This is a genomic window from Pseudogemmobacter bohemicus (genome assembly GCF_003290025.1).
Lineage (GTDB): Bacteria > Pseudomonadota > Alphaproteobacteria > Rhodobacterales > Rhodobacteraceae > Pseudogemmobacter > Pseudogemmobacter bohemicus.
On the sequence record NZ_QNHG01000001.1, the window covers coordinates 127780 to 239965 of the forward strand.

A 112186-nucleotide genomic window follows, 5' to 3' on the forward strand; every position below is an offset into this window, starting at 1 on the left:
GGGCTCATCTCTCCGATGCCTTTTCTGGCGAGAGGCTAGTGTGTGCGGCAGAAAGCGGCAAGCCCGGGCGCGACGGGGTGCGACAGGCTGCGACGGACCGCCCATGCGCGGGATGGGCGAACCTTCCCCCTTGTTCGCTGTGGGGGCGCGCGGCAGAGTCCCGGCCGTGGCAATCCTTGGGGGATGATATGCGCAAGCCGCTTGGTGTTTTGGCCCTTGTGTTGGGTGTTGGCGGATTGGGGCTCTGGGCGCGCGCCTATAATGCCCATGAGATTGAGGAAAGGATAAGCGCGGAGTCTGCGGCCCTGGTGGCGCCGGCGATCCATGGCATTGCAACCACGGTTTCGGGGCGCGACATCACCGCAACCGGCATGGCCGATACCGAGGCCGAGAAGGCCGGGATCCTCGCCGCGCTGGAGGGGGTCAATGGGCGCCGGGTGGTCAATGACGAGATCACCGTGCTGCCAAAGGCCAGCCCCTATGAGATGAGCCTGACCAAAGCCGAAGGCGCGGCCATGCTGGCCAGCGCCGGATCGGTCCCGTCCGAGGCTTTCCGCGCCAGGCTGGGCGCCTTGCCCGGGTCGCCGGATTCCGGCCCGCTGCTGCTGGCCTCGGGGGCGCCCGAGGGCTGGGATGCGTTGGTGAAAGCGGCGGCGGAGGCGCTGGTGCCGCTGGATTTCGGCGTTGCAGAGCTGAGCGATGACCGGCTGATGGTGACTGGCCAGGCGCGCAGCCCTGCCGAGGCTGCCGCCTTGCAGGCGGTGCTGGACACCCTGCCCGCAGGCAAGGCGATGGCGGATCTGACGCTGCTGGATGACGGCTCTCCCGCCGAATGGGATTTCGACTATGATGCGGCCAGCGGTGCCAAAGTCAGCGGCAAGCTGCCGGTCGGGCTGGACCTGGCCGCGATCACCGATGCGACCGGGCTGAAAGGCATCGTCAACGAGGCGAAGCAGGCGCTGATCGGCGCGCCGGGCGATGCCGCGATCCTGCGCGGCCTTATGCGCTGGCTGCCTTCGGTCGAGGCTTTGCGGGCCCGGATCGCGCCCGGATCGGCCGAGGTGCTGGCCATGGTCGGGCCGGGCACGGATGCCACGCTGCTGACCAATGCGCTGATCCGCGATCTTGAGGCCGCAGCGCCCGGGATCGCGGTCGCGGTCACCGTCGAAGAGGTGGCGGCACAGGGTGAGGACGGCGCGCAGCGCGTCAATGCGGTGACCGGCCAGGCCGAGGAACTGCGCGGTGGCTACTGGCTGCCGGTGGCGCAGATCACGCCCTCGCTGGCGGAATGCACGGCGGCCGCGAATGCGATCCTCAGCGCCTCGACGATCAATTTCGTCTCGGGCTCGGATCAGCTGGATGCGGATGCGCGCGCGGTGATCAACCGGCTGGCCTCGGTCATCCTGCCCTGCACCGGCACGGCGGCGCTGAAGGCGAAGATCGGCGGCCATACCGATTCAACCGGCGATGCCGGGATGAACCTTGGCCTGTCGCAGCGCCGGGCGGTCGCGGTCAGGAAAGCGCTGATCGCGCGCGGCGTGCCGGCGACCGCGCTGGTGGCGCAGGGCTATGGCGCCAGCCTGCCCGTCGCCGGCAATGACACCGAAGAAGGCAAAGCCGCCAACCGGCGCACGACGATTGAATGGGCCGAGTGATCGGGCCAGTGGTAACAGAGTCATGGGAGAATCAGGATGTTTCGGAATTGGGGGTTTCTTCTTGGCGAGATCTGGGTGCTTCTTCTGCTCGCCGCTCTGGTGGGGCTGCTGGCGGGCTGGTTGATCTGGGGGCGCCGCGAGACCAATATCCAGGTGGATCATTCCGCCGCAGATGAGGCGGTGCGGCTGCGCGCGAGCCTTGGCGATTGCGAAAAGGCGCGTGGCACCGCAGCTGAGCGGATCGCGGGCATGGAGGCGGATCTCGCAAAAGCGAAGGCCGATCTGAGCGCTTCGGCTGCGAAACTCGGCCAGACCGAGGCGGATCTTGCGGCCTGCAATGCCCGGCTGGCGTCTCCGGTTGCGGCGCCCGCTACAGCTCCGGTGCCGCTGCTTTCGCCGGTGGCAGCCAGCAAGCCAGCCTCGCTGGAGGCCGCGCGCGGCGGCAAGCCGGATGATCTGAAGCTGATCAAGGGCGTTGGCCCGGTGCTGGAAGAGCTGTGCCACAAGCTGGGCTATTTCCATTTCGACCAGATCGCTGCCTGGACTGCGTCGGAAATCGCCTGGGTCGATGAGAATCTGGAAGGGTTCAAGGGCCGGGTCACACGCGATAAATGGGTGACCCAGGCGCGGGACCTGGCGGCCGGCAAGGCGCCGCGCCCGGGTGGTGAGCACTGATCTTGCAGGCAAGACCGGAAAAGGGGCCGCGAGGCCCCTTTTATTGGGCGGTCGGGCGCGCCCGGGCCTGGCCGCGCATTGACGAAAATCCCTCGCGGCAATAAGCGGGGCATTCTGCCGGCACTGGCGCCGGTGGCGATATGGAAGGGAAATTCTCATGTCTGAGCTCCGCGATGCGGCGATGAAGTCGAAAGCCTGGCCTTTCGAAGAGGCCCGCGCGCTGCTCAAACGCTATGAGAAGAAGGCGCCGGAAAAGGGCTATGTGCTGTTCGAGACCGGCTATGGGCCGAGCGGTTTGCCCCATATCGGCACCTTTGGCGAGGTGGCGCGCACCACGATGATCCGCCGCGCCTTCGAGGCGATTTCGGATATTCCGACCCGGCTGATCTGTTTCTCCGACGATCTCGACGGGATGCGCAAAGTGCCGGAAAATGTGCCGCAGCAGGAGCTGCTGAAGGCCAATATCCAGAAGCCGCTGACCTCTGTTCCGGACCCGTTCGGCGAATATGACAGCTTTGGCCATCACAACAATGCCATGCTGCGCCGGTTTCTGGATACGTTCGGGTTCGAATATGAGTTCATCTCCTCGACCGAATTCTACCGCGCGGGGCTGTTCGACGCGACGCTGAAGCTTTGCGTGGAACGCTATGACGAGATCATGGCGATCATGCTGGCGAGCCTGCGCGAGGAGCGGCAGCAGACCTATAGCTGCTTCCTGCCGATCCATCCCGAGACCGGTCGCGTGCTTTATGTGCCGATGAAATCCATCGACAAGGTGAACCACACCATCACCTTCGACGATGAAGAGGGCCGCGAATGGACGCTGCCGGTCACCGGCGGTAATGTGAAACTGCAATGGAAGCCGGATTTCGGCGCGCGTTGGGCGCAGCTGGATGTCGATTTCGAGATGTATGGCAAGGATCACTCGACCAATACGCCGATCTATGACGGGATCTGCGAGGTGCTGGGCGGTCGCAAACCGAACCATTTCACCTATGAGCTTTTCCTGGATTTCGAGGGGCAGAAAATCTCGAAATCGAAAGGCAACGGGCTGACGATTGACGAATGGCTGACCTATGCCTCGGCTGAGAGCCTGTCCTATTTCATGTATCAGAAGCCCAAAACCGCCAAGCGGCTGTGGTGGGATGTGATCCCGAAGGCGGTGGATGAATATCACCAGCAGCTGAAGGCCTATCCCGATCAGACGGTTGAGCAACAGGTCAACAACCCGGTCTGGCATATCCATAACGGCAAACCGCCGAAATCCACGATGGTGGTGCCTTTTGCGATGCTGCTGAACCTGGCATCCGTTGCCGGGGCCAAGGATGCGGCGGGGCTTTGGGGTTTTATCCGCCGCTATGCGCCTGATGCTTCGCCCGAGGCGAACCCGGATCTGAATGCGGCGGCGGGTTTTGCGCTGCGCTATTTCCAGGACAAAATCGCGCCAAACCGGGTGTTCCGTCTGCCGAGTGACCCTGAGCGCGCGGCGATCCTTGATCTGCGCGCCCGGCTGGAGGCTTTTGCCGGGCCGGAAGAGGGTCATGCGGAGGATGAGGCGCTGCAAACCATCGTTTACGCGGTCGGCAAGGATCACGGGTTCGAGCCGCTGCGCGACTGGTTCAAGGCGCTTTACGAGGTGCTGCTTGGGGCCTCGGAAGGGCCCCGCTTTGGCGGTTTTGTCGCGCTTTACGGGGTGCCGGAATCGATTGCGCTGATCGACCGGGCCCTGGCCGGAGAGCTTGCAGGCTGATCTGCGCCTCCGGCGGGAGTATTTCAGTCAAGAGGAAGAGGGGGCTTCGGCCTCCTTTTTTTGTTGCGCGGGCGGCAGGGGCGGCGCGCGGCGGCATGAGTGGCGGTTAACGCTTTCTTTGTAACTCCTTCGGGGTCTGGCGCGGGACTGGTCCGGCGCAGGTGTTGATCCAGGCGGGGGTGCGAAGATGAATAAGGCGATTACCGAGGGACTGGCTTTGATGCCGCTGCCATTTTCTGCGGGGCTGGCGAACTGGTCATCAGTGAATGGGCGGCCTGGCGATGCCTCTTATGTGGGGGTCGCGGGGGCGGCTCTGGTCGGCAATGACCAGGATTTCGGCGGCTGTTTCGAGCTGCTGAAATCGTCATCGACGCAGCGCCTCCGGGCTTTCGCGCAGACGCCTTTGCGCCCGGATATGTATCTGCGGGTGACGGTGCGGATCAAGGCGATTGCGGGCAATCTGCCGGCGGTCCGGATCGCGGCCTGGGCGGGGAGTGCCGGCGCAACGAATGTCTCATCGGTGCCGCAGACCGGCACGGCGGTGAGCCTGTCCTCTTATGGCGAGGTGGTGACGGTCCAGGCCATCATCGGCGCGGGGAACCGGCCCGGGGTGGATCTGGTCTGGGGGCATCAGCCGGTCTTTGCCCATTTCGGCCTCGACCTGACCGGCCCCAATGGTGGGACGGTCAGGATCGACGATATCGTGATCGAGGATGTCACCTCGTTCTGGCTGCGTGATCTGACCGATGTGGTCGACGTGCGGGATCACGGCGCGGTTGGCGATGGCAGCAGCAATGACATGGCGGCCTTCCAGCGTGCCGATACCGCTGCTGCCGGGCGCACGATCCTGGTGCCTGCGGGGAGCTATGCGATCCAGGGCAATCTGACGGTAAACGCGCCGATCCGTTTCGTCGGCACCCTGACCATGCCGGCGGCGAACCGGCTGGTGCTGACGCGGAACTTCGATCTGGAGAGCTATTCGCGCGCCTTCGGCGACGATACCGAGGGCTTCCGGCGCGCGCTGCAGGCACTGTTCTACTACAATGACCATGTGACCTTTGACATGTCCGGGCGCCGGGTCGATCTGGCCGCACCGGTCGATGTCTCGGCGCTGTCGGGTCAGACCAGCTTCTCCAATCGCCGGGTGCTGCGGAACGGCTCGCTGAATGCCATCAGCGCGACCGCCTGGAATACCGAGACTTTCACCTCGGTCGGCACCTATACGCCCTCCTCGCACCATACGCGGCTTACCGCCGTCAGCAATGTCGCCAATATCCCGATCGGGGCGCTGGTCGAGGGCACCGGCGTCGGGCGCGAGGTCTATGTGCGCTCGAAAAACATCGGAGCCGGCTGGGTAGAGCTGTCAGAGCCGCTTTACGGCGCCGCCGGCACCCGCACCTACACGTTCCGTCGTTTCAAATACATACTTGATTTTGGGGGATATTCTCTGCTGAATCGCTTTGAGATCCATGATGTCGAGTTCAACTGTCTCGGCATTGCCTCGGGGGTGATGATGCCGGCGGCCGGATCGGTCAACCGGTTCGAGAACTGCACCTTCAACCGCCCGAAGGATCGCGGCATTTCCTCGGCAGGGACCGGCTGCCAGGGGATGCATGTCGATTTCTGCCAGTTCCTTTCGGATGAGCAATCGCTGCCGGCACAGAACCGCACCACCATTGCGATGAATATCAATGCCAATGACGTCAAGCTGCGGAACAATCGCGTCGTCCGCTTCCGCCATTTCGCGGTGATGAACGGCACTTCGCATATGATCCAGTCGAACCATTTCTTCCAGGGCGATGATATGGCGGCAGGGGTGCGGCTGGCGGGGATCGTGCTGACCCAGACCAATGTGGCCACGGTGATCACCGGCAATTACATCGACAATTGCTTTATCGAATGGGGCAATGAGCATGACGCCAATCCCGAGTTCAACAATGAATTCTCGTTTGGCGGGCTGAATATCGTCGGCAATATCTTTATCGCCTCGGATGTGTCCTCGGCCTTTCGCTGGGTGGTGGTCAAGCCCTATGGGCCGGGACATTTCCTGAACGGCTTCTGTATGGAGAACAACACGTTCCGGGTGTTCAACGCCACGATTGACCGGGTGGATCGCGTCGATACCACCCATTCGACGCTGGATTTCACCCGTTCGCGCGATGTGCGGGTCTCGGCCAATACCTATAATCAGGTCGCGCAGTCGATCTCGAACCCGGTGGTGGCGCAGCATGTCCAGAACACCAATGCCGAGACCTGGGTGGTGGATGCGTCGGGATATATCCCCTTTGGCGGCCGTATCCGCATGGTCGAGGCGGCGCAGCCCGAAAACGCGGTGACCAATGCCAGCAATGCGCTGCGCTATATCTCGCCCACCGCGCTGCCGGGGCAGGGGACCGGCGGCAACCAGGTTCAGCTCCGCTGGGGCGAGGCGGTCAAGGGCCGGGTCGTGGTGACGATGCGGATGGATCTGCCGGTCTGAGATCCACACCACGCGCAACGGAACCCATCGGGAAGGGGCGGTCTTCGGGCCGCCCTTTTGCTTTGCGCGGCCGGATGGATGGCGGATGAAAGGAGCGGTGCAGGCGCGAATCATTTTCTTGCGCTGGAAATGGTGAATCCCGAAAGGAAGTTTCCGGACAAGGGGCGCGCGCTGTTCCACATCCGGATAATCCGCGCCGTTCACGCTGGATCGCAGCGGGATCGCGGGTCTGTGAACGGCCAGGGTGTTGAAAAAAATGTCAAACCTGGGGCAATCCTTGTCTTAATTTACATTATTGACATACTTTCAGTGAAAAAATTTACAGAAAAATGATTGTGATAACAGGGGTTACTTAAAAATTCACCTCACGCTAAACTGTATATGGGAGAGAGATGTCGTGATCGGGGCAAGCGCCTCGGGTTCCGGCGATCTGATGGTTGCAGTTGAATGTGCCGAAAGACCAGGGGGAGGATGCCATGAAAGACCAGCCCGATCCGCGCGGGAGCCGCGCGCCGTCATCGGAATTTGCGCTGGGAGCGCATGTTGATGCGGCGGGTTACGCGCGTCTTTATGGGGAATCGGTTGTCTCGCCCGAGGGGTTCTGGGGTCGTGAGGGTCTTCGTCTGGACTGGATCGCGCCTTACACGGTGGTGAAGGAGACGAGCTTCGCGCCCGGGAATATCTCGATCCGCTGGTTCGGCGACGGCTCGCTGAATGTGGCGGCGAATTGCATCGACCGCCATCTGATCGACCGCGCGGACCAGGTCGCGATCATCTGGGAGCCGGATGATCCCGCCACCGATGCCGCCCGCCACATCACTTACCGCGAGCTGCTGGAGCAGGTCTCGCGCATGGCCAATGTGCTGAAGGCGCATGGCGTCAAAAAGGGCGACCGGGTTGTTCTTTACCTGCCGATGATCCCCGAGGCGGCCTATGCGATGCTGGCCTGCGCCCGGATCGGCGCGGTGCATTCCGTTGTTTTCGGTGGCTTTTCTCCAGATGCTCTGGCGAACCGCATCAATGATTCCGAGGCGAAGCTTGTCATCACCGCCGACTGGGCGCCGCGCGCCGGCAAGAAGACCGGGCTCAAGGACAATACCGACAAGGCGCTTTTGCACTGTTCGGACCGCGTCAAATGTCTGGTCGTCAAGCGCACCGGCGAGCAGACCTCCTGGGTCTCGGGGCGCGATTTCGATCTGCTGGCCGAGATGGCCGAGGCCCGTCCCTATTGCCCCTATGTCGAGGTGGGCGCCGAGGATCCGCTGTTCATCCTCTACACCTCCGGCTCGACCGGCAAGCCGAAGGGGGTCGTTCATACCTCGGGCGGCTACCTCGTCTATGCCGCGATGACGCATCAATATACGTTCGATTACCATGATGGCGATGTCTATTGGTGCACGGCGGATGTCGGCTGGGTCACCGGCCACTCCTATATCGTCTATGGGCCGCTGGCGAATGGCGGCACCACGCTGATGTTCGAAGGTGTTCCGACCTTCCCCGATGCCGGCCGTTTCTGGGAGGTCTGCGCCAAACACAAGGTCAACCAGTTCTACACCGCGCCGACCGCGATCCGGTCGCTGATGGGGATGGGGCCGGATTTCGTCGAGAAGCATGATCTGAGCAGCCTGAAGCTGCTTGGTTCGGTTGGTGAACCTATCAACCCCGAAGCATGGGCCTGGTACGACAAATATGTTGGAAAAGGGAAACTGCCGATCGTCGACACCTTCTGGCAGACCGAGACCGGCGGCCATATGCTGACGCCCCTGCCGGGGGCTACGGCGACGAAGCCGGGCTCGGCGACCTTCCCCTTCTTCGGGGTGAAGCCGGTGGTGCTGGACCCGCAAACGGCGGCCGTTCAGGAAGAGACCGAATGCGAGGGCGTGCTGTGTATCGCCGACAGCTGGCCGGGTCAGATGCGCACCCTCTGGGGCGATCATGCGCGGTTCGAAGAGGCCTATTTCAGCCAGTATAAGGGCTATTATTTCACCGGCGACGGCTGCCGCCGCGACGCGGATGGCTATTACTGGATCACCGGCCGGGTCGATGACGTGATCAATGTTTCGGGCCATAGGATGGGCACGGCCGAGGTCGAATCTGCCCTGGTCGCGCATGAGAAAGTCGCCGAGGCGGCGGTGGTGGGCTATCCGCATGACCTGAAAGGCCAGGGCATCTACGCCTATGTCACGCTGATGAACGGCGTCCAGCCCTCGCCGGAATTGCGCAAGGAGCTGGAGGCCTGGGTCCGCACCGAGATCGGCCCGATCGCCAAACCCGACCTGATCCAGTTCGCCCCCGGCCTCCCGAAAACCCGCTCCGGCAAGATCATGCGCCGCATCCTCAGAAAAATCGCCGAAAACGACTTCGCAGCCCTCGGTGACACCTCAACCCTCGCTGACCCAACCGTCGTCGATGACATCATCCAAAACAGGATGAATAAGGGATGAGCACAAGATGAGCGATGAGACCCCGGTTCTGATCCTGCTCGGCCCCCCCGGCGCAGGCAAAGGCACCCAGGCCAGGATGCTGGAGGAGGAGAATGGTCTCATCCAGCTTTCCACCGGCGATATGCTGCGCGCTGCCGTGGCTGCCGGCACGCCGGCCGGCCTCGCCGCGAAGGCGGTGATGGAGGCCGGGGCGCTGGTCTCGGATGAGATCGTGCTGGCGATCCTGCAAGAGCGGATGGCGCAGCCCGATTGCAACAAGGGGATCATTCTTGATGGCTTCCCCCGCACCGACGGCCAGGCCGCCGCGCTGGATCAGCTGCTGGCCGACCAGGGGCGCCGGATCACCGCGGCGGTCAGCCTTGAGGTCGATGACGAGGCGATGGTCGAGCGGGTTTCCGGCCGCTACACCTGCGGCGCCTGCGGCGAGGGCTATCACGACAGATTCCGCAAGCCGGCCAAGGCCGGCACCTGCGACAAATGCGGTGGTACGGACATGAAACGCCGGGCCGATGACAATGCCACCACGGTGCGCGAGCGGCTGAAAGCCTATCACGCACAGACGGCGCCGCTGATCGCCTTTTACGAGGCGAAAGGTGTGCTGGAGCGCATCGACGCGATGGCTCCCATTGCGGAGGTAACCGCCTCGCTTGGCCGCATCACCGGCCGGGTCGCGGTCTGAAACGCCGCTTTCCGGGGGAGGAGGGCCCCTGGTGAGCGGATAAGGGGGTGAACGGATCAGGGGCGGCGCATGACCCCCCGCAAGCCGGTCACATCAACAATCGCCGGATCCCTGCGGGGGCCGGCTGGCAGACGCCCCGCGAGCCGGGGCGATCTGTCGGGATACCGCCCGGGCGCATGAGACGCTTTCGGGCGCGGGTGTGTCTTTGTGCCTTTTCAGGCCAGGGACGGGACAACAGGGAGAGGCCGACCCGGAACGGGCGGTCAGACATGGAGGAAGCCAGATGGCAGCATCAACACCGGACGTGCGCGACCGCTCACGCCCCATGACCCGGGAAGAGAAGAAGGTTATTCTCGCCTCTTCCGCCGGGACGATCTTCGAATGGTATGATTTTTACCTTTACGGATCGCTGGCCGCCATCATCGGCGCACAGTTCTTCACGCCCTTCCCGGAAGCCACCCGCAACGTTTTCGCGCTGCTGGCTTTTGCGGCGGGCTTTATCGTGCGCCCCTTCGGCGCGCTGGTTTTCGGGATGCTGGGCGACCTTGTCGGCCGTAAATACACCTTCCTGATGACCATTCTCATCATGGGTATCTCGACCTTTATCGTCGGTATCCTGCCCAGCTATCACTCCTGGGGCGTCGCGGCGCCGATCATCCTGATCGTCCTGCGCATGTTGCAGGGCCTGGCGCTTGGTGGCGAATATGGCGGCGCAGCGGTCTATGTGGCGGAACATGCGCCGCAAAACCAGCGCGGCTATTTCACCGCCTTTATCCAGACCACGGCGACGCTGGGTCTTTTGCTGTCGCTGATCGTCATTCTGATGGTGCAGGGCTATGTGAACGGCAACTATCCCGACCAGCCGGTGCTGGACGCGGCGAGCCAGCCGGTTCTGAACCCCGATGGCACGCAGCAGATGATGAAAGCCTTCAACGCCTGGGGCTGGCGGATCCCGTTCATCGGCTCGATCGGCCTCTTGCTCGTGTCGCTTTATATCCGCGTGACGATGAATGAATCGCCTGCCTTCAAGAAGATGAAGGAAGAGGGCTCGGCCTCGAAAGCACCGCTGCGCGAAGCCTTTGGCAACTGGAAAAACGGCAAGATCGCCCTGATCGCGCTGTTCGGTCTGACCGCGGGACAGGCTGTGGTCTGGTATTCGGGCCAGTTCTACGCACTGTTCTATGTGCAGAACGTGATCAAGGTCGACAGCTTTACCGCCAACGTCTTTGTGGCCTGGTCGCTGATCCTCGGCACCTATGGCTTCATCTTCTTCGGCCGCCTGTCGGATAAAATCGGCCGTAAGCCGATCATCCTCGGCGGCTGCCTGATCGCTGCAATCACCTATTTCCCGGTCTTTGGTTTCCTGACCAAAACCGCGAACCCGATGCTCTATGCAGCGCATCAGACCGCGATCACCGTGACCGCAGATCCGGCTGACTGCTCGTTCCAGTTCAACCCGGTCGGCACCGCGAAATTCACCAATTCCTGCGACATCCTGAAAGCCGGTCTGACCGCGCGTTCGGCGAATTCGGAAACGGTCGATGCACCGGCCGGCACCATCGCATCGGTGAAAATCGGCGAGACCGAGATCCAGGGCTATTCCGGCGCGGCTGCTGACGCGGCGGATCAGAAGAAGCGTTTCGACACCGAGCTGAATGACGCGCTGAGCGCTGCAGGCTACCCGGTTGCGGGCCAGCCGAATGAGACCGTGGCTGTGGCGAGCAACTTCTTCGACATCTTCTCGGCTCAGAAGATCACCATCGTGCTGACCCTGACCTATCTCATCATCCTCGTGACGATGGTTTACGGCCCGATTGCCGCGATGCTGGTCGAACTCTACCCGACCCGGATCCGTTACTCCGGCCTGTCGCTGCCCTACCATATCGGCAATGGCTGGTTCGGGGGCCTGCTGCCGGCAACCGCCTTCGCGATCTCGGCCCAGAGCGGCAATATCTATGCCGGCCTGTGGTATGCGATCGTTGTCGCGCTGATGACGGTGGTGATCGGGGCGCTGTTCGTCCCGGGCGGCACCCATAAGAAAGACATTTTCGCGGACCAGAACCAGTAATCTGACCGCCGGTCTTCTTACCGTCTGAAACCGAAACGGGCCGGGAAAATCCCCGGCCCGCTTTCATTTCCGCCCCTGGCTTTCTCAGCCCTTGCGCGCCCGGTTGACCGCTTCCCAGACGCCAAGCACGATGCCGGTGATCACCGTATTCGTCACCAGCCCTGCAAGGATCTGGTCTTTCACCGGGATCTCGCTGCCGGCGGTCATGGTCATCGGGATCAGCACCGCGACAAAGACGATCCCGGCGCCAAGCGGGATCAGCGTGCCGCTGGCCGCGCGGGTGCGCATCATGGTCCAGACCAGACCGATAAGCAGGATGATGCGGAACGGATCGGCGAATTGCGAGACGATGATCTGGCTGAATGTCATGGATATGCTCTCCCTTTGCCTGTCGGGGTTACGGCAAAGCGGTGGTCCGGTCCATAATTTCCTGCCCTGTTTTCCACCGGTCTCAGCGGAAGCGGTCGATCAGCTTTTGCAAAGGATTGCGCGCGTCTTCGGGGGCGGGCTCTGCTGCCTGTGGCGCGGCTGCGGGCTTTTCTGCCGCCGGCTTCTTATCGGTCCCGCCCGAAGAGCGCGGCGGTGCGGTGCGCAGACTGACCGCGTTCATAAAGCGGGTGCCGTCGCCTTCGGCCAGCGCCACCGCACCATCCGAGAGGCCGCGCAGAAGGTCATCCAGCCAGTCCTGATCGGCTTTCGAGAAATCATTCAGCACATAATGCGCCACCGCATCCTTATGACCAGGATGCCCGATCCCCAGCCGCACCCGGCCATAAGCCTCGCCCAGATGCGCATGGATCGAGCGCAGCCCGTTATGCCCGGCATGGCCGCCGCCCTGTTTGACCCGCTGCTTGCCTGGCGCCAGATCCAGCTCGTCATGCAGGACGGTGATATCCGCGAGGTCGATCTTGTAGAAATCGACCGCCGCCCGCACCGACTGACCCGAGAGGTTCATAAATGTCGCGGGCTTGAGCAGGATCACCTTCTCGCGCCCCAGCCGGCCCTCGCAGACCTCGCCCTGAAACGCTTTCTTCCAGGGCGTGAAACCATGATCCGCCGCGATGCGGTCCAGCGCCATGAAGCCGATATTATGCCGGTTGCCGGCATATTTTGCTCCCGGATTGCCAAGGCCGACAAAGAGTTTCATGCGTGCCGCTCCTCCTCGCTGGTTGCGTTGCCCCGCCGCCCGATCACTGGACCCGGCTGGTCATTGCGCATAGCCTTGCCGCTATAGCGCCCGAACGGGCTCTGCTCAACCTGACAAGAGGCATCATGGCCGGGCTCGCCCATTTCACCATTCAGGGGATCAGGCTTACGCTGCCCGGGAATTCCTTTTCAGGGCGGCTGGCCCAGGCACTGGAAAGCGGGCGGTATGAGAATACCGAAGCCTCGGCGCTTTTGAAACATTTGCGGCCCGGGGATCGCTTTGTCGATTTCGGGGCCGGGATCGGCTTTCTCTGCGCATTGGCGGCGCGGGTGGTCGGGGAAGACCAGGTCACGGGTGTCGAGGCGGGCGATCCGACGATTGACCTCGCGCGCAACACGCTGGACCAGAACGGTTTTCCCGGGGTCAGGCTGATCCATGGCGCGGTGGTGGGCGCGCCCCGCCCGGGCGATGTGGTGGAATTCGGCCAGCGCGGCAATTTCTGGTCCTCGGGGCTGAAAAAGGGCGAGGACTGGGTGCGTGGAACCGAGGTGATCGAGGTGCCGGCGCTGGCTGCGGAACCGCTGCTGGCACGCCTGGCGCCCACGGTGCTCAGCTGCGATATCGAAGGGGCAGAGCTTGCGGTGCTGGCGGTGGATATGCCGGCCTCGCTCCGCCTGATCATCACCGAGATCCATCCGGGCAGCTATGGGCCCGAGGGCACGCGGCGGATTTTTGACGCGCTGTCGCGCCAGGGCTTTGCCTATGAACCCGACGGATCGCGCGGCGCAACGGTGGTGTTTCGCCGCATCGACAGCGTCTGAGACGCGCACAGAACTGAACACAGAGGAAGCACAGCATGTATCTGACCATGAACCGTTTCAAAGTGAGGGCCGGCGAGGAAGCCACGTTCGAGGCAATCTGGAAAAGCCGCGAAACCCATCTGCCGCAGGTGCCGGGTTTTCTGAGCTTTCACCTGATGAAGGGTGCCGAGGCGGAGGGCGTCCGGCTCTATGCCTCGCATACGATGTGGGAGAGCGAGGTGGCCTTTCGCGACTGGACGAAATCCGAGGCCTTCCGCGCGGCGCATGGTGGCGCGGGCGGCCATAAAGGGGTGATCCTGGAGCATCCGAAACTGGAAATCTTCGAATCTGTGCAGTTCATCGGCGTCTGAACCGCGAAATCGCAAGAAAAATATCGCAAAAATGAAAACGGGGGGCCGAAGCCCCCCGTTTCACAATTCAGGATCCGCAAGGATCACTCTTCGTCGCCACCAGCGGCCGCGAGGCCCGACGGTGCCGCGATATTCGCGATCACGAAGTTGCGGTCGATGGTCGGCGCAACGCCTTTCGGCAGGGTCACATCATTGATATGGATCACATCGCCGATCTGCTTGCCTTCCAGATCCACGGTGATGTGGCTCGGGATGTCGGAAGCAACGACTTCCAGCTCGACCTCGGCGCGCACGACGGTCAGGGTGCCGCCACGCTTGATGCCGGGTGCTTTATCCGCATTGATGAAATCAACATGGATGAAGAGGTTGATCCGCGAATTATCGTGGATGCGCATGAAGTCGACATGGGTAGGAAGGTCCTTGACCACGTCGCGCTGCACGCCGCGGCAGATCACATGCTGATCGGCCTGGCCTTCAACCCTGAGGTTGAACAGCGTCTGCAGGAAGCGCCCTTTTTTCAGGTTCTTCAGCAGGTAGTTGTAATTCACCGAAATCGGCGTCGGCTCTTTGCTGTCGCCGTAGATGATGCCGGGTACGTTGCCCTCACGACGGGCTTGACGGGCGGCCCCCTTGCCTGTCCCCGTCCGCACCACGGCCAGAAGATCAGGGATCTCGCGTGCCATTGGTATTCTCCATTTGATAAAACCGCCATCCTCCAAGGGTGCATGGCGGATGCGGGCCTATAGCGGGGAATCGGGGGAAAGGAAAGGACAAACTCGGCGCCTTTGACGGGTCGCGGATGCCTCAGGCGGGAGTATTGGGTTCAGGAGGAAGAGGAAACTGCGTTCCGGCAGACCGGGTGTCGCTTCCGGGATGGACGGGGGCTGCCGGCCCTGGCAGAAGGAGCCGTGTCGGAGGAGCCTGATGTCTTTCCTGGGAACTGTGGTGACTGCGCGGGCGGTGGTTTTCGCCTTTGCAGCGATGGGGATCCTCTGGGGATCCTTCGCGGCCCTGTTGCCCGATGTGAAGGCGCAGCTGGGGGTGAATGAGGCGCGGCTGGGCGGGCTTTTGCTCTTCACGCCGCTTGCGGCGGTTTCCGCCATGCTGATCGCGCCGCTGATCGGGCACCGGCTGGGGCGGGTTGCGTTGCCGCTGGCGGCGGGGGCGATGGCTTTGGCCTTCATGCTGCCGGGCCTGGTGACGGTGCCCTGGATGTTCCCGCTGGCGATGATGGTTTGCGGTTTCGGCACCGGGCTGACCGATGTGCTGATGAATGCGCGGACGGCCGAGATCGAGACCACGCGTAAGGTGCATCTGATGAACCTTGCCCATGCCGCTTATTCCTTTGGCTATGCGGGGGGTGCCATTTGCACCGGGCAACTGCGCGGGATGGGCTGGAGCCCGGATATGGTGCTTGGAACCATGGCGGCGCTGGCGCTGGTCTTCGCGATGCTGACTATTGAGCGTGACGGCGCCATTCATGGGCTGAAACGGCCAGAGGCGGGGGGGCGGGGACTGGGCCTCGTGCCGGTGATCGGCGGCGGTATGGTGCTGATCGCCTTCCTTACAGAAAACGCGGCCGAGGGCTGGTCGGCTTTGCATATCGAGAAGACATTGGGCGGCAGCCCTGAACAGGGGGCGCTTGGCCCGGCGGCGCTGGCGCTGACCATGGGGGTGGCGCGGCTTTTGGGGCAGGGGCTGGTGGCGCGGCTGGATCCGTTCCGCCTTTTGATGGGAGGCGCCCTGGTCGCGGCTTTTGGCGCGCTGATCGCCTCGCAGGCGGGGACGCCGGCCATGGCCTATGCCGGGTTCATCACCATGGGGGTGGGGGCCTCGGTGATTGCGCCGACCGCATTCTCTCTGGTCGGGCGCCATTCGGCCGAGGGCGCGCGGGCGCGGGCGGTGGCGCGGGCGACGCTATACGGCTATTTCGGCTATTTCATCGGGCCGCCGGCGCTTGGGGTCATTGCGGGCACTTTCAGCCTGCGGGCGGCCTTTGTCTTTGCCGCCGTGATGCTGATGGTGATCCTGGTGCTGGCGCCGCTGATGCGGCGGGCCTCGCGCGGGTAGATCTGCGGGCTGATCCGAGGGATGATTTCAGGCCGCCGCGCGCTCTGCCTTAGCATGGGCGAGGATCTGCTCGCAGGCCTCGGAAATCGCTTCATCGGGCTGGGTCAGCGACAGGCGAAGCCAGCCCGCAAGCCCTTCGCCAAAGCTTTCGCCCGGCATGACGGCGACATGGCGCTCGCGCAGGAGGCCGAGGGCGAAGTCCTGGCCGGACAGGCCCGTGGAGCGGATATCGACCAGCGCGAACATGCCGGCCTCGGGCCGGTGCACCTTGAGCCCGGCCCGGGCATCCAGCGCCCCGACCACCAGAGCCGCCCGGCGCGAGAACCGCGCAACCATCTCGGCGGCGATCGGCGAAGGTTCGGAAACGGCAAGTTCGGTCATATCCGCAAGGAAAGGCTGGCTGCCGAAAAGCATGATTTCTGAAAGCGGCAGCAGTTTCGCGGTGAAATCCTGCGGCCCCACCACCCAGCCCGAGCGGAAGCCGGGTGCTGCATGGGATTTCGAGATCGAGGCGGCGCAGATGGCGCGCTCGGCCAGTTCGGGCAGGTCCAGCGGTGAGGTGAAGGCGACGCCCGGGAAGATCAGGTCCTCATAGACCTCATCCGAGACGATCCAGAGATCATGTTTCACCGCCAGCGCGCCGATTTCCGCGATATCCTCGCGGGTCAGCACGGCGCCGGTCGGGTTATGCGGCGTGTTGAGGAAGATCACCCGCGTTGCCGGCGTGATCCTCGCTGCCACATCCGCTGCCCGCATCCGGAAGCCGTTTTCCGGAAGCAGCGGCACCGGCACCGGGGTGGCGCCGGTCTGGCGGATCAGCCCTTCATAGGTGGCATACATCGGATCGCCCAGCAGCACCTCATCGCCGCTTTCGACAAGGGTGCGGAAGATGCCGTAAAGGCAGGTCTGGGTGCCGGGCAGGCAGATGACCTGATCGGACCCGAATTCACGCCCGCGCCGTTCCGTATAGCGCCGTGCCAGCGCTGCGCGCAGGCCAGGCTCGCCCCGGCCATCGGAATAGCCCAGCCGTCCTGGCCGCATCGCAGCCCGAGCGGTCTCGATCAGCGCGGGGGGCGTGGGGCTGTCCGGCTCGCCTATGGTCAGCTCGATGATGCGCAGACCCTGGGCCTTCATCTCACGCGCGAGGCGATGCACGGCCCATTTCGCCGATCCCAGCCCGGACAGGCGGTCATGTACAGAGGAATAGCGCATCAGGTCTCTCCGGAGCGGGTCTTGTCTGGGGGGGACTTGTCGGCAGCGCGGGCGGGCAGGGTCAGTCCGACGCCCAGAATGGCGCCGACTGAAGCGAGGCCGATCCCGATCAGCTCGTCTTCGGCGAAATGCCCGGTCAGGACCGAGCCCTCCAGCCAGAGCCCGTCGATCACCGCATTGCAGGCGATGGCCTCGCGGCGTAGCTGGCCGGGTCGTGCGGGGCGGCCGAGATCGGCGATCAGTTGCTGGAGGCGGTCGCGGTAGCGCAGGTAAGAGCGTTCATGCTGCGCCAGCAGGCCGGTATCGGACTGGACCTGATGCAGGTAACCCGCCCAAAGCCCCACCGCCTTTGGATCCAGCACCGGCGGCCGCAGCGAGGCCGCGACAAAGGCTGCAAGCCGGCTGGCCGGATCGCTGCCCAGCCCGGTCAGCGCCTCTTCGCCCGTGCCGGTCATCCCATCCATCAGGGCGACATAGGCGGCGCGCAGCAATTCCTCTTTCGAGCCGAAATAATGGCGGATCAGCCCCGGGGTAACACCGGCCCGTGCCGCGATCGCCCGGACCGTCGCCGCCGGGCGCCCGCCCTCGGCCACCAGCGCTTGCGCCGCAGAGATCAGCGATTCGCGCCGGTTCTCTTCGGTGTCGCGGATATAGGGGCGGCGTTCGGAACCGGATTGCTGCATATCAGAAGAGGAGAATGGCAAAGCATCCGGCTTGTCGGAACTGGTCATCGGATCCTTTCTGCTGGCAGGTGGGAGACGGGATATATCAGGAATTGCACATCCGGATAATTGATTATTCTACACTGTCCCGATTTTGCGGCAAGATCGTTCCTTGTCCAGTGCAAGACTGGGCTGCAGAGGCGGGAAATCAACCGCCTGCACCCGATGCCGCCGGGAGTGCTGCCGGGCGTGCTGTCCGGGGGGGCTGCGGTCAGGTGCCGGGATTGTCGCCCTCCGCGGCCACGTCCTTGTGGATGATCACATCGCAATCCGGCCAGCGCCGCAGGATCTCGCGCCGCAGCGAGGCGCCGATCTCATGGGCGGCGCGCAGGCTCTGATCGCCGTCCAGCTCGATATGGAGGTTGACGAAGATCCGGCTGCCGCTGGTGCGGGTCTTGAGATCGTGAAAGCCGCGCAGGCCTGGCCAGGTGCGGGCCAGCTCTGTGATGCCCCGGATGATCGCAGGATCGGCGCGGCGGTCCATCAGCGCATCCCAGGCGGCCTTGCCGATGCGGAAACCGCCGATCAGCATGATCCCGGCCGCCAGCAGCGCGACCCAGGAATCAAGGCCGGTGATCCCCAGATGCTGCGAGGCCTGCAATGCGATGACGGCGCCGACCGCCGGCATCAGATCGCCCAGATAATGCAGCCGGTCAGCGGCCACGACGCGATTGCCGGTCAGCCGCGCAACCCGCCCCTGCCACCAGACCAGCACCAGGGTGAGCAGGATCGAGACGATCATCACCAGCGTGCCGGTCCCTTCGGAGCCAAGATGCTCCACCCCGCCATTGATCAGCCGGTCAAGCGCCGACCAGCCGATGAAACCGGCCAAGCCGGTGACCAGCAGGGCCTGGGCCAGCGCCGTCAGATCCTCGGCCGAGCTGTGGCCGAAGGCGTGATCCTCATCGGCGGGGCGGGCGGCGTAAAGGATCGCAGTGGCGGCGGCCAGCGACATCACCAGATCGACCGCGCTGTCGGCCAGCGAGGCGGCGACCGAAAGCGCGCCGGTCGCCAGCACTGCCCAGAGTTTCAGCCCGACCAGCACCGAGGCCACCGCGACCGAAGCAATACCGGCCGAGAGACTGAGCGCGGTTCTATTGTCTTTTTCGCTCATCGCGCAGTCCTCTGGCCGGTGCCGCATGGGGGCGCTGCCCCCGTCATCCTGACGGATGACTCCCCCGGAGTACTTTTATCAGGGGAAATGCACCTTCCTCTTGACGAAAATACTCCCGCCGGAGGCGCAGGCCGGCAAAGTGCGCCGCAGTTATTCGATGGTCTCACCGGGATCAACACCCCAGAGTGCGGTTTTCTGGACCCAGCCGCGCTCACCGCCGGCAGAGATGCGGCACCAGTCGGGTTCGCATTGCAGGATGCGCGCGACCACGCCCATTTCTGCCTGGGCGGTGACCCTGGCATCTGCGCGGGGGGCGTCGCGGAATTCCGCCATATCGGTGGTGATCAATGCCGAGCGCACACCCGACAGCAGCGCGTAATGCACCCAGCCGCCGGCCCCGTCCTGATCCTCGACCCGGCGCCAGTTCTCATATTCGGCGGTGACCCGCAGCGGCATGCCGGGACGGGTGAAAACCCAGTCGACGCGATGGGTCAGGCCGGGGCCGCGCCTTGCATTGCCCTGATCGCCCTTGAGCGAGACATAGCGCGGCAGCGGCAGATTGGTGACGCAGCCGATCCCGGGTTTGCATTCTTTGGCCGGTTTCGCCGCGCCCGTGGCCGCCGCACCTGCCGAAGTGGCCGCAACCGCCGTTTCGATCGCGGTTTCCGTGGCTTCATCGGCCTGTGCCTGCAATGCGGGCGCGGTGATCAGCGCCGCGCAAAGCAGCGCTGCCATGGTCAGGCGTTTCTTCTGGCCCGACAGCGGGCCGTTCGTCTTTGCTGCGATGCTCATTTTGCGTTGCCTGCCCTGGCGGAGAAGATCCCCGCGCAATCCTGAATGGTCCCGACCTCGTTGCGGGGGCTTGTGGTCCGCCCCGCTTCTCTCCACTCTGCACCCAAGACGCGCCTGATGGAAGAGTTGAGGGAGACACCATGCCATCGCCACGCCTGACTGTTGTTGTGACGCGACGCTTGCCCGAGCCGGTCGAGACCCGGATGAAGGAGCTGTTCGACGTCCGGCTGCGCGATCCGGATGTGAAAATGACCCGCGACGAGCTGCTTGCCGCGATGCAAAGCTGCGATGTGCTGGTGCCGACGATCACCGATCAGATTGATGCCGGTCTGATCGGCCAGGCCGGCGACCGGCTGAAACTGATCGCGAATTACGGCGCCGGGGTTGATCATATCGACGTGGCGACGGCGCGCTCGCGCGGGATCCTTGTCTCGAACACGCCGGGCGTGGTGACCGAGGACACTGCCGATATGGTCATGGCGCTGATCATGGCGGTGACGCGGCGCATCCCCGAAGGCATCGCCTCGATGGCCAGTGGCAAATGGGAGGGCTGGACACCGATGTCCTTCCTTGGCTCGCGGCTGGCGGGCAAGCGGCTCGGCATTCTTGGCATGGGGCGGATCGGCCAGGCGGTGGCACGGCGCGCGCGCGCCTTTGGCTGCCAGGTCCATTATCACAACCGCCGCCGGGTGCGCCCCGAGGTCGAGACCGAGCTGGAGGCGACCTGGTGGGAGAGCCTCGATCAGATGCTGGCCCGGATGGATATCCTCTCGATCAACTGCCCGCATACGCCCTCGACCTTCCACCTGCTGAATGCGCGCCGCCTCAAGCTGATGAAGCCGACATCGGTGGTTGTGAACACCTCGCGCGGTGAGGTGATCGACGAGAATGCACTGACCCGGGCGCTGCGGGCGGGCGAGATAGCGGGCGCCGGCCTTGACGTCTATGAGCGCGGCAACGAGATCAACCCGCGTCTGCGCGAGGAGCCGAATGTGGTTTTGCTGCCGCATATGGGCTCGGCGACCATCGAGGGGCGGATCGAGATGGGTGAGAAGGTTCTGATCAATATCAAGACCTTCGCCGATGGTCACCGGCCGCCGGATCAGGTCGTTCCGGGGATGCTTTAAGCCAGGGCCCTGAAGCCGGGTCCTGAAAGCCGGGCGTTTATGGCCGACATCCGGATGCCCCCGGTGGTGCGCCCGGTTGGTGACCCAGTACTGTTCTTGGCGCTGTCCTTGGTGGGGGCTCCCGGTGCAGGCCTTTTCCACCGCCTCAGGCGGGCGGTCTGACAACCATGGTCTCCCAGCCCGAATATTCGGTTCCGGTGCGCTCTTCCACCCCGACGAGAATGGGGGTCAGCCATTGGAATTCCGGCCAGGTGACGGGCATGTCACGCGACAGGATGACGCCGGGCGGATCGCTGGTCCAGTCATTGACGGTGAAGCCATGCGGCGCGAGACCGGCGGCAACCAGATCCAGCGCCAGCCGCTCGCCATAGAACCAGAAATCGGTGTTGCGCGTGGCGCTGCCGTCATCGCCATGCTTTTGCAGGCTGGCCATAACGCTCTGATCCCCGTTCAGCTGGGCCTCAACCCTCGTTGGGGTGATCAGCGCGATCAGGGCAGGACGATCCTCCACCGGCGTGGCCTGGCAGGTAAATCCCTGTACCTGAAAACCTGCCAGCCAGGGCGTCAGCTCCAGCGCCCCGGGATGCACAAGATAGATCCGGCGCTGCCCTTGGCCGGTCACGCTCGCGATATGGAGGGCGCCGGTCGCGAGAAAGCCGGGATCACCGGCAAAGATATCCTCAAGCGCATAGAGGCGGGCGGTGCCAATCGGCATGCCCCGCTCTCCGACAGTCTGCGGATCGGCCTCGCAGATCACGACGCTGGCCTGCCCGTTTTCCAGCAGCGCCCCGGCGCGGGCATTGCCGGTGCGGGTCAGCACCACCAGCGGCTGCCCATCCCCGGTCGCGCGATCATAGGTCATCCAGTGATCGTTGCCGGTATCTGCGGGCAAGGCGGTCCGGGCCGGGGCCGGATGGGCCGCCGGGAACAGGCCGAGGAGCAGCGAAACGATCTTTTTCAACATGGGTAAGAACTCCGGATATCAATGATATACAGTCTGCCGGGGGCGAGAAAAGCCAGGGTTCGTCGCTGCGGCTACAGCCGCAGATCGGCCACCAGCGGCAGGTGATCCGAGGCGCGGCTGGCTTCCTGGTTGCGGAACACGCTGGCTTCTGCATCGGTGAAACGGTCGGAAATCGCGATACGGTCCAGCGCAAAGACCGGGTGGCGCGAATGCCAGGTCGGCCCGCCCGAGAGAATGCGGAACCGTTTCGACAGCCGCCCGAGCCCCACCTGCAACGAGCGTTCGTTGAAATCGCCGGCGATCAGCATGGCGGTGTCCGGCTCTTCCGGCAGCATCTCCAAAAGCGCCGAAAGCTGCTGGCGGCGTGAATGGCGCAAGAGCCCCAGATGCGCGCCGACCACGCGCAGCCGCTGGCCCCTCCGCTCCAGCAGGGCGGAAACCAGGCCGCGTGGCTCCAGCCCCGGCAGGTCGTGATGGCTGCGCGAGATCACCTGAAATCCCGGGGAAACCAGCAGCGCATTGCCGTGCCAGCCGAGACTGTCGCGGCCATGGTCGAAACGCACAGGATGCAGCCCTGTGCGGCGGAAGACCTCGGCCCCGTCAAAGACCGGGCGGCGCTGGCCTAGGCGCAGATCGGCCTCCTGCAAGGCCACCACATCGGCACCAAGGCCGGCAATCACCCGCAAAACCCGCGCCGGATCGCGTTTGCGGTCGGTGCCAAGCGCTTTGCGGATATTATAGCTGGCGATGCGCAGAGAGGTGTCGCTCACAATATGGGGGCTCCGAGACGGAAGACGCCTTCGATCAGGCGCCGGAAGAAGCCCGGTCTGGGCAGGGAAGTGTCGCAATCGGGCAGCAGCCGGTCAAACCAGCGGCTGATTGCGGTGGTTGTGGCAGGGTCCCAGGCCATCACCGCCAGCTCGAAGTTCAGAAGCATCGAGCGCACGTCGAAATTGGCCGATCCGATCCAGCAGGCCTCGTCAATCAGGCCGGCTTTTGCATGCATCATGCCGGGGCGGAAGAAGTGAAAGCCGACCCCGGTGCGCGCCAGCGCCCGGATATAGGGTCCGCGCGCGAGGTCGGTGGTCCATTGGTTGGATTTCAGCGGCAGCAGGATGCGGACATCGACGCCGCTGCGTGCGGCCGTGGCCAGCGCCTGGGCCAGGGGATCGGTGGGCACGAAATAGGGCGTGGCGATCCAGACCCGCTTTTTCGCCCGGTAAATTGCCGCGACCAGGCCGTCATGCAGCACATCCTGCGGCTCATCCGGTCCGGCGGGGACCAGCTGCAACAGCGCCTCGCCCGCAGGCGCGACCGGAGGCGGCACCGGCTCGGGCAGCGGGTCGCCCGCGACCTCCCAGTCCGATGCGAAAACCGCGTTGAAACTGTCGATCACCGGGCCCTCGGCGGTAAAGCTCAGATCGACCCATTTGCCGGGTGGTGAGGCGAGGTAGTCATCGCCGACATTGCGCCCGCCGGCCCAGACGCGGGCGCAATCTGCGATCACCATCTTGCGGTGATTGCGCAGGTTGAGATGGGCGGTATCGGTCAGGTGATCCAGCGGCGAGAAATAGCGCAACTCGCCGCCGGCCTCGACAAAGGCCCTCAGCGCGCGGCGCGGGCGGGTATGACTGCCCAGCCAATCGACCGAAAGCCGCACCTTAACCCCTTCATGCAGCTTGCGTTTCAGCTGATCAAGGAACCGCAGCCCGCTTTCATCCCGCGCCAGAACATAAAGCAGGATATCAAGCCGGTCGCGCGCGCCGGCGATCACCTCATCGAGACCCGCCCGGGCATCTGCGGGCGTCTCATGCAGATGGATCCGGTTGCCCCCCACCGCCGGCGGCGCGCCGAGACTGTCGAAAATATGCGCAAGCGGTGGCGGCTCGGTCTCGGGCAGTGCCGGATGCGGCGAGAACCGGATTGCCGGAAAGCTGCGGCCCGATTTGCGAAACCCAAGGACCAGGAAGACCGGCACCGCCACATAGGGGACCATGATGATGAAGAGGATCCAGGCGGCCGAACTTTGCGGCGTGCGGCGCGGTTGCAGCGCCAGCACCATCGCGCTCGCAACCGCGAGGACGCCAAGCACGACAAGGAAATGTTCGAACAGGTAATACATGGCTGCGCTGTCGGGACCAGGCCCATGCTAGCGGCAGGATCGGGCAAGGGAAAGCCGCCCGTTCAGAGGCGCCCCTTTCAGAAGCGTGACGGCAGGGCGGGGGCGATTTCCGCGCCGGGCGTGCGGCCCTGGACCAGATCGGCGATCAGCGCGGCGGTCTTTGGCGCCAGTGTCAGCCCGATATGGCCGTGGCCAAAGGCCAGCAGCACCTCGGCACCGCCTTTTGACGGGCCGATCACCGGCACGGAATCGGGGATCGAGGGGCGGAACCCCATCCAGCTGCGCGAGGGCTCGGGCAGGTCGGGGAAGACGCTGCGCGCGCCCGCGACCAGTTTCGCGATGCGGTGGGGCGAGGGGGGCAGTTTCAGGCCGCCCAGTTCGACCGTGCCCGCGACCCTGAGGCGCCCCTGCATCGGGCAGAGGTAAAAGCCGCGCCCGGTGACGCAGGAGGGGCGGGTCAGTGGCGGCTGGGGCATGTCCCATTCGACATGGTAGCCGCGCTCGGTCTCCAGCGGGATGCGGTCGCCGGCCTGGGCCGCCAGCGCGCGCGAATGCGCCCCGGCAGCGATCACTACGCGGCGGGCATTGATCTGCAGCAGGCCGCCGCCTGTATCGTGCCCCTGGAGGGTAACGCCGGTGATCTCGCGGGTGAGCCGGTCGATGCGGCCCCGGATCAGCTTTGCGCTGCGGGTCGCAGCGGCGGCCAGGCGCTGCATCATCTGGCCGGGATCCGAGAGGAAGATCGCCTGGGGGAAGAAGGCGGCGCCGGCATGGAAGGGGAGGCCGGGTTCCAGCCCCGCCAGCTGCCCACCGGTCAACATCTCGACCTGGACGCCAAGCGCGCGGCGGCTCTCCATCTCGGCGCTTGCGGCCTGAAGCTGCTTTTCATCGCGATAGATATAAAGGCAACCGCGCGGCTGGATCAGGTCGCTGGCACCGGCCTCGGTGGCAAGCGTCTTCCAAAGTGGGTTCGCCCCGGCGAGCAAGCCGGCAATCGCCGCCGCATTGCGCGTGGCGGGGCCCGGCAGGCTTTGTCTCGCGAACTTCAACAGCCAGGGAGACAGCGAGAGCAGCGCCGAATGCCGGATCGCCAGCGGCGAATTGCGATCAAAGAGCAGCGAGGGCAGGTTTTTCAGCACATCCGGAGTGCCGACGGGCGCCACCGCGTAATCCGCCACGGTGCCGGCATTGCCGTAAGAGGCCCCCATTCCCGGCTCATCCGGCTCGATCAGCGTGACCTCGCGACCCTCAGCGATCAGCCGCAGGGCGATGGTCAACCCGATCACTCCGGCTCCGATTATGGCGATGTCGGTGCTGTGACGCCCCATGCTTGCTTGCACTTTTCGAACAAATATCGGCCCCGCAATGGCGGGACCGAGGGGTTTAGTTTACATTATCTTACATACACGCCTGATAAAGCGCGCGGGTATTCTCACGCGTCATCAGCGTCGGATTGCCGCCGCAGGAGGGGTCTTCCAGCGCCATTTCGGTCAGCTCGTCAAGGCGGGAGGCCTCGACACCCATGGCGGTCAGACTGGCCGGGATCGAGAGCTGTTCGCGCAGCTCCATGATCCAGGCGCGGAAGCCGTCAAAACCCTTCAGCCCCAGATAGGCGCTTGCGGCATTGATGCGGTCCTCGATCACCGGGCGGTTGAAATCCAGCACCATCGGCATCACGACGGCATTGGTGGTGCCGTGATGGGTGCCGTAAACCGCGCCGACCGGATGCGACAGCGAATGGATCGCGCCGAGCCCCTTCTGGAAGGCCACCGCCCCCATCGCTGCCGCCGACATCATATGGCCGCGTGCCATCAGATTACCCGGCTCGTTATAAACGGTGACGAGGTTTTCCCTGACCAGCCGCAGGCCTTCCAGCGCGATGCCCTGGCTCATCGGGTGGTAGAAGGGCGAGGAATAAGCCTCAAGGCAATGCGCCAGCGCATCCATTCCGGTGCCGGCGGTGATGAATTTCGGCATGCCAACGGTCAGCGCGGGGTCGCAGATGGTGACCGCCGGCAGCAACTTCGGATGGAAGATGATCTTCTTCTTATGGGTCGCGAGATTGGTCAACACGCCCGCGCGCCCGACCTCGGACCCCGTGCCGGCAGTGGTCGGAACCGCCACCATCGGTGCGATTTTGTCGGCATCGGCGCGGGTGAACCAGTCGTCGATATCCTCCAGATCCCAGACGGAAAGATCAGCGCGCTGATGCGCCATCAATGCGATCATCTTGCCCAGATCCAGTGCCGAGCCGCCGCCGAACAGGATCACGCCGTCATGGTTGCCGGCCTTGTAGACGGCAATCCCCTCGGCCATGTTCTTGTCATTCGGGTTCGGGTCAACCTCGGAGAATACGGCGCGACCAAGGCCCGCCGCCTCCAGCACATCCAGCGCCTGGGCGGTGATCGGCAGCGATGCCAGCGCCTTGTCGGTTACCAGCAGCGGCTTTTTCATGCCCACGGATTTGGCGTGATCAGCCAGTTCGGCAATGCGGCCGACGCCGAATTTGATCGCGGTCGGGTAAGACCAGTTGCGGTCGGGGACGCCTTGTTTATCGACGCTCATGTCACACCTTCTTGAGATGATAGGATTTCGGGCGGGTTACCGAATGGTAGCCCAGATAAGAGAGCGAGCCGCCGCGACCGGTATCCTTGCAGCCGGTCCAGCACAGGGCCGGGTCGAGATAATCGGCGCGGTTCATAAAAACGGTGCCGGTTTCGACCTGATTGCCCAGGTCTGCGGCGGTGTCGTAATCCTCGGTCCAGATCGAGGCGGTCAGGCCGTAAGGGCTGTCATTCATCAGCCGCAAAGCCTCCTCATCCGAGGAAACTTTCATAATTCCAACAACCGGGCCAAAGCTTTCCTCGGTCATAACCGACATGGAATGGTCGACATCGACAAGGATCTGTGGCGCGAGATAGGCGCCGCCATCATCGGCCGGGAAGTTGCCTGCGTCGATCAGCGGTTTAGCCCCTTTCGCAATGGCATCGGCGATCTGATCGCGCACCACTTTCGCAAATCGGACATTGGCCATCGGACCAAGCGTGGTGGTCTGGTCATTCGGGTTGCCGAGTTTCAGCCCGTTCACCCAGGTAACCGCTTTTTCTACAAAGGAATCATAGAGCGACTCGTGGACATAGATCCGCTCGATCCCGCAGCAGCATTGTCCGGAATTGAACATCGCGCCATCCATCAGCGTATCGACGGCGGCATCGACATTCGCGTCCGCGCGGACATAGCCCGGATCTTTGCCACCCAGCTCCAGCCCAAGCGGCGTGAAGGTGCCGGCCGCCGCGCGCTCAATGGCCCTGCCGCCATTTACCGAACCGGTGAAATTGACAAAATCGAACCTGCGATCACCGATCAGCTTTTCGGTTACCGCATGATCCAGCACGACGTTCTGGAAGACATCGGCCGGAATTCCGGCCGCGTGGAAGGCCTCGGCCAGGCGCTCTCCCGCCACGAGGGTCTGGCTGGCATGTTTCAGAACGATGGTATTTCCGGCGATCAGGCCGGGAATGATCGTGTTGATCGCGGTGAGGAAAGGATAGTTCCAGGGAGCGATGACAAAGATCACACCAAGGGCTTCGCGCGTGAGATAACGGCGGAATTTATCACTGTCTTCAATGACTTTTGGGGTCAGCGACTCTTCGGCAATAGAGGCCATGTAATCAGCGCGGGCATTGACGCCGCCGAATTCGCCGGCGCCGTACTTAACCGGGCGCCCCATTTGGGCAGCCAGCTCGGGCACGATGGCGTCTTTCTGCTCGGTTAGCTTCGCGACACCGGCCTTTACCAGCGCGATGCGCTCGGAAAGAGGGCGCGCGGCCCAGGCGGGTTGCGCCGCCCGGGCGCGAGCGACAGCGGTTTCTGCGCTGACAAGGTCCAGCGGCGCACGCTCGACATAAATCGAGCCGTCAACCGGCGAGATCAGTTGGATCGGTTTCATGTTTCACCTGTGGAGAGGGAAGGGGAGCCGCGCCCCCCTTTGTCTGAATTGTGCAAGTTTTCAGCGGTTCAGGCGCGTTCAAGCAGCCGTTTCAGTTCGAAATCTGTAACCACGCGATCCGTCTCGGCGATCTCCCACTGGGCGGCATGGTGGTAATGGTCGATCACGTCATCGCCCAAGGCCCGGCGCAGTATTGCCGAAGATTTCAATTTCGCCGCCGCGTCACGGAGGTTTTTCGGGATCTCACGAACGCCAGCAGCCGCATAGAGGTCGCCCTTCATCTCGGGCTCGAGTTCCAGCTTGCGTTCGATGCCGTCGAGGCCGGCGGCGAGCAGCGCAGCGCAGGCGAGATAGGGGTTCACATCCGAGCCGGGGATGCGGCATTCGACGCGGACCGCTTTGGTGCCCTCGCCGCAGACGCGGAAGCCGGCGGTGCGATTGTCACCCGACCAGACGATTTTGGTCGGCGCAAAAAGCCCGACGCAAAAGCGCTTATAGCTGTTCACATAGGGGGCAAAAAATACGGTCATTTCCTCGGCGGCTTCCAATTGGCCGGCGATGAAATGTTTCATGGTCTGCGACATGCTGTGATCGCCGTCCTTGTCGAAAAAGGCGGGCTTGCCATCCAGGGTCCAGAGCGATTGGTGAACATGCGCAGCGGAGCCGGCTTTATCCGTCTGATATTTCGCCATGAACGTAACGGATTTACCCATGGACCAGGCAATCTCTTTCACCGCCTGTTTGATGATCGTGTGATTGTCGGCGGTATCCATGGCATCGGAATAGCGGTAATTCACCTCGCCCTGGCCGCTGTCGGCCTCGCCCTTGGTATTCTCGACCGGAATACCCGCCGCGTAAAGATCATTGCGCAATTTGCGCATGACCGGCTCTTCTTTCGAGGTCTGGAAGATGTGATAATCTTCGTTATAGGCGGAAATCGGGCGGAGATTGCCAAAGCCGTCATCGCGCAGGTTTTCATAGCTGTTCTCGAACAGATAGAATTCCAGTTCGGTTGCCATCATGGGTTCAAAACCCATGGCACGGGCGCGGTTGACCTGCTTTTTCAGAATAGCGCGCGGAGAAATGGTGATCTCTTCATGCGTGTGATGGTCCAGAAGATCACACATCACCATTGCAGTGCCCGGCAGCCAGGGCAGGCGGCGCAGCGTTGCCAGATCGGGCTTCATCACATAATCGCCATAGCCTTGCGACCAGCCGGCTGATTTATAACCCGGCACGGTATTCATTTCCATGTCGAGCGCCAGCAGGTAATTGCAGCAATGCGTTTCAGTATGGCCACTGTCGAGAAAGAATCCGGCATGGAACCGTTTTCCCATCAAGCGGCCCTGCATATCGGGGGCGACGACCAGAACGGTGTCGATCTCTCCGGCTTCAAAGGCGGCTTTCAGGGTTTCGAGCGTCAGATTGGCGGGCATATTGGCCTCACTTTATCAGAAGGAACATGAATTGGATGCGTGGTTCGGTCAGAAACCGCCACCGCCGAATTCCGGCTTTCTGGGCCAGCAATCCTGAGCAATTCGCATCACAGCCACGTCCTGTTTCCCCTCCCTCGCAGGGATTTCACCTGCCCGAAATAAAATGGGGGCAGGGCGGAATGAGCCGCCACTGCCCCGCTCAGATCAGCCGTAGCGATAGGGACGGCCGGCTTTGGCCATCACATCGTTGTATTTTTTAAAGATTTCGACGACCTTCGCCTTGGTCTCGGATTCGGCTGCGATTTCGTCCCAGAATTCGCGGGCTTTGGCCTCGACGGTATCCCATTCCGCATCCGGGATGGAGGTCAGCTGAAGTTTCGGGCCATTGACGCGCAGATCGGCCTCGCCGCCCCAATACCACCATTGACGGTAGTAATGCGATTGCTCAAAGCAAACCTCCATCAGCGTTTTCAGGTGATCGGGCACTTCATTCCAGCGGTCTGCATTGGCGAAGAAATGGCCGATCCAGGCGCCGGAGATATTGTTGGTGAGGAAGTATTTGGTCACATCAGCCCAGCCGACGGTGTAATCCTCGGTAATCCCGGACCAGGCGATGCCGTCCAGCTCACCGGTTTGCAATGCCACCTGGATATCTTCCCACGGCAGCTGCATCGGCACCACGCCGAATTGGGCGAGGAAGCGACCGGCGGTCGGGAAGGTGAAGACGCGCTTGCCTTCCAGATCCTTCAGTGAATTGATCGGGTCTTTGGTTGCGAAATGGCAGGGGTCCCAGGAACCGGCCGAAATATGCTTCACGCCGACTTTCGCATATTCCTCTTCCCAGATCTGCTTCAGCCCATATTGGTTGAACAGAACCGGCACATCGAGCGAATAGCGCGAGGCAAAGGGGAAATAGCCACCGAACACCGTCACTTCGGTCGGTGATTGCATGGAATCGTCATCCGATTGCACGGCATCGATGGTGCCCGATTGCATAGCACGGAACAGTTCCGATGTCGGAACCAGCTGATCGGCGTAATAGAGCTCGATCTCCATCTGGCCTGCAGCGATCTGGTTGAATTTGTCGATTGCGGGTTTGCAGACATGTTCACCAAGCGCTGCACCGGCATAGGTCTGCATACGCCATTTGATCGGCGCGGCCTGCGCGCGAACGGCAGGGGCGGCGAGGGCGGCTGCACCGGCGGCAACCGCCCCGCTGGTCAGGAATTTCCGTCTGTTCGTCGTCATCTTTACCTCCGTTGGTGGGTTCTGATTATTGTCCATAAACCTGATGTGGCAACCAGAGCGCGATTTCCGGGAAGACCATGATCACCGCAAGCGTCAGGATCATGATGCCGACAATCGGCACGATGGAGCGGTAAATATCCGAGAGAGAAACGTGATCCGGCGCCATGGCGCGCATCAGGAACAGGTTATAGCCGAAAGGCGGCGTGATATAGGCCACCTGGCAGGTGATGGTGTAAAGGATACCGTACCAGATCAGCACATCCTGCGGCGGCATGCCCAGATCCAGCTTGGCCACCAGCGGGATATAAAGGGGCGCCACGATCACCAGCATGGCGGTATCATCAAGGAACATGCCCATGATCAGGAACGAGACCTGCATCAGGATCACGATGCCCCAGGGGCCGAGGCCGAGATCTTCGAGGAAGAAGGCCTCAATCGCCTTGACCGCACCCAGCCCGTCGAAGACCGCGCCGAAGGCCATTGCCGCCAGCAGGATCCACATGAACATGCAGGTCACGCCAAGCGTGTTGACGAGGCAATTCTCCCAGACTTTTTTCGTGATGCGGCCTTTGAACAAGGCCACCAGGGTGGCAATCAACGCGCCAACTACCGAGGATTCGACCAGGCTGACATAGCCCATCACGAAGGGGCCCATCATCGAGGCAAAGATCACAACCGGCAGAATCCCGGCGCGCAGGAGCCGGATTTTTTCGGCCCAGGTGATGGAATTGCGCTCTTCCTGCGAGAGTGGCGGGCCGAGCTTTGGGTTGATGCCGCAGCGGATCACCACATAAAGCAGGAAGAAACCGGCCATCAGCAGGCCGGGGAAGACCCCTGCAAGCCAGATCTGCCCGACCGGCTGGCGCGCGATCATCGAATAGAGCACCAGCACGATCGAGGGCGGCACCAGGATCCCCAGCGAAGACCCGCCCTGGATGATCCCTGTCACCATCCGCTTGTCATAGCCGCGCTTCAGCAGTTCCGGCAGCGCGATGGTCGCGCCAATGGCCAGACCCGCGACCGACAGCCCGTTCATCGCCGAAATCAGCACCATCAACAGGATCGTGCCAATCGCCAGCCCGCCCGGGATCGGCCCGAACCAGACATGGAACATCTTGTAGAGGTCATCGGCCAGCCGCGCCTCGGACATAACATAGCCCATCCAGACGAACATCGGCAGCGTCAGCATCGGATACCAGTTCATCAGCTTGATGGTGGTGGTGAAGGCGATGTCATAGCCCCCCCGATCCCCCCAAAGCGCGATGGTCGCGACCACGGCGACAAAGCCGATCCCGGCAAAGACCCGCTGTCCGCTCATCAGCATGGCCATCATGCCCATGAACATCACGATGGCGATATATTCATAGGGCATCAGATTTTCACTCCGCGCAAAGTCGCGATGTCGCGGATGAGAAAGGCGAGGCTTTGTAAGAGCATCAGGAAGACGCCGACACAGATCACGATCTTGATCGGCGCCATATAGGGCCGCCAGACGGTGCGCGAGCGTTCGCCGAATTCAAAGGCGTAGATCGTGCTTTCAATGCCGCCCCACAGCACGACGGCAAGGAAGAAGATCATGCAAAATACCGTCACGCAATCGACTGCGGCCTGGGTCTTCACGCTCCAGCGGCCGTAAAGCAGGTCCATCCGCACATTGGCGCCAAGGATCAGCGAATAGGCGCCGCCAAGGACGAAATAGCCGACCATGGTGAACTGGGCCATTTCCTGGGTCCAGAGCGCGGGGCGGAAGAAGGCCTTGGCGATCACCGAGTAAAGCAGCACGCCGGCCAGGGCGAAGATCAGATACATCGCGAAACGGCCGACGAGGACGTTGATCTTCTCGATGATCTGCACAAACAGGATCAGGGAACGGGGCATCTGTTCAGGCCCTGCCGCAGGAATTGGACGCGCAGGCACCCGTCTGACAAAGCCCACCCGTCCGGCGCTGCCGGCGGGCTGGAGATCCTGAAAAGGACATGGTCGAGTCGGCTCCCTGATTTTTCCCAAGCGTCACCCTCTGGCGGGGCGGCTGTCAAGATTATTTCAGATTGCTGTTTCCTGTTACAATCTTTTCTGCAACCCTGTTCCGACCGGTGCCGGAAAAAGGGGGGGCTATGGAGCAGGGCGTGACCATCGAGAGCCGCATGCGCGCCTCGCTGAACGATCTCACCCGGGCCGAGCGCCAGGTTGCCACTCATATCCTGTCGCATTTCCCGATGTCGGCGCTTGGCTCGATCACCACGCTGGCGCGGGCGGCGGATGTATCTTCGCCCACCATCGTGCGGCTGGTGCAGAAACTCGGCTTTCGCGGCTGGTCGGACTATCAGGCCGCCTTGCGCATCGAGGTCGAGGAGCTGCTGGTTGCCCCGCTTGGCACCCCGGGCGGGTCCGGAGAGGGGCGGGGCCACCCGCTGCAAGGCTTCGCGGCCCAGGTCGTGACCAATATCGGCGCGACGCTCAGCCTGATTCCGGCCGCAGATTTCAACGGTTCCGCCGCGCTGATGGCGGATATGACGCGGCGTGTGGTGGTGATGGGGGGCCGCCTGACCCATGCGCTGGCCGATTACATGGCGACGCTTTTGCGCGTCATCCGCCCCGATGTGACCTGGATCGCCGATCACCTGACCGACTGGCAGCAGGCGCTGCTGGATCTGCGGCCGGGTGATGTGGTGGTGATTTTTGACATCCGCCGATACGAGGCCAATGCGGTGCAATTCGCCGAATTCGCAAGCGCCCAGGGGGCCGAGGTGGTGCTGATCACCGATCGCTGGCTCTCGCCGGCGGCGGGCCATGCGCGCCATGTGCTGCCCTGCCATATCGAGATGCCCTCGGCCTGGGATTCGACGGCGGTGCTTTTGATGGTGGTCGAGGCGCTGCTGGCGCAGATCCAGTCCCATATGCCCGATCAGGTGCAGGACCGGCTGAACCGGCTGGAGGATTGCTTTGCCCGCACCCGTGTTTTCCGCGCGCCCAAGATGGCACAAGGGCGTTGAGGGGCGCTGACGGGCGCTGAGGCGGCGGTGCGGACGCCTTGACCTCGGGGCGGGGGTGGCGAAACTGCCGGTCGGATCGCGGGAGAATTGCGGATGTTTCGCTGGCGCAGGGTAAAGGACACATCGCTTTTCGGCCGGCCTTCGGCGGCGGGCCTGGCGCTTGGAGCGCTGTTTTTCGCGCTGTCGCTGTCGCCCTCGCTGATCCCGCGCGCGGCTTTGGTGCAGGGTGCGCTTGGGGGCCTGTGTTTCTCCATCGGCTATCTGGCCGGCTATACGCTGATGGGGCTGCGCAACTGGGTGTTCGAGGCGGCGCCGGCCGCGCCGCGTATCCTGCGGATCAAGCTGGGGCTGGCGCTGCTGGTGGCGCTGCCGGTGGTGCTCTGGGCCTTGTGGAATGTCACCCGATGGCAAAACGACATCCATGCCGCGATGGGCATTCCCCCGGTCGAGACCGCGCGACCCTTTACCATCCTTGCCGTCGCGGCGGCCCTGGCATTCATGCTGATCTTTCTGGGCCGGCTGTTCCGGCGGCTCTGGCGGGCGATTGCGGCGCAGCTGGAGGCGTTCATTCCGCGTCGGCTGGCCAGGCTGATCGGGATCGGTCTCGCGCTGATGATCTTCTGGGGGCTTGGGAATGATGTGGTGCTGGGGCGTGTGCTGGGGGCGCTGGATGACACTTATGCCGCACTCGATAAGCTGATCCCGCCGGATAAGGCCCCACCGGCGGATGCGCTCAAATCCGGCTCTGCCGACTCGCTGATGGGGTGGGAGGGGCTGGGAGCTGCCGGGCGCGACTGGGTTCTTTCGGTGCCCGATGCGGCGGCGATCACCGCCGCGACCGGCCGCCCGGCAAAGGAGCCGCTGCGCATCTATGTCGGGCTGAACTCGGCGCCGGATACCGATGCGCGGGCGCGGCTTGCGCTGGAAGAGGCGCTCAGGGTAGGCGCCTTTGAACGCCGGGTGCTGGTGATCGCCACCCCGACCGGCACCGGCTGGATGGACCCTGCGGGCATGCAGCCGCTGGACTATCTGACCGGCGGCGATGTTGCTGTGGTGGCGGCGCAATATTCCTACCTTCCCAGCTGGATGTCTCTGATATTGCAGCCGGAATATGGCGCCGAAAGCGCGGTGGCGGTGTTTCGCGAGATTTACGGCCATTGGCGCGACCTGCCGGAAGACAGCCGCCCCCGGCTTTACCTTTTCGGCCTCTCGCTTGGGGCGCGGAACGGGGAATTGCCGATCTCCTGGCAGGATCTCTTGTCGGATCCGCCGCAGGGCGCGCTCTGGGCCGGGCCACCCTTTGCCATGCGCGGCTGGCAACAATTGCTGACCAGCCGCGCGCCCGACAGCCCGGCCTGGGCGCCGCGCTACCGCGACGGCTCGGCCATTCGGGTGATGACGCAAGAGCAGCAGAGCCACGATTACGCGCCCTGGGGGGTGATGCGGATGGTGTTCCTGGAATACCCTTCCGATCCGATCGTGTTCTTCTCGACGGGCACGCTGTGGCGGGCGCCGGCCTGGCTGCAGGGCTCGCGCGGGCCCGATGTCAGCCCGAGCCTCAGATGGTGGCCGGTGGTGACCTTCCTGCAGTTGGGGTTCGACATGATGACCGCGACGACCACGCCGCCGGGCCATGGCCATGTCTATGCGGCGCGCGATTATCTGAGGGCCTGGAGCGAAGTGCTGGATGCGGCGCCCGACCCGGCGCTTGACGCGCGGCTGGAGGCGATTTTCGCGCAGCAGGGTCTTTAGGCGGGCCGGCCGTGAAAAAAAACCGCAGCCGGGAGGGGCTGCGGTTTCCGGGATCTGAGGCTGGATCACCTGGCTGGGATCACTTGGCCTCGGTCAGTTTGCCTGCCTCAGTTGGCCTTGCGGATCAGCGCGATATGGTCGGCGGCCGGATCCTCGGCGCCCAGCGATTTGTTGACGGCGAAGATATTGCCTTTGCCATCCGTCGCGACATGGTTCGGATAGCTGCCGCCATCGAGATTGGCGACGATCTCGCCCTCGGGCGTCACCACCGTCACCGTGCCCGCGCCGCGATTCGACACATAGGCGAGCCTTTGCACCGGATCGAAGACCACATTCAGCGCGCCGGCGCCGGTGGTGACATCATGCTTCACCGTGCCGGTTGCGAGGTCGAGGATCAGCAGATTGTCGCTGTCCTGCGAGGCGACATAGACGGTGCCGGTCACCGGGTCGAAATCGACGCCGGAGGCATTTTTCGCGCCCGGCAGCGGCAGGACCTGGGCCACGCTATTGCTGGTCAGGTCGATCACCGCCAGTTCATTCGATTTGCGGCTGACCGCAAAGAGGCGGTTGCCCTCGGGATCAAGCGCGATGCTCATCAGCGAGAATTCCCCGCCGCGAATGCCCGAAGTGATCTCGATCACCGCAACCTTTTCCAGCGTTTCGGTATCGAAGACATGCACGCCATTGGTGGCCGAGGCCGAGGCATAGGCACGGCCACGCTTTGCGTCCACCTTGACGTCGCGGGCGTGATAGACCTCGCCGGGCGGGAATTGTTTGATCAGCGACAGATCGTCCTGGGAATAGACCGCCACCGAATTGTCAAAGGTATTGGTGGTCCAGATGGTGCCCTTTTCGTCATCGACGGCCAGGCCGAACACGCCCACGGGCTGCGGGCCGGTATCGGGCTGGCCCTCGGCCGGGGCGCGGCGCTGATCCTCGGGCAGCGGCGGCGGCGAGACTTCGGTGACCACTGCCAGCGTTTCCGGGTTCAGCTTCAGCAGCGCGGCACTTGGCGGGCGGAAATTCGAGGCGGCGACGAACAGCGCCCCCGATTTGGCGCTATAGGCCGACTGGTAAAGACCCGGCGCCGATTTCACCGATGTGACGCTGAAGGCATCTGATCCCGAAAGCGGCACGTCTTTGGACACTTTCACATCGAAAAGCGTGGTGGAGGAGGGTTGGTCCATGATGGCGATCACCGGATGCAGGCCGGTTGCGGCGTTTTCGGGCAGGGTGAAGGTGAAGCTGAGCTCGCCCTTGTCATCGGCGGTCAGCGCTTCGGTGCCCAGCACCGAAGTGCCGCGCTGCAACACAAGGCTCTGCCCCGGTTTCAGCCCTGATCCCTGGATGGTGACGCTGCTGCCAGGCAGCACGGGCTTGCCCGGCTCAGAGGGGACAACGCGGAACCGGCCCTCGAATTCAACCGGAGCAGGGAAGCTGCTTTCGGCGAAAACCGTGCCTGGCAGCACGGTGGCAGCAAGGGCAAGGCCGCAGAGGGATTTGCGATAACCATATGTCAGAAAAGGGAAACCCATCACATGACTCCTGTTCAGATTGACCGAGGGGAACCGGAGGAAACCTGGCAGGGGCGGCGCATTGGCCGATGGGGCGGGGGACCGGAATACTCTGCGCGAGAGACTGCGAGCCAGGGGGGAATGTCAAGCCACAATGACCGCTGAAATACTGCCGCATGGCCCTGGCGCGGCAGACCTGGCTCTTACGCCTGGCGGGGCGGAGCCGCCACCGGGATCCACTGTTACCCGCGTGTCACAGTGCCGACAGACACCGGGAGACAGAGGTTAACGCTAATCTTGACAATAACACCAGGATTAAGCAGTGGTGAGCCCGTGCCCATGATCAGCCGGCAGACTCACCCGCCAGGCGTCAGGACAGAAACCGGCACATCCGCCAGCTACCCCCTTCGCTAGCGCAATCCCCAAATTCTGACCGAAGCGAGGCGGTAATGACTGGACGCAATCCGTTGCGCGCTGCTCTGTTGAGCAGTTGCGCACTTCTTTTCCCCGTGCTGGCCCCCGTGCTGACCCCTGTGGCAGGCTTTGCCCAGGGGGTCGAACAGACCGAAAATCTCGGCACGATCATTCTTGACACCAAACGCGACGTTGCGACCGATACCGGCGTTGCGGTCACCACCATCGACCAGGAAGAGATGGATGACCGCCAGGCCTCGACCATCGCGGAGCTGATCTCCTCGGTGCCGGGTGTCACGCTGATCAATGGTTCCACACCGCTGGGCGGCGGTATCAATATCCGCGGCTTCGGTGCCAGCACGGCCTATGGCGCCAACCAGAAGGTGATGGTCACCATCGACGGCGCGACCCAGGGCGGTGACGAGGTCTACCGGATCGGCACCCAGCTTTTCACCGATCCCGAGCTGTTCCGCAGTGTCTCGGTGATCCGCGGCACCATTGGCAGCTTTGAATTTGGCTCAGGCGTTGTGGGCGGCATCGTCCAGCTGGAGACCAAGGATGCCTCGGATTTCACCGGCGGCGAGATTGGCTGGAAATTCCGCCAGGGGCTGAACTTCGGCACCAATGGCGACGCCATCAGCTCGTCTTCGATCATTGCATGGCAGCCCACCGAGAACTTTGAACTTATGTTCAATTACGTCTGGCACAAGCAGGACGATCAGGAAGACGGTGATGGCAACCGGTTTGTCGATACCGGCTTCAAGGATCCGTCCTACGCGCTGGCCGCCAAATACACGTTCGGCGGCGACCGTTCGCAATATCTGCGCCTGTCGCTGGCTGATACCCAGAGCTCTGAGCGGGACGTGCCCTATGACCGTCTGAGCAGCGGCAGCAGCTTTGGTCGGGTGGATTCCGACAACCATTCCCGCACCGTCGCGCTGACCTATGGCTGGAACCCGGACGATAATGACCTGATCGACCTGAAGGTGATCCTCAGCTATGCGGATCTCGAGATGGACAACAGGGCGCTGACGCCAAGCTTTGGGTTTAACGATGCCCGTCTGCGCACCGAGACCACCAAGCTGACGGTGAAGAATACCGCGATCTTCAACACCGGATCGGTCGCGCATGAGCTGCGCACCGGCATCGAATTCAGCCGCCGTGACCGTCTTGATGCGCCCTCGTCGCCGGGTGGCCGTGACAATCGTGTGGCGGTCTTTGTGATCGACAAGATGGATTTCGGCAATGGGCTCACCGTGACCCCGGCGCTGCGTTACGAGACCCAGAATATCAAATATGTCGGTTCAACAGCGGCCTTTGCCGGCGAATATGACCATGATGAGCTTATGGGCGGTCTGGCGGCGCGCTACGAGTTCCAGAACGGGCTCGCTGTCTTTGCCAGCGGCGCCTACACTGTGGCACTGCCGATTTCGGACGATTTCGACGCGCAGAACAAGCTCAACGGCACCAAACGCTACAACTATATGGAGATGCCCGAAAAGGCCCGGACCTGGGAAATCGGCGCCTCCTATTCCGGTGCTGATGTCTTCGCAAGCGGGGACGCGCTCAGCCTGAAAGCCAACTTCTACACCACCGATAACTGGTCGGTGACCTCGCTTGCCTCCATTAAGGCGATTGAGGTCAGGGGCGTTGAGCTTGAGGCGGCCTATAGCCTTGGCAACGGGCTTTACGGCGAAATCGGTGCGAATATCACCGACGGCGATTCCCAGCTTTACAGCGATGACCGCTGGCTTGGCCGCTATAGCGAGACCCCGGCGGATGCGCTGCGTCTCGTGGTCGGCAAACGCTGGGACCGCGAACTTGATCTGAGCTGGGAAATGGTCGCGGCGAAGCGCTATGCCGACAACTCGATGACCTGCACCGCCACCCCCCCCACCCCATGCCCCATATCGGGCTTCGGCGTGCATAACCTGCGTGCAACTTACCGTCCGGAACAGGGAATCCTGGCGGGCGCCGAGCTGCGAGTCGGCATCGAGAACCTGTTTGACCGCGATTTCCGTCCGCGGCTGGCAACCCGCGATGCGCCGGGCCGGAACATCAAGTTCGGCATTTACAAGACGTTCTGATCATCTCTCCGGACCGGCTGTCTCGGGATGGCCGGCCCGTTCTTTTCTTGCCGGAATCCCGGCCAGACCACAGCCAGAGGAACGGAGTCCCCCCATGGCCGACCGCAGCAAAACCACCCTGAGCCTCAGCCTCGCGCTGATTGCCGCGCTTTCCGGCGGCGCCTTCGCGCAAAGCGAAGAGACCAAACCGGCCGAGACCGCCACCAGGACCGACAATCCCGGCGATGCCGCGCCAAAGCCCGGCCCTGCCGGCGGCCACAGTCAGCCGGCCTTTATTGCCTCTTACGACAGGGATGGCGATGGCAAGGTCTCGCTGGATGAGCTGATCGCGGTGAGGACCGAACGCCTTCAGGGCGCCGATAAGGATGGCGATGGCCGCTACAGCGAGGCCGAATATATCGCCGAATTCGAGGGCCGGCTGCGGGTGCAATATGCCGAACAGGGCCGCGAGGCCAGCGGAGAGCGCTTTGATGGCAGCCTGAAACAGGCTGGCGTGCGGTTCGCGCTGCTGGACCGTGACCGCGACGGCTTCCTGTCGCTGGAAGAGGATCTCGAATCCGCCCGCAAGACCTTTGCCCGCAATGACACCGATGGCGATGGTTTCGTGACCGCCGCCGATCCGAAGCCGGTGCGCGAGGATGACGGCAATGCCAAAAACGCCAATACCGGCGAAAAGAAGGACGAGAAAAAGGATGGTGCGGCGAACTGATCGCTGCCCGTTCTTCGGCCTGTGGCGGGTGACCGGCTTCCCACCCGCCACAGGTTTTTCCGCTGCTTCCCGCGCCTGGTGGTGATGATGACTGAAGAAACGAACCGTCCGGCCTCCGGGGCCGCCGCGACCCTGGCCGCAACGCTTGCGCTGGTCGCCGGCCCGGCTTTGGCGGGTGGGCTGGAATTCGAGGTGACGCTGCCCCAGCCCGAGGCCAGCCCGGCCTATCGCCCCTATCTCGCCGCCTGGATCGAAGAGCCGGGCAGCAAGGATATCCGTGGCACCGTCGCCGTCTGGTATGACACCAGGCTGCGCGACAATCTTGGCCGCGGTTTTCTGCGCGATCTGCGCAGCTGGTGGCGGGCCGAGGGCGAAAAGCTCGATCTGCCGGCCGACGGTCTCAGCGGCCCGACCCGGGGGCCGGGGACGCATAAGGTCGCGGTCTCGCCCGCCAATGCCGCCCTGACCGGGCTGACGGCGGGGCATTATGTCCTCGCGGTCGAGGTCTCGCGTGAGGATGGTGGCCGCGAGACACTGCGTGCGCCCTTCAGCTGGGGGGCCGCAGAGAACAGTGCCGAGGCCCTGGGAGAACGCGAGATCACCCGGCTCAGGGTGACGGTGAAACCCTGAGGAGGGCCGCATGGCCGGCAATAATCCGATGACGGAGACTAGAGGGCGCAGCTTCTGGCTGCGTCAGTTCCGTCTGTGGCACTGGGTCTCGGCTGCGATCAGCCTTGCCGGGATGTTCCTGTTCGCGGTGACCGGCCTGACGCTGAACAATGCCGGGCTCTTTGCCTCGCGTCCCGAGACGGTCGAGCTGACAGCCATGCTGCCGGCAGATCTGAGGGCAGAGATCGCCGCGATGCCCGAAGAGACCGATGCGCCGGTCCCGGCGGCCATTGCCGGCTGGGCGGCGGAGGAGTTCCGGGTCAGCCTGACCGGCCGCCCGACCGAGACCACGCCCGACGAGGTCTATATCGCTATGCCGCGCCCCGGCGGCGATGCCTGGATGGCCATCGACCGGGCCAGCGGCGATGTGACCTGGAGCGTGAGCGATGGCGGCTGGCTCGCCTGGCTCAACGATCTGCATAAAGGCCGCAATGCCGGGCCGGTCTGGGCCTGGTTCATCGACCTGCTGGCGGTGGCCTGCATCATCTTCAACCGCGCGGTTCCGGCCTCGCTGTTCAATGGTGCAGACTATTACCACAGCGGCGGTCCGGTCCTGAAACAGGGCGAGGTCCCGGCAATCTTGCAAACGGGTGAGCATGTTCTGAGCCGCGCGCAGGTGCAGCAACTGAACTCGGGCGGCGGGATCGGCGGAACTACGGACGGGGGCGGCTATCAGCCGGGCAAGCAGATCCAGAACAATATCAACATGACCGTGAACACACCGAACGCGGATTCTTTCCGCAAGTCACAAAAACAGATTCTGGCAGATGCGGACCGGGCTGGACGGCGGGCCAGCCGCTCGAACGACTAACCCGGCTCCCGCCGGGCTGGGGGCGTATATGCCTCGGGCCGCATCGGCCTCGGGCCAGATCGAGCGAAACAGTATCGAGGCGCTGCGGTGAGGCCGCGTCTCAATCAGGGGCCGCAACGTCTGAGGGGGCGCTGCGGCCCCTCTGTGTTTTGTGCCTCACGCGCTGTGCTAGCGGCAGTCGCCCCAGCGCCTCAGAGGGCGCAGGAACGCTGTCATCTCCGGCGTCAGCCGGATCTTCCCAAATGCTCAGAACTCCCGCATCATACAGGGAATCGAACAACAGCCTGAGAAAAACGATTTGTGGGTTCATTTGTGGGCCATTTATCAAGTCTATCGTAAGTGACTGAAATATATGGCTTATTTTGCAGAAGTGGCAGCCCGTAGGGGAGTCGAACCCCTCTTTTCAGGTTGAAAACCTGACGTCCTAACCGATAGACGAACGGGCCACGCTTTCTGTGAAGCGGTGTCTAATGGGCGGCAAAAGGATGCGCAAGAGGGAAAATAACAAAATTCTCAATCCGCCGCGGCGGCATCATCGAGGCGCAGCTGTACCCTTGATTTTCCGCCCCAGCTGTTGATCTCCAGCCGCCCGGCCAGGTGGAAAAGCCGGTGGCCGCTATTCTCCAGCGGTGCGCCAAGCGGGCCGTCAAAGGCGCCGAATGCCATGATTTCCGGCCCCTGCGCCTGGCTGCGGAGGGTAAGTTTCAGATGCGAGGCCCCGATCCGGCGTCCCTGGACCGCGACCGAGGGAATCACAAAGCGCGGCGCGGGGGCGGAAGCGCCAAAAGGTCCGGCCTGGGCGATCTGCTCGACGAATCCGACGCTTGCGGCTTCGGGCAGCACGATACTGTCGATCCGCAGCGCTTCCGGGCCGGACCCGCCCGCCCCCTGCCGCGCCAGCAATTCGCCAAGCCGCGCCATGGCAGGCTCCAGCATCGACCGGGTCAGGCTGAGACCGGCAGCCATCTTATGACCTCCGCCTTTCTCAAGCAGGCCCTCGCCGGCGATCCTGTGAACCGAGGCTCCCAGATCCACCCCGGCCACCGAACGGGCTGATCCTTTCCCATGGTCACCCTCAAAGCCGATTACCACCGCCGGCCGGCCGGTCGCCTCTTTCAGCCGCGCCGCTACGATCCCGACCACGCCGGGATGCCAGCCATCCCCGGCCGCCCATACCAGCGGTCCATCAGTGCCGCGCGCCTCGGCCTGGGCCAGAGCCTCTTCGCGCACCCGGTCGGTGATCTCGCGGCGCTCGGTGTTCAGCCCATCCAGGCGCAGGGCCAGCGCCTGGGCCTCGGCTTCGCTGGCGGTTGCCAGCAGGCGCGCGCCGAGATCCGCCTCGCCGATGCGGCCGCCAGCATTGATCCTCGGCCCCAGCAGAAAGCCGAGCGCATAGGCGGTCGGCGCCTGGTCCATGCGGGCAATATCGGCCAGCGCCCGAAGGCCTGCCCGCTCGCGCCGCGCCATCACCCGGAGCCCCTGGCGCACGAAGGCGCGGTTGACCCCGGTGAGGGGGGCCACGTCCGCCACTGTCGCCAGCGCCACCAGGTCGAGATAGGTCAGTAACTCCGGCCCCTTGCGCCCGGCCTCGCGCAGCTGGCGCCCGGCTTCGACCAGCATCAGGAACACTACCGCGGCCGCGCAGAGATGGGCCAGACTGCCATCCTCGTCCTGGCGGTTCGGGTTCACCACGGCCAGCGCCCCGGGTAGCGTTTCACCGCCCAGGTGATGGTCGAGGATCACCACATCGGCGGGTGCCGCCGCCGCGACGGGCTCATGGCTGAGCGTACCGCAATCGACACAAAGGATCAGCGTGTGATCCCGGGCGAGCGCCTGCATGGCGGGGATATTGGGGCCGTAACCCTCGTCGATACGGTCGGGGATGTAGAGCGTCGCCTGATGCCCCATCTCGCGCAGCCAGGTCAGCAGTAAGGCCGCCGAGGCGCCGCCATCGACATCGTAATCGGCAAAAACCGCGATTCTCTCGCGCTGCTCCAGCGCGGTGAGGAAACGCCTTGCCGCTTTTTCCATATCCTTCAGGCGGCGCGGGTCGGGCAGCAGGTCGCGCAGCTGCGGGTTCAGGAAGGCCTGTGCCTCATCGGCAGCGATGCCCCGGGCGGTCAGGATACGGCAAAGCGGCAAGGGCAGGCGGGTCTGCTGACCCATCGCCTCGGCCAGACGCTCCTGCGCCTCATCCGGCCCCACCCAGCGGCGCCCGCTCAGCGAGGCCGCGACACCCAGAAATGCTTGCTCTTGTGACATGAGGCATGGCTCGCCGAAAATGGCGCAGGGTGCAAGGTGAATTGGGCCGGCCGCCTCTGGCCAGGCGGGGAAGCCTCCGGCGGGGATATTTAAGGACAGATGAAAGCGGCATTCATCTGTCTCTAAATATCCCGGGGGGACTCTCCCGCAGGGAGAGGGGGGGCTGGCCCCCCGCTTTTACGGTTTAGCGCAGCGGGCTGCGATAAGTCATGCGCCGCACCGAGCCGGTTTTCGACCGCATCAGGATCGTCTCCGTGGTCACCCAGCCCGGCTCGCGCTTGATACCGGTCAGGAGTGAGCCATTGGTCACCCCGGTCGCGGCAAAGATCACATCCGAGCGCACGAGGTCGTCGCGGGTATAGACGCGGTCGAAATTGGTGATGCCGGCCTTGCGGGCGCGGGATTTTTCATCCTCGTTGCGAAACAGCAGCTTGCCGAAGAACTGGCCGCCCATGCATTTCAGCGCGGCGGCCGCCAGCACGCCCTCCGGCGCACCACCCGATCCCATATAGATGTCGATGCCGGTCACCTCGGGTTCCGCGCAATGCATCACGCCAGCCACATCGCCATCGGTGATCAGCCGGATCGACGCGCCGGTCGAGCGGATCTCTTCGATCAGGGCTTCATGGCGGGGGCGTTCCAGCACGCAGGCGGTGATGTCTTCGGTCGAGACGCCTTTCGAGGCGGCCAGCGCCGAGATCCGCTCGGACGGGGTCATATCCATCGTCACCACGCCGGGGCGGTAGCCGGGGCCGACCGCCAGCTTTTCCATATAGACGTCAGGCGCGTGCAAAAGCGTGCCGCGCGGCGCCATTGCTATCACGGTCAGCGCGTTCGGCATGTCCTTCGCGGTCAGCGTGGTGCCTTCCAGCGGGTCAAGCGCGATATCGACCTCTGGCCCATTGCCGGTGCCGACCTCTTCGCCGATGAAGAGCATCGGCGCCTCGTCGCGCTCCCCCTCGCCGATCACCACCACGCCCTTGATATCCAGCGTGTTCAGCTGATCGCGCATCGCATTGACGGCGGCCTGGTCGGCGGCTTTTTCATCGCCGCGCCCGATCAGATAGGCCGAAGCCAAAGCGGCGGCCTCGGAGACGCGGGCGAGGCCCAGCGAGAGCATGCGGTCCTGGAACTGAGCCTGATCGGCCATTTTGCGGATATCCCTGATGGCGTGGAGTTTGTCCGAGGCTTAGCCGCCACCGCCGCCTGCCGCAAGCGCGGTAGCGCTAAAGCAGGCGGACAGCACGGATTCACACTTCCTCGATGCGGATCGCGACGGGTTGTTCCACCAGAACCCCGGTTGCCGCGAATTGTGACAGCGCATGGGCCACATCGGCGGGCGCCGCCTTATGGGTGACGATCAGCACGATGGCATCGCCGTCATCGGCATCGGGTTGATTGATCTGGCGCATCTGGTCGATAGAGATCCCGGAATCGCCTAAGCAGGTCGCAACCTTTGCCAGCGCGCCGGGTTTGTCCTGAAGCCGCATCCGCAGGTAATAGGGTGCAGGCGTGGCCGAGCGGGCCGCAGCCGGCTCTGCCAGCTCGGTGGCAGGGATGCCGAAAACCGGGCGGCTATAGCCGCGCGCGATGTCGATCACATCGCCCATCACCGCGCTTGCAGTCGGGCCTTCGCCGGCCCCGGCCCCGCGCATCACGATCTGGCCGACCGCATCGCCTTCCAGCACCACCATATTGGTGCCTCCCTGGAGCTGGCCGAGCGGGCTTTCGGCCGGCACAAGGCAGGGGGTCATCCGCTGCTCCAGCCCGCGCCCGGTCATCTGCGCCACACCCAGCAGTTTGATATGATAGCCCATATCATCGGCCAGGTTGATATCGTCGATCGAGACATTGCCGATCCCCTCCAGCTCGACCTTGTCAAAGCTGACACGGGTTCCGAAGGCGATGGCGGCGAGCAGTGAGAGCTTGTGGCCTGCGTCGATCCCGCCGACATCGAGGTTCGGATCGGCTTCGAGATATCCCAGCTGGCGGGCCTCTTCGAAGACGGTTTCATAGGGCAGGCCGGCCGATTGCATCCGGGTCAGGATATAGTTGCAGGTGCCGTTCATCACGCCCATGACGCGTTTGATGCGGTTGCCGGCAAGGCCCTCGGTCAGGGCCTTGATCACCGGAATACCGCCGGCCACCGCCGCCTCGAACCGGAGTGCGGCGCCGGTTTTCTCGGCCAGTTCCGCAAGGTCCTGGCCGTGATGGGCAAGCAGCGCCTTATTGGCGGTCACCACATGTTTTCCGGCGGCCAGCGCCGCCTCGGTCGCGTCTTTCGCGGCGCCTTCATGGCCGCCCATCACCTCGACGAAAACATCGACATCATCACGCTTCGCCAGAGCCACCGGGTCGGTTTCCCAGGCATAGCCGGAAAGATCGGCATCGCGGTTCTTCTTTGGATCGCGGGCCGAAACGGCGGTGATCGCAACCGGGCGGCCCGAACGGGCGGCCAGCAGCGCGGCCTCACGCTGGATGATTTTCACCACCCCGATGCCGACAGTGCCGAGGCCGGCAATCCCAAGGCGAAGGGGTCCGGTTGCAGACGGCGTGCGCGACATGGGAGGCCTCATATTGATGTTGCGCCTCGGGTGTTAGCCGATGGGCCTGCCGGGTGCAACGGCGGCGCATTGGCCCCCCGCGCCGCAGTCGCGGCGGTGTTCAGGTCATGCCTGTCGGTCGCGACGGCGCTCAGGCCTTGCCGGCGGCAATCGCAGCAGCGAGGCGGGCGCGGGTGGCGGGGTCCAGCACGGGCCCCTTCATCAGCCGGGCGCGGTTTTGCAGCCGCGCGGCGCGGGTGGCCAGCGCCTCGCCGGTCGAGGCCGAGATGCGTCCCGACGGGGCCTGGGCCAGCACCGCATCCATCGGCAAAAGCGCCGGCGGCGGGCCGGAGGCATCGGGCAGGGGGCCGATCTCGGGAAAGGGCGCACAGCCCAAAAGCGCGATCAGCGGAAGGAAAAGCGGAAGGCGTGTCATCTGCGGCTTGCCTGGCGGGTGAGGGGGGCGGTTCGGCCGCCTCCGGCGGTGACACTATCCGCTCGGCCCGGTCCGCGAAAGCCCGCGCGGATGCAAAGGGCGTGGAATGGTGGCGCGATGGGCGGAAATGCGAAAGGGCCGCGCGCGGTTGCGGGCGGCCCTTTGCCCTGGCTGTGCCCCAGGGGGCCGGTGTCAGGACACCTCGACCGGGCAGGTCGCCATGCTTTCCGACAGGCAGACCTTGAGGAAATAGCGCGGCTTGGTCACGATGAAGTTGCGGATACCAGTGGCCGGGATACCAACATCGAGGGAGGGCTGATACGCAGTCCAGGTTTCCAAAATCACCGTGGTTTCTCCGGGATTCATCACCGGGATCAGGTCGGCGGTCGCCCCATTGACATCCGCATAGCTCAGCGGGTTCTTTTTCCCGTTCGGCGAGCGCGAGAAGATGACCGTGTAATCGCCCTCTCCGGTGATCGGGTCATAGTTCCACTGCACCGAGGTGATCCGCATGGAGATCACGTTCGGCCGGCCCATCAGCCCTTCCATCACGGTTTCCATGCCATTGACGTAATTCATGTTGATCTCGCTTTGCCGCGAGATCAGATCGGCAATGGCATAGGCGGCTTTCTGGCCCTCGTTGATGGTGCGCCAGGTGTCCCACCAGACGACCAGGGCCATGATCGACCAGGTCAAAAGCGGCAGCACGATAAGGAATTCGGTCATGATGACGCCGGATTCGTCCAGCGCGAATCTTTGTACCCGTTTGCGTGACCAGATCAGCATGGCAGTCTCTCCTCAGATCGGCTCGGTCACGACAACGGTTGCAGTGCTGATCGCATAGCGTCCGGTGATCGAATCCCTGGTCAGGCGTTGCGAGAAATAGGTCGAGGGAAAAATCGGGTCCTCAAGCGCACAGACCCGGATCAGCATGATCTGGTTTTGCGCGGCGAATTCGGGCGCAACACGGCCCGGAACCGGCGCGACAATATCCTGGTTGCGGTTGCCGCAGAAATAATCCCGGTCTCCGCTGGCATTGGTCTGTCGTCCCGGCAGGGTCCAGGGGGTGGTATTGGTGTTGACCGGCTCGATCCAGACTTTCAGGTTGGTCGGGCAATCGGCCACCGCCAGTGTGAACTGGCAAACCCGGAAACGGATTTCTTCGTAATCCATGCTGCGCATCCGGCCGAGGCGGTAGTCGCGCATCGCGAGATCGAGGCCGCGCTCGAGCATGGCGCTGCGCACCATGAAGAGACCCGCTTCCATCGACGCCATGAAAAGCATCAGCAGGACGGGAATGCAGAAGGCGAGCTCGATATTCGCCACCCCGTCTTCGCAGTGCCACAGATGGCGCAGCCGGCGGCCAAGATATGAATTGGACCTGATTTTCATTGCGTCAGTTTCAGCTGGCTCAGATTGGTCGCGATCAGTCGGAATGCGTCCTGGATCTTTGCGGTTTCGGTCACGTCGAAGTAATAGGTCGAGGCGGGCACCGAGGTGCAGCTCTGGATGGCGTTCCGGCCGGCAGCGGGCGCCTGGAAGGCGATCCCGTAGACCAGAATACCGGCATTGCGGGCAGCGTTGCAGTTGGCGGCGAGGCGGTTGTTCATCTCCGCCACGCTGGCATATTCCTGGTACAGAACGCCAAGCACGCCATTAGAGACATTGGTGCGGTTGGCGCTGTTATTGGCTCCAAGGGCACGACCGAAGAACTGACGCACGACATAGTTCATCCGCATCAAGGCCCAGACGTCCTCCCATTGCGCGATCGATGGCTGCCCGGGGGTGTAGGTCCGCGTGGGGTTGAAGCAGTCGGGGCGTGCAGCCGGCGCACCTTCGGGACGGTTCTGCCAGGTTCCGGTCGAGGGAACCCAGAAAGGCCGGCTGCCGCAGATATTGCTGTTCACAACCTTGCTGGCAAAGAAGACCGACCATTCACCACCCGCCGACCGCCAGATCGTCGCCCTGTCGGATACGTTCGAGCTGGAGTTGTTGGGGCGGTACGAGAAGGAGATGGTCGCTTCTCCGGTCTTGTAGCCATTGGCGATCCGCTTGTGGGCCACATGCTCGCCATCCGTCATCAACACGATCACCTTGAGCGAGTCATCATCGGTGGTGTTGGCGTCGTTATATTCGAAGGGACGGCCATACATCTCTAAATCCATGGAGCGATCCGCGATAAGCGCCGAGTAGACGCCACGGGCCGATGGGTCGATCAGCGCGGTCGCCCAACGCATTCCCAGCAGGATCGAGGTATTGCCGCTGGCCTGCAGCGCGTTGATCCCGGCTTTGGCGGCTTCAGCGTCCTTGGTCGGCAGCGTGATTTCGGTGGATGTGTTCGGGTTGCACCAGCGGGCGGCGGCGGTGCCGATCAGTCTGGACTGGCTCGCGTTGCTCTGGTCCCGCCAGTTGAAATAGGTGTTGTCGGTCGACGAGGCGGACTGGGTATCCGCAGCCGTCATCAGCGGCATCTCGTAAGAGGTCGAAAGCGCAAGCGTCTGGAAGATGTTATTGGCATCCGACCCGATCGGCAGTTCGACGCAGTTCGAATAGGCAACACCGTGCAGATCACGGATATTGTACTGCTCGCGCAGTTTCTGACCCAGGTTCACCTGCGCGTTGTAGGGAATAACCCCGATCGAGATGCGGTTCTCGTTGTCCGATTCCTTCACCTGGTCGATGAAGTCTGCTGCAGCAATGCGCAGGTTGTCGATCTTGGCCCCGGCCATCGAACCCGAGACGTCGAGCACCAGCATGATCTCGATATCGGTGATCCGCTGTTCGGCGATCGAGGTATTCATGGTGTCGAGCGTTGGGATCCCGATCAGATTCATAAAGATATTGTGCGAATGCACATCGGCGCGGGCCTCGACGACGCGGTAGTTCATCCCGTCGTCAAGCCGCACATAGGCCAGGTTCTTCTCAAGATTGGCCTTCGAGAAATAGTCCCCGACGATGTAGTCCGCCTTGGCCTGGCGGGTTGTATGGACCTCGTCAGTGGTCAGGGCAGAGTTCATATTGGCAACCGCCAGCGCGGCGCGATCCAGCGTGTTCTGCACCGCAACGCGCTGCGTCTCAAAGCGCATCACATCGACCGCGATGCCGCCCAGCACGATCATCCAGAAGAAGAAAAACACCATCACCGCGCCGATGGAGCCGCGCTCCTCCCGGGCGAACTGCTGCATCTGGCGCGCAAGGCGCACAGTCAGTCCTTCAAATGCAATGTTCTTCATCCAACCACGTCCCTGTTCCCCGGGCTGTCTGTCAGCCGGTTCATTTACCAAATAAAAGCCTGCAACCCGGCAAAGCCGCATCGCCCCCCGGCATGCTGCATTTGAAATCCGGGCGTTCTGGCCCATGGTGAAACTGCCTCATTCTTCCGCCGGAATTGTGGCGGAGCTTCGTTCCGGGCCGGACTTTCCGGTGTCAAAGAAACGATGAACCCGCCCAAATTTGGATTGTGCGGTGAGAGTGAACAGCCCTGCGCAACCCGAAGGGGAATTCGCGGCCGTTAATTCTTTACAAAACATTGACCGATACGAATCACTTTGCCGAAAACCCGCTGCAACCAGTCCAGGTCTGACTGTTTTTTGATCATTCTGGGCCTTGGGTCAGGCAGAAAGAACGGTAACTCTGTGAAGACATGGCGGGAGGCCATGGTTTACCCCCGGAGGAGTTTCACGATGCTGCAGACCGCTGACGAGCCGAGTTTCCGCGATTCCGTTGATCTGATGTTCAGCCGCGCGGTTCGGCTGATGGATCTGAGCCCGGGGCTTGAGCAGAAGATCCGGGTCTGCAACTCGACCTATACGGTGCGGTTCGGTGTGCGTCTGCGCGGCAAGATCGAGACCTTCACCGGCTATCGCTCGGTCCATTCCGAACATATGGAGCCGGTGAAGGGCGGCATCCGCTATGCGCTTTCCGTCCACCAGGACGAGGTTGAGGCGCTGGCGGCGCTGATGACCTATAAATGCGCTCTGGTGGAAACGCCGTTCGGGGGCTCGAAGGGCGGGCTCTGCGTCGACCCGCGCCAGTGGGAAGAGCATGAGCTGGAGCTGATCACCCGCCGCTTTGCCTATGAGCTGATCAAGCGTGACCTGATCCATCCGGCGCAGAATGTGCCGGCCCCGGATATGGGGACGGGCGAGCGGGAAATGGCCTGGATCGCCGATCAATATGCGCGGATGAACACCACCGATATCAACGCGAAAGCCTGCGTCACCGGCAAGCCACCGCATGCCGGCGGCATCCAGGGCCGGGTCGAGGCCACCGGGCGCGGCGTGCAATATGCGCTGCGCGAGTTCTTCCGCCATCCGGGTGATGTGGCGCTGACCGGGCTGACGGCCGGGCTGGGGGGCAAGACGGTGATCGTCCAGGGCCTTGGCAATGTGGGCTATCACGCGGCGAAATTCCTTTCCGAGGAAGATGGCTGCAAGATCATCGGCATTATCGAGCGCGATGGCGCGCTGAGCGATGCGAAAGGCCTTGATGTCGAGGCCGTGCGCGACTGGATCGCCCGCAATGGCGGCGTGAAAGGCTTCCCCGGCGGCACCTTTATCGAAAACGGCGCCAGCCTGCTGGAAGGGGAATGCGACCTCCTGATCCCCGCCGCGATGGAAGGCGTGATCAACAAGACCAATGCCGACCGCATCCGCGCGCCGCTGATCATCGAGGCCGCCAATGGTCCGATCACCTTTGGCGGCGATGAAATCCTGCGCCTCAAGGGCAAGATCATCATCCCCGATATGTATGCCAATGCCGGTGGCGTGACGGTGTCCTATTTCGAATGGGTCAAGAACCTTTCGCATATCCGCTTTGGCCGCATGCAGCGGCGGGCGGAAGAGGCGCGCTCGCGGCTGCTGGTCGAGGAGCTTGAACGGTTGTCCTCGGATCGCGGTCTCGGCTGGACGCTGGCGGATGACTTCAAAGAGCGGTTCCTGCAGGGCTCGGACGAGCTGGCGCTGGTGCGCTCCGGTCTCGATGACACGATGCGCACCGCCTATCAGTCGATGCGCGAGGTCTGGCATGGCCGCGAGGATGTCGAGGATCTGCGCACCGCCGCCTATATCGTCGCCATCGACCGGGTGGCGAAGACCTACCGGTCCAAGGGCCTGTAAGGGCGGGGGGTCTTTAGGGCGGGGGCGGGCGCGAAACCCGGCCCGCCTGATGGCTGCGGGCCGGGGCGTTCCGGGGCCGCGCCCGCGGCCCGACCTGTGGTTCGCGGCTGTCGTCCGGCGCCGCAACAGCCCGGCGCCGCAACAGACTGGCGGAGCATCAGACTGGCGGTGCTGAAATCGAAACGGCAGACACCGCCCGATCTGCGGCGGCTTGCGGCCATAAGCCGGAGGCGGCGGACTTCTCGCGGCGCATCACGCGCCAGGCCTCGCCGAAACTCTGCCAGCTCAATGTCACAGGCTGCGCGACCAGTGGTTTTTACCCTTCGCCTCTGCGCGCCGGGGTGGCCCGATCTGCCGCTGTCTTCGGTGACGACCTCCGTGACACCGCTGTCGCGGGAGGGGCAGAGGCGAAACCCTCTCTCGCAGGCCGAAAGCCGCCCCGGCGCCGTTCTGCGCTGCCGGTGCCATCGCCTGCGGGCAGGAGCCCCGCCGCTTTGCCTCCGTCAGGCCAAAGGGCGTCGCCGCTGCAACCGGGTTCCCCTCGCCCCGGGGCCCCGGTATCGGCAGGATGCTGACCATGATCGGATATCCCTGCGGCGGTGCCAGGGGCGCCCTTGCGCCACCCCCCCGCAGCATTTTCGCTTTGATCCGGGTCAAGAAGCCGAAATCCGGACCGCAACTGAAAACCGGCCCCGCTCCGCGACCAGCTTTCATGCGCGCTTTGCCGCCGGCCCCGGATCATCCCGCAGGCAAAGGTCGGGGCCGATCCGACATCATCAGCCAGCCCGACACATCCGATACCGCGATCAGCCTGGCCGTCACCCTCCCATCGGGGTTGTGGCCAGCGCTGCGACAACGCGCGGTTTTCATCGGCCTGTCGCCCGCATTGGCATCAGGCAAAGATCCGCGACGGGCAGGGAAAGCCGCGCTCCGGGCGCCGGATGTGCCGGACATCCTGCCCTGCAGGAGCCATATGCGGCAAGTGGCCCCGGGTTGCGCTCGCCTGGTGCGGACGGGGGGATCGCGCATCCCGTTGTAATCCTCCCGGCTTCGCTGTCAGATAGGGCCGAGGATTCCCGAGGTGCGAGATGCGTTACTCAGGCTGGAAAGTCGTTCTCGAAGGTCTGCGTGGCAATCGCGGCTGGAAACCGGCCTGGCGCGATCCGGCGCCGAAAGCGCATTATGATGCGGTGATCATCGGCGGCGGCGGTCATGGGCTTTCCACCGCCTATTACCTCGCCAAGAACCATGGCATGACCAATATCGCCGTGCTGGAAAAGGGCTATCTCGGCGGCGGCAACGTGGGCCGCAACACCACCATCGTGCGCGCCAATTACTTCCTGCCGGGGAATTCCGAATTCTATTCGCACAGCCTGAAGCTCTGGGAGGGGCTGGAGGCCGATCTGAACTACAACGTGATGCACAGCCAGCGCGGGCTGATCAATCTTTTCCATTCCGACGGTCAGCGCGATGCTTTTGCGCGGCGCGGCAATGCGATGATCAACCAGGGCGATGATGCGGTGCTGCTGGACCAGGACGGCGTGCGCGAGCTGTTGCCGTATCTCGATTTCGAACAGACCCGCTTTCCGGTCTATGGCGGGCTTTTGCACCCGAGGGGCGGCACCGCCCGCCATGATGCCGTGGCCTGGGGCTATGCGCGGGGAGCCGATCGCCGGGGCGTCGATCTGATCCAGAATTGCGAGGTCACCGGCATCGACATCGAAGGGGGCAAGGTGCGCGGCGTCCAGACCACGCGCGGCGTCATCCGCGCCGACAAGGTCGCGATCATCACCGCCGGCCGCTCGGGTCAGGTCGCGGCGATGGCGGGGATGCGGCTGCCGGTGGAATCCCACATCCTTCAGGCCTTCGTGACCGAAGGGCTGAAGCCGGTGATCGACCATGTGATCAGCTTCGGCATGGGGCATTTCTATATCAGCCAGTCCGACAAGGGTGGCCTCGTCTTCGGCGGCGATCTGGATTTCTACACCTCTTACGCGCAGCGCGGCAATCTGCCCATGGTCGAACATGTGATGGAGGCCGGCATGACGCTCATGCCAATGATCGGGCGCGCGAAAGTGCTGCGCTCCTGGGGGGGGGTGATGGATATGACGCCGGATGGCTCTCCGATCATCGACAAGACCCATATTGACGGGCTGTTTCTCGACTGCGGCTGGAACTATGGCGGCTTCAAAGCGGTGCCGGCCTCGGGCTGGTGCATGGCGCATCTGATGGCCACCAATGAGAGCCACGAAGTCGCCCGCCGCTTCCGCCTGAACCGCTTCGCGACCGGCCACCTCCTCGATGAGGAAGGCACCGGCAGCCAGCATAACCTGCATTGAGGGGCAGATGCGCACGCTTGCCCTCCTGCTGATCGCTTTGACCGGATCCGGCACCGCGCCGGCACTGGCCGATGTTGATCTCTGTTCCCCTGACTTTCGCGCCACAGAATGGGGGCCGGAAGACCCCGGCTGCCTCGTCGCGCGCGAGATCCGCAGAGCGTTGCGAATCGCGGGTATCAAAGAGCCCTGCCGTATCGCGCCGGTGATGACGGGCCTTCGGGCCGAGATACACGGCATTCGTGATCAGGATGCGCTTTCCGGCGCGCCCCTCAGTTGGCCACCGGAGGGACCGGTGCCGCTTGCGCTGACCCGCGTGCGGCTCAGTTTTCCGCTGGAGGCGCGTGAGGCGATCCTTGCCACCCAGACTGCTGATGGCGGCGGTGGTAGCGCATGGAAGACTGCGCTGGCACAGCGTTTGACCCAAAATGACTGTCGCTCCGGAAAGGGTGAATTCATCCGGGCGGGTGGGGTGATCGGCTATGAGGTTTACCTCGAATTTCAGGCCGCTGATCTTTCCGCAGCCAATTTCTTTGATGAGCCTCCTGTGGCTCCGCAATCGCCGCTTGCAAGCCTGCGGATCTCTGAATGTCCCTGATTCCGGCTGTCCCCAACTGAACAAAGGGAGCGCCTGATGCGCCGCATGATGTCTACCGCTCTTGCCCTGGCGATTGCACCGCCCGCCCTCGCACGGGAACCGCTGGGCTGCTTCGCCCGCGACTATTCCGCCGCGCATCTGGGCAAGAACCCGAACCAGCATGTCGCGGCGCTCCGGCTGAATTTCCGCCGCAGCCCCGATACCGACTACCTGCTGGTCGATGTGATCGGCCGCTTCGCCGATCAGGGCAGGGCGAGGCGCGAGGGGCCTGGCGGCGCGTATTTCACGCAAGGCGCCTTTTGCAACGAGCAAAAAGACGGCATCCTGTGCATGGTCGAATGTGATGGCGGCACCTTCCTGATCCGCTCGTTCACAGGCGACCAGCTGGAAATCTCCACCGATTATTTCGCGCTCCGGAATGGCGAGGGCTGCGAGGCGATCTCGGATCTGGCCGAAACCGATGGACGCAAAACCACCTGTCGCCTGGCACGCGCCGATGCCGCCACCTGCCGGGGAGTTGACTGACATGCACGTTCTGACCGCTCTTGCTCCTGCCGCCCTGAACACTTCTGCCGCTGTGATCGCCGGCCCGGCCCTTGCCCGGATCCCGCAGGGCTGTTTTGCCCGCGACTATCCGGTAGGCCATCCGGTCAAAAAAACGAAACACCATGTCGCCTCGCTCAGGATCAGCCCTGGGCCCGCCCCCCGGGGCAATGGCTATGTCACCGCCACCGGCCGCTTCTCGGGTCAGGGCCGCGCCAGCACCGAGGGGATCGCGAAACGCAGCTGCCGCCAGATCGCCTTCTGTGGTGAGACCGGCGGCAAAACCACCTGCCAGGTCGAATGCGATGGCAGCAGTTTCACCATCCGCAGCGCCCAAGGCGACAGTCTTGAAATCGAAACGCACAGCTTCACCCGCGACGTCCCGGGCGTCGGGGCAGAGGAAGGTTGTGGCGGGCTCAGCGACCTGCCCGAAGAGGGCAGCGGCAAAACCACCTGCCGCCTGACCCGCGCCCCCGCTTCGGCCTGCCCGGGCCTGGAGTAGACCGATGCCGTTGTATTCATCTGTCCGGAAATATCCCGGGGTGAGGCCCGCAAGGGCCGAGGGGCAGCGCCCCTCTTTGCGCCCCTGGCCACACCCCCGCCGTCCAATGCGGAGAGCCTGATATGCGACTGACCTGCCCGCTTTGCGGCCCGCGTGATCGCCGGGAATTCACTTATTACGGGGCCGGGGATTATCTCAGCCGCCCCGACCCCGGCGCGCCCGCTGAGGCATGGGACAATTACCTCCACCTGCGCGACAACCCTGCCGGGCCGACCCGTGATCTCTGGTATCACGACCAGGGCTGTGCCGCCTGGCTTCTGGTCAGCCGCAACACGATCACCCATGAAATCACCGGCGTCGAGCTGGTGGCGGATCGCAAAGGGGGCCGGGATGAGGCTTGAGGGCAAAGGCATCATCGACCGCTCACGCGAGGTGAGGTTCCGCTTTGACGGGCGCGACTATACCGGGTTCAGGGGGGATACGCTGGCTTCGGCCCTGCTGGCCAATGGGGTGAAACTCTTCGGGCGCTCGTTCAAATATCACCGCCCGCGCGGCGTGCTGACGGCGGGATCGGAAGAGCCGAACGCGCTGGTCGAGGTGATCGGAAAAACCAGCCGCACCCCCAATACCCGCGCCACGATGCAAGAGATTTTCGACGGGCTGGAAAGCCGCAGCCAGAACCGGCTCGGCAGCCTGCGCCATGATCTGATGGCGGTGAATGACCTGATCTCGCCCTTTCTCAGCGCCGGGTTCTACTACAAGACCTTCATGTGGCCGCGCCATTTCTGGGAGGGGCTTTACGAGCCCATTATCCGCCGCGCCGCGGGGCTTGGCAGTCTCGCAAAGGTCCATGACGAGGGCGTTTACGAGAAGGCCTGGGCGCATTGTGACCTTCTGGTGATCGGGGCGGGGCCTGCCGGGCTGATGGCGGCGCTGACCGCCGCGCGGGCGGGGGCCGATGTGATCCTCACCGAGGAACAGCCGCTGACCGGCGGCCGCCTGATCGCGCAGGGCGGACTGATCGGTGGCGATCCGGTTGCGCAATGGGTGCATGCGGTCGAGGCGGAACTGCGCAGCCTGCCCAATCTGCGCATAATGACCCGCACCACCGTGACCGGCGCCTATGACAATGGCACTTACGGCGCGCTGGAACGCGTGGGCCTCCACCGCTCTCCCCGCCCCAATCTGCCCCGCGAATGTTTCTGGCGCATCGTGGCGAAACGCGCGGTTCTGACCTCGGGCGCGCAGGAGCGCCATATCGCTTTCCCGATGAATGACCGCCCCGGCATCATGCTGGCCTCGGCAGTGCAGACCTACCTCAACCGCTTCGGCGTAAGTCCTGGCAAGCGGGTGACGCTGTTTGCCGCCAATGACCATGCCCGCCAGACCGCGCGCGATCTGATGGCCGCCGGTGTCCAGGTTGCGGCGATCATCGACCCGAGAGAGGATGCCTCGGTGGTCGAGGATTGCCCGGTCCATACCGGCGCGGTGGTGACCGATACCCGGGGCCGCCACGGGCTGAAGGCGATTACGGTGCGCAAAGGCTCCGAAAGCTTTCAGATCGAGACCGATTGCCTCGCGGTCTCGGGCGGCTGGAATCCGGCTTTGCACCTGACCTGCCACATGAATGCCCGCCCGCGCTGGTCCGAAGAACTGGCGGCTTTCGTGCCGGTCGGGGGCGCGGTGCCGGGGCTGTCAGCGGCGGGTGCCGCGAATGGCAGCTTTTCCACCCATGGCGCGCTGGCCACCGGCAGGCTTGCGGCGGAACAGGCGCTGGCTGCGCTGGATCTGCGCGCCCCCGATCTCGCGCTGCCGGCGGCCGAGGATGCGCCTTACACCCAGCGGGCGATCTGGTCGGTCGAAGGGGCCAGCGGCGCAAAGGGCCGTGCCTGGCTCGATTTCGCCAATGATGTGACGGTCAAGGATGTGAAACTCTCGGCGGTCGAAAATTTCGCCAGCGTCGAGCATATGAAGCGTTACACGACGCAGGGCATGGCGCCGGATCAGGGCAAGAATTCGAATGTGGCGGCGCTGGCGGTGCTGGCCGATGCCACCGGGCGCGGCATTCCCGAAACCGGCACCACCACCTTCCGCCCGCCTTATGTGCCGGTTTCCATCGCCGCGATGGGGGCAGGGGGCCGCGCCAAAGGCTTCGCGCCGGAACGTTTCCTGACCTCGGACCAGGCCTCGCGCGACCGGCTGGCACCGATGATCGAGGCCGGGCTCTGGTATCGCCCCTCGTATTTCCCGAAACCGGGCGAGACCACCTGGCGCGAGGCCTGTGACCGCGAGGTCCTGATGGTGCGGGGCGCTGTCGGCGTCTGCGATGTCTCGACTTTGGGCAAGATCGACATTCAGGGGCCGGATGCGGGGCGGTTTCTCGATCTGGTTTATACCAATACATTCAGCATTTTGCCGGTCGGAAAGGTGCGCTACGGGCTGATGCTGCGCGAAGATGGTCTTGTCATGGATGATGGCACCTCGGCGCGGCTGGCGGAAAACCATTACCTGATGACGACCACCACCGCGGCAGCGGGCCAGGTGATGCGCCATCTCGATTTCGTGCAACAGGCCTTTTGCGCGACCTGGAAGCTGCGCATCATCTCGGTCACCGAGGCTTTCGCGCAATTTGCCGTGGCCGGGCCAAAGGCGCGCGCGCTGATCGACAGCGTGCTGGATCAGCCCCTGGGCGATCTGCCCTTCATGGGTGTCGTGCCGGTGACGGTCGGCGGTGTTCAGGCGCGGCTTTTCCGCATCTCGTTTTCCGGCGAAGAGGGCTATGAGCTGGCGGTGCCGGTCGATTACGGCGAGGCATTGTTCCGCGATCTGCTCGCCCGGGCCGAGACCATGGGCGGCGGCCCCTACGGGATGGAGGCGCTCAATGTCCTGCGGATCGAGAAGGGATTTCTGACCCATGCCGAGATCCATGGAAGGGTCTCGGCGGATGATGTGGGCCTCGCGGGCATGGTCAGCGCGAAGAAGGATTGTATCGGCAAGGCGGCCAGCCAGCGCCCAGGCCTCTGGGGACCCGAGCGCGAGCAGCTGGTCGGGCTGAAGGCCGGCGCGCCCGTTTCCGCCGGCGCGCATCTTTTCCGCCCCGGCTTTGCGGTCGAGCGCGAGAATGATCAGGGTTATGTCACTTCGGTCTGCTACTCGCCGGTGCTGGACAGCTGGCTGGCGCTGGCCTTCCTGACCGATGGCCGGGCGCGGCATGGTGAAACGATCCGGCTGGTTGACCACCTGCGCGGCATTGATGTGGAATGCGAAGTCACCCATCCGGTGTTCTTCGACCCTGATGGAGGGCGGATGCGTGGCTGAGCTGATCGCAAAAACGGCACTGGACGGGCAGCGCCCGGCGACCGGGGCGGGGCTGGTTCTTGCAACCCTGCCGCCGGGCCCAGTCTGGTCGATTGCGCCCTTTCCCGGGGTGGATCTGGCGCCGGTTCTCGCCCCCCTGGGCCTTGCATTCCCCACGCCGGGGCAAAGCAGCAGCGCCGGCGATCTGCGCCTGATCTGGACCGGGCGCGACCAGGCCTTCCTTTTGGGCGGCGCAGCCCCGCCCGGGCTGGAGGCTTTTGCTGCCGTGACCGACCAGACCGGCGCCTGGGCAGGGTTTTCGCTTTCCGGCGAGGGCGGCGAGGCGGCGCTGGCGCGGCTGGTGACGCCCGATCTGCGGCTTGCCGCCTTTCCGGTCGGCCATGTGATCCGGACCGCGCTGAACCATATCCCCGCGATCATCCTGCGCGAGGGCCGGGCCGGGTTCCACATCCGGGTGTTCCGCTCGATGGCGCGCAGCGCCTGGCATGAGCTGGCCGCGGTGCTGGAGCGCCTCGCGGCGCGGCAGGCCGCCGAACAGGCCAGGCCGGTGCCGACCGCTCCGGTGGGGTAGAATTTTCTCTTTTGGGGGCCCTGGATGGGACGAAAAAACTGGCGGAAACCGGCCTGTCGGAAATTCGTCACTGGCATGTCGCAGGGCATGGGTTTAAATGCTTTCTGAATAGAGTTTTCAGGAAAGCTGAACATGGCTGCCGATGGTCAGAACCCGGTGATGGAAAAAACCAGCCCACGCCTCTCCGAAAGGGTCCCCGATCTGCATGAGGCCGAGCCGATCCCGGCCGCCGCCCGTGCCGCGATCGAAGAGCTGCTGCAATCGGCTGATCTCTTCCGCTACAACGCGCCGAAAGACGCGCCGGTCGCGCTGCTGGAGGCTGAATTTGCCGAGCTTCTGGGCGCGAAATATGCGCTTGCCGTGTCGTCCTGTTCGGCGGCTCTGTTCCTGACGATGAAGGCACTGGATCTTCGCCCTGGCGCGAAGGTGCTGATCCCGGCTTTCACCTTTGCGGCGGTGCCCTCGGCCGTGGTCCATGCCGAATGTGTGCCGGTTCTGGTCGAGGTCGGCCAGGATATGCGCATCGACATCGCTGATTTCAAAGCGAAACTGCCGGGTGCCGATGCGGTGCTGATCAGCCATATGCGCGGTCATACCTCGGATATGGATGCGATCTGCGCGCTCGCTGATGCGCCCGGCATCCCGGTGATCGAGGATGCGGCGCATAGTCTGGGCACGCTGTGGCACGGCAGGAAGCTGGGAACGATCGGCCGCGCGGGCTGTTTCAGCTTCCAGTCTTATAAGATGGTGAATGCGGGTGAGGGCGGCATGCTGATCACCGATGATCCCGAGCTTGCCGCGCGCGCGATCATCATGTCGGGCGCCTATGAGGAAAACTGGAAGAAGCATGGGGGGCTGCAAAACAGCTTCGGTCATTGGCAGAACAAACTGCCTTTGTACAATGTGCGGATGCAGAATCTCTCCGCGGCGGTGATCCGGCCGCAACTGCCGATGCTGGCGGATCGGGTGACGAAAGGCCGCGCGAACCATGACCATGTGGCGGCTCAGCTGAATGAGAGTCCCTGGCTCTCGGTGCCGCAGGCGCTCGCGCCCGAGGAACGTGCGCCGGATTCGATCCAGTTCAGCCTGATCGGCGACTGGACGGATGCCGAGGCACGGGCTTTCCAGGCCGAGGCGAAGACGAGAGGGGTGCCGGTGCAGATTTTCGGCCTCTCCGAGGGCAATGCGCGGGCCTTCTGGAACTGGCAATTCCTCGGCGAGACGCCGGAACTGCCGATGACAAGAGCAATGCTGATGCGCGCCTGCGATATGCGGCTGCCGGTCAGGCTGAACCATGATGAGCTGAACTATCTGGCCAGGGCGGTGCTCGACTCGGTGACAGCCATCAAGGGTTGAAACCCCCGGTTCCTTGCAAGAAACCGGTCCGAAATCTTTGAAGATTTCGTTTCCCGGCCCGTCTCTGGCGGGCCGTTTTTCACAGAACTGACAGCTGGTCTTTCAGCCAGGGCCAGTCGGCGAGCGCCGGGGCCTGGACCTCTTCGCGCACCAGAAGCCGCAGCCTGCCCGCGATCAGCGCCGGGATATCGCGCAGCACGTCCGTCCGCGCCACCAGCGACAGGCTGCGCGACAGCGCCGCGAAGGGCAGGGGAGCGACCTCGACCTCGGATCGGAAGCGGCGCGCCTGGTGCAGCGCCAGCGGCGGCAGGATTGCCCAGCCTTCGCCTCCGGCCACCATGGCGAGGATCGCGTGATAGCTGTCGAGTTCGAACCGCGCCGCCGGGCGCTGACCCTCGCGGATCAGATGCGCCGCGATCTGGCGGCCCATCAGATGGCGCGCGGAATACTGGATCAGCGGCAGATCCGCCGCGCCGGATTTCGGCCGGATGGCGAGAAAGGGCTCGCGCAGGATCGGATGCTGTTCGCGCTCCCCCTCCCAGTTCCCTTCGCCAGGCAGATCCGCCGCCACCACTATATCCAGTGCCCGCGCGTCAAGCTTTTCCAACAGCCGGTGCGAGGGGCCGGTCTCCAGCAGGAAGCGGCAGCCGGGCAGTTCCCGTGCCAGCGAGGACAGCAGCCGCGGCGTCACATCGGCCTCGAAATCCTCGATCATCCCGAGCCGGAGCGTCGTCAGCCCCGCCAGGTCCGAGCGCGCCAGCTCTGCCCGCGCCTCCTGGGCGGCATTCAGCATGGTCTGGGCATGGCGGCGGAACATGGTTCCTGCCGGCGTCATCCGCACCGGCCGCGCGCCGCGATCCAGCAACACCGTTCCGAGCGCGCTTTCCAGCCCGGTCAGCTGCTGGCTGACCGCTGAAGGGCTGACCCCCAGCCGCCGCGCGGCAGCGGAGATTGCACCCTCTTCGGCGGCGGCGAGGAAAACCTCGATGCCCCAGAGCGTCACGCGGCCCTCGGTTTCCGCCATGATCCTCCCCGCGCCGGATCTGGTTTCAGAGTTTGGACAGCTTTGCCTGCAACTCGGCCAGCTGCTTGCGGATATCGGCGAGATCCTCGCCCTTTTCCTCGGTCGCCTCGGGTTCTGGCCCCGAAGAGGCGCCCGGCCAGCCCGACACCCCGCCCATCAACGTCTTGAGAAAGGCTTCCTGCTGTTTGCGCAGCGCATCAAAACCCGGCACCGAGGCCATCGGATTGGGGAAGGTCGAGAAATTCTCGACCAGTTTCGACTGGCTGTCGCGCAGCATCTCAAACGAGGTTGCAAGGAATTGCGGCATCACCGCCTGCATGCCGGTCGTATAGCTGCGCACGAGATCGGTCAGCACATTCACCGGCAGCACATTCTGACCCTTGGATTCATGTTCGGCCACGATCTGCAACAGATATTGCCGCGTCAGGTCATCGCCGGTCTTGAGGTCGATGATCTGCACCTCGCGCCCTTTGCGGATCAGGCCGGCAATATCCTCCAGCGTCACATAATCCGAGGTCTCGGTATTGTAGAGGCGGCGGCTCGCATAGCGCTTGATCAGCAATGGCTTGTCGGTACCGGACATTTAGCTCTCCTCCCCGGGGATTTACGGTGGCTGCCGCCGCGAAGTCTGTCGACGGGGCGTCAAATCCGTTTGCGCTTGCAGAGAAGCTTAGCTGCGCGTCTGATCAAAAAGCAAGAGCGGGCTCGACCGAGCCCGCTCAAAGCTGAAACCCTGCCGGCGCCGGGGAGGAGGGCGCGCCGGTCCGGGCTGTCACCAGGCTGCGATCACTTCGCGGCGGCGGTGGCTTTTTTGGCAACCGACTGCACTTCGGCAGAGGCTTTTTTCACGGCGGCGGTTGCGTCTTCCTGAGCTTCCTTGCCGGCGGCGAGCAGCAGCTCGACGGTCTCGACCTGGACTTTTTTCGCGATTTCAGCGAAGGCAGCCATGTTTTCGGCAGCAGCTTCGGCAGCTTTCGAAGCGAAATCGGTCACGGCTTTGCTATAGTCAGCCGGGTCGGTCTTGGCTTTGGTGATGTCGCCCAGACGCGAGAAGGTCTCTTTGGCCCAGGAAGCCGAGATCTCGGTCGATTTCTCAGCGGCTTCGAGAGCGACTTTCGAGAATTTCTCGCCGAAAGCGGCCTGGGTTTTGAATGCGTTCTGGAAAGCCGAAGCATCAACCGGGAACGAAGCCATGACGTCCTGGAACACTTTGGTGAAGTCGGTGGTCTTGGTCATTTCAATTCTCCTGAACAGCGGGCGTTTGCAGCAGGTCAGCCCGTTTCCTGAACCAATATATACATGCTGCGATGCAGCATTTCAAGGATTATTCTGCAATGCAGCATTAGCATGCCCGCATCACAGGGCGGTGACAAAAGCCGCAGAGCGGCCCGTCATGCAGGCAATTGGGAATCCACGCAATTTTCGGGTCCTCCGGTCTGGTGCTGCCGTCTGGGCCCCGTCAGCACCGCATCAGACTGCGGGTGACGTAGCGGAAATCCGCGTATCTCCGGCCAGCTTGGACAGCAAAAAAGCCAGGAAATCCTGGCTTTTTCGAATCATCCAATGCCCGGGGCGGGTCAGGCTTTTGCCGGCTCCGATTTCACATAGGTGCCGGGGGCGGGGCAGAGCACCGGGTTATCCGGCCCGCCGGGGGGCCGCGCCTTCACCATCGGTCCGGAAGAGGCGGCAAGCCATGCGCCCCAGCGGGGCCACCAGCTGCCCGGGGTCTTTTCTGCACCTGCAAGCCAGGCCTCGGGCGTGCCCTCGGGCGGGGCCTCGCTGGTCCAGTGGCCATATTTGCCCTTGGAGGGCGGGTTGATGATCCCTGCGATATGGCCGGATTCCGACAGGATGAAGGTCTTGTCCTTTGACCCCATCTGCCGGATGCCGTTGAAGCTGCCCTTCCAATGCGCGATGTGGTCGGTCTCGCAGGCAATGGCGCAAAGTGGCACCTGCACCTGGGACAGGCTCACCGGCTCGCCGAACACCAGGAATTCGCCCTTTGCGAAACCGTCATTCTGGCAAAGCCCGCGCAGATATTCGACCGCCATCTTTGCCGGCAGGTTGGTTGCGTCGCCATTCCAGAACAAGAGATCAAAGGCCGGCGGCGCCTCGCCCATCATATAGCTCTTGATCGCGGGCGTGTAGATCAGGTCATTCGAGCGCAGGAAGCTGAAGGTGCGCTGCATGAAGACGCTGGAGAGCACGCCGTCCTGGGCGCTCTGCCGCTCGATCCCGTCGACGAAATCATTGTCGAGAAATACGCCCACCTCGCCGGGATCCGAGAAATCGGTGAGCGTGGTGAAGAAGGTCGCTGTCTTCACCGTCTTGTCGCCGGCCTTTTGCAAATGCGCCAGCGTCAGCCCCAGCGTGGTTCCCGCGATGCAATAGCCGACCGCATTGATCTGCTTTTCGCCGGTGATGCGCCGCACCTCGGCCATCGCGCGCAGATAGCCGTCGCGGATATAGTCATCGACGCTGACATCGGCATAAGAGGCATCCGGGTTCACCCAGGACACCACGAACAGCGTGAAACCCTGATCGACGATCCAGCGGATCAGCGAATTTTGCGGCTTCAGATCCATGATGTAGAATTTGTTGATCCAGGGCGGAAAGATCAGCAGCGGAGTCTTATGGACCTTTTCGGTGGTCGGCCTGTACTGGATCAGCTCGAACATCCGGTTGCGATAAACGACCGAGCCCTCGGCGGTGGCGATATTGCCGCCCACGGTAAAGGCCTCTTTATCGGCCAGTGTCACCACCAGCTCGCCACTATTGGCCTCCATATCGCGGACGAGGTTCTCAAGCCCCTGGACGAGGCTTTCACCATCGGTCTCGACCGCGCGTTCCAGTGCATCCGGATTGGTGCCGAGGAAGTTCGTCGGCGAGAACATGTCAACAATCTGTTTCGTGAAATAGTCCACCCGGCGGCGATCTTCGGGGGCAAGCGTGGCCATATCGCCGACCGCATGGGTCATGGCCTCGGAATTCAGCTGATATTGCTGTTTGAGATAGTTGAAAAACGGATGCGTTTCCCAAAGCGGGTTGGCAAAGCGGCGGTCTTTCGGGCCTGGATCGGGCGGGGCTTTGAATTCACCTTTGGCAAGCACCTGATTCGCTTCGACATAATGTTTCAGCGTCTTGCCCCAATAGCCGATCTGATGTTCCAGCACTTTGGCGGGGTCGCGCATCATGCCGGCAACCCAGGCAGCGGCTGCCTTGACATAGACATCGGCGGCCGGGCCATCCAGGGCGGAATCATGCGCCCGCCGCGCGGAAACCGCGGCTGTCAGGCGCTGTGTCAGCTCTTCGACACGGGCAAGATTGGCGTTCAGCCGTTCCATCCGTGCGACACTATCCGTTTCTTCTTTTTTTTCGGTAGTTGTCATAACAAAATTTCCCCCCTAACTTTGCTGCTGCGCAGCATAACGACTCCTGCCCCGCCCTGCTTAGACCATATGGGCCCGGACCAGTCGCGCGCGGGGCGCAGGTGCGGGTCCACTCCGGCTGAGACCAGGGCTGACCCAGACGGGTATGGAGACGTGATTTGAAGTATATGGCCACCTATGACGTGATGGAAAGCGCCCGTAACACAAATGAGTGGCTGGGCGCGTCCATGCAGGCTTTGGCAAGCTATCCGATCTTCGCGCTTTCGATGAATCCGCTGCTGCCGATGATGGCTGCCTGGGGCAAAGTGACCGAGCGCAGCTTTGCGCGCATGGTTGCAAAACCCGACTGGGGCATCCGCACCGTGGTCGGCCCCGATGGCCAGGACCACCTGGTCGATGAGAAAATCACGCTTGAGCGCGACTTCGGCAATCTGGTGCAGTTCTTCGTCCGCCGGCGCGAGCCGATGGCCCGCCGCATCCTGATCGTCGCGCCGATGTCGGGCCATTACGCCACCCTGATGCGGTCCACCGTGGCCTCTTTGCTGCCAGATGCCGATGTCTGGGTAACAGACTGGCATAATGCGCGTGACATTCCGGTTTCGGCCGGCACTTTCGATGTCGAGGATTACACGCTTTACATCGCGGAATTCCTGAAAGAGCTGGGGCCGGACACCCATGTGGTCGCGGTCTGCCAGCCGGTGCCGCTGGTGCTGGCCGCCACTGCCTGGCTGGCGCAGGAAGATCCCGAGGCCCAGCCGCGGTCGCTGACGCTGATGGGGGGGCCGGTCGATCCCGATGCCAATCCGACCGAGGTGACCGATTTCGGCAATCGGATGACCATGGGGCAGCTGGAGCATATTATGATCCAGCGTGTCGGCTTTAAATATAAGGGCGCCGGGCGGCTGGTCTATCCGGGCCTGTTGCAGCTGGCGGGCTTCATCTCGATGAATGCCGAGCGTCACACCAAGGCCTTTTCCGATCAGATCATGCGCGAGGCGCAGGGAGAGGCCTCGGATCACGACGCGCATAACCGCTTTTACGATGAATATCTGGCGGTGATGGATATGACCGCCGAATTCTACCTCTCGACGGTGGCGCGGATTTTCAAGAACCGCGAGATCGCCCGCAATGCCTTTACGGTGAAGGGCAAACATGTCGATATCGGTGCGATCACCCGCGTTGCGGTCAAGATCGTCGAGGGCGAGAATGACGATATTTCCGCGCCCGGCCAATGCCTTGCGGCGCTCGACCTGCTGACCGGCCTGCCGCCTTCGAAAAAGGCGCAGCATCTGGAACCCGGCGCCGGCCATTATGGCATCTTTGCCGGCAAGTCCTGGCGGCTGAATATCCGCCCGCTGGTGCTGGACTTCATCGACGCCAATGCGGCGCCGCCGAAGCCCGAGCGCAAGCGCGCGAAAACCGTGACGCCGATCCGGCTGGCCAGCTCGACCGACAGGCCTGCCGATCTGGCGGGCTGAGGCCGGTCACTGTTGCGATAAAAAGGGCCCCAAAACTCGCCCGGGGCTCTTTTTGCTGTCTGACGGTTCAGATACCGTGCGCCCAGGCGAGGATCAGCCCGGTCACCGCCTCATTCTGGCCGGGCGAGAGGACATCCCCCTCGATGACATGCGCATAGGGGGCGTCGCCCGCTTGCATCCTTCGCTCCCGCATCTCGACCGAGCCGCCCCAGCTGGCAATGACCGGCGCAATCGCCCTGGGGTCGATCCCCTGATCCCCGGGGGCATACAGCACCAGCAGCGGCATCATGGCGCGGGTGTAATCGGCGGCCCGCGCCTCTCGCATCAGCACACCCGGCGGGCAAAGCGCCGCCGTCGGCCAGCGGGTCGCCCAGAACTTCTTATGCCCGCTATTGACCGGCGCGGTCACCTGCACAGATCCCAGCACCAGCGGTGTCCAGAGCCTGGGGAAGGGGGGCATCAGCCAGATCGCCGGTCCGTTCAGGGATAAATCATGCGAAATCAGCATGATAACGGAAATTCCTTCGGAAAGCTGCGGGTCGGTGGCGGCAATTGCGCTCAGCGCGCCGTCCATCGAGGTGCCGATCACGATCACCCGGTCGCCAAGGCTGCGGCCGATTGCCATGGCCTCCGCCATATCCTCGATCCAGGCGCCGGCCTCGACCCCCGCCATGGCCTCGCGCGCGCGGCCATGGCGGGGGTCAGCCGCGTTTAGAAGAGGTTGGCGCCAGGCGCGCGGGCGACCTCGTCCGGCACCGGGCGGATCTCTTCGGCCGAGGCGGTGAAGCCATGCACATAGACGATGGCAAGCGGCGTCTTGCGGCCCTTTTCGCCGGCCCAGAGGAGGCGCTTCGCGGCGCCGGGGCGAATGTCGGAGAATTGTTGCTCGCTGACCTGCAGCCAGACCTCCGGGTCATCGCCCGGCACTGAAGGTGCAAAGCTGATGCTGCGATCAACGCCGTCGCGCGGGTCGAGGAACCAGAGCGCCACACCCCAGCAGCACAATGGCCGGCAGGGCGACCAGAAGGCGGTGGATCACCGGGGCAACCCGCCTTGGGCACGTCTGGTAACCTCGTCGATGCTGCTCGCGATCAGTGCAAGGCAGTCCGGCGTTGAAAAGCGGTGATCGGCCCCTTTCACCAGGGTCAGCCGGAGATCGGGTCCATCCGCATGGGCAAGGAGGTCAAGCGCCACCGCTGGCGGCACATCGGTATCCGCCGTGCCCTGCAAGAGCCGCACGGGGAAGGGCAGCGGCAGCGGGCGGTCCAGCACACGGTTCTGCGCGCCATCCTCAAACAGCCGCCGGGTGAAGATATAGGGCTGATCGGCGTAATCCGAAGCGATCCCGATCCGCCCCTCGGCGGTGACCTGATCGCGCTGCGCATCTGTCAGCTCTTCCGCCCAGGTGCGGGCGGTGAAATCGGGTGCGGCGGCAATGCCGACAAGCCCGGCGATCCGATCCGGGATCATGCGGGCAAGGAGGAGGGCGATCCACCCCCCCATGGAAGAACCGACAAGGATCAGCGGGCCGCTGGTTCGGGCTTCGATCACCGCAAGCGCATCCGCTGCCCAGTCGCCGATGGCGCCCGCTTCGAAATCGCCCGAAGACTGGCCATGTCCGGAATAGTCGAGCCGCAGAAAGGCGCGCCGCTGCTCCTTCGCCCAGGCCTCAAGATATAGCGCCTTGGAACCCTGCATGTCGGATTTGAACCCGCCAAGGAAAACCACGGTCGGGCCGGCGCCCTCCAACTGGTTGAAGGCAAGCCGGCGCCCCTGGGGCGAGGTGAGAAATTGGGTCAATGGCTGCTCCTTCGCGGGCGTCTTACGCGCCGCAAAGCCCTAGCAGAGGGGGAGCGACCCCGCCAGCCCGGCGCGCCTCACGATTTCTTCAAAGAAATCGTGCCGGAAATCGTTTCGGTTTCCGCGCCCCTGGTGCAGGTGGGGGCTCAGCCGATTGAGCGCGCGAGTATGACACTGATTTCATTGAAACTCCGCCCAGATTCCGCCTTCCAGCCGTCAAAGGCTGCCTGAACGGCGCGAAGGGATTTTTGCGATGTGGCGGGGCCGTCGATCACCCCTTCGGCCATCAGTCGCGCCGTCACGTCCTGTGACAACAGGAAACTCTCCTTCCCCATTTGCCGCAGCATATAGGCCCCGGTCGCCCCCCCAAGCCGGCTGCCGCCTTTCACCAGCCAGGCCAGCAGCCCGATGAAATCGGTATCCGGCCAGTCGCCCACCCTGCGCCCGAAAGATCCGTAATCGGCCGTGGTATCGCGGATGAATTGTGCGTTTTCACGGATCGCCAGGATCTTTGGCCCCGAACGGATCAAACGCCGGTCATTCACCAGCGCCTCGATCCTGTCCTCATCCAGCATCGACACCGCCCCGGGATCGAAGCCCTGAAACGCCTCTTCGATCCCGGGCCATTTGGCATCCACCACTTTCCAGCTGATCCCGGCCTGGAAAATGCCCCGCGCCATCTGCGAAAGCCAGGCCGCATCCGGCAGCGCTGCCAGCTGATCCGCCGTCAGCGGCTGAATGATCCCGGCAAGCGCCTGCTCCTGGCCGCCCTTGCGCCCGGCTGCAATCGCCAGGATCTCCTCGAATGACCGCATCTTCTGCCCTCCACCGACCGGTCAAAGCTGGCAGAGCCGGCCCCGCCATACAAGTTTTTCCGGGCCCCCGCTTGACCTTGGCCCGGCGCGGGCGCAAATGGGCGCGGATATAACCCGCAACCGGGTGCTTGGTAGGCACCAGACCGACGAGGAGCACGGCCAATGGCCCAGATTTCCCTGACTTTTCCCGATGGCAATATCCGGACCTATGAGGCCGGCGTGACCGCTGCCGAAGTGGCGGCCTCCATCGCGCCCTCGCTGGCAAAAGCCGCGATTTCGGCGCAGGTGGATGGCAAACACTGGGATCTGGCCTGGCCGATCACTGCCGATGCGGCGCTCTCGATCAACACGATGAAGGATGAGGCGCCGGCGCTGGAGCTGATCCGCCATGACCTCGCCCATATCATGGCGCGCGCGGTGCAAGAGCTGTGGCCGGATGTGAAAGTCACCATCGGCCCGGTGCGGGATCAGGGCTGGTTCTACGATTTCGACCGCGCAGAGCCTTTCACGCCCGAAGATCTCGGCGCCATCGAGGCGCGGATGAAGCAGATCATCAATGCCCGCGAGCCGGTGAAAACCGAACTCTGGGATCGCGCGCGCGCGCGGAAATACTACGAAGAGCGCGGCGAACCCTTTAAGGTGGAGCTCCTCGACCGGATCCCGGGCGGCGAAGACATCCGCATGTATTGGCACGGGAACTGGCAGGATCTCTGCCGAGGCCCGCATCTGCAACATACCGGCCAGGTGCCGGCGGATGCGTTCAAGCTGACCCATGTGGCCGGGGCCTATTGGCTGGGTGATGCGTCCCGCCCGATGCTGCAACGCATTTACGGCGTTGCCTTCCGCAACCGTGACGACCTTAAAGCGCATCTGACCATGCTGGAGGAGGCTGCGAAACGCGACCACCGCAAGCTGGGCCGCGAAATGGACCTGTTCCACCTCCAGGAAGAGGCGCCGGGCATGGTGTTCTGGCACCCCAATGGCTGGCAGATCTGGCGCGGCCTCGAGGATTTCATGCGCGGCCGCCTGCGCGCCGCCGGCTATCAGGAGATCCGCACGCCCCAGGTCGTCGACCGGGTGCTCTGGGAGAAATCCGGCCATTGGGAAGCCTACCGCGAGAATATGTTCATCGTGGAGGTGGACGAAGAGGGCGCGAAGGAAAAGCGTATCAACGCGCTGAAGCCGATGAACTGCCCCTGCCACGTCCAGGTCTATAACCAGGGGCTGAAATCTTATCGCGATTTGCCGCTCAGGCTGGCGGAATTCGGATCATGTCACCGATACGAGTCCTCGGGTTCGATGCATGGTTTGATGCGGGTGCGCGGTTTTACCCAGGATGACGCGCATATCTTCTGCACCGAAGATCAGATCGAGTCGGAATGCGGCGCTTTCATCAAACTGCTGTCCTCGGTTTACCGCGACCTCGGGTTTGAGAAATTCGACATCAAGCTTTCCACCCGCCCCGAGGTCCGGATCGGCACCGATGCGCAATGGGACAAGGTCGAGGGCGCGCTGCAATCTGCCATCGAGAATCTCGGTCTGCCCTATGAGATCAACCCGGGCGACGGCGCCTTTTACGGGCCGAAGCTTGATTTCAAGCTGACCGATGCGATTGGCCGCGAATGGCAATGTGGCACTTTCCAGGTCGACCCCAACCTGCCCGAACGGCTGGATGCGGAATATGTCGGTGAGGATGGCGCGAAACACCGCCCCTATATGCTGCACCGCGCGATCCTTGGCTCGTTCGAGCGCTTTATCGGCATCCTGATCGAGAACTATGCCGGCAAACTGCCCTTCTGGCTGGCCCCGCGCCAGGTGGTGGTGGCCTCGATCGTGTCGGATGCGGATGGCTATGTGAACGAGGTGGTCGCCGCGCTGAAAAAGGCGGGCGTGCGCGCGGAAGCCGATATTCGGAATGAGAAAATCAACTATAAAGTGCGCGAACATTCCGTTGGTAAAGTGCCGGTGATTCTGGCGGTGGGGATGAAAGAGGTTGAGGAGCGCACGGTTTCGTTGCGCCGCCTGGGCGAGAACCGCACCGAAAGCTTGGGATTCGAATCCGCGCTCAGCACGCTGGCCTTTGACGCGTTGCCGCCGCCGATGAACTGAGATTCAGCCGCTTTCCGGCCGGGAATCTGATCAAATGGTCAGAGAATCCGCCGGATTCGGTTAATTTCTGACGATTTCCTCCGCCGAAACACGGCATGAATTCGCGATTCCCTGTGAAATCGCGGCAAAATTCTTGATTTCCAAACCTGCCGTGGCATCCTGCCCCTGTAACGACAGACTTTCTGACTAGCCTCTCTACCCTGACAGGCCCGGAAGACCTGGCGGCTACGCCCGGGACGCAATTCCGCAGCCCGGGGGGTTACTAAGGGAGAGACGGGAATGCCGACTGGCACCGTGAAATGGTTTAACGCAACGAAGGGTTACGGGTTCATCGCGCCCGATGACGGGGGCAAGGATGTCTTCGTGCATATCTCGGCCGTGGAACGCGCCGGTCTGAAAGGTCTGAACGACAATCAGAAGATCTCGTATGAGCTGCAAACCGGCCGTGACGGGAAATCTTCGGCCAGCGAGCTGAAACTGCTCTGATCGCTCTGGCCGGCCAGGCCGCGCGGGCGCCTGAGCACCGTCTGGCCTGAAACGGTCGGCCAGGACGCTTCCACGGGATCTCATGGGGGGCGTCGGGGGGTATCGCGATCTCTGCCGGAACCCCCTGCGGCAAATCCCCGAGAAAAGTGCGGCCGAGAAATGGGTGGCTGAGAAAAGGGTAGGGCGGCGCCCGGAAGGGCCGCCGCGCTGCCCGCAGAGGGTCTGATAGGGGTCTGATAGATTGCAACCTGACCGACCTGAATTTCACGGAGCCGGGTTCTGTGAGGCCGGGTTTTTCTGTGAGGCCGGGTTTTATGGGGTCGCATTTTCGGTCGGATTTGATTCAAATCGGACGGATCTTTCCCCTGCTTTCCCCTGCGCGCGGCATCACGAGACAGCCGGGCCGGGCAGGCTGGGCCCTCGCCAATGGCAAGGGGTCAGCCCGTGGTCAGGCGGCGTTCCGTCTCTTCATCCCAGCCGATGGTCCAGCTGTCGCCCTCGCGGATGACCGGGCGTTTCATCACCGTGGGCCGGGCGGCGATCTGCGCCTCGGGATCGGAGGCTTTCAGGAAATCCGAAAAACCGCGATAGCTGGTCGATTGCCGGTTGATCGCACGGTCGCCGAATTCGGTAACGATCTCAAGGATTTCCGCCTCGGAGAGCGGGTCTTTACGGATGTCGCGGAAGGTGACCTGACGACCGGCGGCCTCAAGCAGGCGGATGGCCTTTTTGCAGGTGTCGCAGGTGGGAATGCCGTAAAGGGTGATCAGGGGGAGGCTCATCACCGGGCCTCCCTGACGCAGGAGACGCGGATGCCCTGCTGTACATCGGGTTCGCCATTTTCCAGCAGCACATCGACCGGCGCAACAGGCCCATGGCCCTGTGCCACCCGGCCCTGGGCTGCACAAAGCGGCGATACCGCCCGCACCGCCGTGGCGAAATCGACGTAACCGGGCTGGAACAGCACCGCATAGCGGTGTTTCGACAGTTTCAGCACATGGGTCTGATAGCGCTCATAGCGGCCGGTGACGCTGGTGCGTTCACTATTCGGCTCGAACGGGTCGTAATACATCTGCGCCATGGCGGGCGAGGCGAGCATCACGGCAAGGGCGGTCATGCGCAAGAACATGGGAAAACTCCTGTATCGGGGCAGAGCCTAACGGAAAGCCGGGCGCCCCGAAAGGGGGCGAAATCGGTCTGCGGAGCCTGCTTGCGCGCTCAGCGGCAGCGCAGATATTCGTCCAGCCGGCAGCGCGGCGCCTCGCTGCGCAGATCGAGCGAGCCGGCCAGATGCCAGTCATCAGCCGCGAATTGCGGGAAGAAGGTATCGGCATCGGCGATCCGGAGATCGACCTCGGTAATCAGCAGCCGATCCGCCAGCGGCAGCGCGGCGGCATAGATGCTGGCGCCGCCAATGGCATAGATGCGGCGATGGCCAAGGGCAGCCGCGCGGGCCAGGGCCGCTTCCAGCGAGGGGGTCACGAAATCCCCCTCCATCGTCGCGGATACTACGATATTATCACGATTTTTCAGGGGTCTGAACGGGAGGCTCTCCCATGTCCGCCGCCCCATGATCACCGCACCGCCCAGCGTTTCGCGCTTGAAAAACGCCAGATCTTCGGGCGCATGCCAGGGGATATCCCCATCCCGGCCGATGGCCCCTTCGCGGGAGCGGGCGACGATCAGGCTCAGCATGTCAGACCGCCCCCCTTAGACCGCAACCGGGGCGCGGATCGCCGGGTCGGGATCGTAACCGATGATCTCGAAATCCTCGAAGCGGAAGTCGAAAAGGCTGTCAACCTTGCGGCGGATCTTCAGCTGCGGCAGCGGTTTGGGCTTGCGGGAAAGCTGGGTCGCGACCTGCTCCATATGGTTGGAATAGATATGCGCGTCGCCGATGGAATGGATGAAATCGCCCGGCTCATAGCCGGTGACATGCGCCAGCATCACCTGCAACAGCGCGTAGGAGGCGATGTTGAACGGCACGCCGAGGAACATATCGGCCGATCGCTGGTAAAGCTGCAGATGCAGCTTGCCGCCCAGAATCCTGACCTGCCAGAGCGTATGGCAGGGCGGCAGCGCCATTTCCGGCACCTCACCCGGGTTCCAGGCCGAAACGATCAGCCGCCGGCTGTCGGGCGATTTGCGGATCATCGCCAGCAGGTCTTGGATCTGATCGACCGAGCCACGGGTGAACAAAGCCTCGCCATCGCCGGCGTGGCCCGCCGAAATCGCAGGGGCCGGGATCAGTCGCGGGAAGTCACGCCATTGCCGGCCATAGACCGGGCCGAGATCGCCGTTTTCATCCGCCCATTCATCCCAGATGGTGACGCCGTTTTCCTGAAGATAACGGATATTGGTATCGCCGGAGAGGAACCACAAAAGCTCGTGGATGATCGAGCGCAGATGCAGCTTTTTGGTGGTGACCAGCGGGAAGCCGTCGGCCAGCGGATAGCGCGCCTGCATCCCGAAACAGGAAATCGCGCCGGTTCCGGTGCGGTCCGGTGTCTCGATTCCCTGATCCAGCACGGTGCGCAGCGCGTCATGGTATTGTTTCATGGGCGAAATCACCTCCGGAGCCGGGCGTGAAGGGGCTGCCCCCGTCTGCGACCTGTCATTTCTGTCTGTCATAAAGCCCGCCGCCCCCCCTGCCAAGGCGAAAGCCGGGGCGCGATATTGGGGGGAAATCCTGCCTGTTGCCCTTTGCGGTGCCGTGTTAGCCATAACGGACCCTTTCGCGCAGGAGAACCCGATGTCGATCCGTTATCTGCACACCATGGTCCGCGTGCTGGACCTTGAGAAATCCATGGCCTTTTACCGGCTGCTGGGGCTGGAAGAGACCCGCCGTATTGACAATGAGGGCGGCCGCTTCACGCTGATCTTCCTTGCCCCGCCCGGCCAGCCGGAATGCCCGGTCGAGCTGACCTTCAACTGGGATGGCGATGACGGTCTGCCCTCGGACAGCCGGCATTTCGGGCATCTCGCCTATGAGGTTGATGATATCTATGCGACCTGTGCGCATTTGCAGGCCAATGGCGTGGTGATCAACCGCCCACCGCGGGACGGACGTATGGCTTTCGTGCGCAGCCCCGATAATGTCTCGATCGAGCTTTTGCAAAAAGGCGGCGCGAAGACCCCGGCCGAACCCTGGGCCTCGATGGCGAATACCGGCCACTGGTAAGCCTGATTTCTGCTGCCCTTTGGTAATCCGTTCCCTGCGTAAGGAAAACGCGACATGATCCATGCTTTCGCCCCCGGCCCGATCGCAAGGCGCTGGCTGTTTGCCCTGTTCGGCGCGGTTTCGGCCTATGCGATCTGGATGCTGGTGCTGATGGATGGGCCGGAGATGACGCCCTTCCGGCAAAGAAGTGTTCTCGCCGGGCTGGCACTGATCGCGGTGTTTATCGGCGGCTTCTTTGCGATGGCGGGGCGGCTTGGCATCCTGCGGGCCGCGCTGCGGGCGGCGCTGCTGGCCGTCGCGGTTGCGGCGCTGGTGGTTCTGTTATCGCTGCGCTGGCCTGATCTCGGCGGCATGTTCGATGAGCCGACCCATCTCTTGCCGATGCTGGCGATTGCGGTGCTGCCGGTGCCCTTTCTGATCGCCGGCGGCCAGGGGAGCTGGCGCGACTATCCCGCTCTGTTCGACATCAGCTGGGAGATTGTCGCGCGCGGCATGGTTGCGGTGTTTTTCACCGGGGCGGTCTGGACGGTGATCCTGCTGTCGATGCAGCTTCTCGATATCGTCGGGGTCAATCTGATTGACCGCATTCTTGATATCGACGGCGCGCCGCTGGTGATTTCGGGCGCGGCTTTCGGGCTGGCGGTGGCGGTGGTGAACGAGATGGCGGCCTGGCTGTCGCCCCGGCTGATCCATTGGCTCTTGCGCCTGTTGCTGCCGCCGCTGGCGCTGGTCTCGGCGATCTTCGTCGTGGCGGTGGTGATGCGCGGCTTTGGGGTGAACCTGGCCGGGATCTCGCCGGCGCTGGTGCTGCTGGCGATTGCGGCCTCGGGGATCGCTCTGGTGACGGTGGGTTTTGACGCCGATGCTCGGGATGCCAGCAAGAGCCCGCTGATCTTTTACTCTGCCGGGGTGATGACCGGGCTCCTGCCGGTTCTGGCGGCGCTCAGCCTGCGCGCGGTCTGGATCCGCATCACCGAGCACGGGCTGACCCCGAACCGTCTGCTGGTGGTGGTGCTGGGGCTGATCGCGCTGGTCTATGGGCTCACCTGGGGTGTGGCGCTTTTGCGCCGACGTTTCGCGGCGGGTGTCCGGGCATCGAACCCCTGGCTCGCGATTGGAGTGCTCTTTTGCGCGGCGATCTGGCACACGCCGCTGTTCAATGCCGAGGCGCTGTCGGCCCGCGATCAGGAGCGCCGCGTGATGGACGGGCGCCGTCCGGCGGCCGAGGCGGGCTGGCAGCTCTTTGCGGGCCTCGGCCATGCCGGCGAAGCGGCGCGGCTGCGGCTGATGGACTATGCGGTAACCGCCGGCAATCAGGATCTGGCGGACCGGCTGGTCCCCGGCACCTCCTATCGCGATCAGGGCGCTGATGAAGAGGCGCGGCGTCTCGCGGATCTGCGCCGCGTTCTGGGGACCACGCTTGATGTCGTGCCGGCCTCGGCCGGGGGCAGCCGCCTCATGTATCTTGAGGGCATGTCGGGCTGGGAGATCGACGACCTGAATGCCTCCTGCCAGCGCCGGTTGCCGACCGGTGAGCGCGGTTGTCTGCTGCTGGTGAGCGATCTCCTGCCCGATCAGCCGGGCGAAGAGGCGGTGTTGTTGCAGCTGCGCGCCGGGGACTGGGCCCAGGCCAACGGGATCTGGCTGGACGCGAGCGGTAGGGTCGCCAGCCGCGAATTGCGCCGGGTCGACGGAAATCCGCTGTCGTTTGACGAGGTGACCGGGCTCCTGCGCAGCTGGCGCGAGGCGCCGCCCGCCCTGGCGCCTGCCCGTCTGAATCAGCTTGGCAGCGGCAGCGACGGTCTGCTTTTCGTTCCATAACAAGAGTGCGAGAGAAATCGAAGGAAGTTGTTAAGACTTCGCTGCCAGGCTGAGGGGGCCGCAGTTTTTGCGGCGAAGGCTTGGTTGGTGGAATGTACGGGCTCTTACTGCGCGCGCTTCAGGATTACATACAGGTGACCTTCGACCCCGAATCCTGGGATCGGATCATCGCCGGAAGTGGCACATTGCCGACAGGTTTTGAGCCGCTTCTCCCTTATAAACATGAGGTGTTGCGCCACACGCTGCGCCTTTGCGCCGAGGAACTGGAACGTCCGGTTTCCGTCATCCTCGAAGACCTGGGCACCTGGGTGATCGCGGCGGGCTATCATGGCGCGGCGCGGCGGCTCCTGCGATTCTGTGGCGCGGATTTTGCCGATTTTCTCTATTCTCTGGGCGAATTGCCCGATCGCGCCCGGCTGGCGCTGCCGGATCTGACGCTGCCCGATCTCAGTCTTGAGGAAAGGGGGGCGGGGCTGTTCCGGCTGACCTGCAGCAATGGCCTGCAAGAGCTGAACTGGATCCTGCTGGGCGCCTTGCGGGCGATGGCGGATGACTACGGCGCGCTGGTGCTGATCGAGGAGGAGAATTGCCCGGATGGCCGGACAATCGCACTGTCGATCCGGCTGCTGGAAAGCCATTTCAGCGAGGGCAGGACCTTTGATCTGGCGCGGGAAAGCCGGCGCGGCGGGCGGGGAAGGCGGAAGTCGCGGCTCCCTGCCGGCAGCACACCAGCCGATCTCGTTGCGGCAGGGGCAGAAGGGCGCCCGCTGAATGGCGACCCCGTTCCGGAACACCGCCCTGCAGACGCGCATGATCCTGTGGGCCAGGATATTGTCGCATCCGGCCCGGGTCGCAAACGCTCGGTGGCCCGGTCAGCTCCGGGTATCCGTGACACCCCGGCCCTGGTCGCTGCGGGTGGCGTGGCCCAGACCGCGTCGGCCCGGAACGGGGGGGGCCAGAACGGGGGCGCCAAGAACGGGGTGGCGCTTACCGGGCCGTTGTTGATCGGTCCGACGCTGACCCTTGCCATGGAAGCATTCAATCATTTGCTGCCGCTTCATCTGATCCTGTCGGAAACCGGCAGGATCCTTGCCGCCGGCTCGCTGATGCGGCGGATGTTCCCGGGTGAGGATCTGATTGGCAGCCCGCTGATGGCGCATTTCCTGCTGCGCGTCACCGGCCAGAGCAGCGGCCCGCCGCTTTTGCCCCTGCGGCCGGGGCTGCGGGTAAGGCTGCAACAGCGGGTGGGCGGGTTGCGCCTGCGCGGCATGACGGTGGCGCTGGAACGGGGGGAGGGGGTGCTGATGGTCTTCTCCTTCGGGATTGACATCGTCCGCGCGGTCGAGGCGCTCAACCTCACCGATAGCGACTTTGCGGCCACCGATATGGCGATGGAGCTTTTGTGCCTGACCGAGGCGAATGGCCTCGCGATGGAGGAAATGCGCGCGCTGAGCCGCCGGCTGGACGGCGCCAGGCGCCAGGCCGAGGATGAGGCGCTGACCGATCCGCTGACCGGGCTGCGCAACCGCCGCGCCTGCGATATTTTCCTCGGGCGGATCTGTCGCGATGGTGGCCCTTTCACGGTCATGCATCTCGATCTCGACTTTTTCAAAGAGGTGAATGACCGCCACGGCCATGCCGCCGGGGATGAGGTGCTGATCCATATGGCGGCGGTGCTGTCGCGGTTGCTGCGCTCTCGCGATTGCATTGCCCGGGTCGGGGGGGATGAATTCCTCGCCATCATGCCGGGGCTGGAACCTTCGGCGCGGCTGCAGCACCTGGCCGATCAGCTGATCATGCAAGTGGCCAGGCCGGTCCTGTGGCAGGGGGCGGTTTGCCGGGTCTCGGTCAGCATCGGCATGGTCGCCGTGGCGGCGGGGGAGACGCCGCAACCGGCCGAGCTGCTCGCCCAGGCGGATAAGGCCCTTTATGCCGCCAAAGCCTCGGGGCGCAGCTGCGTCAGGACCGTGCCTTTTCGGGCCGAAGCCGAAGACGGTGCCGCAGCGGTGCCCGGAACGGAGCGACAGGCGCCAACCCCGCAGATGATTGGCGGAGAACCATCGGGCTGAAGGGGGAGGTGTCGGGGGCGATCCGGGTCTTTCAGGCTAATGAATTGATGTTGTGAAGTATAACATCCGATGGCACAGCCGGACAGATGTGCGGTCAACGCATCCAGATCGCTCATTTGCACCGGGTCACTTGCAAGGCGATATATGCGCCGGAGCGCTCTTTCTGTCGGTATTTCAATGACATGTGGTAGATTTCGGGGGGTGAGCACGTCCGGAGGCCAGTACCCCCCTACACCATGACCCGGGAACGAGGCCTGAGCCTGACGGGGAGGGCCGTTTCCGGAGCTGCCCGGTTGCGGCGCGGCAACAGGCTGCACGCAAAATCAGCGACAGGCTCCGGTCTGAGCCGCAGTAAGTCGCCACCCCCGGCCTTCACGAAAAGCAGGGCGCGCGAGGGCAATGCCCTGCGCGCGCCCGCGTTGGTTCTTCTCAGCCGTCGATCCTGCCACCCATGATGGCAATCGCCTGCTGGTAAACTTTGGCTGCATTCCATTCGCGGATCACCGCGAAATTCGGCTGGCCTTCCTGATAGCCCTGACCCGGCTGCCAGCCCTTTTGCCGCAGGAAGTTCGCGGTCGAGGCCAGGGCGTCGGTCATATTGTTCAGATCTACCTTACCATCCCCGTTGCCATCCACCCCGTAGCGCAGCGCATTGCCGGGCAGGAATTGGGTATGGCCCAGCTCGCCATGTTTTGCACCGATGCTTTTCGGGCTGATCGAGCCGCGATCCACCATCACCAGCGCCGCGATCAGATGCGGGGTGAAGAAATCGCTGCGGCGGCAGTCATAGGAAAGCGTGGCAATCGCCGAAACCACATTGGTATCGCCCATATAATTGCCAAATGCGGTTTCCATGCCGTGAATTGCCAGCAAAACCCCGGCGGGCACGCCATATTGCCGCTCGATCGAGGCGTAGAAATCGGCGTTCTTCGCCTTGCGGCTGCGGGCCTGTTTCACGATCGTATCGGCGCCGCGCACCTGCATGAACTTATCAAGCGAGTATTTGAAGCTCTTTTGATTGCGGTCAGCCGAGATCGTGGCTTTGGAATAAGAGGTGCCCATCAGAGCCTGGATCCCCCGCTCGCCCACCCCGGCGGCGCGCGCCTCCTGGGCCATGAGCGGCTTCCATTCGTCATACCGCCCGCCGCTGTCCGAGCAGAATGCCGCAAGGGTCGGAGAGGAAAGAGCGAAGAGCAGCGCACTGGCTGCAGGGATACCGCTGAGAATTCTGAAAAGGCGCACTTGTTCACCTGCTGGCTGAATTTCGCGCAAGTCTAGTGCGATTGCGCGCACAATCAAGCATTTGCCCGCCTGGTTGTCCTCACTTTATTGCCGGGTGCGGCGTAACCGCCTGGGCGCAGGTGGGGTTTTCCGGACCCTGTCGTGGCCGGCGGTGGCGATGACGCAAGATGCAGCATGGATCAGGGCTGCGGGCGCTTTGCCAGGCTGAGGGGCTCTGTTGCGCAACTCACCTGAGTGCTGGACCTCCGCTTTTCCCCGGACAGACCTGTGCCGCGACATCTGTGATGGATGTTCCGGATGCGGTGAAACCGTTGAGGATGGCGACGCGTCCCTGGACCTCAGTGAGCCGGCGGTCGAGGTCGCGCGGATAAACGCTGCACCATCAGCCTGACACGGCGCATCCTGGTTTCTGCACGGCTTCGGCGGTGGGAACCGCTCCTCGTTGCCAGATGGCCCGGCCGCGGCATTTTGATACGCGCAAGGCCTCGTTGCGGGCGATTGCTCTTTGGGGGGCGGCCCTCCGGACCCTGGCGTTCTTGCATGGGGGTAAGGTTGCAGCGGCCCCACGGGCAGCAAGAGCGTCGTGACACTTGCGGGTGTCGAGGGCTCCGTCGGTTGTGACGCTGCCGATCTCCTGGTCGAACGGGGGTTGGTTCAGCCATTCGGGCGCATCGCCCAGGTTGTGGGAGGTGAATTCGGCGGCCCGAATGTCCAGGGGTCGTCTCGACGATGCCGATGTGGATCTTCCGCCAGAGGCGCTGTTTCGTGCCGCCGTGCCTGCGGGCGTTGCCCTCGACCCTGATCCCTATCAGCGGTTCGCCCGAAACGGTGGCGCTTACCGGATCGATGTCGACCAGCAGGTGCAGCGGGCCGTCCGAACCGCGACAGGGGGTGTTCAGTTCAGTGTCTTCTGCCGTCGCGAAAGCGTGCTGAAGTCTGCCACTGCCCAGTCCAGGCTGATCAGGTCCAGGCAGATCAGGCGCAACAGGGCCCGATCTGCCTGAGTGTTCTGCCGAAACCTCTTTCAGGGTCAGGCAGGCCTGGATGGCGGCCGCGCTGTAGGCGGGCGGCTGCCGGTGGGAGCGGCTTCCCGGGGCATAGCCGGATCAAACCAAATCGTCGGCGCGCCATGGGGCCTGAGCGCCCCGTTGGAGGCTCGCGAGGTCAGGGTCTCGGGGTCAGGGTCTGGCAGATCGGTTATGGCGGTTTGCCCATGTCCTCCGGCTGCCATCCTGGATTCGTAAGATGAATCCCATCAGATGATTTGTAGAACCGTGCCAGGCTGAGGTGAAAACAGGACAGAGGGAGGAGCTAAGGGCCAATGGACCGTGACTCTTCCCCGGATTCTTCCCCGCAAATCGCCAGAAAAAGGCGCGGGAATAAGGTGGGGAAATTCAAGGCCGCTGCCCTCCGGATACACAACCGGAACAGGGGAGGAGCAGCGGCCTCAGGCCATTCCGCTGCATCAGCGGAATCTGGTGACGGGTCCGGCGACTTGTAAACTCGCACTGGTTAAGGGTGCCGGACCCGTCATTTTTTGGTTGTTGCTTTCGGTTACAAACACATAACCGAACACTCGTAACGCCGAAAGCAACAGACCTGTTCGCCTCCCTGACCGGGGGTGCGACCGAGCCAGTCTGGGGGCTGGCTGCGGATTTGCGATATGGCCCGGCATTTCAGCCCTTGGCATATCTGTTCCTTGACCGCCGCGTGCTTTCAGGCAGCACGGCAGAGGGCGGTTGTTGCCGCCTTTGATAATCCCCGGTTTTCAGGAAATCAGCCTGAGTTGTCTGGCATCCAGTTGCCTGGCATCCATAAGCGCGGGCGCTGCGGGGCTTTGCCGCCGCCTGCCATCCCGTGCCGGTTAATAAAGAAGGGTTCGTTATGGGAGCAGCGTCCCGAACAATGGCCCGGCAATTTTTCGCCGAAACATGAATTCGTCACCTTCACCCTGTCATAATCCTTTATGCGGTTGCAGCACCGTATTCCTGAGCAAGGACAAGGAGTTGCGCTAAGCGATCCTCTGCCTCACCTGTCAAACCGTTAACGCGGAGCAAGGGGGGTGGTTCCCGGTAAAATTCAAAAAAATTGCATTTTACGTTCTCTCGGCGCGATCTCATCCTGGGGCTGTTTTGTTTTTGAGTTCAATGCAATCGGCAATTGTAAATTGTCGGATTGGCATGGATATTTACTGCAAGGCAGTGGCGGCGGATCGCCCATATGGCGCGGAGTCCCGCCGGCTGGCGGGGTTTGGCCTGGAATGGACTGTATCGGGATTGCGCGTTCGGAAAATGGTCCCCATCTGATAGGACAGGGTTTCGGCTCTCTGGTGAGCCGGATGGATGACGGAAAATGCAGCCGCAAGTGCCGGCTTTGCCGGCCCGGCCAGGAACAGGAGTATTGTGATGGCACAGTCCACCAGGAATTCTGCAGCCCCCAATTCTGCGGCCTCCAGGAGTTCCGCCGCACGGTCCGGCAAAAAGGCCGCTTCCGCCAGGACCATGGCGGAAACCGTCAGCGACGCGGCCGAGAGCGTTCAGGACAGCGGGCAGCATCTGCTGGATCGCGTCGGGCGAACGGCGCGCAATGCGGGCGAGGCGGTTATGGACCGTGCCAGCGAGGCACGTCATGCCATGGCGGAAACCGGAGAGCGGCTGAATGACCGGCTGCGTCAGGCGGCCTCTTCGGCGGAGGACCTCGCGCAGGAGATCCCGGCGCGGGTCGGTGCGGCGGCCTCGCGGCTGCAGGCGGGCCCGCTGGGTGAGATCGCCTCTGACCTGCGCCATATGGCAAAACGCCATCCGGGGGTCTTTATGGCCGGTGCGGCGCTGGCCGGTTTTGCGCTGGCGCGGCTGCTGACGCCGCGCGGGGACCGCAACGATTGAGCGGCGCATCTGACGATGATGACAAGACGCCCGGCGGTCTGGTTCTCCAGATCGCCGGCGCGGCGATGCGGCTCTTGCGGGGCGAGATCGCGTTGCGCAAGGCCGAGGCGCGCGAGATCGGGCTGATCCTCGCGAGGGCGCTGGTCATCATCCTGGTCGGGCTTGTGCTGGCATTGCTTGGGCTGGGGCAGCTGGCGGATGCCGGCCATGCGGCCCTGGTCATGGCGGGGCTGGCGCCGGTCTGGGCCTCGCTGCTGATCGGGATCGCGCTGTGTCTTGTCGCCGCCGGTCTGATCTGGTGGCAGCTGCGCCGTATCCGCCGCGCCGGCTATTTCGCGCGGCGCGAGATTTTTGCCAGAGGTGGCGCCGATTTGCGGGAGCCGGAAGATGGATGACGATGACCGGAGCGGGAAAGACCTGAGGCAGGGGCGCAGAGAACTGGCCGAAGCCATCGAGGCGCTTGGTAAAAAGCTTGACCCGTCGCGGTTCTTTCCCGGTGTGAGGGGTGGCGAGGGGCCGGTCGCCGCCGCGATGCCGGTCCTTGAGGCCGGGCTGGCGGCGGTCCGGGCCAATCCGCGCGCGACGGTGCTGGCGGGGCTTGGACTGGCCGGTGCGGGGCTCTTGCTGGCCTATGGCGGTGCCTCGCGCGGGGCACGGCGCGAGGCCTGGCCGGAATGGCTGGTGGGCGCTGCATCTTTGCGCGAAGAGGCGGCCCGGCTGCGGGCCAGGGTGGAGCGCGCCCGGGTCTCGGGGGCGCTTGATGAGGCGGCGGCGCGCGACAGTCTCGACGATATCGACGCCTCGCTGGAAACCGCGATCCGGCAGCAGATGGGGCAGGGGCTTGACGGGTTGGAGGAGGAGGCCCGCGCCGCCGCACTGGCCGCGCGTGAGGCCGCCTGGCAGCGCGAATTCGGTAAGATCAGGCAATCCGGCGGCAAGAAACCGGCGCGCGGCACATTCGGGCGCATCCTCTCTGTCGGCACCATTGTGACGGCGGCGGGCGGTTTGCTGGCAGCTTTTCTCGCGCGCGACCGGCGGTCGGATGACGCCTTTGACGCTGGCGCCGGCGAGGTTGATGACGCAGAGGACAGCGCGGCCGCGCGCCGGGCCGTGAGCGAGGATCTGGAACAGTTGTCGTTGCTGGTGGCCCGGCTGAGCCGGTCGTTGCGTGAGGCCTTTGATGCTGCCCCGACCCCGAAGGCGGATCAGGACCATGGCGGAGATGCGGGTCCGGATCGGGCCTGATCGCCCGGGCGCGCGCTGACGCAGCCAGGACCGGCCCGGTCAGTGCAGGCTGTGCTTTGGCGGGCTTTGCACCGGGGGAGGCGGGGGCGCTGTCCTCGCTTTGGTATCGGAACCGGGGACAGCAGCATTCCCAGTTGCGGCATCTGTTTCGACAAGCGATGGATCGAAGGCGAAGGTGACCATTGCCCGGATCCGCGCGCCCTCCTCGATGATCTGGAGATCGCCGGGCAATTGGGTGACAAAGCCCCGGATCAGCCGCGCCCCGATCACCGAAGGGGCGCCGGAATGTTCCCCGGTCAGTCTGCCCCGGGCGGAAATGGCGCCGGAGACTTCCAGCCGGGCGATCTGAGGCGGGGTTTGTCCGCTGCCCTCTAGTCCGGGCCCCGGTGACGCCGGGAATGCGGCTGTTCTTGCCGTCTCTGCCGGTCCGGTCCGGGCGGCATCCGTGTAATCCGTAGCCGGCCCATGGCTCAGCCGGATCCGGACCGGCTGATCGCCGGCCTCGGATGGCGGGAAGCAGGAGAGGATCTCGGCCAGGAGCAGCGCCAGCGGCACCGCCTGTTGCGATTGCAGCACCAGCGGCATCAGATCAGCCTGGACCGCGCCCTTCTGTCCCGAACGGCCATGGATCAGATCGACCTTGGCGATCACCTCGGCCATCAGCAGATCCACCGCAACCTCGGTGCCGCCGGCCATGCGGTACAGCCCTAGATGCACCGAGGAAAGCGACATCACCCGGTTGTGCAGATCGTCCAGCACCAGGCGGATGCCGATATCATCGGTCTCACGCCGGTGCATCCTGAGGAAAGACGCGATCAGTTGCAGGCTGTTGCCGGTGCGGTGATGCACCTCGCGCAAAAGCTCGTCCTTTTGCCGCACGAGGTTCTCCATCTCGGCCTCATCGCGCAGGATGGTGGCGGTGAGACTGTGGTAATCCTCGGCCAGGCTGGCGATTTCGGCGGGCGGGCGGTCAAGCGCGCTGTCCTGGGACAACCGGTTGCCCGAGGTGAAATCCCGCATCTCGCGCGACAGGCGGCGGACATGGCGGGTGACCAGGCGCTCGACACCGAGGATGGTCACGGCAACCCCGGTCAGCCACATCAGCGCCGGGAAAAGATAGGGCAGCACATGGCGGCGAAAGAAGCTGTCCTCGGCCGGCAGCGGCCAGACGCCCAGCAAAAACAGATCGGTATTGATCGGCGCCCAGGAGAACATCAGCGTCTCGCCGCCCGGAGGGCTGTCGAAGAAACTATGGGCCTCGGAGGCGGTGAGGCTTTGCAGGCTGGCGCCCCGGGGCAGCCAGGCGGGGGCCCCGGCAATGCCGGTCGAGGCATAGATCACCTCGCCGGCGCCATTGGCGGCGATCAGGGCCAGCGGGCTGTCCCTGTCGCCGGCAGGCCGGGCCACGGGATCCTCGGGCATGCCGATCAGCGCGCTTTCGGGCAGCCAGAGCAGCACGAAGCCGGCCGGCCGGCCCGGTTCTTCGCTGACGGGCCATGTCAGCGAGATATCTGACTGCCCCGGATCGGACCATTCAGGGTCATGGAAGATGCGCGGCTGATCCGAGGCGAGGATGCTGGCGAAACGGCTGGTCTGCGAGAAATCGCGGGTCACCCCGTCGGAACTGCAGCGCATCGCGCCGGAGGCATCGACAAAGCCCGCGCGCGAGATGCGGCCATCGCTGGTGGCATAGGCGGCGATCTGGCTGGCGCAGCTTTCCGGATCCTTGCGCAGGCTGTTGGCCAGCAGCTGTGCCGTCACCTGCGACGCCCGGATCAGCCGGATCTCGCGCAGCGCATCCTGCAACGTATGCCCGACCGAGGCCGCCAGCCGCGTCTCATCGGTCTGGCGCATGGTCATCCAGGTCTGGGCCAGCGCCAGCAATCCAAGCGGCAGAAGGGCGATCAGGATCATGGCCGCCAGCCTCAGTGCGAGGCCGGAGGTGATCTCCCTTTCTGCGAAAAATCTCATGCGGCGGGAACGGCGGATCGGCTGATCACGGCGGCAGTGGCGCTGTTGAGATCGGAGAACAGGTCCTCGCCCTCGGCAAGGCCCATCAGTTCGGACAGGCGTTTGCGCGCCCGGCTGGCGCGGCTTTTGACGGTGCCGGGTGCAACGCCCATCATCTGGGCTGCCTCCTCGACCGAATAACCCGAGGCGCCGATCAGGATCAGCACTTCGCGATGTTCGGGGGAAAGCTGGTCAAAGGCACGCTGGAAATCATTGAAAGCCAGGCGGCCGTCATGGGCCGGGGCCTCGCAGAGGCTGGCGGCAAAGGTGCCGTCGCTGTCCTGGACCTCGCGCCGCGATTTGCGCAAAAGCGAGTAATAGGTGTTGCGCAGGATGGTGAAGAGCCAGGCTTCCAGATTGGTGGCGGGGTCGAATTTATCCATATTCGACCAGGCCTTCAGGATCGTCTCCTGCACGATGTCATCGGCAAGGACCACATTGCGCGACAGGCTGATCGCGAAGGCGCGCAGATTGGGCAGCAGCGCGGCGAGCTGTTCGCGCGGATCGGGGTGGGGCCCGGCTGCGGCAGCCGCAGCACGCGGTGCCGGTGATCCACCCTTCACGCCGGGTTGGGGTTCATTTTTCGGCATCGGCAGTGACCGGAGCGGTGGTATTCAGCTGGTCAAGCAGCTGGAGAAAACGGTCAGGCACGGCTTCGGTCAGCACTTCGTCATAGACCCGCCTCAGATTCTCATCGATCTGGGTGCGTAGCGCCAGGCGATCTGTCGCCCCTGCGGGTTTGACTGGTAGCATTTTTCTCGTGGTCCTGCCATTGGTCTTCGGAACCAAACGTCTGTTAAGAGCGTTTGGTTCCATAAGATGCGCGCATAACGGAGATTTTTTTATGGCCGATTCCAGGGCTCCGGGCACTGCTCCGACGGGAGCAGCGGCGGGAGTGACGGCAGCTGGTGCTCCGGCAGGGAAACCTGCGGGGGAAAAACCTCAGGGCGCGATTGCTACCGGTGAGGATCTGTCGCGGGCGATTGCCCGCGATTTGCCCTATCTGCGCCGCTATGCGCGCGCGCTGACCGGCAGCCAGACCAGCGGTGACGCCTGGGCCATCGCGGCGATCGAGGCGGTGCTGGCGGATCCGGGGCCGGTGGTCTCGGCGGTTTCGGTCAAGGTTGGTCTCTTCACCAGTTTCCACGATGTCTGGCAGAACGCCGATTCGCCGGTCAGTGAGGCGGAGGATCCGCTGGCCGCCGCCGCGCAGCAGCACCTTGCGCGGCTGACCCCGAATTCGCGTGAGGCGCTTTTGTTGCAGACCATCGAGGGCTTCGCCCCCGCCGAGGTCGCGGCGATCCTTCGCGTCGATGAACCCGCCGCCCAGGCGCTGGTCGAGCGCGCTTTCACCGAGATGGCCAGCTCGATTCTCGGCAAGGTCATGGTGATCGAGGATGAGGCGATCATCGCCATGGACATCACCGCCATTGTCGAGGCGATGGGCCATGAAGTGACCGGGGTTGCCCGCACCCGGGCCGAGGCCGTGGGCCTTGCGGGCCGACAGGCGCCGGATCTGATCCTTGCCGATATCCAGCTGGCGGATAATTCCTCGGGTGTCGACGCGGTCAATGACATCCTGGCGGGCCGGGGGCCGATGCCGGTGATCTTCATCACCGCCTTTCCCGAGCGTCTGCTGACGGGCGAGCGGCCGGAGCCGACCTTCCTGATCAACAAACCCTATACCGAGGAACAGGTGCGCTCGGCGGTGAGCCAGGCGATGTTCTTTTCCTCGACCGAAACGCTCAGGGGCTGAGCCTACTGGCATGCGGGGCCCGCCCGACACCCGCCCGACAGGCGGGCCCCGCATGCCATGATCAGCGCATCCAGAGCCCTTCGCGTTTCAGCGTGTTGCGGATCGTTTTCTCACGGCCCGGCAGGTCGCTTTGGTCAAACAGCGCGCGCGCTTTGCGACCCCGGTTCTGATAGACCATCTGCTTCGCCTGGTCCCAGTCGCGCAAGAGCCGGCGGTTGTCCTTTTCCTTTGCCACCCGTTCCAGCACCTCGACAGCCCGCTCGGATCCGGTCGCGTAAAGCAAGGGCAGGGTGCGGTAATGCAGCGTCAGCCCGCCATCCAGCCCGGCAAGGTCCGGCCCGGGCCTGCCGCCGCCGAAAGCGGTGATCACCAGCGGCAGCGCGATCTGGTCAAGCCAGGGCCAGAGTTCCTGACAGACCAGCGCTGGCGGGCGGTCCTTGTGGATGGTGACCGCGTAATCGAGGAAACGGCGGCCAAAGGCTGCGGGGCTTTCATGGAAGAACCAGCCCGCGTTGAAATACATATAGCGCTGCCAGTATTCATCGGGCCAGGACAGGTCGAGCGTGGCCCCGAAATCCAGCCCGAAACGCTCATAAAGCGCGCCCCAGGTCTCGGCATAGCCGGGGCCGTAAAGCTCGATCTGCGGCCAGGTGCCCTCGCGTTTCATCGAGGCCGAGGGGCGGGCGAAATCAATCGCCAGCTGAGACAGCGGCCCCGTCACCAGCGTATCGGTGTCAAGAAAGAGGAAAGGCTCATCCGGCAGTGCGGTCAGCATCTCGATCTTGTTGCCGATCGCATAGGGGGCGCCGAAGACCTTGCTTTCAAAGGGAATGAATTCGGCGCCCAGCTCCTCCAGCCGGTCGCGCAAGGCGCCTTGAGGCAGGCGCGGATCCTCGGGCCAGAGGGGGCCGGGCTGCGGCTCCGCCAGCAAAAGCCGGCCCTGAAAGCCGGGATCGGCCTCGCGCAGCGAGGCGGCGAGCAAAAGCGCCTCATGGCCAAGGCGGCCGCGTTGCACCACGGCGGCGATGTTGAACGGGCGGGCACTGGTTACGGGCATGGGGCCGCCTCAGCGCGGGGTAAAGCGCAAAGACAGGCAGGACATGCCACCATCAATCTTCTGGCATTCCGAATTGCCGATCTCGACCACCTCATAGCCCGCCGCCACCAGCCGGTCGCGGGTCTTCGGGAAACCGGCGGGGAAGAGTACGATCCCGTTGAAGCGGATCGCATTGGCCGCCGCCTCTTCGCCGGTCGCGACGGCGATCACCTTATAGCCGGTGAAACAGCCCGATGCCGCCAGCCGGTCCGTCGCGAGCACCGTCTCCGCATCCATCAGCGAGCAATCGGTCTTGAAATGCAAAACGCCCGGCGGGGTGTGGACCTCGCGCACCACCTGACCCCAATCGGCGACCAGCTTTGCCAGTTCCGCGATTCCGGCGGCGTTGGTGCGGGCAGAGCGGCCGACAAGGATCTCGGTCTCACCCATCAGGATATCGCCGCCCTCGATGAAACTGTCTTCGCCCTCGATCCGGCGGATCTCGCTGTAAAGGCGGCTCAGATGCGGCTCCATCTCGGCCGCCTCACCCAGCCGCGAGGGCGCGCCGGGCCGCATGATCACCGCCCCTTCGGGCAGGCAAAGCGCGGTATCCTCGACGAAGACGCTGTCGGGATAGGCGTCGAGCGCGTCGAGCAGCGTGACCTCGGCCCCGGTCGAGCGCAAAGCCGCGACATAGGCGGCGTGATGCTCTTGCATCAGAGCCAGATCCGGATTGCCGGTATCCACCGCGCGCAGCCCCCGGATGATCGAGACAGAGGGCTTGCGGCTGATCGCATGGGTAAAGGAAAAGGAACGCGGCATCGGATTTCCCCGGCAAATGATTGCGCCCATGGCTAGCCTGATTTGACCGGCGCGGAAAGCCCCGGCTCAGAATGTCGGCTCAGGTGGAAGGTCGGGTTGCGTGTTTGGGCGGCAGGTTCGGGTGGCGGGCTCAGGCAGCCGGGGCGGGCAGGCGCACGATGGTTACGGTGCAGGGCGCCTCTGCCACCACCTGGGCCGAGACCGAACCGAGATAGCGCCTTAGCGCGGAACTCGCCCGCGCGCCCATCACGATATGATCGGCAAGGATGCGCGTTGCGTGTTCGGTCAGCGCATTGCCGGGATCGGGGGCTTCCAGCACGGTATAGGTCACGCGGCCTTCTGGCAGGCCAAGCGCCTCGCCCCAGGCTTTCAGCGCGACAAGGCGGGCCACATGCAGGTTGTTGCCGGATTCGTCGGTGCCCTGATCCAGCTGGATCCGCGCCGTGCGCAGCACATTCACGCAAGCCAGCCGCGCCTCGGGGCGGAAATGCAGGATCTCGCGGGTGGCGGCGAGGATCTCTTGCGAGAGCGCCTCCATCTCGGGCGAGAGGTCTACAGCGGCCATCACCACCTGGGCGCGGATCGCGTCACCGGGCACCGGCGGCGCCTCGTAGCCCCGGATGCGCCGCGCCCGCCAGCGCCGTTTCAGCCCCTGCCAGAACCCGTCCTGCTGCCGTTTTGAGGCGCGTTGGGTCAGGCGCACCTGGTCGGGATGTTCCAGATCAAAGGCCATCTGCGCGGCGGATTGAAAACGTTCCTCGGGCTCGACCTCCAGCGCGCGCAGGATGATTTCCTGCAGCCAGGGCGGCAGATCGGGATTCACTGCGTAAGGCGGCACCGGATCGCGCCAGAGCCGACGCCGCACGGCGCGCAAGGTGGTGGTCTGACCAAAGGGCAGCTTCCCGGTCGCCAGCTCATAAAGCATGGCGCCAAGGGCGAAGATATCGGATCGCGGATCGTCGCGGTGATGCAGATATTGCTCGGGTGCGATATAGGGAAAAGTGCCCATCGGAATGGCGAATTCCTCGCCCAGGAGATCCGGCAGGTCGAGATGGCGGGCAAGGCCATAGTCGATCAGCACCAGCCGCCCCGCCTCGTTTCGCATCAGATTGCCGGGTTTCAGATCGAGATGGATCACCCGCTGGCGGTGGATCTCATGCAGCGCGGCGGCGATCTCTGCGGCCAGCGGCACCAGTTCTGCCAAAGGCAGCGGTGCGCGGTCGAACAGCTCCTGGAACGAGGCGCCGGGCAGTTTCTCGGTGACCAGATAGGGCATCACCGCGAAATCGCCCGAGGCGATCACCTGCGGCACATGCGGGCCGGAAAGACGTGGCAGGATCATCTGCTCGATCTCGAAACCCACGATGGTCGGCCCGTCATCGCCGTCGAGAATGGTCGGAACCTTCATCACCATCGGGCGGGCGTGATCCGGATGCGTGACCTCCCAGATCGTTGCAAAGCCGCCGCGATGCAGCAGTTTGCCCAGGGTGAAACCGTCGATCTGCAATCCCTCGACGGGACGTTTCTGGCTGCGGCTCATCGTCCCGTCCTCAGGCGCAAAGCAAGGTCTTCGGGCAGGCCTGCGGCCTGGATCTTGCCGGCGGTCAGCACATAATCATAGGGGGTGCGGCGAAAGCTCAGCTCGCGGCTCCGGGTGTCGAAGATCACCCAGCCGGCCTGGGGGCTGCCATCGCGGGGCTGCCCGACCGAGCCCGCCACCACCAGCCAGCGCCGCGACGACAACAGCGGCACCGGCATCCGGGGTTTCACCGCATGGGCCTGGACCCGCCCGCCCCGGTCGCAGCTGTATAGCGCCGGCTCATGGACATGGCCGCAAAAGGTCAGGCTGGCATCGCAGCTGCGAAAACTGGCCATCGCGCCGCGTTCCGAGGTGATATAGATCCAGTCGCCCGGACAATGGGCCGAGGCATGGGCGTAAAACCGGTCCTCTTCGGCAATGGTCAGGGGCAGGGCGGAGAGCCAGGCGCTCCGGGCGGCGGACAGGCGCGGCCGCGTCCAGTCGATGGCCGCCCGCGCGGTGCCGTTCATATCGCGCGCCGAGCCCTCGATTGCGGCATCGTGATTGCCCTGGATCACCAGCGCGCCCTCTGCCTGCAAAGCCTGCACCCGGGCCACGCACCAGTCCGGATCCGGCCCGTAGCCGACAATATCGCCCAGCACCACAAAGCGCCCGATATCCCGCGCCCGGGCATCGGCCAGCACCGCCTCCAGCGCTTCGCGATTGCCATGTATGTCGCTGATAAGGGCGATCCGCATTCTGGCCTCCGGTTGCTGTCGCCATCCTGGCAGAGCCGGCGGCGGCGCAAAACGCATATTTTCGGCGCAGCTTTGGCGCTGTGGGTCTGAGGCGGCTGACCCGGGCACCGGGTCGTGCTGCCCGTTGCGTCGTGCTGCGCGATACATAAGCGGCGCGACCGCAGCGGCGCCATGATGGGAGAGAGCAGAATGCGACTGAGGGCGCGCAATATCCTGCCGGTTGTGGTGCCCGGGATCGTCACCGGCACGGTTACCAGCCATGTGCGGCTGGCCCCGGGCGGCTCGATTATCCCCGCCTCGATCACCAATGACGCGGTGAAAGAGCCGGGGCCGAGGGTTGGCGCAAAGGCCTCGGCGGTGATCAAGGCCCTGATGTGATGATCGGCGTCGATGACTGATCTCGCCCCAGCCAGTGCCCCAGTCACTACCCCAGTCAGTACCTCTGGCCAGCACCTCTGGTCTGCGCCCGCATGAGCTGGCCGTGCCGTTGCCGGCGGGTTTCGATGCCTCGATCTGGTGTATGCCCTGGACGGATCGCAGCAATTGTCCGCACCGGGGTGATCCCGAGACTGGCCCCGATTGCCGGGTCGAACTGGATCCGCGCTGGATCGGGGGCTGGCGGGGGGTCGGGAGCCGCCCGAGGCTTCAGCTCTTGTGCCGGATGCATCTCTCGCGCCGCGATCTGATGCGGCAGAAACCGAATTCCGGTGATGCTTCAGTGGGGACCTTCTCGCTGCGCTCGCCGGTCCGGTCCAACCCGATTGCGGCGATGGTGGTGCGGCTGTTGTCGGTTCAAGGCAGCAGTGTTGCATATGCGCGGGCTGAATTGTGTCGATGGCACGCCTTTGGTGGATATCAAAGGCGAGTTCGGAGCGATCCCATGACCTTTCGCACCCTGACCCTCCTCTCCCGCCGCGCTTTGCTGGCGGCGCCGGGTCCTGCCTTTGACGGAAAGGCCATCACCGATGCCACCCGGCCGCGAGGTGCTGGGGCCGGTCGATCCGGAAAAGGCCTTTGCCGCCGGACTACCGGCTTCGGTTCTGCTTTATACGCTGAAGCCGGAGGCAATGGTCGGCAGGGTGGTGGCCGCGTAACCGGGCCTGCCTTACCTTTTGCCTCGTGCCGCGCGAGCAGCCGGCGCCTGGCCGGCTGAAGCGCAAGAGCGATACGCTGAACCCTGACGTGCTTCCGACCACCGGCGCCGGGCTGTTCGTCGATTTCGGCACCGTCAACTCGGCCTGTCGCGACCTCGCGACCCGGGTGCAGGATCAGGCTTGGGTGCCTTATGTGCTGATCGACGGCTCCTTCGCCGCCACGCCGCAGGCGATCCGCGAAATGGCGGCGATCCCTGGCGTCGAGGCGCGCGGCGAAGACCCTCGCCACTTATGCCGAGGCCGCCTGTGCCGAGGCCGATGCATTGCCGGACCAGGCGCCCGGGGGCAGCCGCCCCCGCATCTGTCTGGCACGCGGATCCGAGGGGCTGGAAAGCCCGGCGCACGGCTCGATCAATGCGGAAATCATCGAGCGCATGGTCGGCATCAATGCGGTCAGCGCCGGGACGCGCGGCCTTGTCACCGTCTCACCCGAGCAGATCCAGACCTGGGTGCCCGATATCATCCTGACGGTGGACCGCGATTTCGCCGCCGCAGTGGGTGAGATGCCGGAATGGCATCGCATCCCTGCATCGCCCCAGTGAAACACTGCTCATGCTACATGTGAGAACGTAGCAACGAGTGTTACCATGGGTGGAGGCCGTGCGATGGGCTTTCAGACAGGTTGCATCGATGGTGATCGTTTTCTCGTCAGCCGCCCCGGCGGCCAGGCCGGTCTTGATACGGGCAAACACACCCATCCGGCTCCGGCGCTTCCACCGATTGCAGAGTGTCCTGGCGGGCCGTATTCGCGGGGCGTGTCACACCAGCGCAAGCCATTGCGATTTATGAATATTACGCCACTCAGGACACGGCGATCATCGACGCGTGGATGGCCATGGCTCCCGGGGAAAAACGGCTCGAGCCGCGCCATCTGCGCCTCGGTCACCCAGTAAGGATTGTTCATCAGAAGGATCGCCTCGCATCCTCTGAAGCACCGAAAAGTATCACAATCAATGGAGGCTGACACTAATTTCACCAATAGCAAAGGGGTGGAGGCCGCTATCCACAGCCTTGCCGCAGCGGGCAGCGCGGTGGTGGTCCCGACCCATGATCCGGGTCAGGCGGCGGCTTTGGCCGATGAGGCGCTGCTGGTCAGCCGCGCCGGTGTGATCACCCTGGGGCCGGTCTCGGAGGTGATGCAGGAGGCCGTGCTGAGCCGGCTTTACGGCATCCCCATGAGGCGTATCGAAGGACCGGATGGGCGGCCGCATTTCTACTGACAGTGATCGGATTGCTACGAGCAGGAACAAGAGCCCGATCTTCCCCCAGTTTCTTGCCCATTTCGTGACGATATATTTCATCATATATAACGATTTGTGGAACTTTGCCGAAAGGCGAAAGGCTGCGGATCAAAAGCCATGCCACAGGAAGGGCTTCCGACGTCTTTGTTGCAGCGACTGGTGATTGCCGGCCTGTTGGTTCCGGGCGTCTGAGCCCCCGCTTTGCCCAATCGACCGATGAGAATGCGTTTTCTCCTGGCACGATCTGGCTGGGCGTTGATGAAGGGAGCCAGGGCGGCATGACCAGCAAAGCGACCGGCGAAGAGGCCGCGAAGCAGAACCGCGCCACGCTGGAAGACACGCTCAGCCTGCTGCCCGGCCTTTCTTCGCCCCGCTGGGGCGGCGGATCGCGCAATAAAAACGACGTCTTCGTGCGCGGTTTTGACCGCTGGCCTGTGCCGCTGTCGATTGACGGCATCCGCATTTATCTGCCCGCCGATAACCGGCTGGGCCATGGCCGCTTCCTGACGCCGGACCCCGCCGGGATCGAGGTGCAGAATAACTATGTCCCGGTGATCAAGGGGCCGGGCGGCATGGGCGGTGCCATCAACCTCGTGACCCGCAAACCGACCAAACCCTTCGAGGGCGCGGCGCGGCTGGGTCTTGAGGCCGGCAATCGCGGCGATGTCACCGGCAGGAGCGGCTTCCTCTCGCTCGGCACCAGGCAGGAGCTCTGGTATGGCCGGGTCTCTTACATGCGCCACGACAATGACGGCTTTTAGCTGTCGCGCGATGATGTCCCGGAGCCGCCAACCCCTGTCAGGGTGAGGGGCTGCGGAAAGACAGCGAGAGACCGATGACAGCCGCCTGAACATGAAATTCTGCTATGCTCCGAACGCGACGGACGAATATGTGCTCAGCGATACAGGGCAGGAAGGCTCGGTATGGGCGCCCTACAGCACCTTGCTGCCGGTCAGCGGCATTACGGGCAGCGGCCCCGGCTTGAACCAATGCGACTGGATCTGGCCGGAATGGGATATCAGCAGCATCGCCTTTTATTCGACGACCGATCTCGACCTCCGGCACGCTGAAGACGAAACTCTTCTGCAACAGGTTCGACAATACGCTTTCGGCCTGGGACAATGCGAACCACGGCGCCCACATGCTGGGCAGCGCCTTCAACAGCGTCTATGACGATTGCTCGATTGGCGGCAGCGTCGAATACGGGCTGAGCTTTGGCGACCATGATCTGCGCATCGCCTCCTTCTTCCGCAGCGACCTGCACCGCTCGACCAATTACCCGCGCCCGACACCGGGCCGCCCCGCCGAGCCGACGCAATTCAGAAAGGAAGAGACCTTCTCGGGCGCGGTCGAAGACAGCCGGAGCGTCAATGACGCATTGCGCATCGTCGCGGGGTCTGTCTTACGGCAAGGCACAGCTGCTAAAGGCTGACAACACCGATACCGATCCGGGCCGCCCGGCCGTTTCGGTCGATGCGGTGAACTGGCAGCTGGCCGCGATCCGGACCCGGGGGCGCGGGCGGTGACTTTCATGCGGGCCTCTCGTCCAGAACCAGCTTCCCGACGCCGTTCCACCGCTATTCGACCTGGATCGGCTCGATGGTGCCGAACCCGGATCTGGCAGGCGAGGATGCGCTGAATGTCGGGCTGGGCTACAGGGGCGATCGGGGTCCGGTGGCGCTGGAACGCGCGATCTTCTACAGCCGTATCACCGAATCTGATCCAGTCGATTGATCTTGTCACCATCGACCCGGTTTCGTAAGCGCTGTCCCACCCCCACCTTCCATCGCGCTTCCTGATGGGATCACTGACATCCATTGTTGTTTGATGATGGAGCTTCTCCGTGGAGACTACATTGGAGGTTCTCACGGTTGGCGGGTCCGGTCGGCAGAACCGGAGTTGGCCCGAAGATGTGAAAGCGCGGATCGTGGCAGAGACGTTGGTGCCGGGCGCTACGGTCAATGATGTTGCGCGGCGGCATGGCCTGCCGGCCAATCGTATCTCGTCATGGCGAACGCTGGCGCGGAAGGGGCGTCTGGTTCTGCCCGCGCCGGAGGATCCTGTCGAGTTTTCGGCCCTGATGCTCGGGCCTGCGGATGATGGTCCGCGTTCTGTCGGCCCCGCCGCGACCGGCCCTGAGATTGCGTTTGGTGCGGTCGTGATCCGTTTGGAAGTCGGTGCTTCAGCAGAGCGGATCGTGTCCGTGGCACGCGCCTTGGCGGCAGGCGCGTGATCTTCCCGTCGAACCGGGTGCGCATCATGGTTGCGACGAAGCCCATCGACTTCCGCAAGGGCCATGCCGACAGAGGCGATGGTCGCGCATGTGCTGGTCGGCTAGTATGCCGATCATCTGCCGCTTTACCGTCAGGCCCAGATCTACAGCCGCCAAGGCGTCGATCTCGACCGTTCCACCCTTGCCGATTGGGTCGGGCGTGCCGCCTTCGAACTCCGCCCCGTCCACGCTGCGCTGATGGCCGATCTGAAGCGGTCCACCAAGTTGTTCATGGACGAGACCCGCGCCCCGGTCCTCGATCCGGGGTCCAGAAAGACCAAGAGCGGATACTTCTGGGCGCTCGCCCGCGATGACCGCCCTTGGGGCGGCACAGCGCCACCGGGCGTGGCCTTCACCTATGCCCCCGGTCGGGGCGGACAACATGACGAACAGATATTACAGGGCTTCGGCGTTATTCTGCAGGTCGATGGCTATGCCGGATACAACCGACTGATCGTGCCGGACCGGATCGGCCCAAGTATTCAATTGGCGTATTGCTGGGCCCACGCGCGCCGCAAACTGGTCGAGATCACCCGCACCGGTTCCGCGCCAATTGCAGAGGAAGGCGTGGCACTTATCCGCGATCTCTATGCCATCGAGGCCGACATCCGCGGCAACGACCCCGCAACCCGACTTGCCGTCCGGCAGGAACGCTCCGCCCCGATCCTCGCCCGCATCGATACTTGGCTAAGCCATCACCGCGCCCGCGCGTCCGCAAAATCGCCCTTGGGCGAGGCGCTGGCCTATATCGCCAAATACCGCAACGGTCTGGGCCGCTTCCTGACCGATGGCCGCGTCGAGTTGGACAGCAATACTGTCGAGCGCACGATCCGCCCCATCGCCCTGAACCGCAAAAACGCCCTCTTCGCAGATCATAACGCCGGTGCCGAAAATTGGGCCGTCATCGCCTCGCTGATCAAGACCTGCAAAATGAACGGCGTCGATCCCCACGCGTGGCTGACAACCACGCTCACCGCCATCGCCAAAGGCCACAAGCAGAGCCAGATCCAAAACCTGCTCCCATGGAACTACACCGTCAACGTGTGATCGGGACATCGATTACCCGGTTTCGGCCTTGCGCAATCGCAGCGTCAGAACCTCGCCAAAGGCACCTGCAAGGGTATTGAGGTCGCGGCCAACCGGGAGGTCAGCGAGGCATCGCGCTGACCGCGAATGACATCTGGCTGCACCAGCGGCGCGATGATGCCGAGAAAGGCGAAAACGCCGGTCAGCGCGGTCACGAGGGCGGCCAGCGCCGCCGCTCCGCCCGCCAGCACGATGCGCCAGCGGGTGGGCGACAGCCCCAGCACAAGCGCATCCTGATCGCCAAGCGCCAGCAGATCCAGCGGGCGCCGGGTGAGGGGGGCCAACAGCAAGGCCAGCAGCAGCGCCGGCAAAAGCCAGGCCACCACGCCCCAGCCATCCTGCTCCAGCGAGCCGGCCTGCCAGAGGAACAGGCTTTGCAACACGTCGTGCCAGAAAAGGGTCAGAACCGCATTCAGCCCGCCAAGCGTGGTCGTCACCACCAGCCCGGCCAGGATCAGCGACAGCGCAGAGATGCCCTGCGCCCAGGCCAGCAGCAGCACAAGGCCAAGCGCCGCCACCCCGCCGGCAAAGGCCGGCAGCGGCAGCCAGGGCGCCGCCAGCCCGGGCGCGTTCAGCAGCGTCAGCGTCAGCGCGCATTGCGCACCGGCGGTGATCCCCAGCGTCGCCGGCTCGGCGATCGGGTTCAGGAACACCCGTTGCAACAGCGCCCCTGCCAGCGCCAGTGCGGCCCCGGCCAGTGCGGCGGTGACCAGCCTTGGCGCGAGGCTCAGATGGATCAGGAGCGCGGGGATGTCCTGTGGATCGGCGCCAAACAAAGCGGCGGGCCAGCGGCCAGGCAGGCTGTTCCCGGCATTGAGCATGAAAAGCGCCAGTGCCAGCAATGCGGGCAGAAGGGGAAAGAGGCGGCGCATCAGATCCGCTCCAGCCCGTCGCCAAGCGCCTCGCAAAGCCGCGCGGCCGAGGCGAGGCCGCCGGCGGGAAAGACCGGGGGCAGCTGGATCGCCCTGAGCGCCCCGCTGCCCAGAACCCGGCGGAACAGCGCGCTTTGCGGCAGCGGGCCGGTCGCGAGCAGGGGGGCGCCAAGGGCGATGATCTCGCTGAGGCCGAGGGGGAGGGCGCCTGGCGGGCCGCCGGCTTCCAGCGCGTTGCGGCCCCCGGCCCGCGCCAGCAGATCGCCGGGCATCGAGCCTAAGGTAAAGGCCAGCGCGTGGCGGCCATCTTCGAGAAACCGGACCAGCAAAACGGGGGGCGGGTTCAGCACCCGGATGCGCTGCGCGAGCGCGGCAAGGGCCTGGTCGAGGCCTGCAATCAGCGGCGCGGCGCTGGCACCTGCGGCCCCGGCGATGGCTGTGGCCAGATCGCTGGCGATGTCCAGCGGCGGTTTCACGAAGGGCAGCGTCTCCAGCCAGAGGGTCGGGGCGATCCGCTCCAGCGCCGCCTGCGGCCCGCGCTGCCAGTCGGCGGCGAGGATCAGATCGGGGGCAAGATGAACCAGCAGTTCCATATTCGGCTCGTTGAGCGGGCCGAGGTCATGGGTGGTTGCGGGCAGCGATGGCGTGCCGACAAGGCGGCGATAGAGCGGCAGATTGCCGGCGGCGAGCGGCGAGAGCCCAAGGGCCAGCGCGGTCTCGGTCAGGATCAGTTCGGTCGTGACGAGGCGGGGAGTGCCATTGCGCGCGGCCAGCGCCACGCCCGGCAGCAGCGGCGCAAGGGCCAGCGCAAAGAGGCTGCGCCGGGTCAGCTGCGTGGTCATGCCTGGCCCCGCAGCGCGGTATGAAGCGGGCGGTCATAGCGGCGAAGCCAGGCCTCGGGCGGCGCCTCGCCCCGTTCGGCCAGCCATTGCCGCAGGGTGACCCGGATCACCGCAAGACCGTGGCGGCCAGGCCGGTCGGTGGCGGGCTGATCGGAACCAGGCTGCCCGTGATCAGGCTGCCCATGATCAGACTGCTCGTGGCCGGGCGGCAGGCCGGAACCCAGCCCTGCAAGTGTCGCGGCCTTCAGCGCGGTCAGATCGGGGCGACCATGACGGGCGAGGATGGTCTGGAAATCGGCGTGGATTTCAGCGTCGAAGGGTCGCCGCAGCCCCGGTTTGACCCGCAGCGGATGCGGCGGAAAGATATGGGCAAAGGGCCGCCAGCCCGACGGTACCGGCGTCGTTGCGGCATGGGTCAGCCCGCGGATCCCAGCCGAGGGGATCGTATGGATCGGGCAGGTGCCATCCCCGGCGCGTTCGGCGCGCAGGAAGGGCGTCTCGGTGATCCAGTCGCCCGGCAGCGCGGCCAGCGCCTCGCGGCAATCGCTCCAGTGTTGGCCGGTGTAAAGCAGCGCCTGGGTTTCGGCGGCAGGGGCGGGGCGGAACAGGCAGCGCAGCCCGTCATGGCCCAGCCCCAGATCCAGCGCCGCTGCGCCCTGATGGGCGGCGAGGATCGCGCCCCTGTCTTCCGGCACCAGGCTGAGCCGGCGGTCGCGCGGCCCGGGCCTCGCCGCGCCCTCTAGGCACAGCGCGATACCGTGATTCCAGCCGCGCGGCTCGCTGCTGAGCGTCTCGAAAGCCAGCAGCCTTGCGCCGGGGGTGAGGCGGGCACGCCCGCTCTCTCCCTCCAGCACCAGCACCCCGCCCATGTTTTGCGGGCTGCCGGTGAGATCAAACCCCATGAAACCGGCAAGGGTCCCGATGCTCCACAAATGCCCCTCGGCCCCGAGAAGCCGGGTGAGCAGCGCGAATCCCTCGTCCTCGGATGCGTCGGATTGCCAGTCATCCATCATGGGTGCAGCCTTCAGAATTTTGAGGTCAGCTGCAATTCGAACCGGCGCGGGGCGCCCAGCACGACCTGGCCCTTTTCGGGATAGAGATAGGCCGCATAGCTTTTGTCGAAGAGGTTGGTCACCCGCAGCGACAGGGTCGAACTCTCGCGCAGCCGCCAGTCTATCCCGGCATTGACCAGGGTGAAACTGTCGCGTTTGGCGGTATTGGCATAATCATACCAGGCCTTGCCGACGAATTGCACCCCCAGATGCGCGGTCCAGTCCGGCGCGAAATCCCACGAAGCCCAGAGATTTGCCGAGGTTTCCGGCACGAGGATCGGCACATTTCCCGCATAATCCACCCAGGAGAAGGTGTTGAAGTCGAGAAAGGTGAAATCGTCGAACCGCGCCTCGGTCTTTGCTATATTGCCGCTGATCCGCAGGCTGTCCGACAGCGCCGCGCTGGCCGCCAGTTCGACCCCGCGCGAGGATTGCTGACCCGCCTGTTGCAGCGTGAACGAGCCCGGCGCCAGCACCGGCACATTGCGTTTCACGATATCATAGGCGGTAGCGCCCATTCGAAACGGCCATCGGCGCTGGTCTGGCGCAGGCCGATCTCGAATTGCCGCCCGGTGGTCAGGTCGAAATCGCGGAAATTCGCGGCGTAATCCATCAGCGGCAGATTGACCGGGTCGGTTGACCAGGCCAGCTGGCCGTATACCACCGTGGTCTCATTCGCCGCCCAGCTGAGCGCGAGTCGCGCCGAGGGCGCCTTGTAACCGGCATCGAAACTGCTGGCGGGGGAGGCGATGCCCTCACGGCTCAGGTCGAACCAGTCCTGGCGCAGACCAAGGCTCAGCGCGAGCCCGGCGCCCAGATCGGTGTGGTTTTCCAGAAAGACCGCGCGCTGATCGAGGGTGGAGCTGTATTGCGCCACCGGGGTCAGGGCAGCAGGGAAACGGCCCGGTTGCGGGTTGAACGGATCGACGGTGACCGAGGCGAAACTGAACGCGCTGGCATAGGAGGATTTCGCGCGGTTGAGGTCGAACCCGATCACCGTATGGCTGTCATAACCGGCGAGGCCATGGCGGAAAGCGCCCTCCAGCCGGAAGCCGGTCTGGGCCTGATCCTGGTCGATGGCGACGAATTCGCCGACGGATACGGTGTCGGTCACCGGGTCCCAGTCATAGGTTTCCGCATTGCGGAAACTGCGGTCCGACCCGATGCGATACAGCACCGCCGAGACGCGGACCGCATCCGAGGGCGCCCATTCGGTCTTCAGCTGCAGCCAGTAATCGGTGAATTCGGTCTTTGCATCGCTGACATTGTAATTCAGCGCCTCGGTGCCGGCGACCAAGAGGCCGCCCCGCAAAGGCGTGCCGTAATAGGTCATCGGCTCGCGTTTGGCGTAATCGGCGGAAAGGGTGAAGGTCAGATCGGGCGCGGCCTTCCAGCTCAGCGCGGCCGTGATCGCGCCGAGGCTGTCTTCGGCCCCGTTCCAGCCATCCGACCCATCGGCAACCACTGCGACACGGTAGGACAGTGCATCGGACAGCGAGCCCCCGCTGTCGGCACCAAAGCGCAGGCGTCCATCCGGGCCGGCCAGCGCGGTCAGAAGATGCCGGGGCGTGCCCTCGAACGGGCGTTTGGGCATCGCATTGACGAAACCGCCAATGGCGCCATGGCCATGAATGACCGAGCCGCCGCCCTTCAGCACCTCGAATTCCTCGATCAGCCAGCTGTCGACGGGGAAGGAGATATTGCCCCGGCCCGGGAATTGCCTTGTGCCGTCGAACAGCATCATAACCGAGCTGGAGCCCTGAAAACCGCGCGCCGCGAAATTGTTGTCAAAATGCGGTGCGCCGACTGCGGTGATCCCCGTCGCGGTCTGCGAGACGGCCGAGGTGATCGAATGCAGGCCGCGCTCTGCCATGGTCTCGGTGCCGATCACCTCGACGGCGGCGGGGATGTCGCGGATCTTCCCGCCCAGCCGGCTGGCGGAGGGGGCTGTGGCATCAAGGGCCAGCCCCTCGCCCTCATCGGCGGAAAGCCAGATCGTGCCCAGGCCGATGACGGTCTCTTCGGCCTGGGCCGGCCCGGCATTGAGAGCGGCGGTGAAGGGTGTGAGCGCGGAAAGTGTCAGCAAAAGCCGCAACGGGTTGCGGCGGGAAATGGACGGCATGAATCGGTCCCCGAAAGGCGTTTAGCACGTCACTGCAGACCGCAAGGAACCGGCGGGCGCTTGCCCGCAGATCACCCTTGCCATCAGGAACCCCCGCCCGATGCGCCTGCCCGTGAATATGGCCGACGGCAGGTCTCCTGGCTCGCGGGTCTGTGGGTTTCGCGCCTTCCCAGGGTCCCTGAACCCCAGTGGCATATTGCGAAACCCTCGCCGCTCACAGTTGCGGGGGCAGCCGCAGATCAGGCTGATGCCCTGCTGCGTTCCCTCTTTCCTCCCTTGCGGGAACCGTCGCCTCAGCGCTACCCGCCGCAGCCCCGGTCTGTCAACGCCTGTGAATGCCCGCCGCTGGCATTCACCCCATGCTGGCATTCGCCCCCCGTGTCGGTCTTCGCCCGTGCCTGCATCCACCCCCGCCGGGATTTGCGAAAACCGCCGGGAATCCCCATGGCCTTTTCCGCACAGAGGGTTGTAACCTCCGCCCCGCGCGCAGGGGGATCTTCCGGGGGGATCTTCCGGGTCGCGCCCCGGGAAGGAGAAAGCCATGCAGACACCGCCTTTCGTCATCGCGATCCAGAGCCAGGTCGTGTTCGGCCATGTCGGCAATTCGGCGGCGCTGTTTCCGCTTTGCGCCGCCGGGCTGGAGGTGGCGGCTGTCCCGACGGTGGTGTTCTCGAATACGCCCGATTATCCCAGCCTGCGCGGCCGCGCATTGCCCGAGGATTTCTTTGCCGATCTGCTTTTGGGCGCGATGGAGCGCGGATTGCCCGCGCGGGCGGATTACATCATCACCGGCTATATCGGTTCGGCCGCGATCGCACATCTGGCGGCGGAATTCATCGCGAAAGCGCGCGAGATCAATCCGCGTCTCGTTTACCTTTGCGATCCGGTGATCGGCGATGCCGGGCCGGGGCGCTATGTGCCCGAGGCGGTGGTGGCGGTGATCCGCGACGAATTGCTGCCGCTTGCGGATCTGACCACGCCGAACCCGTTCGAGCTGTCGCTGTTATCCGGGCAGAAGATCGCCCGGCTGGAAGATCTGGAACCGGCGCGGGCCGGGCTGAAACTCAGGCCCGAGGCGCGGGTGATCGCGACCGGCTGCGTGCTGGAAGACAGCCCGGCGGGATGCCTTGAAAGCGTGGTGATCGCGCCGGAAGGTCTGAGCCGTCACCCGGCGCCGCAGCTGCCGCTGCATCTGTCGGGCACCGGCGATCTGTTTTCGGCGCTGATCATTGCCGGGCTGGGGCGCGGGCGCAGCCTGCCCGAAGCGGTGAGCCTGGCCCAGAAGCTGACCGGGATCGCGATGGCCGAAGCGGCGGCGCTTGGACGTCAGGAGGTCATGCTGAGCAGTCCGGATTTCCTGGAGGGGCTCGCCCAACTGGCCGCCGCCCGGGGCTGAGCGGGAGAGGGCGCGGCGCGGGCGTGAGCCGGCAGGGTGGGGGGCGAAATGCGTCATCCCGCACGCTGCCATTTGCCGATCATTCCCTGACAATCGAGCCGTAAGGCGGCATGAATCCGGCCCGGATGCGTGTTCTGTAAGAGGTGACCGCCTGCCAAAACAGGGTCTTCCCAAAGTGTTGCGCCTCTTTTGGGAACCCCCGCCGCTTTCCCGGGCGCGCAGCGGCACCCCGGCTCAGGCCGGGGAATGGCTCAGCGTCACGATATTGCGGCCCGAGATTTTCGAGCGCATCAGCGCGCCATCGGCCTCGTCCACCATGGCGGTGATGTCTTCGGGTGCCGCCATCGGGCCGCCGCCGGTCTTCACGCCGATGGAGACCGTGACCTGCAGCTCGACCCCGTTGCCGCCATCGACCGGCGTGTCGCCGACGACGCAGCGCAGGCGCTCAGCGATGCGATGCGCCTCGGCGGCGGTGGTGTCGGGCAGGGCGATCAGGAATTCCTCGCCACCGATCCGCGCCAGCAGATCCTCGATCCGCAGGTTTTCGCGCAGGCGCCGGACCACCTCGATCAGGACGGTGTCGCCGGTGGTATGGCCATAGCGGTCATTGACGGATTTGAACCGGTCGAGATCCAGCACCAGCACGGCGAATTCGCTGCCCTCGACCGCCGCCTGTTCGGCGATGCCGGCAAGACGGGGAAAGGCGTAGCGGCGGTTATAGGCGCCGGTCAGCGGGTCGATGATCGCGAGCCGCAGCCCGGCCTCGATCGAATTGCGCTCGGCATCGGCCCTTTGCTTGCGGCGCAGCAACATACGAATGCGCAGATCCAGTTCTTCGGCGGTGACCTCGGGGTCGATCACATCATGGGCACCGAGATCAAAGGCGAGTGCGGCCGCGTCGCTGGTCTCGGGCGCCACGATGCAGAACATGCTGTGGCGATAGGGGGAAGCCCCGGCCAACTGCGTCATCAGCCGCAGCCCACCGCCATGGGTGCCGGTATCTGCCGCGATCAGGAAGACATGCGATTGCCCGGTCTGGTCGCCATAGCCAGACACCTCGGAAGGGGCGAGCACGCGGGCATGTTCGCGCAGCCTGGGCGCCAGCTTGTGCTTCCAGTGCAGGGCGGTTTCCGCACGGGCCGCGATCAGGCCGATGGGGCCGACCGGCTGAAAGCTGCCTTTATGTTCGGCAAGGCCCAGCATTTCCGAGCCCAGCCTCTCGGGCAGGTCCCCCCCCCAGGCGCGGGACATCATCTGGCTTTCTTCGCGCTGACGCAAAAGGTTGCGGATCCGCGCCAGCATCACCGCCATATCCGGTGGCCTCGTCATCACGTCATCCGCGCCGGCCCTCAGCGCCGCCAGCCGCTTTTGCGGCGTATCAGGCCCTGCAAGTGCGATCACGGGCAGCGAGCGGGTGCGCGGATCGGCGCGCAGCGTAGCGATCACCTGCGGGCCGGGCATATCGGGGAGGTCGCAGTCGATCACGATCAGATCGGGACGCTCGCGCCGGGCGGCCCTGAGGCAGGAGGCGGCATCCGAGGTCAGCAACGGCCGGAAAAACCCATCCCCCAGCCTGACCTGGAAGATGACCCGGTTCGCCGGGATAGAGTCCGCTATCAGGATTCGGCGTTGCATATCAGGCTTCCATGCTGGAACGGCGGCAGAACGGGTGCGGCAGGGGGAAGAAGTCAAGAGGCGGGGGCTTGGCAGAGGCCTTGCTGGGGTCTGATCGCAGGATCATCTGAGAGTCTTAAGAAAGGGGTGGATCGTCGTTTCGGTTACCAGGATTTTGTTATGCAGATGGTTAACAAATCCTTTCGATCGTGGTCACCTTTTTGGGATAACTCCTGGAATCTGTGTTCAAAGCTCTGGATAACTGCAAGCACCAGGGGTGCGGGCCCGTTGACTGGTAAAAAATGTTTCTTCCGGAGGTTGATCTGTCAAGAAACTTTCTGAGGCTCAGGCATGGATTCGCCACAGGCGGGCGGGCGCGGCAGCCGGGGCGATCCGGGGGCGGAAAGACATGCGGGATTGCCCGCAGCGCGGGGCTGTGGAATGGATGGGCCGATGGCAGGGGCGGCCGGGGAACAGCCAATGATGCAGCAGGAAAAAGCGCAGATCCTCGCTTTGCAGGCTTTGGCCTGGCTGGCGGCGGATGAGGACCGGATCGGCCCCTTCCTCGCGCAAAGCGGTATTGGTCTTGCGGATTTGCAGGCGCGGGCGGGCGAAGCCGATGTGTTGGCGGCGGTGCTGGAGTTCATTCTCGGCGATGATGACCGGGTGCTGGCCTGGGCCGACGAGGTGGATCTGCGCCCCGAAGCGGCCGCCATGGCGCTGAGTGATGCGCGCGCGGCGCTCCCCGGGGGTGCGGTGCCCGACTGGACCTGAGCGGGCGGCCCGCGCGCATGACATGATCCTGATGCAACAGCGCGGTCTTAGTGAAGTGAGACCGCAGCCAGAGGAACCGGACTGATGATCGACGCCCTGCTTTTCGACAAGGATGGCACGCTTTTCGATTTCCGCAAAAGCTGGGGCGCCTGGGCGCAGGGCTTTCTCGCCGGCCTTTCGACCGGCCCGGAGCATGCGGCCCGTCTGGCCGCAGCCATCGGCTATCTGCCTGAAACCAATGATTTTCACCCCGAGAGCCCGGTCATCGCCGCCACCGCCGCCGATATTGCCGAAACCTTGCTGCCGCATCTGCCGGGGGCAGGGGTGGCGGAACTGACCCGGCGGATCGACCAGGCGGCAGCAATGGCCGGCATGGTCGAGGCGGTGCCGCTGGTGCCGCTTTTCACTGCCTTGCGGGCGCGGGGGCTGAAGCTCGGTATCGTTACGAATGACTCCGAGCGCCCGGCGCGGGCGCATATCGCCGCGCATGGGCTGAGCGGGCTGGTTGATTACATTGCGGGCTATGACAGCGGCCATGGTGCGAAACCGGGGCCGGGAATGCTGAACGCCTTTCTGCGCGAACAGGGTATTCGGCCCGAGAGGGTGGCGATGATCGGCGACTCGCGCCATGATATGGAGGCGGGGCATGCCGCCGGAATGCGGCGGATCGCGGTGCTGACCGGAATTGCCACCGAGGCCGATCTCGCGCCCCATGCCGATCTGGTTCTGCCTGATATCGGGGCACTTCCCGCCTGGCTTGACGGGCTTTCCGGCTGACAATCCGGGTATTGGGTCAAAAACGACAGAATCATGTCGCCGGTTTGTTGTGCCTCCCGCGATTGCCTCGGTCATCCTGAACCATGATCCGGGTCTGTGGCCCGGGATTTCAGGGGTTCGACCAGGGAGTGCCGCCGATGACCGGAGAAGCCGAAGCCGCAGAAACTGCAGCCGATAGCGGGCGGAGAAAGCGCAGCGGCGGGCGCGCGGGCATGAAATCGCGCGGCGCCAGCGCCATTGAGCAGATGCCCTGGCGGATTCCGCTGAACCCCGACCGCCCGACCGAACCGCTGGACGCAGACGGCGTGCAGCGCATCCACAGGGGCGCGATGAAGATCCTCTCGGAGATCGGCATCGAATTCCTGAATCCGGAAGCGCTGGAGATCATGCGCCGCGCGGGTTGCCTTATCAACGGCACCAATGTGCGGATGGATGAGGCTTTCGTGATGGAGATGCTGGGCCATGCGCCGTCGCAATTCACCATCACGCCGAGGAATCCCGAGCGTGAGATCGTGATCGGCGGCAAACATATGGTGTTTGTGAATGTGTCGTCGCCGCCCAACTCCTGGGATCTGGAGCGCGGCAAACGCTCGGGCGATTTTGCGAGTTTCCAGGAGTTCATTAAGCTTACCCAGTATTTCAACTGCATCCATGTGGCGGGCGGTTATCCGGTCGAGCCGATTGATATCCATGCTTCGGTGCGCCATCTCGACTGTCTGCAGGAAAAGCTGGTGGTGACGGATAAGGTGGTCCACGCCTATTCTCTTGGCGCCGAGCGGGTCGAGGATGTGATGGAGATGGTCCGCATCGCGGGCGGGTTGTCGCATAGCGAATTCGACGAAAAGCCGCGGATGTATACCAATATCAACTCGGTCTCGCCGCTGAAACATGACCATCCGATGCTGGATGGGGCGATGCGGCTGGCGCGGCGGGGGCAGCCGGTGGTGATCACGCCCTTCACGCTGGCGGGGGCGATGGCGCCGGTCACGATGGCGGGGGCGGTGGCTCTGTCGCTGGCCGAGGCTTTGGCGGCGGTGGCTTTGCTGCAATATATCAATCCGGGCTGCCCGGTGGCGATTGGTACCTTTACTTCGAATGTCGACATGAAATCCGGCGCGCCGGCTTTCGGGACGCCGGAATATATGCGCGCGACGCAGATGACCGGGCAGCTGGTGCGGTTTTACGGGCTGCCGATGCGGTCCTCGGGGGTTTGCGCGGCGAATGTGCCGGATGGCCAGTCGATGTGGGAGACATCGAATTCCCTGTGGGCGGCGGTGCAGTCGGGAACCAATATGGTCTATCACGCTGCGGGGTGGCTGGAGGGTGGGCTGATCGCGAGCCCCGAGAAATTCGTGATGGATTGCGAGGTTTTGCAGATGATCCAGCGTTATTTCGAGGAGGCGACCTTTGCCACCACCGAGGAGGATATCGCGCTGGATGCGATCCGTGAGGTCGGACCCAATGGCCATTATTTCGGCTGTGCCCATACCCAGGCGCGCTATCAGACGGCGTTTTATCAGCCCTTTGCCAGCGACTGGCGCAATTACGAGGCCTGGGCGCTGGATGGTTCGACCTGGACGGCGGAGCGGGCGCATCGGATCTATAAGCAGATCCTGGCAGAATTTGAGCCTCCGGAGATGGATCACAATGCGCGCGAAGAGCTGGCGCGCTTTGTGGCGCGGCGCAAGCAGGAAGGCGGGGCACCCACCGATTTCTGATATGCCTGACGGCGGGGCGGGGCCACAGGCACGCCGCGGCCTTTCAGGCTGAGGGCGGGGCCGGTCACACGGGCGCCCTGTCTTGCGGTGGCTTATGGCGCGTGGAAGCGCCAGCGGCTCAGCATATCGGCGCCGCTGCGGCGCTGTGAGATCAGGGTGAGGCGCGGTGCCTCGTTCAGGGCTGTCAGGCCGAGCGGGTCGAGAGCCGCGCGCCCATCCGCGCCGATCAGCGCGCCGGCGGTGAAGAGGGCGAGTTCATCGGTGAGGCCGGCGCGGATCAGCGCGGCCGCGAGACCGCCGCCGCCTTCGCAGAAGATGCGGGTGAGGCCCTGGCCGGCCAGCGCGGTCAGTGCGGCGGTAAGGTCGGGATGGGGGCCGTTCAGCGGGCAGGCGATCAGCTTTGCGCCGGTGGCGGCCCAGGCATCTTGCGCGGGTGTGGGTGCATCGGGGGCGTGGACCAGCCAGACCGGCACATCACGCGCCGTGCGGCCGAGGCGGCTGTCGGGAGAATGGGAGAGGCTACTGTCGATCACGATGCGGATGGGCTGGCGTGTGGCACCCATGTCGCGAACGGTCAGGTCGGGGTCATCGGCGCGGGCGGTGCCGGATCCGACCATCACCGCGTCATGCTCCATCCGCATCGCATGGACGGCGCGGCGTGAGGCCGGACCGGTGATCCAACGGCTTTCGCCGGCGGCGGTGGCGATGCGGCCATCGAGTGTGGTCGCGAGTTTCAGGGTCACGAAGGGCAGGCCGCGCGTGACCCGTTTGAGAAAGCCTGCGGTGATGTTCCGGGCCTCGGGGCTGAGGATGCCTTCTGTGACTTCGATCCCTGCCGCGCGCAGGATCGCATGGCCGCGCCCGGCGACGCGGGGGTCGGGGTCGGTGATCGCGGTGACGACACGGGCCACACCGGCGGCGACCAGGGCCTCGGCGCAAGGGCTGGTCTTGCCGTGATGGGCGCAGGGCTCCAGCGTCACATAGGCGGTGGCGCCGCGCGCAGCCTCGCCCGCCTGGGCCAGAGCCACACGTTCGGCATGGGGGCGACCGCCAGGCTGGGTGGTGCCGCGCCCGATAACGATCCCGTCTTTCACCAGCACGCAGCCGACCGAAGGGTTGGGCCAGCACGCACCATTGCCCCGCTCGGCAAGGCGCAGGGCATGGGCCATATGGATCTGGTCGGTCTCAGCTGTCATGGTCGCTCCGGGGCCTTTTGCGGCCCCGGGCGTTATTCCTCGCCCTTGTCGCCGGCGGGCCTGAGCTCGCTGACAAACCGGTCGAAATCACCCGCAGCCTGGAAGTTCTTGTAAACGCTGGCGAAGCGAACATAGGCGACGGTGTCGATCCTGGCGAGAGACTCCATGACGATTTCGCCGATGGTGCGCGAGGGCACATCGGTTTCGCCCATGCTCTCAAGCCGCCGCACGATGCCCGAGATCATCTGGTCGATGCGTTCGGGGTCGATCGGGCGTTTCTGCATCGCGATCCGGATCGAGCGCTCCAGCTTGTCGCGGTCGAAATCCTCGCGTTTGCCATTGGATTTCACCACGACGAGATCGCGCAGCTGCACGCGCTCATAAGTGGTGAAACGCCCGCCACAGGCGGGGCAGAAACGGCGACGACGGATCGAGACGTGATCTTCGGCGGGACGCGAGTCCTTCACCTGGGTGTCGATATTGCCGCAGAACGGGCAGCGCATTGCGCCCTCCTTGCTTGTTATAATTGGCCTGCCTCAAGACCGGGTGTTCTCCCCGGTTCATTGCCCCGACTATAGGCACCACCACCGGATGAGGAGAAAGCGAAAAAGGGGGCCACCGGATATTGTGTTGCCCAGGTGTGGCCGCGAGGACTCAAAGCGGCGGGCGGCGCGGGGTGCGTTTTTACATGTCATTCGTCATTTTCATGTTACGATTCCATGCATGAAACGCCGACTCATCCTTTTTCTGGCTGTGTTGACCGGGCTGGCTGTGCTGGCCGCAGGGGCTGGCGCGGCGCTTGCCGGTGACCCTTTGCAAAAGGGGCCGGGCGACGAGACGATCTGCGCGCCGCGGGCAAAGCTGCTGGCACGGCTGGAGCATGGCCGGGATTTCATCGCCCAGGGGCAGGGGCTGCGCGATGCCGAAGCGATGATGGAGGTGCGGGCCGATCCCGACGGGAACTGGCTTTTGCTGCAGAATTATGCGGATGGCCTCTCCTGCCTCGTTGCTATGGGGGAGGCATGGGAGGGCGCGGCGCCTGTTGCGGCCCCGGAAACCGCTCGCGCGCCGCTGGCTTCGGGCGGCGAGGACGCGACCATGCCTGGTGCAGAACCGCCGGCAGGGGGCATGGATCCGGCCTGAATGAGGCGGCAGCCGCCCCGTGAGGAGTTCGGCGTCTGGATCCCCCAGGAGTTCTGCGCCAGGAGTTCAGTGTTCGGAATTCAGCGTTAGGGGGGCAAGTCGTCGGGTGGCAGGCATGGGAGCCGTC

General features: G+C 64.1%; 105 protein-coding genes, 1 tRNA gene, 4 pseudogenes and 1 riboswitch. Of the genes and pseudogenes, 54 read left to right on the top strand and 56 right to left on the bottom strand.

The annotated features are described in order from the left end of the window. Positions 1-188: 188 nt before the first annotated feature. From DRF71_RS00550 to DRF71_RS00585, 8 genes are all read left to right on the top strand, one after another. Entirely contained in the window at positions 189-1655 is a 1467-nt protein-coding gene (locus tag DRF71_RS00550; protein ID WP_112308701.1) for an OmpA family protein, read from the top strand. A 36-nt stretch (positions 1656-1691) separates the two neighbouring features. After that, on the top strand, positions 1692-2330 hold the full coding sequence (locus DRF71_RS00555; protein ID WP_112308702.1) for a hypothetical protein: 639 nt from the start codon (positions 1692-1694) through the stop codon (positions 2328-2330). A 157-nt stretch (positions 2331-2487) separates the two neighbouring features. Continuing rightward, a complete protein-coding gene (locus DRF71_RS00560; protein ID WP_112308703.1) occupies positions 2488-4080 on the top strand; it encodes a lysine--tRNA ligase in 1593 nt (530 codons plus the stop codon). Positions 4081-4267: 187 nt separating this feature from the next. Continuing rightward, positions 4268-6559 carry a glycosyl hydrolase family 28-related protein gene (locus DRF71_RS00565; RefSeq protein WP_112308704.1) on the top strand — a complete coding sequence of 764 codons (2292 nt, stop codon included), beginning with the start codon at positions 4268-4270 and terminating at the stop codon, positions 6557-6559. Between the two features lie 78 nt (positions 6560-6637). Then, positions 6638-6892 carry a hypothetical protein gene (locus DRF71_RS00570; protein ID WP_112308705.1) on the top strand — a complete coding sequence of 85 codons (255 nt, stop codon included), beginning with the start codon at positions 6638-6640 and terminating at the stop codon, positions 6890-6892. Positions 6893-7035: 143 nt separating this feature from the next. Continuing rightward, positions 7036-9003 (top strand): acetate--CoA ligase, encoded by a 1968-nt coding sequence (gene acs / locus DRF71_RS00575; RefSeq protein WP_112309888.1) that lies wholly within the window; start codon positions 7036-7038, stop codon positions 9001-9003. Between the two features lie 7 nt (positions 9004-9010). Beyond that, complete coding sequence (locus DRF71_RS00580) at positions 9011-9682, top strand: adenylate kinase (protein ID WP_112308706.1); 672 nt, start codon at positions 9011-9013, stop codon at positions 9680-9682. Between the two features lie 283 nt (positions 9683-9965). Further along, positions 9966-11750 carry an MFS transporter gene (locus DRF71_RS00585; protein WP_198672032.1) on the top strand — a complete coding sequence of 595 codons (1785 nt, stop codon included), beginning with the start codon at positions 9966-9968 and terminating at the stop codon, positions 11748-11750. Between the two features lie 84 nt (positions 11751-11834). Here the strand turns inward: DRF71_RS00585 and DRF71_RS00590 are convergent, their stop codons facing one another. Then, positions 11835-12119: a hypothetical protein gene (locus DRF71_RS00590; RefSeq protein ID WP_112308708.1), complete on the bottom strand. Its 285-nt coding sequence runs from the start codon at positions 12117-12119 to the stop codon at positions 11835-11837. Positions 12120-12201: 82 nt separating this feature from the next. After that, positions 12202-12897: an aminoacyl-tRNA hydrolase gene (pth, locus tag DRF71_RS00595; RefSeq protein WP_112308709.1), complete on the bottom strand. Its 696-nt coding sequence runs from the start codon at positions 12895-12897 to the stop codon at positions 12202-12204. A gap of 2 nt (positions 12898-12899) precedes the next feature. Here pth and DRF71_RS00600 point away from each other — a divergent pair, with 2 nt between their 5' ends. Together DRF71_RS00600 and DRF71_RS00605 are read left to right on the top strand one after the other, a co-directional pair. Then, entirely contained in the window at positions 12900-13718 is an 819-nt protein-coding gene (locus tag DRF71_RS00600) for an FkbM family methyltransferase (protein ID WP_157970846.1), read from the top strand. 35 nt (positions 13719-13753) lie between these two features. Beyond that, positions 13754-14068, top strand: coding sequence for an antibiotic biosynthesis monooxygenase family protein (locus DRF71_RS00605; RefSeq protein ID WP_112308711.1), 315 nt, complete (start codon positions 13754-13756; stop codon positions 14066-14068). An 83-nt stretch (positions 14069-14151) separates the two neighbouring features. Here DRF71_RS00605 and DRF71_RS00610 read toward each other — a convergent pair whose 3' ends face one another. Next, on the bottom strand, positions 14152-14751 hold the full coding sequence (locus DRF71_RS00610; protein ID WP_112308712.1) for a 50S ribosomal protein L25/general stress protein Ctc: 600 nt from the start codon (positions 14749-14751) through the stop codon (positions 14152-14154). Between the two features lie 241 nt (positions 14752-14992). On the opposite strand from DRF71_RS00610, the gene DRF71_RS00615 reads away from it, so the two are divergent. Continuing rightward, a complete protein-coding gene (locus DRF71_RS00615; protein WP_112308713.1) occupies positions 14993-16138 on the top strand; it encodes an MFS transporter in 1146 nt (381 codons plus the stop codon). A gap of 27 nt (positions 16139-16165) precedes the next feature. Here DRF71_RS00615 and DRF71_RS00620 read toward each other — a convergent pair whose 3' ends face one another. From DRF71_RS00620 to DRF71_RS00635, 4 genes are all read right to left on the bottom strand, one after another. After that, positions 16166-17350, bottom strand: a complete 1185-nt coding sequence (locus DRF71_RS00620) for a pyridoxal phosphate-dependent aminotransferase (protein WP_112308714.1) — start codon at positions 17348-17350, stop codon at positions 16166-16168. Next, positions 17350-18081, bottom strand: coding sequence for a TetR family transcriptional regulator C-terminal domain-containing protein (locus DRF71_RS00625; RefSeq protein ID WP_232831233.1), 732 nt, complete (start codon positions 18079-18081; stop codon positions 17350-17352). Before DRF71_RS00625 ends, DRF71_RS00620 begins: the two co-directional genes overlap by 1 nt. Before the next feature lie 202 nt (positions 18082-18283). Continuing rightward, entirely contained in the window at positions 18284-19186 is a 903-nt protein-coding gene (locus tag DRF71_RS00630) for a cation diffusion facilitator family transporter (RefSeq protein ID WP_112308715.1), read from the bottom strand. A gap of 150 nt (positions 19187-19336) precedes the next feature. After that, positions 19337-19978, bottom strand: coding sequence for an SH3 domain-containing protein (locus DRF71_RS00635; protein ID WP_198672033.1), 642 nt, complete (start codon positions 19976-19978; stop codon positions 19337-19339). Positions 19979-20118: 140 nt separating this feature from the next. Between DRF71_RS00635 and DRF71_RS00640 the strand changes: the two genes are divergently transcribed. Next, entirely contained in the window at positions 20119-21105 is a 987-nt protein-coding gene (locus DRF71_RS00640; RefSeq protein ID WP_112308716.1) for a 2-hydroxyacid dehydrogenase, read from the top strand. A 145-nt stretch (positions 21106-21250) separates the two neighbouring features. Here DRF71_RS00640 and DRF71_RS00645 read toward each other — a convergent pair whose 3' ends face one another. From DRF71_RS00645 to DRF71_RS00690, 10 genes are all read right to left on the bottom strand, one after another. After that, positions 21251-22069 (bottom strand): ribonuclease E inhibitor RraB, encoded by an 819-nt coding sequence (locus DRF71_RS00645; RefSeq protein ID WP_112308717.1) that lies wholly within the window; start codon positions 22067-22069, stop codon positions 21251-21253. Between the two features lie 71 nt (positions 22070-22140). Continuing rightward, positions 22141-22839, bottom strand: coding sequence for an endonuclease/exonuclease/phosphatase family protein (locus tag DRF71_RS00650; protein WP_112308718.1), 699 nt, complete (start codon positions 22837-22839; stop codon positions 22141-22143). After that, a complete protein-coding gene (locus tag DRF71_RS00655; RefSeq protein ID WP_112308719.1) occupies positions 22836-24191 on the bottom strand; it encodes a phospholipase D-like domain-containing protein in 1356 nt (451 codons plus the stop codon). Before DRF71_RS00655 ends, DRF71_RS00650 begins: the two co-directional genes overlap by 4 nt. Positions 24192-24268: 77 nt before the next feature. Continuing rightward, positions 24269-25519, bottom strand: coding sequence for an NAD(P)/FAD-dependent oxidoreductase (locus DRF71_RS00660; protein ID WP_112308720.1), 1251 nt, complete (start codon positions 25517-25519; stop codon positions 24269-24271). A 70-nt stretch (positions 25520-25589) separates the two neighbouring features. Beyond that, entirely contained in the window at positions 25590-26756 is a 1167-nt protein-coding gene (locus DRF71_RS00665) for an iron-containing alcohol dehydrogenase (RefSeq protein ID WP_112308721.1), read from the bottom strand. 1 nt (position 26757) lies between these two features. Next, positions 26758-28140, bottom strand: a complete 1383-nt coding sequence (locus DRF71_RS00670; RefSeq protein ID WP_112308722.1) for an aldehyde dehydrogenase family protein — start codon at positions 28138-28140, stop codon at positions 26758-26760. Positions 28141-28208: 68 nt separating this feature from the next. Continuing rightward, positions 28209-29576, bottom strand: coding sequence for a glutamine synthetase family protein (locus DRF71_RS00675; protein ID WP_112308723.1), 1368 nt, complete (start codon positions 29574-29576; stop codon positions 28209-28211). Between the two features lie 204 nt (positions 29577-29780). Beyond that, complete coding sequence (locus DRF71_RS00680; protein ID WP_112308724.1) at positions 29781-30824, bottom strand: TRAP transporter substrate-binding protein; 1044 nt, start codon at positions 30822-30824, stop codon at positions 29781-29783. A 25-nt stretch (positions 30825-30849) separates the two neighbouring features. After that, positions 30850-32196 carry a TRAP transporter large permease gene (locus DRF71_RS00685; protein ID WP_112308725.1) on the bottom strand — a complete coding sequence of 449 codons (1347 nt, stop codon included), beginning with the start codon at positions 32194-32196 and terminating at the stop codon, positions 30850-30852. After that, positions 32196-32702 carry a TRAP transporter small permease subunit gene (locus tag DRF71_RS00690; protein ID WP_112308726.1) on the bottom strand — a complete coding sequence of 169 codons (507 nt, stop codon included), beginning with the start codon at positions 32700-32702 and terminating at the stop codon, positions 32196-32198. Before DRF71_RS00690 ends, DRF71_RS00685 begins: the two co-directional genes overlap by 1 nt. A 248-nt stretch (positions 32703-32950) precedes the next feature. Between DRF71_RS00690 and DRF71_RS00695 the strand changes: the two genes are divergently transcribed. Continuing rightward, positions 32951-33817 carry a MurR/RpiR family transcriptional regulator gene (locus DRF71_RS00695; protein WP_232831234.1) on the top strand — a complete coding sequence of 289 codons (867 nt, stop codon included), beginning with the start codon at positions 32951-32953 and terminating at the stop codon, positions 33815-33817. Between the two features lie 93 nt (positions 33818-33910). Beyond that, positions 33911-35569, top strand: a complete 1659-nt coding sequence (locus DRF71_RS00700) for an alpha/beta hydrolase (protein ID WP_112308728.1) — start codon at positions 33911-33913, stop codon at positions 35567-35569. A gap of 107 nt (positions 35570-35676) precedes the next feature. On the opposite strand, the gene DRF71_RS00705 is transcribed toward DRF71_RS00700, so the two are convergent. After that, positions 35677-37104: a DUF4394 domain-containing protein gene (locus tag DRF71_RS00705; RefSeq protein ID WP_112308729.1), complete on the bottom strand. Its 1428-nt coding sequence runs from the start codon at positions 37102-37104 to the stop codon at positions 35677-35679. Positions 37105-37532: 428 nt separating this feature from the next. Here DRF71_RS00705 and DRF71_RS00710 point away from each other — a divergent pair, with 428 nt between their 5' ends. From DRF71_RS00710 to DRF71_RS00725, 4 genes are all read left to right on the top strand, one after another. After that, positions 37533-39584 carry a TonB-dependent receptor domain-containing protein gene (locus tag DRF71_RS00710; protein ID WP_112308730.1) on the top strand — a complete coding sequence of 684 codons (2052 nt, stop codon included), beginning with the start codon at positions 37533-37535 and terminating at the stop codon, positions 39582-39584. Positions 39585-39678: 94 nt separating this feature from the next. Then, entirely contained in the window at positions 39679-40293 is a 615-nt protein-coding gene (locus tag DRF71_RS00715) for an EF-hand domain-containing protein (protein WP_157970847.1), read from the top strand. Positions 40294-40380: 87 nt separating this feature from the next. After that, positions 40381-40923 (top strand): DUF2271 domain-containing protein, encoded by a 543-nt coding sequence (locus DRF71_RS00720; RefSeq protein ID WP_157970848.1) that lies wholly within the window; start codon positions 40381-40383, stop codon positions 40921-40923. 10 nt (positions 40924-40933) lie between these two features. Beyond that, complete coding sequence (locus DRF71_RS00725; RefSeq protein ID WP_112308733.1) at positions 40934-41773, top strand: PepSY-associated TM helix domain-containing protein; 840 nt, start codon at positions 40934-40936, stop codon at positions 41771-41773. Positions 41774-42144: 371 nt separating this feature from the next. Here the strand turns inward: DRF71_RS00725 and DRF71_RS00730 are convergent. From DRF71_RS00730 to DRF71_RS00765, 8 genes are all read right to left on the bottom strand, one after another. Continuing rightward, positions 42145-42219, bottom strand: a tRNA-Glu gene (locus tag DRF71_RS00730). A 67-nt stretch (positions 42220-42286) separates the two neighbouring features. Then, positions 42287-44035, bottom strand: a complete 1749-nt coding sequence (gene recJ / locus DRF71_RS00735; protein ID WP_112308734.1) for a single-stranded-DNA-specific exonuclease RecJ — start codon at positions 44033-44035, stop codon at positions 42287-42289. Positions 44036-44219: 184 nt separating this feature from the next. After that, positions 44220-45185 (bottom strand): class II fructose-bisphosphatase, encoded by a 966-nt coding sequence (gene glpX / locus DRF71_RS00740; RefSeq protein ID WP_112308735.1) that lies wholly within the window; start codon positions 45183-45185, stop codon positions 44220-44222. 100 nt (positions 45186-45285) lie between these two features. Continuing rightward, complete coding sequence (locus DRF71_RS00745) at positions 45286-46599, bottom strand: homoserine dehydrogenase (RefSeq protein ID WP_112308736.1); 1314 nt, start codon at positions 46597-46599, stop codon at positions 45286-45288. A gap of 130 nt (positions 46600-46729) precedes the next feature. Continuing rightward, positions 46730-47014, bottom strand: coding sequence for a hypothetical protein (locus DRF71_RS00750; protein WP_112308737.1), 285 nt, complete (start codon positions 47012-47014; stop codon positions 46730-46732). Positions 47015-47206: 192 nt separating this feature from the next. Then, positions 47207-47800 (bottom strand): TadE/TadG family type IV pilus assembly protein, encoded by a 594-nt coding sequence (locus DRF71_RS00755; protein ID WP_112308738.1) that lies wholly within the window; start codon positions 47798-47800, stop codon positions 47207-47209. A 12-nt stretch (positions 47801-47812) separates the two neighbouring features. Continuing rightward, on the bottom strand, positions 47813-48406 hold the full coding sequence (locus tag DRF71_RS00760; protein ID WP_112308739.1) for a TadE/TadG family type IV pilus assembly protein: 594 nt from the start codon (positions 48404-48406) through the stop codon (positions 47813-47815). Continuing rightward, positions 48403-50247: a TadE/TadG family type IV pilus assembly protein gene (locus tag DRF71_RS00765; protein WP_157970849.1), complete on the bottom strand. Its 1845-nt coding sequence runs from the start codon at positions 50245-50247 to the stop codon at positions 48403-48405. The genes DRF71_RS00760 and DRF71_RS00765 overlap by 4 nt, the downstream gene beginning before the upstream one ends. A 450-nt stretch (positions 50248-50697) precedes the next feature. Between DRF71_RS00765 and DRF71_RS00770 the strand changes: the two genes are divergently transcribed. From DRF71_RS00770 to DRF71_RS00815, 9 genes are all read left to right on the top strand, one after another. Further along, positions 50698-52131 (top strand): Glu/Leu/Phe/Val family dehydrogenase, encoded by a 1434-nt coding sequence (locus tag DRF71_RS00770; RefSeq protein WP_112308741.1) that lies wholly within the window; start codon positions 50698-50700, stop codon positions 52129-52131. A 1088-nt stretch (positions 52132-53219) separates the two neighbouring features. Then, complete coding sequence (locus tag DRF71_RS00780) at positions 53220-54470, top strand: sarcosine oxidase subunit beta family protein (protein ID WP_112308743.1); 1251 nt, start codon at positions 53220-53222, stop codon at positions 54468-54470. Between the two features lie 7 nt (positions 54471-54477). Then, positions 54478-55065: a hypothetical protein gene (locus tag DRF71_RS00785; protein WP_112308744.1), complete on the top strand. Its 588-nt coding sequence runs from the start codon at positions 54478-54480 to the stop codon at positions 55063-55065. A gap of 36 nt (positions 55066-55101) precedes the next feature. Beyond that, positions 55102-55590, top strand: a complete 489-nt coding sequence (locus tag DRF71_RS00790) for a hypothetical protein (RefSeq protein ID WP_112308745.1) — start codon at positions 55102-55104, stop codon at positions 55588-55590. A gap of 1 nt (position 55591) precedes the next feature. Next, on the top strand, positions 55592-56110 hold the full coding sequence (locus tag DRF71_RS00795; protein ID WP_112308746.1) for a hypothetical protein: 519 nt from the start codon (positions 55592-55594) through the stop codon (positions 56108-56110). Between the two features lie 122 nt (positions 56111-56232). Beyond that, positions 56233-56511, top strand: a complete 279-nt coding sequence (locus tag DRF71_RS00800) for a sarcosine oxidase subunit delta (RefSeq protein WP_112308747.1) — start codon at positions 56233-56235, stop codon at positions 56509-56511. Continuing rightward, positions 56501-59428, top strand: coding sequence for a sarcosine oxidase subunit alpha family protein (locus DRF71_RS00805; protein WP_112308748.1), 2928 nt, complete (start codon positions 56501-56503; stop codon positions 59426-59428). Before DRF71_RS00800 ends, DRF71_RS00805 begins: the two co-directional genes overlap by 11 nt. Further along, positions 59421-59999, top strand: a complete 579-nt coding sequence (locus DRF71_RS00810; protein ID WP_157970850.1) for a sarcosine oxidase subunit gamma — start codon at positions 59421-59423, stop codon at positions 59997-59999. Before DRF71_RS00805 ends, DRF71_RS00810 begins: the two co-directional genes overlap by 8 nt. 159 nt (positions 60000-60158) lie before the next feature. Continuing rightward, the gene (locus DRF71_RS00815) at positions 60159-61355 is read left to right on the top strand and encodes a DegT/DnrJ/EryC1/StrS family aminotransferase (RefSeq protein WP_112309891.1); all 1197 of its coding nucleotides are present in this window, start codon (positions 60159-60161) and stop codon (positions 61353-61355) included. 79 nt (positions 61356-61434) lie between these two features. Here DRF71_RS00815 and DRF71_RS00820 read toward each other — a convergent pair whose 3' ends face one another. From DRF71_RS00820 to phaC, 4 genes are all read right to left on the bottom strand, one after another. Next, positions 61435-62379 (bottom strand): LysR family transcriptional regulator, encoded by a 945-nt coding sequence (locus DRF71_RS00820; RefSeq protein ID WP_112308750.1) that lies wholly within the window; start codon positions 62377-62379, stop codon positions 61435-61437. A gap of 25 nt (positions 62380-62404) precedes the next feature. Next, on the bottom strand, positions 62405-62962 hold the full coding sequence (gene phaR / locus DRF71_RS00825; RefSeq protein ID WP_112308751.1) for a polyhydroxyalkanoate synthesis repressor PhaR: 558 nt from the start codon (positions 62960-62962) through the stop codon (positions 62405-62407). Between the two features lie 203 nt (positions 62963-63165). Further along, the gene (locus DRF71_RS00830; RefSeq protein WP_112308752.1) at positions 63166-63615 is read right to left on the bottom strand and encodes a phasin family protein; all 450 of its coding nucleotides are present in this window, start codon (positions 63613-63615) and stop codon (positions 63166-63168) included. A gap of 341 nt (positions 63616-63956) precedes the next feature. Beyond that, complete coding sequence (gene phaC, locus DRF71_RS00835) at positions 63957-65768, bottom strand: class I poly(R)-hydroxyalkanoic acid synthase (protein WP_112308753.1); 1812 nt, start codon at positions 65766-65768, stop codon at positions 63957-63959. 158 nt (positions 65769-65926) lie between these two features. Between phaC and phaZ the strand changes: the two genes are divergently transcribed. Beyond that, complete coding sequence (phaZ, locus tag DRF71_RS00840) at positions 65927-67246, top strand: polyhydroxyalkanoate depolymerase (protein ID WP_112308754.1); 1320 nt, start codon at positions 65927-65929, stop codon at positions 67244-67246. Between the two features lie 67 nt (positions 67247-67313). On the opposite strand, the gene DRF71_RS00845 is transcribed toward phaZ, so the two are convergent. From DRF71_RS00845 to DRF71_RS00860, 4 genes are all read right to left on the bottom strand, one after another. Then, a complete protein-coding gene (locus tag DRF71_RS00845; RefSeq protein WP_112308755.1) occupies positions 67314-67919 on the bottom strand; it encodes a hypothetical protein in 606 nt (201 codons plus the stop codon). 38 nt (positions 67920-67957) lie between these two features. Beyond that, positions 67958-68236 carry a hypothetical protein gene (locus DRF71_RS00850; RefSeq protein ID WP_112308756.1) on the bottom strand — a complete coding sequence of 93 codons (279 nt, stop codon included), beginning with the start codon at positions 68234-68236 and terminating at the stop codon, positions 67958-67960. Between the two features lie 45 nt (positions 68237-68281). Continuing rightward, positions 68282-69046, bottom strand: a complete 765-nt coding sequence (locus tag DRF71_RS00855) for an alpha/beta fold hydrolase (protein WP_112308757.1) — start codon at positions 69044-69046, stop codon at positions 68282-68284. A gap of 146 nt (positions 69047-69192) precedes the next feature. Beyond that, entirely contained in the window at positions 69193-69861 is a 669-nt protein-coding gene (locus DRF71_RS00860; RefSeq protein ID WP_112308758.1) for a DNA-3-methyladenine glycosylase I, read from the bottom strand. Between the two features lie 162 nt (positions 69862-70023). Here DRF71_RS00860 and thrS point away from each other — a divergent pair, with 162 nt between their 5' ends. Then, positions 70024-71970, top strand: coding sequence for a threonine--tRNA ligase (thrS, locus tag DRF71_RS00865; RefSeq protein ID WP_112308759.1), 1947 nt, complete (start codon positions 70024-70026; stop codon positions 71968-71970). A gap of 279 nt (positions 71971-72249) precedes the next feature. After that, a complete protein-coding gene (locus tag DRF71_RS00870; RefSeq protein ID WP_112308760.1) occupies positions 72250-72456 on the top strand; it encodes a cold-shock protein in 207 nt (68 codons plus the stop codon). A 437-nt stretch (positions 72457-72893) separates the two neighbouring features. Here the strand turns inward: DRF71_RS00870 and DRF71_RS00875 are convergent, their stop codons facing one another. The 4 genes from DRF71_RS00875 to DRF71_RS00890 form a co-directional block, all read right to left on the bottom strand. Beyond that, positions 72894-73238, bottom strand: a complete 345-nt coding sequence (locus DRF71_RS00875; protein WP_408634509.1) for an arsenate reductase family protein — start codon at positions 73236-73238, stop codon at positions 72894-72896. Then, positions 73238-73585: a hypothetical protein gene (locus DRF71_RS00880; RefSeq protein ID WP_112308761.1), complete on the bottom strand. Its 348-nt coding sequence runs from the start codon at positions 73583-73585 to the stop codon at positions 73238-73240. The genes DRF71_RS00875 and DRF71_RS00880 overlap by 1 nt, the downstream gene beginning before the upstream one ends. An 89-nt stretch (positions 73586-73674) precedes the next feature. Next, on the bottom strand, positions 73675-74151 hold the full coding sequence (locus DRF71_RS00885; RefSeq protein ID WP_112308762.1) for a dihydrofolate reductase: 477 nt from the start codon (positions 74149-74151) through the stop codon (positions 73675-73677). A gap of 15 nt (positions 74152-74166) precedes the next feature. Next, positions 74167-75015, bottom strand: coding sequence for a thymidylate synthase (locus tag DRF71_RS00890; protein WP_112308763.1), 849 nt, complete (start codon positions 75013-75015; stop codon positions 74167-74169). A gap of 193 nt (positions 75016-75208) precedes the next feature. On the opposite strand from DRF71_RS00890, the gene DRF71_RS00895 reads away from it, so the two are divergent. From DRF71_RS00895 to DRF71_RS00905, 3 genes are all read left to right on the top strand, one after another. Further along, a complete protein-coding gene (locus DRF71_RS00895; RefSeq protein ID WP_112308764.1) occupies positions 75209-75637 on the top strand; it encodes a VOC family protein in 429 nt (142 codons plus the stop codon). Positions 75638-75691: 54 nt separating this feature from the next. Further along, entirely contained in the window at positions 75692-77458 is a 1767-nt protein-coding gene (locus DRF71_RS00900) for a DUF4153 domain-containing protein (RefSeq protein WP_112308765.1), read from the top strand. A 92-nt stretch (positions 77459-77550) separates the two neighbouring features. Next, positions 77551-79527, top strand: a complete 1977-nt coding sequence (locus DRF71_RS00905; RefSeq protein WP_112308766.1) for a diguanylate cyclase — start codon at positions 77551-77553, stop codon at positions 79525-79527. A 429-nt stretch (positions 79528-79956) separates the two neighbouring features. Here the strand turns inward: DRF71_RS00905 and DRF71_RS00910 are convergent, their stop codons facing one another. Both DRF71_RS00910 and DRF71_RS00915 read right to left on the bottom strand, forming a co-directional pair. Further along, the gene (locus DRF71_RS00910) at positions 79957-80754 is read right to left on the bottom strand and encodes a lytic murein transglycosylase (RefSeq protein WP_112309893.1); all 798 of its coding nucleotides are present in this window, start codon (positions 80752-80754) and stop codon (positions 79957-79959) included. 241 nt (positions 80755-80995) lie between these two features. Further along, positions 80996-81961: pseudogene (locus DRF71_RS00915) on the bottom strand (IS5 family transposase). 471 nt (positions 81962-82432) lie between these two features. On the opposite strand from DRF71_RS00915, the gene DRF71_RS27075 reads away from it, so the two are divergent. From DRF71_RS27075 to DRF71_RS00935, 4 genes are all read left to right on the top strand, one after another. Beyond that, on the top strand, positions 82433-82729 hold the full coding sequence (locus tag DRF71_RS27075; RefSeq protein WP_157970851.1) for a hypothetical protein: 297 nt from the start codon (positions 82433-82435) through the stop codon (positions 82727-82729). Positions 82730-83174: 445 nt separating this feature from the next. Further along, a complete protein-coding gene (locus DRF71_RS00925) occupies positions 83175-83654 on the top strand; it encodes a hypothetical protein (RefSeq protein ID WP_157970852.1) in 480 nt (159 codons plus the stop codon). Continuing rightward, positions 83651-84049, top strand: a complete 399-nt coding sequence (locus tag DRF71_RS00930; RefSeq protein WP_112308769.1) for a phage holin family protein — start codon at positions 83651-83653, stop codon at positions 84047-84049. The genes DRF71_RS00925 and DRF71_RS00930 overlap by 4 nt, the downstream gene beginning before the upstream one ends. Next, positions 84042-84899, top strand: coding sequence for a hypothetical protein (locus DRF71_RS00935; RefSeq protein ID WP_112308770.1), 858 nt, complete (start codon positions 84042-84044; stop codon positions 84897-84899). The genes DRF71_RS00930 and DRF71_RS00935 overlap by 8 nt, the downstream gene beginning before the upstream one ends. Before the next feature lie 39 nt (positions 84900-84938). On the opposite strand, the gene DRF71_RS00940 is transcribed toward DRF71_RS00935, so the two are convergent. The 3 genes from DRF71_RS00940 to DRF71_RS27080 are packed head-to-tail and all read right to left on the bottom strand — an operon-like array spanning position 84939 to position 87662. Beyond that, positions 84939-86813: a sensor histidine kinase gene (locus DRF71_RS00940; protein WP_157970853.1), complete on the bottom strand. Its 1875-nt coding sequence runs from the start codon at positions 86811-86813 to the stop codon at positions 84939-84941. 53 nt (positions 86814-86866) lie between these two features. Then, complete coding sequence (locus DRF71_RS00945; protein WP_112308772.1) at positions 86867-87499, bottom strand: RNA polymerase sigma factor; 633 nt, start codon at positions 87497-87499, stop codon at positions 86867-86869. After that, positions 87486-87662 carry a NepR family anti-sigma factor gene (locus DRF71_RS27080; RefSeq protein WP_157970854.1) on the bottom strand — a complete coding sequence of 59 codons (177 nt, stop codon included), beginning with the start codon at positions 87660-87662 and terminating at the stop codon, positions 87486-87488. Before DRF71_RS27080 ends, DRF71_RS00945 begins: the two co-directional genes overlap by 14 nt. Before the next feature lie 91 nt (positions 87663-87753). Here DRF71_RS27080 and DRF71_RS00950 point away from each other — a divergent pair, with 91 nt between their 5' ends. Then, the gene (locus tag DRF71_RS00950) at positions 87754-88665 is read left to right on the top strand and encodes a response regulator (RefSeq protein ID WP_112308773.1); all 912 of its coding nucleotides are present in this window, start codon (positions 87754-87756) and stop codon (positions 88663-88665) included. Between the two features lie 61 nt (positions 88666-88726). Here the strand turns inward: DRF71_RS00950 and DRF71_RS00955 are convergent, their stop codons facing one another. From DRF71_RS00955 to DRF71_RS00970, 4 genes are all read right to left on the bottom strand, one after another. Further along, the gene (locus DRF71_RS00955; RefSeq protein WP_112308774.1) at positions 88727-89722 is read right to left on the bottom strand and encodes a hypothetical protein; all 996 of its coding nucleotides are present in this window, start codon (positions 89720-89722) and stop codon (positions 88727-88729) included. A 9-nt stretch (positions 89723-89731) separates the two neighbouring features. Beyond that, positions 89732-90523, bottom strand: coding sequence for a dimethylarginine dimethylaminohydrolase family protein (locus DRF71_RS00960; protein ID WP_112308775.1), 792 nt, complete (start codon positions 90521-90523; stop codon positions 89732-89734). 130 nt (positions 90524-90653) lie between these two features. After that, positions 90654-92063, bottom strand: coding sequence for a protein kinase domain-containing protein (locus DRF71_RS00965; RefSeq protein ID WP_112308776.1), 1410 nt, complete (start codon positions 92061-92063; stop codon positions 90654-90656). Beyond that, complete coding sequence (locus tag DRF71_RS00970; protein WP_112308777.1) at positions 92060-92800, bottom strand: metallophosphoesterase family protein; 741 nt, start codon at positions 92798-92800, stop codon at positions 92060-92062. Before DRF71_RS00970 ends, DRF71_RS00965 begins: the two co-directional genes overlap by 4 nt. Positions 92801-92989: 189 nt before the next feature. Here DRF71_RS00970 and DRF71_RS00975 point away from each other — a divergent pair, with 189 nt between their 5' ends. The 4 genes and pseudogenes from DRF71_RS00975 to DRF71_RS27820 all read left to right on the top strand — a co-directional run bounded on the left by DRF71_RS00975 (position 92990) and on the right by DRF71_RS27820 (position 94496). Then, a complete protein-coding gene (locus tag DRF71_RS00975) occupies positions 92990-93178 on the top strand; it encodes a TOBE domain-containing protein (protein WP_232831236.1) in 189 nt (62 codons plus the stop codon). A 142-nt stretch (positions 93179-93320) separates the two neighbouring features. After that, a pseudogene (locus DRF71_RS00980) lies at positions 93321-93563 on the top strand (TrmO family methyltransferase domain-containing protein); the annotation flags it as partial. 202 nt (positions 93564-93765) lie between these two features. Next, positions 93766-93894, top strand: a complete 129-nt coding sequence (locus DRF71_RS28925; protein ID WP_269814351.1) for a hypothetical protein — start codon at positions 93766-93768, stop codon at positions 93892-93894. Between the two features lie 323 nt (positions 93895-94217). Then, complete coding sequence (locus DRF71_RS27820) at positions 94218-94496, top strand: TroA family protein (RefSeq protein ID WP_198672117.1); 279 nt, start codon at positions 94218-94220, stop codon at positions 94494-94496. A 48-nt stretch (positions 94497-94544) separates the two neighbouring features. Here DRF71_RS27820 and DRF71_RS00990 read toward each other — a convergent pair. Beyond that, positions 94545-94858, bottom strand: a pseudogene (locus DRF71_RS00990) (transposase); the annotation flags it as partial. 49 nt (positions 94859-94907) lie between these two features. Here DRF71_RS00990 and DRF71_RS00995 point away from each other — a divergent pair. The 7 genes and pseudogenes from DRF71_RS00995 to tnpC form a co-directional block, all read left to right on the top strand. Further along, a complete protein-coding gene (locus DRF71_RS00995) occupies positions 94908-95174 on the top strand; it encodes an ATP-binding cassette domain-containing protein (RefSeq protein WP_112308779.1) in 267 nt (88 codons plus the stop codon). Between the two features lie 299 nt (positions 95175-95473). Continuing rightward, positions 95474-95956 carry a TonB-dependent receptor plug domain-containing protein gene (locus DRF71_RS01000; protein ID WP_157970855.1) on the top strand — a complete coding sequence of 161 codons (483 nt, stop codon included), beginning with the start codon at positions 95474-95476 and terminating at the stop codon, positions 95954-95956. 91 nt (positions 95957-96047) lie between these two features. Next, positions 96048-96368 carry a hypothetical protein gene (locus DRF71_RS27085; protein ID WP_157970856.1) on the top strand — a complete coding sequence of 107 codons (321 nt, stop codon included), beginning with the start codon at positions 96048-96050 and terminating at the stop codon, positions 96366-96368. Beyond that, positions 96337-96627, top strand: a complete 291-nt coding sequence (locus DRF71_RS01005; RefSeq protein ID WP_112308781.1) for a hypothetical protein — start codon at positions 96337-96339, stop codon at positions 96625-96627. The genes DRF71_RS27085 and DRF71_RS01005 overlap by 32 nt, the downstream gene beginning before the upstream one ends. A gap of 167 nt (positions 96628-96794) precedes the next feature. Continuing rightward, positions 96795-96929, top strand: a complete 135-nt coding sequence (locus tag DRF71_RS28930; RefSeq protein WP_269814316.1) for a hypothetical protein — start codon at positions 96795-96797, stop codon at positions 96927-96929. Positions 96930-97038: 109 nt separating this feature from the next. Next, positions 97039-97428 (top strand): transposase, encoded by a 390-nt coding sequence (locus DRF71_RS01010; RefSeq protein WP_157970857.1) that lies wholly within the window; start codon positions 97039-97041, stop codon positions 97426-97428. 63 nt (positions 97429-97491) lie between these two features. Beyond that, positions 97492-98514, top strand: a pseudogene (gene tnpC / locus DRF71_RS01015) (IS66 family transposase); the annotation flags it as partial. Between the two features lie 44 nt (positions 98515-98558). Here tnpC and DRF71_RS01020 read toward each other — a convergent pair. From DRF71_RS01020 to DRF71_RS01040, 5 genes are read right to left on the bottom strand one after another with little or no spacing between them, the layout of a single operon-like run. Beyond that, positions 98559-99425: an iron chelate uptake ABC transporter family permease subunit gene (locus DRF71_RS01020; RefSeq protein ID WP_112308783.1), complete on the bottom strand. Its 867-nt coding sequence runs from the start codon at positions 99423-99425 to the stop codon at positions 98559-98561. Continuing rightward, on the bottom strand, positions 99425-100267 hold the full coding sequence (locus DRF71_RS01025; RefSeq protein WP_112308784.1) for an ABC transporter substrate-binding protein: 843 nt from the start codon (positions 100265-100267) through the stop codon (positions 99425-99427). Before DRF71_RS01025 ends, DRF71_RS01020 begins: the two co-directional genes overlap by 1 nt. Further along, complete coding sequence (locus DRF71_RS27090) at positions 100264-101280, bottom strand: DUF6925 family protein (RefSeq protein ID WP_157970858.1); 1017 nt, start codon at positions 101278-101280, stop codon at positions 100264-100266. Before DRF71_RS27090 ends, DRF71_RS01025 begins: the two co-directional genes overlap by 4 nt. 11 nt (positions 101281-101291) lie before the next feature. Then, positions 101292-101837 (bottom strand): TonB-dependent receptor domain-containing protein, encoded by a 546-nt coding sequence (locus DRF71_RS28935; RefSeq protein WP_112308786.1) that lies wholly within the window; start codon positions 101835-101837, stop codon positions 101292-101294. Next, positions 101810-103441: a TonB-dependent receptor gene (locus tag DRF71_RS01040; RefSeq protein WP_112308787.1), complete on the bottom strand. Its 1632-nt coding sequence runs from the start codon at positions 103439-103441 to the stop codon at positions 101810-101812. The genes DRF71_RS28935 and DRF71_RS01040 overlap by 28 nt, the downstream gene beginning before the upstream one ends. A 110-nt stretch (positions 103442-103551) precedes the next feature. Beyond that, positions 103552-103746: riboswitch (cobalamin riboswitch) on the bottom strand. 236 nt (positions 103747-103982) lie between these two features. Between DRF71_RS01040 and pdxY the strand changes: the two genes are divergently transcribed. After that, positions 103983-104837, top strand: a complete 855-nt coding sequence (gene pdxY, locus DRF71_RS01045) for a pyridoxal kinase (protein WP_112308788.1) — start codon at positions 103983-103985, stop codon at positions 104835-104837. A 234-nt stretch (positions 104838-105071) separates the two neighbouring features. Here pdxY and DRF71_RS01050 read toward each other — a convergent pair whose 3' ends face one another. Continuing rightward, positions 105072-106472: a diguanylate cyclase gene (locus DRF71_RS01050; RefSeq protein WP_112308789.1), complete on the bottom strand. Its 1401-nt coding sequence runs from the start codon at positions 106470-106472 to the stop codon at positions 105072-105074. Between the two features lie 459 nt (positions 106473-106931). On the opposite strand from DRF71_RS01050, the gene DRF71_RS01055 reads away from it, so the two are divergent. The 3 genes from DRF71_RS01055 to DRF71_RS01065 all read left to right on the top strand — a co-directional run bounded on the left by DRF71_RS01055 (position 106932) and on the right by DRF71_RS01065 (position 109720). Beyond that, positions 106932-107225, top strand: a complete 294-nt coding sequence (locus DRF71_RS01055) for a DUF3572 family protein (RefSeq protein ID WP_112309894.1) — start codon at positions 106932-106934, stop codon at positions 107223-107225. Between the two features lie 84 nt (positions 107226-107309). Further along, positions 107310-108002: an HAD family hydrolase gene (locus tag DRF71_RS01060; protein ID WP_112308790.1), complete on the top strand. Its 693-nt coding sequence runs from the start codon at positions 107310-107312 to the stop codon at positions 108000-108002. 137 nt (positions 108003-108139) lie between these two features. Next, positions 108140-109720, top strand: coding sequence for a trimethylamine methyltransferase family protein (locus DRF71_RS01065; RefSeq protein WP_112309895.1), 1581 nt, complete (start codon positions 108140-108142; stop codon positions 109718-109720). Between the two features lie 92 nt (positions 109721-109812). Here the strand turns inward: DRF71_RS01065 and ribD are convergent, their stop codons facing one another. Then, complete coding sequence (gene ribD, locus DRF71_RS01070) at positions 109813-110916, bottom strand: bifunctional diaminohydroxyphosphoribosylaminopyrimidine deaminase/5-amino-6-(5-phosphoribosylamino)uracil reductase RibD (protein ID WP_269814317.1); 1104 nt, start codon at positions 110914-110916, stop codon at positions 109813-109815. A 32-nt stretch (positions 110917-110948) separates the two neighbouring features. After that, on the bottom strand, positions 110949-111419 hold the full coding sequence (gene nrdR, locus DRF71_RS01075) for a transcriptional regulator NrdR (protein WP_112308791.1): 471 nt from the start codon (positions 111417-111419) through the stop codon (positions 110949-110951). Positions 111420-111639: 220 nt separating this feature from the next. On the opposite strand from nrdR, the gene DRF71_RS01080 reads away from it, so the two are divergent. Beyond that, a complete protein-coding gene (locus DRF71_RS01080; protein ID WP_112308792.1) occupies positions 111640-112059 on the top strand; it encodes a hypothetical protein in 420 nt (139 codons plus the stop codon). The last annotated feature ends 127 nt before the right edge of the window (positions 112060-112186 follow it).

Bases quoted from the DNA above. Each gene is read 5' to 3' on its own strand.
- DRF71_RS00885 (WP_112308762.1), bottom strand. From the start codon at position 74,151: ATGCTGAGCCTGATCGTCGCCCGCTCCCGCGAAGGGGCCATCGGCCGG.
- DRF71_RS00815 (WP_112309891.1), top strand. From the start codon at position 60,159: ATGGAAAAAACCAGCCCACGCCTCTCCGAAAGGGTCCCCGATCTGCAT.
- DRF71_RS00715 (WP_157970847.1), top strand. From the start codon at position 39,679: ATGGCCGACCGCAGCAAAACCACCCTGAGCCTCAGCCTCGCGCTGATT.
- DRF71_RS00610 (WP_112308712.1), bottom strand. From the start codon at position 14,751: ATGGCACGCGAGATCCCTGATCTTCTGGCCGTGGTGCGGACGGGGACA.
- DRF71_RS00615 (WP_112308713.1), top strand. From the start codon at position 14,993: ATGTCTTTCCTGGGAACTGTGGTGACTGCGCGGGCGGTGGTTTTCGCC.
- DRF71_RS00940 (WP_157970853.1), bottom strand. From the start codon at position 86,813: ATGATCCTGATCGCCCTTCTGCCGCTTGGATTGCTGGCGCTGGCCCAG.
- DRF71_RS00860 (WP_112308758.1), bottom strand. From the start codon at position 69,861: ATGCGGTCATTCGAGGAGATCCTGGCGATTGCAGCCGGGCGCAAGGGC.
- ribD (WP_269814317.1), bottom strand. From the start codon at position 110,916: ATGACAGCTGAGACCGACCAGATCCATATGGCCCATGCCCTGCGCCTT.
- DRF71_RS00705 (WP_112308729.1), bottom strand. From the start codon at position 37,104: ATGGGTTTCCCTTTTCTGACATATGGTTATCGCAAATCCCTCTGCGGC.
- DRF71_RS00965 (WP_112308776.1), bottom strand. From the start codon at position 92,063: ATGAGCCGCAGCCAGAAACGTCCCGTCGAGGGATTGCAGATCGACGGT.
- DRF71_RS00900 (WP_112308765.1), top strand. From the start codon at position 75,692: ATGATCCATGCTTTCGCCCCCGGCCCGATCGCAAGGCGCTGGCTGTTT.
- DRF71_RS00550 (WP_112308701.1), top strand. From the start codon at position 189: ATGCGCAAGCCGCTTGGTGTTTTGGCCCTTGTGTTGGGTGTTGGCGGA.
- DRF71_RS28930 (WP_269814316.1), top strand. From the start codon at position 96,795: ATGGTGCCGAACCCGGATCTGGCAGGCGAGGATGCGCTGAATGTCGGG.
- DRF71_RS00630 (WP_112308715.1), bottom strand. From the start codon at position 19,186: ATGAGCGAAAAAGACAATAGAACCGCGCTCAGTCTCTCGGCCGGTATT.
- DRF71_RS00805 (WP_112308748.1), top strand. From the start codon at position 56,501: ATGAGGCTTGAGGGCAAAGGCATCATCGACCGCTCACGCGAGGTGAGG.
- thrS (WP_112308759.1), top strand. From the start codon at position 70,024: ATGGCCCAGATTTCCCTGACTTTTCCCGATGGCAATATCCGGACCTAT.
- DRF71_RS00975 (WP_232831236.1), top strand. From the start codon at position 92,990: ATGCGACTGAGGGCGCGCAATATCCTGCCGGTTGTGGTGCCCGGGATC.
- DRF71_RS01000 (WP_157970855.1), top strand. From the start codon at position 95,474: ATGACCAGCAAAGCGACCGGCGAAGAGGCCGCGAAGCAGAACCGCGCC.
- recJ (WP_112308734.1), bottom strand. From the start codon at position 44,035: ATGTCACAAGAGCAAGCATTTCTGGGTGTCGCGGCCTCGCTGAGCGGG.
- DRF71_RS00955 (WP_112308774.1), bottom strand. From the start codon at position 89,722: ATGCCCGTAACCAGTGCCCGCCCGTTCAACATCGCCGCCGTGGTGCAA.
- DRF71_RS00675 (WP_112308723.1), bottom strand. From the start codon at position 29,576: ATGCCCGCCAATCTGACGCTCGAAACCCTGAAAGCCGCCTTTGAAGCC.
- DRF71_RS00770 (WP_112308741.1), top strand. From the start codon at position 50,698: ATGCTGCAGACCGCTGACGAGCCGAGTTTCCGCGATTCCGTTGATCTG.
- DRF71_RS00875 (WP_408634509.1), bottom strand. From the start codon at position 73,238: ATGAGCCTCCCCCTGATCACCCTTTACGGCATTCCCACCTGCGACACC.
- DRF71_RS00870 (WP_112308760.1), top strand. From the start codon at position 72,250: ATGCCGACTGGCACCGTGAAATGGTTTAACGCAACGAAGGGTTACGGG.
- DRF71_RS00780 (WP_112308743.1), top strand. From the start codon at position 53,220: ATGCGTTACTCAGGCTGGAAAGTCGTTCTCGAAGGTCTGCGTGGCAAT.
- DRF71_RS01025 (WP_112308784.1), bottom strand. From the start codon at position 100,267: ATGACCACGCAGCTGACCCGGCGCAGCCTCTTTGCGCTGGCCCTTGCG.
- DRF71_RS00670 (WP_112308722.1), bottom strand. From the start codon at position 28,140: ATGAAACCGATCCAACTGATCTCGCCGGTTGACGGCTCGATTTATGTC.
- phaC (WP_112308753.1), bottom strand. From the start codon at position 65,768: ATGACAACTACCGAAAAAAAAGAAGAAACGGATAGTGTCGCACGGATG.
- DRF71_RS00635 (WP_198672033.1), bottom strand. From the start codon at position 19,978: ATGAGCATCGCAGCAAAGACGAACGGCCCGCTGTCGGGCCAGAAGAAA.
- DRF71_RS00745 (WP_112308736.1), bottom strand. From the start codon at position 46,599: ATGTCGCGCACGCCGTCTGCAACCGGACCCCTTCGCCTTGGGATTGCC.
- pdxY (WP_112308788.1), top strand. From the start codon at position 103,983: ATGCAGACACCGCCTTTCGTCATCGCGATCCAGAGCCAGGTCGTGTTC.
- pth (WP_112308709.1), bottom strand. From the start codon at position 12,897: ATGAAACTCTTTGTCGGCCTTGGCAATCCGGGAGCAAAATATGCCGGC.
- DRF71_RS01005 (WP_112308781.1), top strand. From the start codon at position 96,337: ATGCTGGGCAGCGCCTTCAACAGCGTCTATGACGATTGCTCGATTGGC.
- DRF71_RS27075 (WP_157970851.1), top strand. From the start codon at position 82,433: ATGGCCCGGCATTTCAGCCCTTGGCATATCTGTTCCTTGACCGCCGCG.
- DRF71_RS00970 (WP_112308777.1), bottom strand. From the start codon at position 92,800: ATGCGGATCGCCCTTATCAGCGACATACATGGCAATCGCGAAGCGCTG.
- glpX (WP_112308735.1), bottom strand. From the start codon at position 45,185: ATGGCCGATCAGGCTCAGTTCCAGGACCGCATGCTCTCGCTGGGCCTC.
- DRF71_RS00645 (WP_112308717.1), bottom strand. From the start codon at position 22,069: ATGTTGAAAAAGATCGTTTCGCTGCTCCTCGGCCTGTTCCCGGCGGCC.
- DRF71_RS27090 (WP_157970858.1), bottom strand. From the start codon at position 101,280: ATGATGGATGACTGGCAATCCGACGCATCCGAGGACGAGGGATTCGCG.
- DRF71_RS00895 (WP_112308764.1), top strand. From the start codon at position 75,209: ATGTCGATCCGTTATCTGCACACCATGGTCCGCGTGCTGGACCTTGAG.
- DRF71_RS01055 (WP_112309894.1), top strand. From the start codon at position 106,932: ATGATGCAGCAGGAAAAAGCGCAGATCCTCGCTTTGCAGGCTTTGGCC.
- DRF71_RS00845 (WP_112308755.1), bottom strand. From the start codon at position 67,919: ATGGCGGGGGTCGAGGCCGGCGCCTGGATCGAGGATATGGCGGAGGCC.
- DRF71_RS00960 (WP_112308775.1), bottom strand. From the start codon at position 90,523: ATGCCGCGTTCCTTTTCCTTTACCCATGCGATCAGCCGCAAGCCCTCT.
- DRF71_RS00625 (WP_232831233.1), bottom strand. From the start codon at position 18,081: ATGACCAGTTCCGACAAGCCGGATGCTTTGCCATTCTCCTCTTCTGAT.
- DRF71_RS28935 (WP_112308786.1), bottom strand. From the start codon at position 101,837: ATGGGCGCTACCGCCTATGATATCGTGAAACGCAATGTGCCGGTGCTG.
- DRF71_RS00935 (WP_112308770.1), top strand. From the start codon at position 84,042: ATGGATGACGATGACCGGAGCGGGAAAGACCTGAGGCAGGGGCGCAGA.
- DRF71_RS00795 (WP_112308746.1), top strand. From the start codon at position 55,592: ATGCACGTTCTGACCGCTCTTGCTCCTGCCGCCCTGAACACTTCTGCC.
- DRF71_RS00700 (WP_112308728.1), top strand. From the start codon at position 33,911: ATGTTTCGCTGGCGCAGGGTAAAGGACACATCGCTTTTCGGCCGGCCT.
- DRF71_RS00800 (WP_112308747.1), top strand. From the start codon at position 56,233: ATGCGACTGACCTGCCCGCTTTGCGGCCCGCGTGATCGCCGGGAATTC.
- DRF71_RS00685 (WP_112308725.1), bottom strand. From the start codon at position 32,196: ATGCCCTATGAATATATCGCCATCGTGATGTTCATGGGCATGATGGCC.
- DRF71_RS00905 (WP_112308766.1), top strand. From the start codon at position 77,551: ATGTACGGGCTCTTACTGCGCGCGCTTCAGGATTACATACAGGTGACC.
- DRF71_RS00945 (WP_112308772.1), bottom strand. From the start codon at position 87,499: ATGCCGAAAAATGAACCCCAACCCGGCGTGAAGGGTGGATCACCGGCA.
- DRF71_RS00570 (WP_112308705.1), top strand. From the start codon at position 6,638: ATGGCGGATGAAAGGAGCGGTGCAGGCGCGAATCATTTTCTTGCGCTG.
- DRF71_RS00590 (WP_112308708.1), bottom strand. From the start codon at position 12,119: ATGACATTCAGCCAGATCATCGTCTCGCAATTCGCCGATCCGTTCCGC.
- DRF71_RS00820 (WP_112308750.1), bottom strand. From the start codon at position 62,379: ATGGCGGAAACCGAGGGCCGCGTGACGCTCTGGGGCATCGAGGTTTTC.
- DRF71_RS00560 (WP_112308703.1), top strand. From the start codon at position 2,488: ATGTCTGAGCTCCGCGATGCGGCGATGAAGTCGAAAGCCTGGCCTTTC.
- DRF71_RS01060 (WP_112308790.1), top strand. From the start codon at position 107,310: ATGATCGACGCCCTGCTTTTCGACAAGGATGGCACGCTTTTCGATTTC.
- DRF71_RS00925 (WP_157970852.1), top strand. From the start codon at position 83,175: ATGGCACAGTCCACCAGGAATTCTGCAGCCCCCAATTCTGCGGCCTCC.
- DRF71_RS00640 (WP_112308716.1), top strand. From the start codon at position 20,119: ATGCCATCGCCACGCCTGACTGTTGTTGTGACGCGACGCTTGCCCGAG.
- DRF71_RS01080 (WP_112308792.1), top strand. From the start codon at position 111,640: ATGAAACGCCGACTCATCCTTTTTCTGGCTGTGTTGACCGGGCTGGCT.
- DRF71_RS01065 (WP_112309895.1), top strand. From the start codon at position 108,140: ATGACCGGAGAAGCCGAAGCCGCAGAAACTGCAGCCGATAGCGGGCGG.
- DRF71_RS00720 (WP_157970848.1), top strand. From the start codon at position 40,381: ATGACTGAAGAAACGAACCGTCCGGCCTCCGGGGCCGCCGCGACCCTG.
- DRF71_RS00750 (WP_112308737.1), bottom strand. From the start codon at position 47,014: ATGACACGCCTTCCGCTTTTCCTTCCGCTGATCGCGCTTTTGGGCTGT.
- DRF71_RS00950 (WP_112308773.1), top strand. From the start codon at position 87,754: ATGGCCGATTCCAGGGCTCCGGGCACTGCTCCGACGGGAGCAGCGGCG.
- DRF71_RS27085 (WP_157970856.1), top strand. From the start codon at position 96,048: ATGAAATTCTGCTATGCTCCGAACGCGACGGACGAATATGTGCTCAGC.
- DRF71_RS00660 (WP_112308720.1), bottom strand. From the start codon at position 25,519: ATGGGGCGTCACAGCACCGACATCGCCATAATCGGAGCCGGAGTGATC.
- acs (WP_112309888.1), top strand. From the start codon at position 7,036: ATGAAAGACCAGCCCGATCCGCGCGGGAGCCGCGCGCCGTCATCGGAA.
- DRF71_RS00890 (WP_112308763.1), bottom strand. From the start codon at position 75,015: ATGAAACAATACCATGACGCGCTGCGCACCGTGCTGGATCAGGGAATC.
- DRF71_RS00580 (WP_112308706.1), top strand. From the start codon at position 9,011: ATGAGCGATGAGACCCCGGTTCTGATCCTGCTCGGCCCCCCCGGCGCA.
- DRF71_RS00565 (WP_112308704.1), top strand. From the start codon at position 4,268: ATGAATAAGGCGATTACCGAGGGACTGGCTTTGATGCCGCTGCCATTT.
- DRF71_RS27080 (WP_157970854.1), bottom strand. From the start codon at position 87,662: ATGCTACCAGTCAAACCCGCAGGGGCGACAGATCGCCTGGCGCTACGC.
- DRF71_RS00585 (WP_198672032.1), top strand. From the start codon at position 9,966: ATGGCAGCATCAACACCGGACGTGCGCGACCGCTCACGCCCCATGACC.
- nrdR (WP_112308791.1), bottom strand. From the start codon at position 111,419: ATGCGCTGCCCGTTCTGCGGCAATATCGACACCCAGGTGAAGGACTCG.
- DRF71_RS00785 (WP_112308744.1), top strand. From the start codon at position 54,478: ATGCGCACGCTTGCCCTCCTGCTGATCGCTTTGACCGGATCCGGCACC.
- DRF71_RS00725 (WP_112308733.1), top strand. From the start codon at position 40,934: ATGGCCGGCAATAATCCGATGACGGAGACTAGAGGGCGCAGCTTCTGG.
- DRF71_RS00680 (WP_112308724.1), bottom strand. From the start codon at position 30,824: ATGACGACGAACAGACGGAAATTCCTGACCAGCGGGGCGGTTGCCGCC.
- DRF71_RS00690 (WP_112308726.1), bottom strand. From the start codon at position 32,702: ATGCCCCGTTCCCTGATCCTGTTTGTGCAGATCATCGAGAAGATCAAC.
- phaR (WP_112308751.1), bottom strand. From the start codon at position 62,962: ATGTCCGGTACCGACAAGCCATTGCTGATCAAGCGCTATGCGAGCCGC.
- DRF71_RS01020 (WP_112308783.1), bottom strand. From the start codon at position 99,425: ATGCGCCGCCTCTTTCCCCTTCTGCCCGCATTGCTGGCACTGGCGCTT.
- DRF71_RS00665 (WP_112308721.1), bottom strand. From the start codon at position 26,756: ATGAGCGTCGATAAACAAGGCGTCCCCGACCGCAACTGGTCTTACCCG.
- DRF71_RS01050 (WP_112308789.1), bottom strand. From the start codon at position 106,472: ATGCAACGCCGAATCCTGATAGCGGACTCTATCCCGGCGAACCGGGTC.
- DRF71_RS00790 (WP_112308745.1), top strand. From the start codon at position 55,102: ATGCGCCGCATGATGTCTACCGCTCTTGCCCTGGCGATTGCACCGCCC.
- DRF71_RS00765 (WP_157970849.1), bottom strand. From the start codon at position 50,247: ATGAAGAACATTGCATTTGAAGGACTGACTGTGCGCCTTGCGCGCCAG.
- DRF71_RS00620 (WP_112308714.1), bottom strand. From the start codon at position 17,350: ATGCGCTATTCCTCTGTACATGACCGCCTGTCCGGGCTGGGATCGGCG.
- DRF71_RS00605 (WP_112308711.1), top strand. From the start codon at position 13,754: ATGTATCTGACCATGAACCGTTTCAAAGTGAGGGCCGGCGAGGAAGCC.
- DRF71_RS00710 (WP_112308730.1), top strand. From the start codon at position 37,533: ATGACTGGACGCAATCCGTTGCGCGCTGCTCTGTTGAGCAGTTGCGCA.
- DRF71_RS00880 (WP_112308761.1), bottom strand. From the start codon at position 73,585: ATGTTCTTGCGCATGACCGCCCTTGCCGTGATGCTCGCCTCGCCCGCC.
- DRF71_RS00755 (WP_112308738.1), bottom strand. From the start codon at position 47,800: ATGCTGATCTGGTCACGCAAACGGGTACAAAGATTCGCGCTGGACGAA.
- DRF71_RS00760 (WP_112308739.1), bottom strand. From the start codon at position 48,406: ATGAAAATCAGGTCCAATTCATATCTTGGCCGCCGGCTGCGCCATCTG.
- DRF71_RS28925 (WP_269814351.1), top strand. From the start codon at position 93,766: ATGCCACCCGGCCGCGAGGTGCTGGGGCCGGTCGATCCGGAAAAGGCC.
- DRF71_RS00655 (WP_112308719.1), bottom strand. From the start codon at position 24,191: ATGTATTACCTGTTCGAACATTTCCTTGTCGTGCTTGGCGTCCTCGCG.
- DRF71_RS00830 (WP_112308752.1), bottom strand. From the start codon at position 63,615: ATGACCAAGACCACCGACTTCACCAAAGTGTTCCAGGACGTCATGGCT.
- DRF71_RS00995 (WP_112308779.1), top strand. From the start codon at position 94,908: ATGGAGGCTGACACTAATTTCACCAATAGCAAAGGGGTGGAGGCCGCT.
- DRF71_RS00555 (WP_112308702.1), top strand. From the start codon at position 1,692: ATGTTTCGGAATTGGGGGTTTCTTCTTGGCGAGATCTGGGTGCTTCTT.
- DRF71_RS01040 (WP_112308787.1), bottom strand. From the start codon at position 103,441: ATGCCGTCCATTTCCCGCCGCAACCCGTTGCGGCTTTTGCTGACACTT.